Origin of the sequence: Actinomyces acetigenes (assembly GCF_031296635.1) — a bacterium.
Classification (GTDB): domain Bacteria; phylum Actinomycetota; class Actinomycetes; order Actinomycetales; family Actinomycetaceae; genus Actinomyces; species Actinomyces acetigenes.
Genome location: NZ_JASPFC010000004.1, coordinates 57,672 through 148,359, shown reverse-complemented (window position 1 = coordinate 148,359; position 90,688 = coordinate 57,672). Strand labels below are relative to the sequence as shown.

Here is a 90,688-nt window from a genome sequence, read left to right as displayed (position 1 = left end):
GGGGAGGGGACCTCGGTGTCGACCTTGTCGGTGGCGACCTCCAGCAGGGGCTCGTCGGCCTCGACGGTGTCTCCCACGGCCTTGAGCCAGGAGGAGACCGTCCCCTCGGTGACGGACTCACCCAGGGCGGGCATCTTCACGGACTCTGACATTGCTGTCTTCCTTACTCTCGTCTAGCTGGATCAGCCGTGGTTGTGCAGCGGCTTGCCGGCGAGGACCATGGCGGCCTCGCCGAGGGTCTCGTTCTGGGTGGGGTGGGCGTGGACCAGGGAGGCGACGTCGTCGGCGTCGGCCTCCCAGGACACCATGAGCTGGCCCTCTCCGACCTGCTCTCCCATGCGGGCACCGATGGCGTGGAAGCCCACGATGGGGCCGTCCTTGAGGGAGACGAGCTTGACGAAGCCCTGGGTCCCCAGGATCTGGCTCTTGGCGTTGCCTGCCACGTTGAACTCGGCGGTGGTGATGTTGTCCTTGCCGTGGATCTCGGCGGCCTTGGCCTCCGACAGCCCCACCGAGGCGATCTCGGGCTCGCAGAAGGTGACCTTGGGGACCAGGACGTCGTTGACCGGCGTGGGGTCCAGGCCCGCGATCTTCTCCGCCACGACAATGCCCTGGGCGAAGCCGCGGTGGGCGAGCTGGACGCCGGGAACGATGTCGCCCACCGCCCACACGCCGGGGACATTGGTGCGGCCGTATTCGTCGGCCAGGACGAAGCCGCGGTCCATGGAGACCCCGACCTCCTCGTAGCCCAGGTTGGTCGTGGCCGGTCCGCGGCCCACGGCGATGAGGAGGACCTCGGCCTCGTGGGTCTTGCCGTCCTGGGTGCGCACGGTCACCCCACCGTCGTGGCGCTCAACCGACTCGAACATCGTGTTGGTGCGGAAGGTGATCTTGCGCTTGCGGAAGGCACGCTCGAGCTGCTTGGAGATCGCCTCGTCCTCGTTGGGCACCAGGTGGGGCAGCCCCTCGATGATGGTGACCTGGCTGCCCATGGAGGCCCAGGCCGAGGCGAACTCCACCCCGATGACGCCGCCGCCCAGGATCACTGCCGAAGCGGGGACGTGGTCCATCTCCAGGGCCTCCTCGGAGGTGATGACGCCTCCGGAGATCTCCTGCCCGATGGTCTTGGAGTAGGAGCCGGAAGCGAGGATCACGTTGCGGCCGGTGATGCGGCGACCGTCAACGTCGACGGCGTCGGCAGCAACCAGACGTCCCCAGCCCTGGATCAGGTCGATGCCCCGCGAGGAGACCAGGCCCTCAAGGCCCTTGTGCATCCGCGAGACGATGCTGTTCTTGTACTTCTGGACTCCCGGCATGTCCACGCCCTCGAAAGCGGCCTTGATGCCCACCGTGGCGGCCTCGCGCACGGCATCGGCGGTCTCGGCGGCATGCAGCAAGGCCTTGGTGGGCACGCAGCCGCGGTGGAGGCACGTGCCCCCCAGCTTGTCCGCCTCGATCAGGGCGACCTTGAGGCCCAGCTGGGCGCCACGCAGGGCGGCAGCGTAGCCCCCCGATCCCGCGCCCAGAATGACCATGTCGTAGACGGTCTCTGTCACGAACTCACTCCTTGTTGCTTGGTCATGTCGCCCACGGAGGGCGGCTCGGCACGGGGCCATTGTTCCATCTGAAGAGGGCGTACAGGAGCCAGGGGGGTTGCTGTTGAGGGACCAGAGTCCTGAAAACGGGGTGAGACGCATCACTGTACATGGGCGGTACTGACAACGAACCGTGCCGGGGCGTTTACGCAAGGCCCCGGCACGGGTGCCGTCGACCCGTCTCCGACGAACGAGGGTTCAGGAAAGGATGCTGACCTCGGCGGACAGAGAACGGAGCAGCTCCACCAGAGTGGAGACCCCCATGCCCGTCCCGCCGGTCGGAGTCAGTCCCCAAGGCGAGGAGTCGTTGTAGGCGGGGCCTGCGATGTCGAGGTGGGCCCATGGCCGCCGCCCGACGAACTCGCGCAGGAACAGCCCGGCCGAGAGCATCCCGCCGGCGCGCGAGCCGACCTTGGTGTTGCGCAGGTCGGCGAAGGGCGAGTCCAGGGTGGCACGCAGGTGCGCGGGCAGCGGCATCGGCCAGAAGGACTCTCCCGCCCGCTGCGCCGCGGCGACGACCTCCTCTCGAAGGTCCGGTGTCCCCATGACGGCGGCCACGTGATCGCCCAGGGCCACGATCTGCGCCCCGGTGAGGGTGGCCACGTCCAGGACGGCATCGGGCTCCTCCGTGACGGCCCGGGCCAGGGCGTCGGCCATGACCAGGCGGCCCTCGGCGTCGGTGTTGGTCACCTCCACGGTGGTGCCGTCGAACATCGTGATGACATCGCTGGGGCGCTGGGCGTCGGCCCCGGGCATGTTCTCGGCCAGCGCCAGCCACGCGGTGACGCGGATCGGAAGCGCCAGGCGCGCGGCCGTGACGATGGCGCCCAGCACGGTGGCGGCCCCCGCCATGTCTGACTTCATCTCCGGCATGGAGGAGGCCGGCTTGAGGGACAGGCCGCCGGAGTCGAAGGTGATGCCCTTGCCGATGAGGGCGACGTGCTTGGGGCGGCCGGCTGCGCCGTCGCCCTCGGCCTGTGAACTCGCCCGCCCGCCGGCGGCCTCGGCTGCATGCACCGGCGACCACTCCAGACGGACCAGGCGCGCCGGGTGCACCGAGCCCTGAGCCACGCCGAGGATCCCCCCGAAGCCCTGCTCGACCAGTGCCGGGGCGTCCCAGATCTCTACACGGATGCCGGCCGCCTGCCCGGCTGCGCGGGCCCTCTCGGCGAAGACCTGCGGAGTCAGTCGGTTCGGCGGCTCGTTGACCAGATCCCGGGTCAGCGCCGTGGCCTGGGCCAGCGCCAGTGCTCCCGCCATCGCCTCCTGCCCCTCGGGGGTGTCGGCCAGGGGGGAGACGATGAAGATGCTCTTGAGCGGGGAGGTCCACTTCGAGGTCTTCTCCTGGCCGGGGCGGTCCTCGTTCTTCGTCGCGCTCCAGGAGTAGGCGCCCAGAGCGGCTCCGTGCACGACGGCGGCGAGCTGCTCCTCGCAGAGCGCGGGCAGTGCCAGGACCGCGGAGTCGGTCCCGGCCAGTGCTCGGGTGGCGCGTCCGGCGGCCCGGCGCAGGAGACCGGTCTGGTCGTAGCCCAGTGCGGCCTCGTCGTCGGTGATGACGGCGAGCGGGTCGGTGTCGGCCCAGCCTGTTCCGACGCCGACCACGAGGATCGTCGCCGGTCCCCGGTAGTCCTGGCCGGTCACCGAGGAGGAGGGCAAGCGCACCACGGAGTCCTGGGCGCCTGAGAAGCCCAGAGACGGCAGCAGGGTCACGAGTGCGTTGATGTCCAGGTCCTCCAGGGCGGTGCTCGAGGGCGGCTGGAGGCCCTCCAGGAGGATCTCGGGTGCCTCGGCCTCGTCCCGGCCCGGCGCTGCGGCCAGGACGAGCACGTCGGCCTCGGTGCCGGAGGCGTCATCAGGCCCGACTCCGGACGGCGCATCGGATCCGCTGCCCGTGGCGGTGGCACCGTCGGTATCGTCCTCCTGGGCCTCGGAGGTCTCCTCGTCGCCGTCGGAGTCCTGCTTCAGGACCTGCTCGGCGGCGTCGGTATCTGTCGAGCCGGCTCCGTCCCTGGCGGCGGGAGCCTCGGAGCTCTCGGTCTCCTCGACCGTGTCGACCTCGGCCTGACTGCTGAGGTCGGTATCCTTGCGGTCATCCTCCGCCGAGGCGCGTGCGTTCAGGGATTTGGTCAACTTAATGGTGCTCACGTTGTGAATAGTAACGTTCTGGCATTGGTTGGAGGTTGAACCGGTGCTGCGCGTGCCGAAGGTCATCACATGGAAAGGTCGTTCCTCATGGACGAGCGCTCATCGGTACGTCCGGTTCAGGACACCCGTCGTCCCGCGTACGGGTGGGGGCGGATCCTGGTCGGCATCTTCGCCGTCTTCGGGGCGGTCGTTCTTGTCCCCTCCCTGACGACGCTGCTGAGAAGCCCCGATGAGGAGCCCGCGGTCTGGTCCCTCAACCTGCTGGGGGGCGGCCTGTACATCCTGCTGGCCGTCTGCGTGGCCCACAACGGGCGCCGGATGCGCAACATCGGCTGGATGTGCCTGGGGGCACTGGCCACCATGGCGGTGCTCATCGGCATCCTCACCCTGCCCGCCTCCTCGCCCGGCGAGCTCAACGACTCGGTGTGGGCCCACTGGGGCCGGTCCCGGTGCTACCTGCCGGCGATCCTCCCGGTGGTCGCCGCTGCGTGGATGTGGATGTCCGACCCCCGGCGCATCGTGGCCAATGCCGAGCGCATCACCGAGCTGTCCGACACCCTCACCGAGAGCATCACCGAGAAGGCGCGGGCGGTTCAGGAGGGCCGGACTCACAAGACTCCGCGCAGTGGTCGGGATCGGTGAGGCGCTACGGCGTGCCCTGAACGGCTTCTGAGCGCGTCGAGCCCCGGCGGACTCTTATCGGCGCCGGGAACGGCGCGAGCTGCGCGGGCTGATTCGGCTGATGCGGCTGATCCTTCCGATTCTGCGCGGAGGAACGGAGCGGGAGTGCCACTTGTCCTGAAGCCGTGAGCCCCAGGAGGTGTAGGTGGCGGCGGCTGCACGGGCCTGCGCCTGGACCTCGTAGAGCCGTTCGACGACGATCCTGTGGGACACCCAGCCCACCAGCTCCTCCGCACCGGAACCGGCGGCGCGGGCAACCACCGGAAGCCCCTCCAGGCGGGTACCGGTCAGGGCCTGAAGCACATCGGTCGCCTCGTCCTCGCAGTGCAGACGGTCGCGGACCAGCGACAGGTCCGCCAGCGTCGCCGGCCGGGCAGAGGCGTCGTCGGACTCGTCGCTCAGGATCGTTCCGGCGAGCTGAGCGGCCGTCACACAACCAAGCAGCTCGCCGGTGCCGTCCTGTCCGCCGGCGACTACGGGCAGGGCTGAGATGCCACGCCGGCTCATCACGGAGGCGGCCTGGCTGAGCGGCGCCGTGGCCTGGAGCACGTCGGGCGGGTCCACCATGAGCCGGGAGGCGTGGGTGCGCCCCAGGAGCGTGGTGGCCATCGGGTCCTCGACATCCTCTCCGCGACGACGCAGCTCCTCGGTGAACAACGTGCCGCGTGACAGGAACCTGCTGATGAAGGTAGCCAGTACCGTGGCCAGCATGAGGGGCACCAGCAGCGCGTGCTGCCCGGTCATCTCGATGATGAGCAGGACCGCCGTCATCGGGGCGCGAGCCGCACCGGCGAAGACCGCTCCCATACCGATCACCCCGAAGACCCCGGCGGCCGGCGCGTAGCTGGGAGCCACAAGGGTGCCGAAGGCCGCGCCGAGCGTCCCACCGATGAACAGGGACGGGGCGAACACCCCGCCGATGAAACCCATCCCCAGGGTCAAGGAGGTCGCCAGCATCTTGGCCACGCACAGCACCAGCAGCAGCGTCAGGGCGTAGCGTCCCGCCAGCGCCCGGTTGAGAGTGGCTGACGACTCGCCGTACATCTCGGGCAGAATCAGGAGAGTCGCACCGACCGCGAGCCCGCCGATGCCCGGACGCGCCCAGATCGGAACGCCCAGCCGCTGCCAGGCGCGGGTCAGGGCGTCGAGGATGACGAAGCGAAGACGCATGAAGCCGATACCGACGCCCCCGCCCACGACTCCCAGCAGCGCGACCCAGCCCAGCTGGGCATCGCCGGACAGATCCAGGTAGGGAAGCGACAGCGACAGCGTCGTCCCCAGCAGGTGGTGCGACAGGACCGTCGAGGAGACACAGGCCAGGACAATGACGATGAAGGCGTCGGCGCTGAAGCCCATGAGGATGACCTCCAGGGCGAAGAAGGTCCCCGCCAGCGGCGCGTTGAAGGCGGCGGCGATGCCGGCGGCCGTCCCGGCGGCCGCCAGGTGACGGATCGAGGACCTGGGCAGCCGCAGCCCCCGTCCGATGATGTTCGCCGTCGACGCGCCCAGCTCGGCGATCGGCCCTTCCGGACCGACCGAGCCTCCGCCGCCGATCGTCAACGCGGCCGACGTCGTCGCGGCCAGAGCCGGCAGGGGCACCATGGTGCCGTCGCCGTGGCGAGCCGACCAGATGACGCCGGCCACCCCGTGGCCCGTGGGGGTGTGGCCCAGTCGGGACATTAATGGTCCTGTCAGGAGACCGGAGAGCACCGGGGCGACCAGGACGAACCAGGTCCCCAAAGGCGCCAGGAGCCCAACCGAGGGCCCCATCGACACGGTGTAGTCGTCAGCTCCGCTCAGCAGCCGGGACCAGGCGTCGATCCCCAGCCGGAACAGCACCGCCCCCAGGCCCGAGGCGAGCCCTACCAGCACTGCCAGGATGTAGAGGCCGAAACGATGATGGCGGAAGAGGCTGCCTGTGCGCCGCGACAGGGGGCCAGACAGCTTCTTCCACACGCGATCCATCAGTGCAGGTTCTCCACCTTGACCGTGAAGGTCTCCTCCTCACCCCGCCCGTCGGCCTGGGAGGAGGCTGCGCCGATCCTCCACACCTGCCGGTAGAAGCTGAGCTCAGCCTCATAACGCCGCCGGATGTTCGCTGCCAGACGGAAGCCATGGCCCTCGCCCTGGAAAACCTCCAAGGCCACCGGTGCGCCGGCCTCCTTGAGGGCCTCGTACATGGCGGTGGCCTGCTCGGCCGGGACGATCGGATCCTCCGAGCCCTGGATGAGCAGCAGCGGAACGTTGATGTCCTCGATGTGGTTGATGGGGCTGCGCTCATCGAGTACCGGGTCGTCGATGTCCTGGGTGCCCACGAGCTGGCCGATGTAGTGCGACTCGAACTTGTGGGTGGTGCGCACCAGCCTCTTGAGATCGGTCACGCCGAAGCAGGAGCTGGCCGCCGTGAACACCGAGGAGCGGGTGATGGCCGACAGCACCGTGAAGCCCCCGGCCGAACCTCCACGGATCGCGATACGGCGTGGGTCCACGAGCCCGGCGTCAACCAGGTGCTGGGCCCCGTTGACACAGTCGTCGACGTCGTAGACGCCCCATTTGCCCTCCAGGGCCTTACGGTAACCCGTCCCGTAGCCCATGGAGCCGCGGTAGTTGACATCCAGGTAGCCGAAGCCCCGACTGGTCCAGTACTGGATACGCAAGTCGTAGCCGGGGACGGCCGTGGCCGTCGGCCCGCCGTGGACGTTGACGATCAGCGGCGCCAGCTCGCCGTCGGGGCCCGTGTGGGAGGCCGAGGTCGGCGGGTAGTAGAAGCCGTGGGCGGTGGCGCCGTCGCTCGTGGGCCAGGAGACCGGCTCGGGGAAAGACACTCCGGCCCCCTCAGGCACGAACTCGCCCGAGCCGCGCAGCACCTGCACGGTGCCGTTCTTGACCTCCACGATGCTGGGCATCGACATCTCGTTGGAGGCCAGCATGACGACGCGACCCGCGTTGGAGGCGACGTTGCCGATCGGCTGCCACCCCACGTTCCACTCCTCGAGCTCCCCGTTGGCGAGCTTGATGGTCCCCAGGTGCGAGATCGCGTCATGGGCCCATGAGGTGATGATGTGCTCGGAGTCGAGCACGTCGAAGGAGTGCGGCCCCAGCTGCCAGGCCGGGTTGGTGAAGGTGGCCTCGGCCGGGTGCAGGGGCCGGGTGCGCAGCTTCTCCGACCAGCCGGCGCGGTTGGTGCCGCGCACCGGGAAGCCCTCGGTGCGGTAGAGGTTCCAGAAGCCCGAGGCGTTGGAGCCGTGCACCAGCTCGCACTCCTCGGTCCAGCGGGGCTCGGAGACCGAGTGCCCGTCGCCGCCATCCACCCGCGTCTGCTCGCCGAGAGTCCCGTCCTGGCCGAGGTCTCCCACGTGCAGGCAGGCGTTGTCCCACGGCATCCCCGGGTGGTCCCAGGTGATCCAGGCCAGGTGCTCGCCGTCGGGGGACAGCGTCGGGGCGACCACGAAGTCCGTACCCGACACCAGCGTGCGCACGCGGGAGTCATCGCGGGCGGCCGAGCCGTCCAGAGGAATCGCCACCAGGGTGTTCACGGCCTCGCCGTCGCCTCGGTGGTCCTCGCGGACGGCGTAGACCAGTCCCCGGCCCGTGTCGACCTCCAGGTCGCCGTGTCGTACGTCGCCGTAGATCGTGAGCGGGACCAGGCCGCGCATGCGGTGCGTCACGTCGTACCGGTAGAGGCGCCCGTCCCCGGCGTGCGAGACAACGATGATCCCACTGTCGACGGCGTAGGCCCGCCCTCCGTACTCGTGCACCCGGGTGCGCACATCGACCAGCTCGTCGGCGGGCGTCAGCGGAAGCACCTCACCGATCTGGCCGTCGCCGTTGCGGCGAAGCAGCACGTTGCGGCCCGCCTGCGAGGCGCGCTGCTCCACCCAGTAGGTGTCTGCGCCGTCTACACGGACCTGGGAGAGCAGGACCGTCCGGGTCGTGATGGTGCCTGGAGTGATGGGCGAGGGCCAGGTACCGAAAGGGGCTGTGGTGCTCATGGTTCCTCCTGGAAGGCAGTCCTAAGGGGCGGTCGGGCGATCGGAACGACGCCGTGGAGCGGTGGGCGCGGACGGCTCGACACCCAAGGCATACAGTACGTGCTCAGTCGTGACCCGCGTGACACGCGGCCGCACAGTGGCCGGCGCGGCGCTATGCCGAGCGCCCTTGGACCGCTCAGGAGCGTCTATCCGGGGAGCCGTGCACGGTCACCGGGTCGGGGAAGGTCGGGGAAGGGGCCGCGTCAGGTGAGTCAGGTGACACCTGCGCCGCGTCAACGGCTACCCTGTTCCGAGTGCCGCTCGGCGACCCGCCGGCTTGCTCATGAGCGACACAAACGACTCGTCACCACCTTCCTCAAGGAGGCGCACCGTGCCAGCAGCTGCTGAGCGCCCTGGAGGGCCCACCGGCAAGGCGCTCCTGCCCTGCGTGCGCAAGCCCGCCGACCTCGATCGGCTCACCAGCGAACAGCTGGTGATGCTCGCCTCGGAGATCCGCCAGTATCTTGTCGCCTCAGTGGCGCGCACCGGCGGCCACCTCGGCCCCAACCTCGGCGTCGTCGAGCTGACGATCGCACTGCACCGGACCTTCCGCTCACCGCGGGACACCATCGTGTTCGACACCGGGCACCAGGCCTACGTCCACAAGCTGCTCACCGGCCGTCAGGACTTCACTCATCTGCGGGAGCGGGGCGGCCTGTCCGGCTACCCGTCGCGCGCCGAGTCCGTCCACGACGTCGTGGAGAACTCCCACGCCTCCACCTCCCTGTCCTGGGCTGACGGCATCGCCCGGGCCAACCACCTGCAGGGCCACGACGAGCGCCACGTCGTCGCCGTCATCGGGGACGGGGCCATGACCGGGGGAATGGCCTGGGAGGCCCTGGACAACATCGCCGACTCCTCGGATCGCCACCTGGTCATCGTCGTCAACGACAACGGCCGCTCCTACGCCCCCACCATCGGGGGACTGGCCCACCACCTCGACGCACTGCGCACCAATCCCGGCTACGAGCGCGTCCTGTCTGGGATCAAGCGCACCCTCCTGTCGCAGGGCGTCCCCGGCCGGGCCGCCTTCGACGCCCTGCACGGCCTCAAACAGGGGCTCAAGGACGTCCTCGTCCCCTCGGCCTTCTTCGAGGACCTGGGGATCAAGTACACCGGCCCGGTCGACGGCCACGACATCACGGCCGTCGAGTTCGCCCTCACTCGCGCCCGCGAGTACGCCGAACCGGTCATCGTCCACGTCATCACCGAGAAGGGGCGGGGCTACACCCCGGCCGAGGAGCACGTCCCCGACCGCTTCCACGCCGTGGGGAAGATCCATCCCGAGACCGGCTTGCCGGTGGTGGCCGAGCGCTTCGGCTGGACCGCCGTCTTCGCCGAAGAGATCCTCTCCCTGGCCCGCGGTGACAAAAGGATCGTCGGGGTCACCGCCGCCATGCAGGCCCCGGTGGGTCTCCAGCCCCTGGCCGATGCGATGCCTACGCGGGTCGTCGACGTCGGCATCGCCGAGCAGCACGCGCTGACCTTCTCCGCCGGGCTCGCCTTCGCCGGCATGCACCCGGTGGTGGCCCTCTACGCGACCTTCCTCAACCGCGCCTTCGACCAGGTGCTCATGGATGTCGCCCTGCACCGGGCGGGAGTGACGATCGTCCTGGACCGGGCCGGAATCACGGGAACCGACGGGGCCAGTCACAATGGCATGTGGGACATGGCACTCCTGGCGCACGTTCCGGGCCTGCGCCTGGCAGCCCCCCGCGATGAGGCGACGCTGCGCGAGAGCCTGCGCACGGCCGTGAGCATTGACGACGCCCCCACCGTCGTGCGCTATCCCAAGGGCGCGCTGCCCGAGCCATTGACCGCGTTGCGCCGCCTCGGTTCGGGAGAGGAGGACCCAGGGCGCGGTGAGGAACCGGCCCACGAGGACGCCTGGCCGGCCCCCTGTGCCTTCGACGTCGTCGACGTCCTGCTCGAGAGTCTGCGGCCGACTGGCGCCGCGCGCATCCTGCTGGTGGGGGTGGGCGCCATGGCCGCCGAGGCCTATAAGGCCGGCCGGCTCCTCCAGCAGGAGGGCCGCGCCGTCATCGTGGTGCATCCGCACTGGGTCATCCCGGCTCCGGCTCCTCTCGTGGCGGCCGCCGCAGACGTCGATGTCGTCGTCGTGGTCGAGGACGGGCTGGTCGACGGGGGTATCGGTTCCCAGCTGCGTGACGCGGTCGAGGAGTACCAGGCCGCCCGCAGCGGTACAGGAGGCTCGCCGGTCTTCCGCCGCATCGGTATTCCCCGACGGTTCGTTGACACGGCCACCCGCGCTCAGCTGATGGAGGACTTCGGCATGCGCGCGGTCGATATCGCCCAGGCGGCCCGCAGAGCGGCCGACGGCGTCGCAGGTGCCCGCACCGACCAGGACCTTGGGGCCGAGTAGGGAACGAGTAGGGAGGCGGAGACGGCATCTCGGCTCCGGTTCCCGGCCGGGGGCCCGGAGCCGTTGGGACACCTGTCCTAATCGCCTTGGTCGGACGACGTGCGCAGAACGCGGCTCCATTCGTCTCCGTTGCCGAAGGCCGGACGGGGTTATCGGCCGGGGACGCACTTCCTTCCAGAGGGTCGATATAAGGACTTATGTCCTGGATTGCGGTGGCGTTGATCGGCCTGTGAGTCATCTAACCGACTCTTCTTGGGACCAGTGGCCCACAAGCCATCCTTTGGGTTCTAGTCTGAGACCGACGGCGCGCCGATGTGCCGCCTCGCCTCACAAGGGCGATCGCAACCGGGTGGCTCTCCGGTCACCCACATGAGGAGGGCACGGATGACCACTGAGGTCACAACATCTGCCACCACGGCGAGCGGCAATGACGCCTGGGAGGGCTTTGTCACCGGACCGTGGACCGAGGACATTGACGTCCGCGACTTCATCCAGCGCAACTACACCCCCTACGACGGTGACGCCTCGTTCCTTGCCGGCGCCACGGACAAGACCCTGCGCCTGTGGGACACCCTGGAGAAGAACTACCTCTCCGAGGAGCGCAAGGTCCGCATTCTCGACGTCGACACCCACACCCCCGCTGACATCGACGCGTTCCCGGCCGGCTACATCAGCGAGGATGACGACGTCATCGTTGGCCTGCAGACGGACTCCCCGCTGCGCCGTGCCATGATGCCCAACGGCGGCTGGCGCATGGTGGAGACCGCCATCAAGGAGGCGGGCAAGGAGGTCGACCCCGAGGTCAAGAAGATCTTCACCCGCTACCGCAAGACCCACAACGACGCGGTCTTCGACATCTACACCCCGCGCATCCGCGCGGCGCGCTCGAGCCACATCATCACCGGCCTGCCCGATGCCTACGGCCGTGGCCGCATCATTGGTGACTACCGCCGTGTGGCGCTCTACGGCGTCGACTTCCTCATCGAGCAGAAGCAGAAGGCCAAGGACGCCGTGGCCGACGAGCCCTTCTCCGAGCACTGGGCCCGCTACCGCGAGGAGCACTCCGAGCAGATCAAGGCGCTCAAGAAGCTCAAGGTGATGGCCGCCTCCTACGGCTACGACATCTCCGGCCCGGCCAAGAACTCCCATGAGGCGGTCCAGTGGACCTACTTCGCCTACCTGGCCTCCGTGAAGTCCCAGGACGGTGCCGCCATGAGCATCGGCCGCCTGTCCGCCTTCCTGGACATCTACTTCGAGCGGGACCTGCGCAACGGGGTCATCGACGAGTCCCGCGCCCAGGAGCTCATCGACAACATCGTCATGAAGCTGCGCATCACGCGCTTCCTGCGCACCATCGACTACGACCAGATCTTCTCCGGTGACCCCTACTGGGCCACCTGGTCGGACGCCGGTTTCGGTGAGGACGGCCGTGCCCTGGTCACCAAGACCTCCTTCCGCCTGCTGCAGACCCTGCGCAACCTCGGGCCGGCCCCGGAGCCGAACATCACGATCTTCTGGGATGAGAACCTGCCGCAGGGCTACAAGGACTTCTGCGCCCTCATCTCGATCACGACCTCCTCCATCCAGTACGAGGCCGACGAGCAGATCCGTGAGCACTGGGGCGACGACGCCGCGATCGCCTGCTGCGTGTCCCCGATGCGCGTGGGCAAGCAGATGCAGTTCTTTGGCGCTCGCGTCAACTCCGCCAAGGCCCTGCTCTACGCCATCAACGGTGGCCGTGACGAGATGACCGGCAAGCAGGTCGTCACCGGTCTGCCCGGCATCGAGGGCGATGGCCCCCTCGACTTCGATGAGGTCTGGGACAAGTACGAGAAGATGCTTGACTGGGTGGTGGCCACCTACGTCGAGGCCCTCAACATCATCCACTACTGCCACGACCGCTACGCCTACGAGGCGATCGAGATGGCGCTGCACGACTCCGACATCGTGCGCACCATGGGCTGCGGCATCGCAGGCCTGTCGATTGTGGCCGACTCGCTGGCGGCCATCAAGTACGCCAAGGTCACCCCGGTTCGCGACGAGACCGGCCTGGTGGTCGACTACGTCACCGAGGGCGACTTCCCGATCTACGGCAACGATGACGACCGCGCCGACGACATCGCGGCCACCGTGGTCCACACGATCATGTCGAAGATCAAGGCCCAGCCCTTCTACCGGGATGCCATCCCGACGCAGTCGGTGCTGACGATCACCTCCAACGTGGTCTACGGCAAAGCAACCGGCTCCTTCCCCTCGGGGCACCAGAAGGGCACCCCCTTCTCGCCCGGAGCCAACCCGGAGAACGGGATGGACACCCACGGAATGGTCGCCTCGATGCTCAGCGTCGGCAAGCTCGACTACAACGACGCTCTCGACGGCATCTCGCTGACCAACACGATCACCCCGCAGGGACTGGGCCGCACTCTCGACGAGCGCGTCGCCAACCTCGTGGGCATCCTCGACGCCGGCTTCGTCCCCGACGACTGCGCCGAGATCTGATCGAGCTGCTCGCCCGGCCGATCACACCGCAGCAATTTCTCACACATCGATAACATCACCTCAGAAAGGGGCCATCATGGCCACGTACGAAGAGCGCCTCGCCTCCATGAAGGCACAGCGTCAGGACAACGGCGGCGTCAAGGGCCTGTACCACGCCAACATCAACGTCCTGGACCGCAACACCCTCGAGGACGCGATGGAGCACCCGGAGAACTACCCGAACCTCACGGTTCGTGTCTCCGGCTACGCCGTCAACTTCGTCAAGCTGACTCGCGAGCAGCAGCTTGACGTTCTTCACCGCACCTTCCACTCCCAGGCCTGAGCCCTGGAGCACGGCGAGCGGTCATGACGCAGGCCACGACGACCGTGCGCGACGGCGGTCGGGACCAGGATTTCCTGGCCCCGGCCGCTCGCTTGCGCGGTGCGGGTATCGGCGGGCTCGAGGAGCTGACGGATCTTCAACGCTCGGAGCGCCTGGCCCGGATGCGCGATGGCGACCTGGGCTCGATCCACTCCTGGGAGCTCGTGACCGCGGTGGATGGTCCCGGCACGCGGATGACGGTCTTCCTCAACGGATGCCCCCTGCGGTGCCTGTACTGCCATAATCCCGATACCTTCCTCATGAAGGACGGGGAACCTGTGGAGGCGTCGGAGCTTCTCCGCCGCATGCGCCGCTACCGGGGGGTGTTCCGCGCATCCAAGGGCGGGATCACGCTGTCGGGCGGTGAGGTCCTCATGCAGCCGGCTTTCGCGGGCAAGCTCCTGGCCGGGGCCAAGAAGATGGGCATCCACACCTGCATCGACACCTCAGGGTTCCTGGGCGCCAATGCCAGCGATGAGATGCTCGATGACATCGACCTGGTCCTGCTCGACGTCAAGAGCGGTGACGAGGAGACCTACAAGAAGGTGACGGGGCGCTCCCTGGCTCCGACCATCACCTTCGGGGATCGTCTGGCGGCTAAGGGGATCGAGATCTGGGCCAGGTTCGTGCTGGTTCCAGACCTGACGGACGACCCTGAGAACGTCCACAATGTGGCCCGGATCATCGAGCGCTGGGGCTCGGTCAGCCGTGTCGAGGTGCTGCCCTTCCACCAAATGGGTACCGACAAGTGGGACGCCTTGGGACTGACGTACCAGCTTCGTGACACCAGGCCCCCGGAGCCGGAGCTGGTGGAGTCCACTCGCGCCATCTTCCGTTCCTACGGTTTCGAGGTTCACTGAGGCCTGCGCAGGCCACTGGTTTCTCGAGCCGAGCTCCTTGGCGAGACTTCCGTCGTGCGCCGTCCACGTCACCGTGGGCGGCGCACTGTGGTAGGCGCCGGGTGGGCGACCTGTCAGCCCAGTGCTGCCGCGAGGGCGGGGGAGGCCTGTTCGATCTGCCACGGTCTGGCTCCCATGGCGGCCAGGCGCTCACTGATCTCCTGAGCGGTGATTCTGCTGGTCCGTCCGGCCTCGATCTCCTCGCCGAGGTCCCAAGCCAGGTGACGTTGGCACCCGGGGGTCAGGAGGAGTTCCTGGGGCACGCGGATTTCCTCAGCGTGCCGCCTGATGGCGCCGCGTACGTCGGTGAGCAGCTCGGCGGCCGCGGCGTGGTGGCGCTGCCACGTGCGCGGGTGGGGGAGCTCGCCGGGCGCCAGTGGCGCGCGGGTGGGGGGAAGCTCGTCGTCGGGCAGCTCCAGGGCGCGTTCGATGGCTCTCCACCAGCGTTCTTGGTTCTGGCGGGCCTGGCGGGAGGAGAACTCCTTGAGGGCGCTCATCTTGCGTCGTGATCGGGGCCGGGCGACGGCGGCGGCGACGAGTGCCTGGTGGGGCAGGACCTTGGAGGGGGTGCGGTCGAGCTCTGCGGCCAGCTGCTCGCGCGAGTTCCACAGCTCGCGCAGGATGGCCAGTGAGCGGGGGGAGCGTACAGCGCTTCCTGCTCGTGGGGTCTTGCGCCATGGGTCGACCTTGGCCGGCCTGGCCGGTTTGGTGCGCACGTGCTCGAACTCCTGGGCGGCCCACTGCTCCTTGCCGGCTGTTTTGAGCTCAGTGGCCAGGGCGTTGCGCAGGTCGATGAGCAGCTCGACGTCGAGGGCGGCGTAGGTGAGCCAGGAGGTGGGCAGGGGCCGGGTGGACCAGTCCGCTGCCGCGTGGTCCTTGGCCAGGCGCAGTCCCAGTGTCTCCTCGATGACGGCGCCGAGCCCCACGTGCTGGCGGCCCAGGAGGCGGGCTGCCAGTTCGGTGTCGAACAGGGAGGCGGTCTTCAGGCCGAGCGCAGTCAGGCAGGGGATGTCCTGGTCGGCGGCGTGGAGGATCCACTCGGGTCCGTCGAGGGCTGTGGCCAGCTCGGTCAGGGGCCCGGTGGTGACCGGGTCGATGAGAAAGGTGCCGACGCCGTCTCGTCGGAGCTGGATGAGATAGGCGTCCTGTCCGTAGCGGAAGCCGGAGGCCCGTTCGGCGTCGACGGCGACGGGGCCCTGACCTCCCGCCAGGAGCCGAGCAGCTCGGTTCAGCTGGGTGGGGGTGGCGGTGATCTCGGGGAGCCCGTCCCGGGGGTGGGGGTAGTCGACGATGTTGTGCGGGCTGATGGGGTGGTCCGTCGTCCCGGGGGGGACGGCTGGGCGGGGCACGGCCGAGGACACGGCTGGGCGGGGCACGCCGGTGCGGCGGGGCGTCACCTTCCGGCTCCGGCGAGAGTGAGGGGGTGGACTGCGGCTGGTTCATGGCCGGAGGCGACCAGCAGCAGCTCGTGCCAGGCGGTGAGGTGGGGACCGAGCTGGGGGGTCGTGGGGGACCATGATGCCCGGATCTCGGCGTGGGCGCAGGAGTCGGTGAGGGTTAGTCCGCCGAAGGTCTCGGACAGGACCCTGGTGACGGTTCCGACCAGCGCGTGGTAGCCGGCGCGGGAGTCCTCCAGGCCGTCGGTGAGCCAGCTCCAGGCGGCGGACTCGAAGACGGGGTCCATGCCGATCTCGTCATCGATGCGGGCGCGCGCCTGGACCACGATGCGGAAGTCTCCGTTCCAGGCCTCCTGGCCGTCGGGGTCGTGGAGGACGACGAAGCGTCCGGTGGCCAGGGGGGTGGCGCCGACTGTCTCAACGGTTTCGGCGCTCAGGGCGGCGGAGTAGGGGGCCAGGTTCTTGGGGGCGGGCACCTCCTCCATGAGGAGCCCTCGAGGGCGGGGCGCGTCGCGAAGGGACAGGAGCGCTTCCTCGAATCGTACGGGGATGCCACCTGCCTCGTTCTGACGCGGCCTACCGTTGACAGTCACGGATGACACGCTAGTGCGCTACCGCAGCGGGCACATGAAGCCACGCCGCTGGGAGGGTTGCATTGTGTCAACGAGGTGCCTGCCTTTCTGAACGGATGTGCATCGGTTGCCTCCGGCGTACTGGCATCCGTTCGGTTGGGATGCCGCCTGGTGCGGCTCGTCAGCGTCGGGCGATGAGCGTCTGTCCGGGCGGCAGGCAGGACGGGGCGGAGCCGACGGGGTCCCAGGACAGGAGCACCTCGCTCAGTTTGGGAACGGGCCGTGGCTTCCCGGAGAGGTTGGTGACCACGACGATGTCCTCGTAGGTCACGGTGACAACGTCGTCGGCCTCATCGATCTGCGGCCACGCGGTGCGCTGGGACCAGGCCAGCTCGCGGCGCAGGGCGGTTAGTGCCCGGTACCAGGCCAGCATGCGGGCGTGGTCGGTCTTGTCCAGCTCCGACCAGTCCAGGCGCGAGGTCTCGACGGTCGCGGCGTCCTGGGGGTCGGGGATTTCGTCGGCGTCCCAGCCGAAGCCGGCGAACTCCCGGGCGCGCCCCTGGCTGACGCTGCGGGCCAGGTCCTCTTCCTCGTGGTCGGTGAAGAACTGGAAGGGAGTGCGGGTTCCCCACTCCTCGCCCATGAAGAGCATCGGCGTGTAGGGGGACAGGAGTACCAGGGCGGCAGTGGCGGCCAGGGCGGCATCATCGAGGCTGGCCGAGGGACGGTCCCCGACGGCTCGGTTGCCGATCTGGTCGTGGTTGGATCCGAAGACGACGAAGCGCCTGGGGTCGGTGTCCTCGGGCACGGGGGCGCCCCAGACTCGGTCTCGGAAGGTGGACCAGGTGCCGTTGTGAAGGAAGGCGCCGCCGTAGGCCTTGGCCCATGCCCCGGGCTCGGCGAAGTCGGCGTAGTAGGCCTGCGCCTCGCCGGTGATCCGTACGTGCAGGGCGTGGTGAACGTCGTCGGCCCACTGGGCGGTCATGCCCAGGCTGGGTGTCGCGGCAGGGGGCTCCTGGTCGGTGGGGGTGATGACCCCGACGTCGTTGAGGTCGGCCTCGGCCACCAGGCCAAGGGGACGGTCCAGCTCGTCGGACAGGGCGGCCACGGCGTCAGAGAGCTCAGCCAGGACGTGCGCCTGCGGCGGGTCGGCGGCCCCGGCGTCGTCCTTGATCTCGTGGATGGCGTCCAGGCGCAGGGCGTCGATGTGGAAGTCGCGTAGCCAGCGCAGGGCCGAGTCGATGACGAAGGCACGCACCTGATGACTGCCGTCGTGGTCGTAGTTGATGGCCTCGCCCCAGGGGGTGTGGTGGGCCGGAGTGAAGTAGGGGCCGAAGACGCTGAGGTAGTTGCCCGACGGGCCCAGGTGGTTGTAGACGACGTCGAGGCACACGCCGATGCCGGCGCGGTGGGCGGCGTCGACGAAGCGCATGAGGGCCTCGGGGCCCCCGTAGGCCTCGTGGACGGCCCACAGGCCCACCCCGTCGTAGCCCCATCCTGCTCGGCCGGGGAAGGCGGCCAGGGGCATGAGCTCGACAATGTCGACTCCCAGCTCAGCCAGGTGACCCAGCCGGGAGATGGTGCTGTCCAGGGTGCCCTCGGGGGTGAAAGTGCCCACGTGGAGCTCGTAGATGACCGAGCCGAGTAGGTCCTTGCCCATCCAGTCCTGGTCGGTCCACTGCCAGGCGCTCGGGTCCACGGTTCGTGACGGGCCGTGGACGCCGTGAGGCTGGAGGGCGCTGCGGGGGTCGGGGCGGTCGGGGGAGCCGTCGACGCGGAAGGCGTAGTCGGTGCCCGGCTCCAGGTCGAAGGGGGCGGTCCACCAGCCGTCCGGGGCCGGGACCATGTCGACCAGCCGGTCGTCCGTCCGCTCATTGCCGGGCAGGTGCAGCTCGACCCTTTTCGCCGCGGGGGCCCACACGGGCACGCGGGGGCCCACGGGGAGGGCCGGGGAGCGCCAGGTCCGGGGGGCCGCCGGGCTCATCGGGCGGCCTCCTGGGCGGTGTGGTCCGAGTCGGTCTGGGAGTCGGGGGAGACGACCCTGGCCAGGACGACGACGGGATCGTCTCCGACTACCTCGGCCAGAGGCTGGTTGCCTCCCTCCACAGTGCCGCTGCGCAGGACGTGCTCCCAGGTGCCCTCCGGCAGCACGATGCTCTCCTCGCGCCATCCGCCCAGCTGCTCGAGCCGCCGGGCCAGGCGCCTGACGATGACGACGACGTCGGGGACCTCGTCGAGCAGACGGGCGTAGGCGAAGGCGAAGGAGGTGGTCACTGGGATCGTGCGGTAGCCCGAGCGGGGACCGACGAAGGTGTGGGGGCGGCGGGCACGTAGGCGAGCCAGGCGCGAGGTGAGGAAGAGCTTGTCCTCATCGAGACTGCGCGGTGCGGCTCCGGAGTCGAGGCGCTCCAGGGCGCTGATGAGGCCCGAGGGTCCGGTGTAGTCGACTGCGCGGCGGTTGTCGGGGTCCACCAGTGAGGTACGGGTGGTCTCACTGCCCTGATAGATGTCGCTCACGCCCATCCAGGTCAGGGCCAGAGCCTTGCCTGCAAGGATCGCGGTGCGCACGGACCTGGCTGTCAGGGCCGCGAAGGCCTCGAGCTCGCCGGAGACCTCCTCGCTGGTGAGCAGATGGGTGGCGTAGTCGGTCAGGGCCTGCTCCCGAGCCAGGTCCGGGGCAGTCCAGGTGGTCCAGATCTTCTGCTCCCGGGAGGCCTTGATGAGGTAGGCGCTGAGCCGCTCGGGGGTCATGGGGTCGTCGCTGTCGGGCGCCCAGGTTCCCCACAGGGTCTGCCACAGCAGGTTCTCGCTGCGTCCGTCGAGGTCCGGGGGGCGGACCTGCGCGGTCATGGCGCGCAGCCGGTGGATGAGGTCGCTCCACTCCTCGGCGTAGGAGGCCAGCACGTCCAGGCGGGCGCGCACGTCCTCACCGCGCTTGGTGTCGTGGGTGGTGGAGGTGACCACCGTGTCGGGCCAGATGTTCTGGACCCGGTCGGCCCAGGCGTGGGCCTCGTCGGCACTCAGCGCGAAGCCGGCCGGGTTGCCGCCGACCTCGGTGAGACTGGTCAGGTGGGTCCAGCGATAGAAGGCCGTGTCCTCCACACCCTTGGCGGTGACGGCTCCGCACACCTGCTGGAAACGGATGATGGCCTCGGCGCGCTCGGGGGACTCCGACAGCCCCTCGGAGCCGACCGGCTCACCCAGGAGGATGGCGACCACGAGGTCGAGGGTCTCTCCCTGGTCCGGCTCGAGGCGCTGGCGGGCCCGCTCGGCGTCGGCCTGGAGGACGGCGGCCGTCTCCGGGCCGGGAGGCGTGCCAGGAACGACATAGACCCGGTACTGGTCCGCGGCCACGAGCAGCTCGACGACGCAGGCCCGCAGGTCGCGCAGGGTGTGGTCGCGCAGGCGCACGTCCTGTGAGGTCAGGCAGTCCAGGATGCGGGCCAGGCGGTCGACTTCGGCTGCCAGTGAGCCGGCGATGACCTCGCGCTTGGCCTCCTCGACGATGCTGTCGTAGTCCACGGGCGCGTCCCCGGTGAGCTCATGCATGAGTGCGCCCAGGCGGGCCGCGCCGGCGGGGTCCACCTGGAGCTGGTCGATCCGCCAGGCGGCGTCGTAGCCGGTGGTTCCGGCCACTGGCCAGGAGGTGGGCAGGGACTCGTCGGGCGCCAGGATCTTCTCCGCAGCGATCCACGCCCCGCCGGTGGCCTGAGCCAGCTGAGTGAGGTAGCCGCCGGGGTCGGCCAGGCCGTCGGGGTGGTCGACCCGCAGAGCGCTGATGACTCCGTCTCTCATGAGGTCGAGGATGAGGCCGTGGCTTCCGGCGAAGACGTCGGGATCCTCGACGCGGATCGCGGCCAGGGTGCCGACGTCGAAGAACCTCCGGTAGTTGATCTCCTCGTCGCCGACCTTCCAGTAGGCCAGGCGGTAGTGCTGGCGGTCGACGAGGACGTGCATCGGCAGTGACTCGGTACCCTGGGCGACGGGGTAGACGTGGTCGTAGTAGCGCAGCACCCACTGCTCGCCCAGGTCCTCCTGGCCCGGAACCACCATCTGCTCCAGGGTGAGCTCGTCGTCGGCCAGGACGGCGCCGATGCGCTTGCCCAGGACCGGCATGAGGATGGGCTCGTCCAGGGAGAGGTCGAACCAGGCGGCGTAGGGGGAGTCCGGTCCCTCGCGCAGCACCGACCACAGGGGCAGATTGTGCCAGCCGGGGGTAGGCACGGCCATGTGGTTGGGAACGATGTCCACCACGACGCCCATTCCATGGGCATCGGCCTCGGCGGCCAGGGCCTCCAGCTGTTCCCGCCCGCCCATGACGGCCGAGACCCTGCGGTGGTCGACGACGTCGTAGCCGTGGGTGGAGCCCGGCGCGGCGGTGAGGATCGGGGAGAGATAGAGGTCGGTGACTCCCAGATCGGCCAGGTAGGGGACCAGGGCCTTGGCATCGGCGAAGGTCAGGTCCTCACCGAGCTGGAGACGGTAGGTGGTCACCGGCGTGCGGTGCTCCGGAGCCGGCACGTGCCCCGACCAGGGCGCATAGGCGGGTGTCTCCGCAGAATCCGCCGAACCGGCCTGATCCACTGCTGCGTCCACTGCGTCGGTCATGTCACTTCCTGAAGCTCGTCTGGTCTGCGTCGGGTGGTGCTGCTGATGGATGATGTGTCTGGTTGCGCGCCGCAGGGCCGCGGAAAGTCCCTACCTCGGGTGCCGCTCCGTGGTGGCGTCGGAGTCGGGGGCGTCGATGAGGAAGAGCATGGAGCGAGCCTCGACCACGACCGTGTCGTCAGCGGCGAGGACCGGGTCGGAGTCCCCGTCCACCGCGGGAGCCGTGTCCAGCGCGACCTTCCAGGTGGAGGCGTAGCCCCCGCCTGGGAGGGTGAAGGTGATGTCCTCGTCGGAGGCGTTGATGAGCACGAGGAAGGAGTCGTCCACGATCCTCTGGCCCCGCTCATCGGGCTCGGCGATCGCCTCCCCGTTGAGGAAGACCATCATGGCCCGGGCGTACCAGGTGGTCCAGTCCTGGTCGGTCATGGACTCACCGGCCGGAGTGAGCCACTCGATCTCGCCGAGCTCGCTCTCCCCGCCGTGGCCGGCGTCCCCGGTGAAGAAGCGCCGACGTCGCAGCACCGGGTGATCGCGACGCAGCCACATCATGGTGCTGGTGAACTCCAGCAGGTCTTTGTCCTGCTCACTGAGGTCCCAGTTGACCCAGCAGATCTCGTTGTCCTGGCAGTAGGCGTTGTTGTTGCCCCCCTGGGTGCGCCCCAGCTCATCGCCGTGGCAGATCATGGGCACGCCCTGACTGAACAGGACAGTGGCCAGGAAGTTGCGGGTCTGGCGCTGACGCAGCTCGATGATCGTCGGATCGTCGGTGGGCCCCTCGGCGCCGCAGTTCCAGGACCGGTTGTTGTTGCTGCCGTCGGCGTTGCCCTCGAGGTTGGCCTCATTGTGCTTCTCGTTGTAGGAGACCAGGTCGTGCAACGTGAAGCCGTCATGAGCGGTGACGAAGTTGATGCTGGCCACCGGGGTGCGTCCGGCGTGCTGGTAGAGGTCGGAGGAGCCGGTGATGCGGGAGGCGAACTCGCCCAGGGTGGAGGGCTCCCCGCGCCAGAAGTCGCGCACGGTGTCGCGGTACTTGCCGTTCCACTCGCTCCACAGGGCCGGGAAGCCGCCCACGTTGTAGCCGCCGTCGCCCACGTCCCACGGCTCGGCGATGAGCTTGACCTGGGAGAGCACCGGATCCTGGTGGATGATGTCGAAGAAGGCGCTGAGCTTGTCCACCTCGTGGAACTGGCGGGCCAGGGTCGAGGCCAGGTCGAAGCGGAACCCGTCGACGTGCATCTCAGTGACCCAGTAGCGCAGCGAGTCCATGATGAGCTGGAGGACCGCCGGCGAGCGCATGAGCAGTGAGTTGCCGGTGCCGGTGGTGTCGAAGTAGTGGCTGGCCGAGCCGTCGACGAGGCGGTAGTAGGAGCTGTTGTCGATGCCGCGGAAGGACAGGGTGGGGCCCAGGTGGTTGCCCTCGGCCGTGTGGTTGTAGACCACGTCCAGGATGACCTCGATGCCGGCCTCGTGGAAGGCCTTGACCATGGACTTGAACTCCTGGACCTGCTCGCCCTCGGTGCCGTAGGCGGCGTAGGTGTTGTGCGGAGCGAAGAATCCGATCGTGTTGTAGCCCCAGTAGTTCGACAGGCCCTTCTCCTGCAGGTGGGTGTCGTTGACGAACTGGTGAACCGGCATGAGCTCGATGGCCGTGACACCCAGGTTCTTGAGATGGTCGATGACGGCGGGCTGAGCCAGACCGGCGTAGGTGCCCCGCAGGTTCTCGGGAACCATCGGGTGCAGCTGGGTCATGCCCTTGACGTGGGCCTCGTAGATGATCGTCTCGTGGTACTCGTGGCCCGGGGGACGGTCGTGGCCCCAGTCGAAGTAGGGGTTGATGACCACCGAGCGCATGGTGTGTCCCGCCGAGTCCTCCTCATTGCGCACCTCCGGGTTGTCGAAGGAGTAGGAGTACAGCGTCTGGGACGGGGTCACCTCGCCGGAGATCGCCTTGGCGTAAGGGTCCAGCAGCAGCTTGGAGGGGTCGCAGCGGTGACCGGAGGCCGGGTCGTAGGGGCCCGCCACCCGGTAGCCGTACTTCTGGCCCGGCGAGATCCCGGGCAGGTAGGCGTGCCAGACGTCGCCGTCGACCTCCTTGAGCGCCACCCGTTCCTCATGGCCTTCGTCGTTGAACAGGCACAAATCGACGCCGCTGGCGGCCGAGGAGTAGAGGGCGAAGTTCGTCCCCGAGCCGTCGTAGGTCGCCCCGAGTGGATAGGGGTAGCCCGGCCAGATCGGGCGCTGGGGGACTTCTTGAGGTTCCTGTGCGGCCTGAGGCGTCGGTGTCGTCGGCGTGGTCATAGGGACTACCCTGCCACGACTGAGGTGAGAAGGCAGGACAGTAGGAGAAAGACATGTCACGTCCGAGCGGCTCCTGGCAAGTCCCCGGGCGCTGCCCGGTGAGTGAGGCGGGTCGGCGCGGCGTGAGACACCTCATGGGACACGGGCTCGGGTGCGTTTTGCCTCCGAGGGATACCTCTGCTAACTTTCTTCCCGCACCCCACAAGGGTGTCACGCGGATGTGGCTCAGTTGGTAGAGCATCACCTTGCCAAGGTGAGGGTCGCGGGTTCGAGTCCCGTCATCCGCTCGGGCGATTGGCGCAGCGGGAGCGCGCTTCCCTGACACGGAAGAGGTCACTGGTTCGATCCCAGTATCGCCCACCAGAACCGACGGTCGAATTGAGCCCGGAGCCACAGCGCCCCGGGCTCTTGTCGTTCTCCGGGAAGGCGGCTGCGCACCGGGTGGCATGTGTCACCGTCAGGCCGCGTTGTCGTCGTCGAGTCGCGGACAATCGCCTGGATTCCTGCTGGATTGCGGGTGTGGGGCGGCAGGGTAAGGGGGTGGCCCCGTGTCCGGATCGTGATGTTCCTGGGGTGGTCGGGAACGGGGCGTCCCGGCGTGCTCTACCATCTGGGGAGGAGTTGGTCCCTGCGGCAAGAAACGGATGGTTATGACGCAACGCTTCAGGCACCTGCTGCCCGTGGTCCTCGGCGGCGATATCGGCGCTTACGCCCTGGCTCGGCAGCTTCACGAGGTCACCGGCACATCGGTGACGGTCGTGGCCTCGGAACCGATCGTCGCGATCTCCGAGTCGGTCTACATCACCGTGGTCCGCCAGGAGGCCGGGGCCCCACCGGAGCGGACCATCGCGCTGCTGCGACGGCTGGTCCAGGGCAGAGGGCCCCGCAGTGCCGTGCTCATGGCCAACACCGATGCCGCGGCCGCCATGATCTCCGCTCACCGCAGCGAGCTCGAGCCCACCTACGTCCTGCCCTTCCCGGACATCGACGTGCTCGACGCCGTCAGCGACAAGGCCTCCTTCTCCCGTCTGTGCGCCGAGGTGGGGGTGCTCACGCCCCGGGAGGTCGTCGTCGACCTGGCCGACCCCGAGTGCGAGCCGCCGACCAGCGCCAGCGAGCTCGGCCTGGAGTTCCCGCTCGTGGCCAAGGCGGCCATCGGCGCCGACTACGACCGCATCTCCTTCCCCGGCAAGCGCAAGATCTGGTTCATCGACGACGCCGCTGAGCTGGCCGGCATGTGGAGGAGCCTGAAGGAGGCCGGCTACCGCTCCACCTTCCTGGTTCAGGAGTGCATCCCCGGTGACGACACCGCCATGCGCTCGGTGACCGCCTACATGGACTCCACCGGTGAGCTGCGCCTCATCGGCTCGGCACGCGTCCTGCTGCAGGACCACGCGCCCACCATGATCGGCAACCCGGTCGCCATGATCACCGAGGCCTTCCCTGACCTGTGGGAGGCCACCGGCCGCCTGCTGCGTCACGCCGGCTACCGCGGCTTCGCCAACCTTGACATCAAGGTCGACCCCCGCGACGGGCGAGAGCTCTTCTTCGAGGTCAACCCCCGCATCGGCCGCAACTCCTTCTACCTGACAGCCGCCGGCGCCAACCCCATGGCCGTCATGCTCAAGGATCTGGTCCTGGACCAGCGTGACGAGCCCATCGAGGTCTCCCGGCAGGTCCTTTACTCCCTGGTTCCCGACGGCGTCATCGCACGCTACGTGTCCGATGCGGCACTGCGCCGCAAGGCCAAGGGCCTGGGGCGGGGCGTCGACCCGCTGCGCGACCCGGCCGAGCGCTCGCTGCGCCGCCGCGTGACGATCGAGCTCCAGCGCCTCAACCACTACCGCAAGTTCGCCCGCAACTATCCGCAACGAGTCGACAGGTCCCGCTGAATGCCCGAGAACGAGAACATGCCCGACAGCACCACCCCCGACGCCACGACTGATTCCGCGACTGACGCCACCCCTGAAACCAAGGTCGAGGCCGGTGCGCCGGCCCCCGAGAACGCTCAGGCGACTCAGCCCAAGAACAACAAGGGGCACAAGGGCGGCGAGCCCGAACAGCCCAAGCAGCCCGAGCAGAAGGTCGACCCGACCGACAAGCCCGCCCAGCCCGCCAGGGCCGACAAGGCTGACAAGCCCAAGGCGGCGCCTCGGCTCACGCACCCCGAGCCGGTGCACTCCACCCCGGACCGCTCCGAGACCCTGCGGCGGGTCGATGGGCGTGAGATGCGCCTGGCCGTGGGCAACAGCCACTTCCCCGTGGAGCAGACCGAGGCCTGGGAGCGCTTCGAGGAGGCCATGGGCCGCCCCCTGTGGGGCCGCTACCTCTATGAGGACGAGGGCAAGCCCGTGGCCGCCATCGCCCTGTACCGCTACGAGATGGGCGGCCAGACCTTCCTGTGGGCCAAGCACGGCCCGGTCTGGCTCAAGGAGCAGTCGCCCGAGCGCGAGGCCCACCTGCGCCGTCTGCTGCGCTCCGTGGTCAAGGAGCGCAGCCGCTCGGTGCGCTTCATCCGTATGCACGCCCGCTACCGCGCTGCCGACCTGCGTGAGCTGCTGTCCACCATCACCTACGACCGCACCTACGTCATCGACCTGGTGCCCAAGACGCCGGAGAAGATGGCGGCGGTCATGCCCAAGGACGGGCGCCGTGCGGTCAAGCGCGCCGAGCGCGTGGCCCGGGAGGCCGGCTGCACCATCAGCGACGAGACCGGCCTGAGCCGCGAGGAGTTCGACCGGGTCTACGAGGTGCTGCGCGAGACCGCTGAGCGCGACGGCTTCAAGCCCCACGACGCCGAGGTCTACTGGACCATGCTGACGTCCCTGGGGGAGGACAACGCCCGCCTGTTCGTCCTGCGCAAGGACGGCGTGCCCCACGCCTGGGACCTCATCCTCACCTCTGGCAAGGACGCCGTGGCCTACTACGGCGCCTCCTCCAACGAGTCGCGCACCTTCCGCGGGGCCGAGGCCCTGGACTGGTGGGCCGCCTGCACCCTGGCCCAGGAGGGCTACCGAGGCCTCGATCTCATGGGCGCCGGCTCCACCCGCGTCCCCGCGCTCTACACGGTGGGCCAGTACAAGAAGCGCTATGCCCAGCACGTCACTGAGGTGGACGGGGCCTGGGACGTCCCCGTCTCCCGCGTCATCTACTCCGGGATGTCCGTCGCCAAGCGCCTGCGTGACGCACTGCGCGCGCGGCGCGGCTCACGGGAGGACTGAGCCCGCGCGACCACGACGTAGACTCGCGGCCGAGCCGGGGTGCACCAGTACAGCGCCCCGCACCGATGCAGTAGAGGAGACGAGCCCGTGTCAGACCAGCCCAAGATTGAGATCACCCTCGACGGCGCGCCCTGCACCATTGAGGCGGGCAGCACGGGGGCGCTCCTCCTGCAGGACGCCGTCAAGAAGGACGGCGTCGTCGCGATGCGCGTCAACGGCGAGCCCTGGGACCTGGAGCGCCAGATCCCGGCCGGCGCCGTCGTCGAGCCGATCACCCTGTCCAGTGAGGACGGACTCAACATCCTGCGCCACAGCGCCACCCACGTCATGGCCCAGGCCGTCCAGGAGATGTTCCCGGACGTCAACCTGGGTATCGGCCCCTTCATCACTGACGGCTTCTACTACGACTTCGGAGCCATCGACGCCGTCACCCCCGAGATGCTGCGCGAGATCGAGAAGCGCATGAAGCGCATCGTCAAGGAGGGGCAACGCTTCGTGCGCCGCGACATCACCGAGGCCGAAGGTCGTGAGGAGCTGGCCGACCAGCCCTACAAGCTCGAGCTCATCACCACCAAGGGCGCGGGTGCCGAGGGCGCCTCGGTCGAGGTCGGCGCCGGCGGGCTGACCATGTACGACAACGTCCGACGCGACGGCAGCGTCGCCTGGACCGACCTGTGCCGCGGCCCGCACCTTCCCTCGACCCGCCTCATCGGGCAGGGCTTCGCGCTGACCAAGTCCTCGTCGGCCTACTGGAAGGGCGACCAGTCCGGCGACTCCCTCCAGCGCATCTACGGCACTGCCTGGGCGACCAAGGACGAGCTCAAGGCCTACCAGACCCGCCTGGCCGAGGCCGCCAAGCGTGACCACCGCAGGCTCGGCGCCGAGCTCGACCTCTACTCCTTCCCCGAGGAGATCGGCCCCGGCCTGGTGGTCTTCCACCCCAAGGGCGCCATGCTGCGCCACCAGATCGAGCAGTACGTCGTCGAGCGCCACCTGGACTACGGCTTCGACTTCGTCCACACCCCCGAGATCTCCAAGGGCGGGCTCTTCCACACCTCGGGCCACCTGCCCTACTACGCCGACACCATGTTCCCGCCCATGCTCGCCGACGAGGAGCGCGACGCCGAGGGCAACATCACCAAGGCCGGCCAGGAGTACTACCTCAAGGCCATGAACTGCCCGATGCACAACCTCATCTTCCGCTCCCGCGGGCGCTCCTACCGCGAGCTGCCGCTGCGCTTCTTCGAGATGGGCCACGACTACCGCTACGAGAAGTCCGGCGTCGTCCACGGGCTCACCCGCATGCGCGGCTTCACCCAGGACGACTCCCACACCTACTGCACCCCGGAGCAGGCCGGTGAGGAGATCCGCGCCCAGATCGACTTCTTCCTGTCCATCCTCCAGGCCTTCGGACTGACCGACTTCTACCTCGAGCTGTCCACCCGGGATGAGGACGGAGCCAAGAAGGACAAGTTCATCGGCTCCGACGCCGACTGGGCCGCCGCCACGCAGGCCCTCCAGAACGCCTGCGACGCCTCCGGCCTGAAGGTCGTTCCCGACCCGGGCGGCGCCGCCTTCTACGGCCCCAAGGTCTCGGTCCAGGTCAAGGACGCCATCGGCCGGACCTGGCAGATGTCCACCATCCAGTACGACTTCAACCAGCCCGAGCGCTTCGACCTGGAGTACACGGCCGCCGACGGCACCCACCAGCGTCCCATCATGATCCACTCAGCCAAGCTGGGCAGCGTGGAGCGCTTCATCGGGGTGCTCACCGAGCACTACGCGGGGGCCTTCCCCGCCTGGCTCTCCCCGGTGCAGGTCCGCCTCATCCCCGTGGCCGAGGCCTTCGACGCCTACGTCGACGACGTCGCCGCCCAGCTGGGCGCTCAGGGAGTGCGCGTCGAGGTGGACCACTCCGATGACCGCTTCGGCAAGAAGATCCGCAACGCCTCGAAGGACAAGATCCCCTTCACCCTCATCGCCGGGGGAGAGGACGCCGAGGCCGGTGCCGTCTCCTTCCGGTTCCGTGACGGTCAGCAGACCAACGGCGTGCCCGTCAAGGAGGCCGTGAGCCACATCGTCAGTGTCATCAACGCCCGTATCAACGACCCGGCAGGGGAGAAGCTGCACAGTGACTGAGGAAGCGACTGGAGCGACGATCAGCGCCCCCGGAGCCGGTGACCACGTCGAGGTGGAGGCGCCCTTCTACCACGAGGGCGCTCCGCAGGCCTTTCAGCGTCTGTGGACCCCGCACCGCATGGTCTACATCGGGGGACAGAACAAGCCCTCGGACGACACCCCCGCACAGTGCCCGTTCTGCACCGGGCCGGAACGCGATGATGAGGAGGCCCTCATCGTCCACCGGGGCCAGACCAGCTACGTCATCATGAACCTGTACCCGTACAACACCGGTCACCTGCTGGTGTGCCCCTACCGGCACATCTCCGACTGGACCGAGGCCACCGCGCCCGAGCGTCAGGAGATCGGTGAGCTGACCGCCACGGCCATGAGTGTCGTGCGCTCGGTGAGCCACCCCCACGGATTCAACCTGGGGATGAACCAGGGCGAGGTCGCCGGTGCGGGGATCGCCGCTCACCTCCACCAGCACATCGTGCCGCGCTGGAAGGGGGACGCGAACTTCATGCCCATCATCGGCCGGACCAAGCCCGTGCCCCAGCTGCTCGGCGAGCAGCGGGACATGCTCGCCGCCGCCTGGTCCGCCCGGACCGGGCAGAGCGGGGACTGATCCCCTTGGCCCTCCTTGACGCACTCCGCCAGGATGAGGGCAACCCCTCCGTCCCAGTCCATCCCATGCCATCACGGCTCGTCTCTCTGACTGCTTCACCCGAGACCTAAGGATCTCATGCTCGGCAACCACGGCCGCGGCCTGACCAAGGCCCTGTTCACCCGTCCCGCCCTCGCGCTCGGGCGGCTCGGGGTGACCCCCAACATGCTCACTGTCACCGGAACGGTCCTGTCCGTGACGGCAGCGGTCACACTGCTGCCGCAGGGGCACTTCGTGGCCGGGCCCCTCGTCCTGCTCGTGGTGCTGGTGGCCGACTCCTTCGACGGCATTCTGGCCCGAGCCACCGGGAAGAGCTCAGTTTTTGGAGCCTTCCTGGACTCCACCATGGACCGTCTCGCCGACGGGGCCGTCCTGGGCTCCCTCGCGGCCTGGGCGGCCCTGTCCATGCCCACCGGCGTGCTGCGCACCATGACTGTCGCAGCGGCCCTGGTCGCCGTCGTCATGGCGGCCACGGTTCCTTACGCCCGGGCGCGGGCCGAGTCCATCGGCGCCACCGCCTCCGTGGGGATCGCCGAGCGCACCGACCGGCTCCTCGTAGCGCTCGGCGCCACCTTCATCGTGGGGCTCGGGGCTCCCCGGTGGGTGCTCACCATCGGTCTGCTCTACGTGGCGATCGCCTCCTTCATCACCGTGATCCAGCGCGTGCGCACCGTCTCCCAGCAGGTCCGTCAGGCGGATGATCCGGCATGAGGCTGCGCCTTCCCGCCGTCTCCGATGCCTACCGCCTGGCCTGGCGCGGTACCCGCCACCTGCCCGCGCCGGTGGGCTACGGCCTGGCGCACACCGTCGCGGACGCGCTGTGGGCCTGGCAGCGCCTCAGGCGCTCCGCCACCGGGGTGGGACAGCTCGAGCGCAACTTGGCGCGTATCCTCCCCCCGGGGACACCGCCACGTGCTCTGCGCCAGGCCACCCGAGCCGGCATGCGCTCCTACATGCGCTACTTCTACGAGGCCTTCGCCCTGCCCGGAATCACCCCGGAGCAGGTCCTCGCGCGCGTGCGCACCGACATCGACCCCCAGCTCCATGAGGACGTGCGCGCCGGCAGCGTCGTCATGGCCCTGCCGCACATGGGCAACTGGGACCTCATCGGAGCCTGGGCCTGCCGTGAGCTGGCCACCGTCCTGACCGTCGCCGAGCGCCTGGAGCCCGAGGAACTCTTCGAGCAGTTCGTGTCCTTCCGTCAGTTGCTGGGCATGCGCATCATCGGCCAGGCCCACGGGGAGAAGGTCTTCGACCGTCTCCTGCAAACGGCGAGCCAGGGGCACTACGTTGTCGCGCTCCTGGCCGATCGGGACCTGTCCTCGGCTGGCATCACCGCGCGGCTGGGCGGCGCCACCGCCCGGGTGGCCGCCGGTCCCGCGGCGATCGCCCAGCGCCTGGGACGCCCCCTGTACGCCGCCTCGATCCACTACGAGCCACTGAGCGGCCAGCGACGCCGCCTGGCCGGATCGCCCTGGGGGCTCGTGCTGACCGCTCGCAGGGTTCCGGCGCCCCGGCAGCTGGAGGGACGCGAGCAGGTCGTAGCGCACACTCGCGCCTGGGTCGCCGCGCTGGAGCCCCTGATCGCCGAGCACGCTGAGGACTGGCACATGCTCCAGCCCGTCTTCGACGCCGACCTGGACCAGGAGCGCCTGGCTCGCAGCCACGCCCGTGACCAGCAGGTCGCCCACGAGGAGGACGCATGAGGATCGGTATCGTCTGCCCCTACTCCTTCGACGCTCACGGAGGAGTCCAGGTCCACGTCATGGACCTGGCCAGTGAGCTCTTCCGCCGTGGCCACGAGGTCCAGGTCCTCGCGCCAGCCTCCCAGGACACCGACCTGCCGGACTGGGTCACCAGCGCCGGCGACTCCATCGCCATTCCCTACAACGGCTCGGTGGCGCGGCTCAACTTCGGTGCCCTCGTGGCCAGGCGGGCCCGACGCTGGCTGGATGCCGGGGACTTCGACATCCTTCACATCCACGAACCCATCACCCCCAGTGTCGGGATGCTGGCCCTGCAGGCCGCCACCGGACCGGTTGTGGGCACCTTCCACGCCGCCATGGACCGTTCGCTCGCCCGCGAGCTGCTGAGTCCGGCGACGGTGCCGCTCATGGAGAAGCTCTCGGCCCGCATCGCCGTCTCGGAGGAGGCCCGCCGCACCCTTATCCAGTACCACGGCGGTGACGCCGTCGTCATTCCCAACGGCGTCAATGTGGGGCCCTTCGCCGACGCGCCCAAGGACGACCCCCGGTTCCGGGGCACGGACGAGGCCCCCACCATCTCCTTCCTGGGGCGCCTGGACGAGCCCCGCAAAGGACTGCGGGTCCTGGCTGACGCCATCCCGACGGTGCTGGAATCGGTGCCGGGAGCGCGCTTCCTCGTCGCAGGACGAGGGCAGGCCCAGGAGATCCGTGAGGAGCTGGCCCGCTTCGGTGACTCCGTGGTCTTCCTGGGAGGGGTCAGCGACGAGGACAAGGCCGCCATGCTGGCCTCGGCCAGCTGCTACGTGGCCCCGCAGACCGGAGGGGAGTCCTTCGGCATCGTCCTGGTGGAGGCCATGGCCGCCGGTACCCGGGTCATCGCCTCCGACCTCAAGGCCTTCTCCGACGTGCTCGGCGAGGGCCGTTACGGGGCGCTGTTCCACAACGAGGACGGCGGTGACCTGGCCCGAGTCATCATCGATACCCTGCAGGACGCCACCGCCGCCCAGGCCCGCGTCCAGGCAGCCAGTCAGGTGGTCGGCCGCTACGACTGGTCCGCGGTCACCGACGAGGTCCTTGACGTCTACGACATGGCTCTGTCCACCGCCCACACCCGGGTGGAGCCCGCCCCCGGTTCGCGCACCATGCTGGGCCGGCTGCGCGATGCCCTGGATGACTAGCAGCTGATCTCAGGAGTGATGAGGAATCGACCATGGCAGCAACCATGACGACGGCCATGACGCAGCCCGTTGATATCCCGGCCGGTGCGACTACTGCCCTACCAGCGCTCTCCTCCGCGGGGACCGGTGTGACGACTGCGCCGATGTGGAGCATCGTCGTGCTGCTGATCGGGCTGGCCGTGGCCACCGGGTGGGCCCTCTATGCCAGGGCGGTGCGAGTCGACCGGCTGCACCGGCAGGTGCTGGGAGCCCGAGCCACGCTTGAGGCCCAGCTCGTGCACCGGGCTGAGGCCGCGGCGGAGCTGGCCACCGTCCCGGCCCTGGATCCGGCCTCCGGACTGCTGCTCAGCCGGGCCGCCCGCGAGGCACTGGATGCCGAGGGGCCTCTCGTCGACGACGGTCTGGACACCTCCACGCCTCTTGAGGGCACCCCTTCTTCTCATCCTGCCTCAGGCGGTGCAGCGCTCCCGGCGCCAACCACCCGCAGCCGGGCCCTCATCGAGTCCGATCTCAGCAGGGTTCTGCGGACAGTGGTCTGCGAGCCCGCACGCCGCGAGCTGTCCGCCGACCCACTGAGCGTGCCCGCGCTCAACCGCCTGGACCGGGCCTGCTCCCGCCTGGTCCTGGCCCGCAGGTTCCACAACACCCACGTCAGTGAGGCCCAGGCGCTCAGGGGACGGCTACTCGTCCGGATGTTCCACCTGGCTGGGCACGCGCCCATGCCCCAGACCTTCGACGCCGACGACGACACTACCCCCGAGACGCAGCCCGAGCGCGACGACGAGGTGCAACCGAGGTGAATCCATGAGCATGCCCCCCAGTCCCTGGGCCCCCCGCCCCGGATACCAGCGCTCCAGCGCCCTGCCGCAGATCTCAGCCGATTCCGGTCCCCTTACCGGAGTCGGGCAGCGTTACCAGGTTCATCGTGACTCTCAGGGCACGCATCCTTCGCGGGACTCAGATTCTCAGGATGGCCGGCAGCAGCACGCGCAGGTGGCCTCCCTCATCCCACCTGGCATCCCGGCGAAGGTCGGGGCACTCGTCATGCTGACCGCGATCGTTCTCTTCTCCCTGTACACCCTGTATTTCTTCTCAGGGCTTCGTAAGGACTTCGGGCCGGTCGTGCTCCCGTCATTTCTGTTGGCGCTCATCCCGCTATGCGGTGTGCTGGTGGTCACGATGCTGCTCGCGGGAGTGTTCTGGTACGTCCGCTGGGAGCCCAGGCCTCCCGGGGCGTTCACAGCGGTCACTCTCATAGTGGCATTCCTGTGGGGGACGAGCGTGTCCACCCTGTGCTCCATGGTGGTCAACGGCTGGGTGGCTCGGGTCGTCACCGAGGCCATGGGGGACCCGGGCGCGGCCGGTGTGATTTCAGCGCCTCTGGTTGAGGAGCTGACCAAGGGACTGGGTGTCCTGTTCGTCTTCCTCATCTGGCGCCGCGCGATCAATGGGACGATTGACGGGGTCGTGTATGCGGCGTTCACTGCCGCCGGATTCGCCTTCGTTGAGAATATTCTCTACTTCGTTCAGGGATGGGAGTACGTGAGGACCATTTTCGTCATGCGCGCACTGCTGTCTCCATTCGCTCACCTGACGTTCACGGCTTGCACGGGGGTGGCCATCGGCGTCTCCTCTCGCCGGCGGTCCCAGTACGCTTGGGCGTGGATGGCTCCTGTGGGCCTGGTCGGTGCCATTGTGCTTCACGCGACCTGGAACGGGTTCGTCGCCGAGAACTTCGGGGTGTATCTGCTGCTTCAGTTCCCCTTCTACGCTCTGTGCGCTGGGCTGGTCTCGTGGTTGCGTTGGAGTGAGCGCCGGTCCATGCGCCGGGGGATAGAGGACTACGCCCACGCCGGCTGGTTCTCCCCGGCCGAGGTTCAGATGCTCACCACCGGTGGGGGGCGTCGGGCGGGCAGACGGTGGGCCGTCACCAGGGGGCCGCAGGCCGCAGCGGCCATGAACACGTTCCAGAAAGGCGCTGCGGAGCTCGCTCAGCTGCGCCAGCAGGCGGTGGACAGTCATGTTCAGGGCGAGCTGTCGGTCAAGGAGACCGAGCTGCTCACCCGAATCAGCTCGGCGCGCCGATCCTTCCTCGGGGCCGGCTAGGAGGCATCAGGAGCCGAATGTCCTGCGACGGTTCAGGTCTTGCTGCGCGAGTACCGGGGACTGTTGCGCAGGCACGGAGTAGCATGCGCGGCGTCAGCATTTTCACGGAGACGTTGCTGTCGCCCCCGAGCGGCAGCCACGGCTCACGGCCAGAGGACCACGATTGAGCACAGAGCAGATCACACCCAGCACCGGCACCCTCACCGTCAAACGCGGCATGGCGGACATGCTCAAGGGTGGAGTCATCATGGACGTCGTCACGCCCGAGCAGGCCCGTATCGCTCAGGACGCGGGAGCCGTCGCCGTCATGGCGCTCGAGCGCGTCCCCGCCGACATCCGAGCCCAGGGCGGCGTTGCCCGCATGAGCGACCCCGACCTCATCACCGGCATCATCGAGGCGGTCTCCATCCCGGTGATGGCCAAGGCCCGTATCGGCCACTTCGTGGAGGCCCAGGTCCTCCAGAGCCTCGGCGTGGACTACATCGATGAGTCCGAGGTCCTCACCCCGGCCGACTACACCCACCACATCGACAAGCTGCCCTTCACCGTTCCTTTCGTGTGCGGAGCCACCAACCTGGGTGAGGCGCTGCGCCGCATCACCGAGGGCGCGGCCATGATCCGCTCCAAGGGGGAGGCCGGAACCGGGGACGTCTCCAACGCAGTGACCCACATGCGCACGATCCGCGATGAGATCCGTCGCCTGACCTCGCTGCCTGAGGACGAGCTCTATGTGGCCGCCAAGGAGCTCTCCGCCCCCTACGAGCTCGTCGCCGAGGTTGCCCGCACCGGCCACCTGCCGGTCGTGCTGTTCACCGCCGGTGGCATCGCCACCCCGGCCGACGCCGCCATGATGATGCAGATGGGGGCCGAGGGCGTCTTCGTGGGCTCGGGCATCTTCAAGTCCGGTGACCCCGCCAAGCGGGCCGCCGCCATCGTGCGCGCCACCGCTCAGTTCGACGACCCCGACGTCATCGCCGAGGTCTCGCGCGGACTGGGCGAGGCGATGGTGGGGATCAACGTCGACGAGATCCCCGAGCCCCACCGCCTGGCGGAACGCGGCTGGTGACCGGCTCCTCGCAGGACGCCGGTCACCTCGTCGTCGGCACGGATAACGGTTCCACCGGCCGCCTGGTCGGTGGACGCCACCCGGTGCTGGTCCCCGAGGACTGGGACCAGCACCTCGACGCCACCGAGTGGAGCCTGGGGGAGGACGGTCTGCCCTTCAGGACAGCTGCCCGGGTCCTGACCGTGACCCAGGACGGCGAGGTGCTGCTGCTGGTGGGGCACGACGCCGCGGACCCGGCTCACAGCTGGATCTTCACCCCGGGAGGAGGAATCCACAGTGGTGAGGACCCCCGTGCCGGGGCCGTGCGTGAGCTGGTTGAGGAATCCGGGATCGAGGTCGCCCCCGCGGACCTGGAGGGGCCCGTCGCCCACCGGGAGGCGATCTTCCGTTTCGCCTCGGTCACGTGCCGCCAGGACGAGATCTTCTTCCTCCTGCACCTGCCGACCCGGCGCCCGATCAGGAAGGACGGTTGGACGTGCCTGGAGCGCGACGTCGTCGACTCCATCTCCTGGTGGAACGTCGAGCAGCTGCGGGCCGCCCAGCAGCGGGGGCAGGAGATCTACCCGGTGCGCCTGCCCGAGATCGTGGGGGAGCTCGCCTCGGGCTGGAACGGCAGGCACCTCGACCTGACCGATCCGGTGGACTGCAAAGTCCTGGCCGAGCTCGCGATGAACCCGGCCCCTCACTTCGACCCCAGCACTTGAAGGAGCCCGATGACCGACCCGAGCCACCACCACCGCCCGGTCCAGACGATGGACGCCCGCCACCCCCGGGCGCTGTTCCCCGCGCTCGCAGCACCCGACTCCCGACCCACGATCGGGATCCTGGCCCTTCAGGGCGACGTGCGTGAGCACTCCTTGGCCCTCGAGGCGGCCGGAGCGCGACCCGTCGTCGTACGCAGCGCCGCCGATCTGGGTGACGCCCCCGGCGACCGGCTTGACGGCCTGGTGATCCCCGGTGGGGAGTCGACCACCATGAGCACGCTGCTGGTCGCCTTCGACATGCTCGCGCCCCTACGTGAGCTCATCGGTGCGGGCCTGCCCGCCTACGGGTCCTGCGCCGGGATGATCATGCTGGCCGACCGCGTCGAGGGGGCGCAGGAGGGCCAGGCCTTCCTGGGGGGCATCGACATGACGGTGCGCCGCAACGCCTTCGGCCGTCAGGTGGACTCCTACGAGGAGGACCTCATCGCCCCGGTACTCGGTGCGGGGCGGGACCGACCGCTGCGCGCCGTCTTCATCCGGGCGCCCTGGGTGGAGGAGGTGGGCCCGGGCGTCGAGATCCTCGCCACGACCCACGCTGGACGTGCGGCTGGGGTCGGTGGGGCCGACGGCGGTAGGATCGTCGCGGTTCGTCAAGGGGCCCTGCTCGCCACGTCCTTCCACCCGGAGGTCGGAAGCGACCACCGGGTCCACGACGTCTTCGTCTCCATGGTGACGCGCCGGGCCTGAGTACGTTCGGCCGCGCCCTCAGCATCGACTCCCAAGGAGCATTAATGTCGGGTCACTCCAAGTGGGCCACCACCAAGCACAAGAAGGCCGCCATTGACGCCAAGCGCGGCAAGCTCTTCGCGCGCCTCATCAAGAACATCGAGGTCGCCGCCCGCACCGGCGGCGGTGACCCCACCGGTAACCCCACTCTGTTCGACGCCATCCAGAAGGCCAAGAAGAACTCCGTGCCGGCAGACAACATCACCCGCGCCGTCAAGCGCGGCAGTGGCGAGGAGGCCGGTGGCGCCGACTGGCAGACCATCATGTACGAGGGCTACGGCCCCGGAGGGGTCGCCTTCCTCGTCGAGTGCCTCACCGACAACCGCAACCGGGCCGCCTCCGACGTGCGCGTGGCCTTCTCCCGCAACGGCGGGAACCTGGCCGACCCGGGCTCGGTGGCCTACAACTTCACCCGCAAGGGCGTCGTCGAGGTTGCCAAGGCCGACGGCGTGGACGAGGACTCCATCCTCATGGCCGTCCTGGAAGCCGGCGCCGAGGAGGTCGAGGACATGGGCGAGTCCTTCGAGATCTACTCCGAGCCCGGTGACATCGTCGCTGTGCGTACCGCCCTGACGGAGGCGGGGATGGACTACGACTCCGCCGAGGTCCAGTTCGTCGCCGGCACCAAGGTGGAGGTCGACATCGAAGGAGCCCGGAAGGTCTTCCGCCTCATCGACGCCCTGGAGGACTCCGACGACGTCCAGAACGTCTACACCTCGGTGGACCTCAGCCCGGAGGTGGCCGCCGAGTTCGCAGGCGACGAGGACTGAGCCCCCTGGACCTCGCCGACTCCCGGCCGCGCTCGGCTCGCGCCGTCGTCGCCCAGCAGCGGGTCCTGGGAATCGATCCCGGACTGACCCGCTGCGGTCTGGGATGCGTGGACGTCGACCCTCGCCGTCAGGTCCGCCTGGTGGAGGTTGGCGTGGTTCGCACGCCGCCTTCCCAGAGCCCCGAGCTGAGGCTGCTGACCATCACGGAGGCCATTGAGGACTGGATCGCCCGCCTGGGCCCCTCCGTGGTGTCCATCGAGCGGGTCTTCGCGCAGGACAACCTGCGCTCCGTCATCGGGGTCGCCCAGGTCATGGGCACGGCGATGGCCACGGCGGCGCGCGCAGGCCTGGAGGTCGCTCAGCACACGCCCAGCGAGGCCAAGGCCGCCGTCACCGGCTCGGGTACGGCTGACAAGACCCAGGTCCAGGCCATGGTCACCCGCATCCTCGGCCTCGACACCCCGCCCCGGCCGGCCGACGCCGCCGACGCCCTGGCCCAGGCGATCTGCCACGGCTGGCGCGGGGGCGGAACGGGGACGGACGATGCCACCGAGATGGTCTCCGCCGGGGGAGCGGTGCGTGTCTCAGCCCGCACGCCGGCACAGCGCCAGTGGGCCGCCGCCCAGGCCGCGGCCCGGCGCACCGGTGCCGTTGACCCGCGACGGGGGCGGCGCTGAAGGCACCGCCGAACTCAGGCTGCTAGGATCCGAACGTCTGTTCGAGCCCCGTCGGCGTCCGTCAAGTCGGCCTGAGGGCGCTCAACCCGCTGAGAACCCCAGGAGAAGTCGCCCATGATCGCCTCCCTGCGCGGCACTGTCCTCAGTGTCGGCCTCACCAGTGCCGTCATTGAGGCCGGCGGCGTCGGCATGAGTATCCAGGCCACGCCCACCACGCTGTCCGGCCTCAAGGTCGGTGAGGAGACCCTCGTCCACACCGAGATGGTGGTCCGTGAGGACTCGCTGACGCTGTTCGGCTTCGCCGACACCGATGAGAGGGACAGCTTCCGCACCCTGATGAGCGCCAAAGGGGTCGGGGCCAAGCTGGCGCTGGCGATGCTGGCCGTCCACACACCTAACGCGCTCAGGCGGGCCATCGCCTCGCAGGACGTCGCCGCCCTGACGCGGGTGCCAGGCCTCGGCCCCAAGGGTGCTCAGCGCGTCATCCTGGACGTGGCCGACAAGCTGGGCCCTGTCACCGGGGATGATCTCGGGACCACGCGGACCGCTGCGCAGATAGCCGGGGGGACGGAGACGATGACCGCAGGCGGTCCCGAGCCCCACGCCGACGTCGTCGCCGCCCTGGTGCAGCTCGGCTGGAACGAGGCCAGTGCGCGCCAGGCCGTCACCTCCGTGACGGCTGATACCGTCCAGGCCGACCAGGAACCGGACATGGCGGCACTGCTGCGGGCCTCCCTGAGATGGTTGGGGGGTGGGCACCGTGGCTGAGTCCGATGAGCTCGACCGGCAGCGCCTGGTCGGTGGCGGCGCCGATGCCACCGAGCGCGCCGCCGAGGCGGCCCTGCGGCCCAAGCGCTTGGAGGACTTCACCGGGCAGGAGGTGGTGCGAGGCCAGCTCTCGGTGGTGCTGCGCTCGGCTCTGGCCCGCGGGGTGACGGCTGACCACGTCCTGCTCTCGGGGCCGCCCGGGCTGGGCAAGACCACCCTGGCCATGATCATCGCCGCAGAGGTGGACGGCTCCCTGCGTCTGACCTCGGGACCGGCCATCCAGCACGCCGGAGACCTCGCGGCCATCCTGTCCTCCCTGGAGGAGGGCGACGTGCTGTTCATCGATGAGATCCACCGCCTGGCACGGACCGCCGAGGAGATGCTCTACCTGGCGATGGAAGACTTCCGCGTCGACATCGTCGTGGGAAAGGGTCCCGGGGCGACCTCCATCCCCCTGTCCCTGCCTCCCTTCACCGTCGTCGGAGCCACCACAAGGGCGGGTCTGCTGCCCGCGCCGCTGCGTGACCGCTTCGGTTTCACCGGGCACCTCGACTACTACGGGCCGGGCGAGCTCACCCGAATCCTCACGCGCAGTGCAGGTCTGCTGGGCGTGAGCCTGGAGGCTGACGCCGCCAAGGAGCTGGCCTCACGCTCCCGCGGCACACCTCGTATCGCCAACCGGCTGCTGCGCCGCGTCCAGGACTGGGCGGAGGTGCACGGTCAGCCTGGCCGGCTCGACCTGGCGGCGGCCCGCGGCGCCCTGGACATCTTCGAGGTCGACGCCCTGGGTCTGGATCGTCTGGACCGCCAGGTGCTCGAGGCCCTGTGCACGCGGTTCGGCGGTGGCCCGGTGGGGCTGACGACGCTGGCGGTCAGCGTGGGGGAGGAGCCCGAGACGGTGGAGACCGTGGCCGAGCCCTACCTGGTGCGCGAGGGGCTGGTGGTGCGCACCCCGCGGGGGCGGGCGGCCACGCCGGCGGCCTACAGTCACCTGGGACTTGAGCCCCCTGCCGAGGGATCATTGTTCTCCTGAGCGACAACCGGGTAATGTGATCACTTTGTAACCGGCTGGTACCCAGTTGTGCCCGACCACTCGCCAACGGTAGGTAAAGCTCTGGCCCACGTGCCATAGACTCGCCACTGCCGGCCTGTGACAGTCGTAGGTCTGCATCAGCCGAGACTGCCTAGTCGAAACGGAAGAGGCCTTCATGTCGTCGTATTTCCTCTGGATCATGCTCATCGGGATGCTCCTGATGATGTGGTTCGTCAGCCGCAGGCAGCGCGCGATGCAGGAGGAGCAGAAGCGCCGTACTGAGAAGGGCCTGGTGCCCGGCAACTGGGTTCGCACCATCGGAGGCTTCTACGGCACGGTCGTTGAGGTCGACGGCGATGTGGTCACCCTGGCCACACCGCTGGGCGACGAGACCCTGTGGAGCAAACGGGCGATCGCTGCTATCGAGGAGCCGCCCTTCGGTTCCGCCTCCGCCCACGAGGAGGCCGGTTCAGACGTCGAGCAGGCTGACGACGACAGCCGTGAGCCCGAGCAGGACGCGGCCGAGCCGCAGTCCTGATATCGCGAAACGACCGTTCTCCCACGATGTGAGCGCGGCGGCTCCCAGCGGAGCCCCGCAGACCCCACTCGCGCTTGGCGACCCGACTCGCCGAGTCCACCGGAAACGGTGCGTCTCATGGTGGTGCCCGCCTAGCATCCCAACCCCCACACTCACCTCAGCCTTCGGGCCATGCGCTCGAGCACACTCCACCCCAGGAAGGGACCACGTGTCCAGTAAGCAGCGAAAGCGCCCAGGGCGCCGCCTCCTGATGTTCATCCTCGTCCTCGTCATCGGTTTCGGTGCGCTCGTGGCGGGAAGCATGAGGCACAAGGCCTCGCTCGCCCCCGGACTCGCCCTCGATCTCGAGGGTGGTACCCAGCTCATCCTGACGCCCACCACCTCCGACGGCTCGGCCATCAGCGACGAGGACGTCGAGCAGGCCATCGAGGTCATCCGCCAGCGCGTGGACGCCTCCGGCGTCTCCGAGGCGCAGATCTCCCGCCAGGGCGGACAGAACATCGTGGTCTCGCTGCCCGGCAAGCCCAGCCAGGCCACCCTGGAGCTGGTGCGGACCTCCGCCGTCATGTACTTCCGACCGGTCCTTCGCATCCTGCCGGGCAGCGCCCAGCAGGCCGCCAAGAACATCGCCAGCCAGAACCCCTCCGGTGCGGCGACCCCGGCGCCGACGGCTCAGCCCAGCCCGAGCGCCAGCAGCGAGGCTACTCAGCCGGCAGCGGACTCGGAGGGCGCCGAGGAGGAGGGCGCAGGCGAGGGCGAGCAGCCGGCCGCAACCCCGGCCCCCACCGCACAGCCCACGGCTCAGTCGACGGCACAGCCCAGGACTCCCGAGGAGATCGCCAAGCAGCTGGCGGATGTCAACCAGGACGGCGTCATCTCCTCCGACCCGCTTCCCGCTCAGGACAAGACGAACTCGTCGGACTCCTGGATCACCGAGAAGCTCCTCTACGACGGCTACATGACCGACTGCTCCGACCCGAAGAACCTCACGGGGCAGACGCAGGACCCCAAGGTCGCCGTCATCTCCTGCTCCAAGGAGGCCGGCTCCCGGCAACACGGCGCCTACATCCTCGGCCCGGCCGAGATCACCGGGACCGAGCTCAAGAGCGCCAACTCGGGCCTGGAAACCGACTCCCGAGGGCAGGCCACCAACCAGTGGGTCGTCTCGCTGGCCTTCAACGCTGACGGCACCAAGAAGTTTGCCGAGCTGTCCAAGCGGCTGCTGGCCTACCGCGACCAGGCGAGCGCAGCCGGCGCGCAGGGCGCTCAGAACCAGCAGGCTCAGAGCAGCGGTGACAAGGCCCAGTTCGCCATCGTCCTGGACGGCCTGACCATCATGGCCTCCGGCTTCAACGACACCGTCCACTCGCCCATCACCGACGGGCGGGTCCAGATCACCGGTGGCTTCACCCAGAACCAGGCCAACACGCTGGCCAACCAGCTCTCCTTCGGCTCGCTGCCGCTGAGCTTCACGGTGCAGTCCGAGCAGCAGATTTCCGCCACCTTGGGAACCGAGCAGCTGCGCAACGGCCTGATCGCCGGGCTCATCGGCTTCGCTCTCATCATCCTCTACCTGGCCTGGCAGTACCGTGGCCTGGCGGTGGTGGCCGTGGCCTCCCTGGTGGTGGCAGCAGCCGGCACCTACCTGGTCATCGCGACCCTGAGCGCGACCATGGGCTACCGCCTGTCCCTGGCGGGGGTCGCCGGACTCATCATCTCCATCGGCATCACAGTCGACTCCTTCATCATCTACTTCGAACGCATCCGTGACGAGGTGCGTCAGGGACGGACCCTGAGGACTGCGATCGATGAGGGATGGAAGCACGCCAGGCGCACGATCCTCGTGTCCGACGCCGTCAACCTCGTGGCCGCGATCGTCCTGTACTTCCTGGCCGTCGGCGGGGTCCAGGGATTTGCCTTCACCCTGGGGGTGACCACGTGCGTGGACCTGGCCATCATCATCTTCTTCACTCACCCGATGATGGAGTGGATCGTCCGATTCCGTTTCTTCGGTGAGGGGCACCGCCTCTCCGGCCTTGACCCCGAGCACCTCGGGGCGACGTCCTCGACCTACGGCAGGGGGCGCGAGGCCGTCGCCGACCGCGTGGCCGGGTCGCTGGCGCGCCGAAAGGCCGAGGCCCGCAGGAACGCCGAGAGCCCGCAGCGCGCAGCTGAAGAGTCCGACGGTGAGGCCGCCGACGATGAGGCTGAGCAGCAGGAGGGCGACGCGGTCGATGTCGCGGCCGACAAGGGAAAGGACGGTGAGACGAAGTGAAGTCTCTCGCCACGCTCGGTAACGAGCTCTACTCGGCTAAGACATCCATCGCCTTCGTCGGCAAACGGAAAGTCTGGTACCTCATCGCCGTCGTCATCATCCTGGGCTCGGCCACGCTCCTGAGCACCGTGGGACTCACTCCGGGCATCGACTTCAAGGGCGGTTCGGAGATCACGGTCACCGGGCTGTCCTCCCCCTCAGAGCGTCCCGCCAACGAGGTCCTCTCCAAGAGCGACCTGGCGGCCGGCTCCTCGGTGACCACCATGGGGTCGTCGTCGGTCAGGGTGCAGACCACTCAGCTGAGCAAGCAGCGCCTCGACTCGTTGGCCGGTCAGATTGCCACCGCCTACAAGACCGACGCCTCCAACGTCTCAGCGACGACCGTGGGACCGACCTGGTCCTCCGACGTCACGAAGAAGGCGGTTCGAGGGCTGGTCCTGTTCTTCATCTTCGTTGGGCTGCTCATCTGGGCATACTTCCGCACCTGGAAGATGGCGGCTGCAGCCCTGCTCGCCCTGTGCCACGACATCATCGTCACCGTGGGCATCTACGCCCTGTCCGGATTCGAGGTCACCCCGGCCACGATCATCGGTGTACTGACGATCCTGGGGTACTCCCTCTACGACACGGTGGTGGTCTTCGACAAGATTCGGGAGAACACCGAGGGCTTTGAGTCCCAGAGCCGTTCCACCTACGCCGAGCTCGCCAACCTGGCGGTCAACCAGACCTTCATCCGCTCGATCAACACCTCCGTGGTCGGTGTACTCCCGGTGGCCTCGCTGCTGTTCGTCGGCGCTTTCATCCTGGGTGCGGGAACGCTGCGTGACATCGCCCTGACACTGTTCATCGGCATGATCGCCGGGACCCTGTCCTCGATCTTCCTGGCCACCCCGCTCCTGGTGGACCTGCGCTCACGTGAGAAGCGCGTCAAGGAGCAGGCCGCCAAGGTTGCCGCAGCGCGCCAGCACCGTCGGGAGGAGGCCGGTGACGACGTCGAGGAACTGGCTAAGATTGACGCGGTTCCGGCCGCCTCACCAGTCACTCCTGGCCACCACCTCGGCGTGGCGGCTCAGCCAAAAAGGAAGAAGAAGCGCAGATGACCGCTCCCGTGGCCCATTCCGATTCGGTGCCCGAGTCTCTGACCAGGCTGGTCTTGAGCCACTTGCGCGAGATTCCCGACTTCCCCGAGCCGGGGGTCCTCTTCCGGGACATCACTCCGCTCCTGGCCGATGGACAGGCTTTCGCCGGTCTCGTCGAGGGGCTGGCCGATCACTATCGGGGGCGGATCGATGCGATCGCGGGGCTTGAGTCGCGCGGTTTCATCCTGGCGGCGCCCTTGGCGGTTCGGCTCGGGGTCGGCATGATCACGGTGCGCAAGGGCGGCAAGCTGCCCGGCCCGGTCATTGGTGTGGACTACGCACTCGAGTACGGCACGGCCAGGATGGAGCTGAGGCCCGAGACCGTCACCAAGGGCGCGCGCGTCCTGGTCATCGACGACGTTCTGGCCACAGGTGGGACGGCCGCCGCCTCCACCTCCCTCATTGAGCAGGCCGGTGCCTCGGTGGAGGCCATCTGCATGCTTCTGGAGCTGTCGGACCTCGGCGGTCGCGGCCGGCTCCAGGGGCGTGAAGTCGACTCGATCGTCATCTTCTGAGACGAGGATCGGGCAGCGCCTTCGCTTCGCCCTGTCCTCTGCCACTGCTGATTCCGGTGTGGTGTCGTGACCCTGAAGGACGCGACACCGCACGGCCATCGGCAGCGCCGGCACGCCTCGGTGTGCCGGCCGCTATATGATGCGTCAATGACGGAGACGAAGAACACCCCGGACACGTCAGGTGACAGTGTTGTCCCCGGCTCGCGCGTGCGCAGCCGTCTGGCGTGGTTCGGTTCCCGGGGGCACTCCACGCCAGCGGCCATCGAGCCGCTGCTGCGCGCGGTGCGCGCCAACCATCCCAAGGCCGACACGAGCCTCATCGTGCGCGCCTACGAGGTGGCGGAGAAGGCTCACTCCGGCCAGCGACGCAAGTCCGGGGAGCCCTACATCACCCACCCGGTGGCAGTGGCGACCATCCTGGCCGAGCTGGGGATGACGGCCCAGACCCTGGCGGCAGCCGTCCTGCACGATACCGTGGAGGACACCGACTACACCCTCGAGCGCCTGCGCGCCGACTTCGGTGACGAGATCAGCCTGCTCGTCGACGGCGTCACCAAGCTCGACAAGCTCCAGTACGGGGAGGCCGCCCAGGCTGAGACGGTGCGCAAGATGATCATCGCGATGTCCAAGGACATCCGGGTCCTGGTCATCAAGCTCGGCGACCGGCTTCACAACGCCCGCACCTGGAAGTACGTCTCTGCGGAGAACGCCGCCCGCAAGGCCAAGGAGACCCTGGAGATCTATGCGCCCCTGGCCCACCGCCTGGGGATGAACACGATCAAGTGGGAGCTGGAGGATCGGTCCTTCAAGGCCCTCTACCCGGGCGTGTACGAGGAGATCGAGCACATGGTGGCTGAGCGGGCCCCGGCTCGCGAGGAGTACCTGCGCCAGGTTCGCCTCCAGATCGAGGAGGACCTGAGGGTCAACAAGATCAAGGGCGCCGTGACCGGGCGGCCCAAGCACTACTACTCGATCTACCAGAAGATGATCGTGCGGGGGAAGGAGTTCGACGACATCTACGACCTGGTGGCGGTGCGGGTCATCGTCGACACCGTCCAGGACTGCTACGCGGTGCTCGGTTCCCTGCACTCGCGCTGGACCCCCATGAGCGGGCGCTTCAAGGACTACATCGCCGTCCCCAAGTTCAACCTCTACCAGTCGCTGCACACCACTGTCGTGGGGCCGGGTGGCAAGCCGGTGGAGATCCAGATCCGCACCCACGAGATGCACCGCATGGCCGAGTACGGCGTGGCGGCGCACTGGCGCTACAAGGAGGACCCCAACGCCTCGGGCCCCAGCGCCCTGGGAGGCAGACCCGGAGACTCCGACCAGGGCGACATGGGCTGGCTGCGTCAGCTCGTGGACTGGCAGAAGGAGACCCAGGACCCCACCGAGTTCCTCGACGCCCTGCGCTACGAGATGGCCGGGGACCAGGTCTACGTCTTCACCCCCCGGGGTGATGTCCTGGCCCTGCCTGCGGGAGCCACCCCGGTGGACTTCGCCTACGCCGTCCACACCGAGGTCGGACACCGTACCGTGGGGGCGCGCGTCAACAGCCGACTGGTGCCCCTGGACACGCGCCTGGAGAACGGCGACACGGTGGAGGTCTTCACCTCCAAGGCCATTAACGCCGGTCCCTCGCGCGACTGGCTCTCCTTCGTCGCCTCCACCCGTGCGCGTAACAAGATCCGTTCGTGGTTCTCCAAGGAGCGCCGTGAGGAGGCCATTGAGGAGGGCAAGGGCGCCATTGCCCGCACCCTGCGTAAGCAGAACCTGCCTCTTCAGCGCCTCATGAGCCACGAGACCCTCATGAACGTGGCCAAGACCCTCGACAAGGTCGACATTGACGGTCTGTACGCCGCGGTGGGTGAGGGGCACGTGTCGGCCCAGCACGTCGTCGACACCCTGGTGGCCACCATGGGCGGGGAGGACGGCGCCGAGGAGACTCTCGCGGAGGGAGTCCTGCCCACTCGGGCCACGGCGCACCGGCGTCCACGAACGGCCGATGCCGGAGTCGTCGTCGCAGGTATGGATGAGGGCGACGTCTACGTCAAGCTGGCGCGCTGCTGCACCCCCATGCCGGGTGACCCCATCGTCGGCTTCATCACCAGGGGCTCGGGTGTTTCAGTACACCGGGCCGACTGTCAGAATGTCGACCAGCTCCAGCGCGAGCCCGAGCGCCTCATCACCGTCTCCTGGGCGGATCACGCCCAGTCGGCCTACCTGGTCCAGGTGGAGGTTGAGGCCCTGGACCGTGGGGGCCTTCTCGCCGACATCACCCGGGCACTGGCAGACAGCCACGTCAACCTTGTCAGTGCCAGCATCGGCACGAGCCGGGACCGGGTTGTCACCGGGCGGTTCGTCGTCGAGCTGGCTGAGGCCGGGCACCTGGACCACACGCTGGCGGCCCTGCGGCGCATCGACGGCGTCTTCGAGGCGCGCAGAAGCCTGTCCGCCGCGCGCCGCTCCAGCTGAGCAGATCCTGGGCGCCGGCTATGACGCGCCGGCCATGATCTCCTCGATGATGTGCTGCGCCCGCGGGCAGCCTCTGCTGGCAGCCCCACGGCAGTGGTTGAGCGTGAGCAGGAGACGGACTCGGCTCACTCCATGGTCGCGGGCCGCCATAATGGCTTGCACTGCCTGCACCGGCGGCCCCAGGCGGGCGATGTCGACGGCGGCTCGGGCGATCGTGGCGCAGGTGATACCACTGATCACGGTCGTGTCGCAGTGGGGCAGTCGGCCTCGTCTGGTCACCAGGTAGGGTAGTCGACTTCGACGGCCTCCGGGCAGGCTCACCTCCAGGGCGTCGGGAGCTGGCCCGCCGACGTGCACCCACAGGGCGGTGCTCGCCAGAAGCACACCCCGGCAGGGCAGCGCAGCGGCAATGGCCTGCATACGTCCCTCGGCCGAGCGCAGAGTGTCGGCCGGTTGCAGGTTGCCCAGGATGTTGACCAGCAGCCGGGGGTCGAGCCCGGCGCACCTGAGTACCTGCATATCCTGGGGTGGAAGCGTGCCTAGAACGGGGGAGAATGGGCGGGCGGACAGGTGGGCCACGGCGGCGTGACCGGGAACCGGGACGAAACGAGCCATACGCCATCGTGGACGTCAACCGGCCGTCGGCGCCACAGTGAATCGGCCGCCTGTGGATAACCTCGTGGTGACCGTGAGGAGTTGACCCTCACGCAGCGGGAGGCATCACGGTGGACGGTACGCGCGAGGACCCCTGCCAGCCGGAGCGAGTACTGAGGAAGGACATACGGGGTGAAGGATTCTCAACGGCGTCATGCCGGAGCCGGGAGGCGTGGCACGGCAACCGAGACCACGGTCGATGCCGTGTCCGATGCCGTGTCGGACGATGCTGACATCGCCATGACGGTCGGTGAGGTCTCAACGCTCCTGGGCGTCAGCGTCAGGGCGCTGCATCACTGGGACGAGTCCGGCCTGGTGCATCCCTCCCAGCGCAGTGCCGCCGGCTACCGGCTCTACAGCGAGGCGGACATCATGCGCATCCAGCAGGTCCTCGTCTACCGGCAGACCGGCATGAGCCTGGCTGACATCAAGACGGTCCTCGATGAGGCAGGTGCTGACGTGCTCACGCACCTGCACCGTCAGCGCGAGCTGCTGCAAGGACAGATCTCCCACCTTCAGCACAAGCTCAGCTCCATCGACATGGTGATCGACATACATCGGTTGGGTGCGAGGATCTCCGTGGCTGAGATGGCGGAGATCTGGGGGACCGACTGGGACCCCGTCTATGTCGAGGAGGTCCGCGCCCAGTGGGGTGATACACCGGAGTGGGCCGAGTCCTACCGGCGCAAGGCCCGGATGTCTCGCGCCGACTGGGAGCAGGCGCACGAGGAGACTGTCACTCTGGAGACCGCGCTGGCCGAGGCGATGCGCAGCGGCGTCGAACCGGGCAGCCCCGAGGCCAATGCCCTGGCGCGGTGGCACCGCAAGGATCTCAACCGGTGGTTCGAGGTCTCCACCTCCAAGCAGGTCATCATCGCCCGCAGCTATGTGGCGGACGAAAGTTATGCCCGCTACTACGACAAGCGTGCACCGGGCCTGGCGGCCTGGCTCAAGGACGTCATCGACGTCTGCGCCAGGTCCGAGGGAGTGGACCCGGCGACCGCCACTTGGGAGTAGCAGATCGCTCGACCAGCGACACCAGGACGAGACGCGGAGTGTGGTGGTAGTAGTTCCTGCGAGGTTCCTGGCTGAAAAGAGAGTCAGGGAGGCATCGTATGACCCGGCTTCTCGATCAAGATTCACCAGGAGGTACTCCTATGATGCCCCCTCACCAGTCTGCTGTGTCCACGCTGACCCAGGAAGTCCTGACTGATCCGGACCTGGCTATGATGACGCATCCACTGTCTGCTTCAGGTCGGTCTGCAGGACCTGAGCGACGCTGGCACCACCGCCATGATCTGCCAAGCCTGAATCGAGGGATTTCCAGCCGTAAGGTCTGGTGACCTCATGCAGACGTTGGGCAATGAGTCCGGTATCTCCCAGTCCACCGTCTCAAGGTTTGAAATAATATCGACGAGGTAGTCGGTGAGTCCCTCACGAGCCTGTCCAGTGTTTTGTGTAAGGTTTAGACTGATTCGGTTGAGGTCGGCGGCGGTGAACTGGGTCAGGGTCTTGTTCCAGTCGGTGGTGACCTGTCCGTCGACGAGTTTGCTCTTGGCCTTGCGCTTGGACGGGGTAGCCTTTTCTCCTTGTCGCGTTCTCGGACTCTTTTGCCCACAGGTGTCGCAGATCACCAGTCTTCAGCGGTTTGTCCTCCGGCTTATCAGAGGAGAAGTGTCCCCGGTTCGTCGATGATCCTTACGTAGCTGGTAGTTGGCAGCCTCGATGCTGCTAGTGGAGGGGTGACCTCCCATGGGATGGGGGAGAAATGACTCGTCGCCACATCGGTCGATGAGGCCAGGGAGAGGGATGAATCTCGATTCTGACGAGAGTTGTGTTACCCACTCCATTGGGTACTGAAGAGCCAGAATACTCCATTAAGCGCTGGCACCTCGTAGCAACTTCCGATTTTATATTTTGGCAACATCCAGGACAGATAAAGTAGGAGTCTGGACGTACTGTTTTGGGGTTGAAGGTTGCATGTCAGATGTCCAAGACCTCGAGAGCCGGAGTGGCCAGCGCCGCCCGGGCTTGCTCTGCCATAACCGGATCCTCCTTTTGAAGGTGATCAATGTCTGGGAAGACACTCAGAGTTCTGTCCCCGGCGATCCAGAAGTTCCGACTCCATGTTTCCGGGTTGGACCAAAGGTCATCCTGGCCAGCAGTCCAGTCCGGCAGCCTCCTCTGAACCTTTGTCGCTACAGCCAGCTGGCCCTTGGCTGTGAGGTAGACCGTGTCGATGCGGGTCCCCTCAGGATCCGGTCTCGTCAGGCGCACCAGGCGTCGACCGACGAACGTGACCCGACGATCCACGTCGCCCGTAGACAGCTTCAGTTCGATCTCCTGATAGCCCTCGGCCGAGTGGCCACGCTTCTTGACATAGTCACGGAGGGCCTCAACGATGGCAGACGAGAGACTGCCGGCGATCTCCCCCGCCTCAGCGAAAAGGCTCACATCATCCTCTGAAACATAGACGTTTCGTGTTGGCATGAACATGACTATGCACATATTAGTGATCGACGTCAAGATCCCGACGAGGCTCATCAGGGATGCCCTCGACGGAGACTCGGCCCTCGGCGGCTACATGGGTGATGGGGCGACCGGCCTGGACACGCATCACGAGCCGGTAGCGGCTCCGAGGCGTCAACACAGCGTTACGGTGGGTCATGGCAGCGGGGATTTCTACTGTCAGAACGATGATTCAGCGCCACTCATCCTGACAGCACATCCTGACAGCAAAGTCCCGCTGCCCTCACCCACGACTACAACCTCATGACTCACAACAACTAGGGGTGCCAGGACGAGACGTGAGGCGGGGTCGACACCGGTGGGTGGTGTCGACCCCGCCTCAGGTGCTCCTTCAGTCTCAGAGCTGAGCGGAAGGTGCTCGGGTCAGGCCTTGGCCGAGCGCAGCACCTGCTCGAGCCAGGCCCGGCGAGCCGTCAGCGCGGCCTCGGTCTCGGCGATCTTCTTGGCGTCACCGGCGGCCTGGGCGGCAGCCAGGTCCTTCTCCAGACCGGCGATCGCGTCCTGGAGCTGACCGGCCAGGCCTTCGGCGCGGGCCTTGGTCTCGGGGTCGGTGCGGCGCCACTCGGCGTTCTCGGCCTCACGGATCGCGTCTTCGACGGCGCGCATGCGGCCCTCGATACGACGCACGGCGCCGCGGGGGACCCGCCCGGCCTCCTCCCAGGCGTCCTGAATGGGGCGCAGGGCCTTCTTGGCGGCCTTGATGTCCTTGATGGGCAGAAGCGCCTCGGCCTTGGCCACGAGGGCCTCCTTGACTTTGAGGTTCTCGGCGAACTCGGCGTCGACGGCCTCGTCCTTGGCGCGGCGGGCATCGTAGAAGACCTGCTGGGCGGCCCGGAAGCGGGCCCACAGGGCGTCATCCTCCTTACGGGAGGCGCGTCCGGCCTTCTTCCACTCGGCCAGCAGGTCACGGTACTTCGCGGAGGTGCCGGCCCAGTCGGTGGAGGTCTGCATCTCCTCGGCGCGCTTGATGAGCGCTTCCTTGGCGGCCCGTACCTGCGCCTGCTTGGCGTCCAGCTCGCTGAAGAACTGGCGGCGGTGACGGTCGAAGGTGGTGCGCGCGTGGGAGAAGCGCTTCCACAGCCCGTCCTCGGTGGGACGGTCCAGGCGCGGCCCGCGCCGCTGCGCGGCCTTCCAGGACTCGAGCAGCTCACGCAGCTCGGCGCCGGAGTTCTTCCACTGCGTGCGAGCCGGGTCCTGCTCGGCGATGGCCTCAGCGCGTTCGACGATCGCCGTACGCTCCTTGAGGGCCTGCTCCTTGGCGGCCTGGCGCTCGGCGGAGACAGCCTCGCGTCGCTCGGCGGCCACAGTCTTCAGGGCGGCGAAACGGGCCCGCAGCCCCTCCAGGTCACCGACGGCGGCCGGCTCGGTGAGGGACTCGGAGATCGAGGACAGGGTCGAGTCGATCTCGCGGACGCTGAGCTGGGGCAGACGGGTGGCGAACAGGTCGATGGTCGCCTTGAGATCCAGGTATCGGCGCACATAGAAGGCCATCGCCTCGGCGATCGGAGCATCGGGGAACTGGCCGACCTCGCGCTCGGCGCCACCATCCTGAACATAGACCCGACCCTCACCGTCCACGCGCCCCCACTTGGCTGCGTCCATGGCCTCCTGCGGGTCGACGGCCGGCTCTGCAGGCACCGTGGGAGCCGCAGCCGGGGCGGGAACCTCGGCGGGAGTCGGTGTGGCGTCCTCCTGGGTGGCCTCAGCGGCCTCGGGCTGTTGAGCGTCCTTGGCAGGTTGCTCGGTCGGCGCGGGATCCTCAGAAGCCGAAGAGACCGACTCGTCAGAGGCGGCCTGCGTAGGCTCCTCGGTGGGCAGGTCCGAAGGCTTGCTGAGCTCGGACTCCTTCGGGGCGGCGACGTCGGCCGTGGTGTCGGCCGCTACGTCGGCGACGGGGGAGGAGTCGGTGTCGGGCGCCGGCTCCGTGGGGGCGGGCGCTGCCGACTGGTCAAGACCGGTCGGCTGGATGGTCTGCTCAGCCTCAGGCTGGTTGTCAGACCGGTTGTCGGGCTGGATCCGCTCAGTCACGGGATGCTCCTTCATGGGTTGACGGGGAGGGAGCGGCATGCCCGCTCCGTTCCGTTCGCGCCCGGCTGTCAAGCCGGGTGGTGGTGAGGTGCCGTCGGAGGACGGCAGTGCCGAAAGTCTACGTTCCCGCCGGCTCCATTCACCATCCTTCGCTCCACTGATTTCCGTTGATTCGTTGAGCGCCGATGCCCCTCACAAGCGGGCCGGTGTCGGTTCCCCAGGCCTCGTCAACGGCTGGCGCTGTTAGCATGTGACCATGCTCGCGTGACTCGCCCCGCCCCTGTGCCCCACCGCCTCATGCCAAGGACGAGTCATGCCTGCGATCAGTTTCTCCCATGTCAGCTTCTCCTACACCTCCGCCCCCTTGCTGGAGAACATCAACCTCACGGTCTCCGACGACGAACGCGTCTGCGTCGTCGGCCCCAACGGATCGGGGAAGTCCACGCTCCTGCGCCTGGCCACCGGTGAGCTGTCCCCTGATCACGGGACTGTCAGCGTGCCCGAGCATCACGGCCCGCCGGCGGCCGACTCGGAGGAGTCGACTGCAACGTCGATCGCGGGCTACCTCGACGCCGTCTGCGCTGAGACCCTGGACGCGCTTGATCGTTTCGAGCGCATGAGTGAGGCCATTGCCCAGGCTGGAGCTGAAACCGGCTCCCTCGCCGAGGAATACGACTCGTTACTGACCCGGCTTGAGTCGCTCGACGCCTGGAACCTGCCGGCTCGACGGGCTGAGGCGCTCGCCGGGCTGGGACTGGGACGCGTGGATACAGGCCGCCTCGTCTCCTCCCTGTCGCCGGGCCAACGGGGGAGGCTGGAGATCGCCGCTCTGCTTCTTTCAGCCGGTCAGGCGCTGGTGCTCGACGAGCCCACCAACCACCTGGATGCCGGTAGCAGTAGCTACCTGAGCGAGATGATGGTGTCATGGCCCGGACCGGTCCTGTTCTCCTCTCACGATCGTGCCTTCATTGACGAGGCGGCCACCGCCGTCGTCGACCTCGACGCAGCGCCGTGGCAGGCACTCGCCACCGCCTCCGGGGACAGCGGCCCCATGGGTGCCTACCGGTGCACGGGGCGATACAGCGACTACCTCGTGGAGAAGGCGCACGCCAGGTCGTCCCACCGCAGTCTTCACCAGCGTCAGCAGGAGCAGCGGCGTAAGCTCGCGCGTCACCGTCGCGACTCCGAGATCGTTGGGCACAGCGGGGCAGCGCCCCGGACCGAGGCCCGCATAGCCCGGAAGTTCTACGCCGACCGCGCCCAGCGCGTCTCCACCCGGCGCCAGACGCAGGACGACCGCCGGCTGGAGGCACTCGCCGGTACCGAGGTGCGCAGGCCCCGCTCCTACGACCTGCAGCTGCGTCTGACTGAACCGGCGCCGCGAACAGGGATGGCGGTCTCGGCCCGGTCAGCTGCCGTACCCGGGCGCCTTGCACCGGTCACGGTCGACGTCATGGCAGGCGAGCACCTGTTGGTCACCGGCGCCAATGGCAGCGGCAAGTCCACGCTTCTGACCTGGATGGGTAGGCGGTCAGCACCCACGGAGGACTCCGTCGGCAGCCTCACGGTATCCGGTTCGGTGCTCCGGATACCCCAGCACCTGCCGAAACTCGGCGACCCTGGGGTGGATGAGAACGTGTGGACCGAGGGGATCGGGGACCGCGGCCGGGGAGCCCTGCACCCGCGCCTGTGGAACCGTCCCATCAGCGAGCTCTCCGACGGCAACCAGCGCCGCGTTCAGTTGGCCCTTGCCGCTGCTGCGGGGCCTGAGGTGCTTGTCGTCGACGAGCCCACGAACTACCTGGACCTGGACGCCCTCGAGATGCTCGAGGCCGCTTTGAGGACATGGACGGGCACACTCATCGTCGCCAGCCACGACCGCTGGCTCATTGAGCACTGGTGGGGGCGGCGGCTTCACCTTCGGTGAGCCATCCGGGTCCTGTGGACCTGGGCAGCGCTTTTACCGAATTGACACTGCTCCCAGGTGACCCAAGTAGGCTGGAGGCATGATCTTGGAGCGCACCATCGCACCCGTGTTCGCCGCCAACTGCTATGTCCTGGCCGCAGGCCCGGGCGAGCCCGCCCTCGTCGTCGACCCCGGAGCCGGCTCCGTGCGGGGCGCCATGGCCCTCCTGCGGTCCAACCACCTGACCCTGAGCGCCATCTTGCTCACCCACGGTCACGCCGACCATGTGTGGGACAGCCAGGCGCTCATCGAGGCCGCCCACGCTGAGGGCCTGCTCACCAGTGACGACGCCGTCGACGTGCCGGTCTACATCCCCGAGCGCGACCGCTACCGGCTCGAGGAGCCCGACATCACCACCGGTATCAGCGCCAACGGCATGAGCTTCACCGACATGGCTGGCAGCGAGTGGAAGCAGCCCGCCGATATCCGTCTCTTCCCGGCAGACGGCTTCTCCCAGGCCATCGAGCTGGTCCCCGGTATCGCGCTGCGCGCGGTCCCCGCTCCGGGCCACTCGGAGGGCTCCACGCTGTTCTTCTTCGAGGCCCGCCTGGCCGACAACGCCCTGCTCTACGAGGCCGAGGTCATCGATGACGACCCCTCCGCCGCCGACGAGGAGCACACCTACCTCATGGCCCTCGACGGCGACGTCATCTTCAAGGGATCCGTGGGACGCACCGATCTGCCCGGCGGGGACCAGGTGCAGATGCTCGCCACCCTGCGCTTCCTGGCCAACGCCGTTGACCCGGCTACCATCCTGCTGCCCGGGCACGGTGCAGTGACCACCATGGAGCACGAGCACCACGGCAACCCCTACCTCGCCGAGGCAAAAATCCGTGGGGGAGACCTCAAGGCCTGATGGCGGCAGGGCCCGACGGCGACGCGCAGCCTCACTGCTCGTCATGACACAATGCGGACCATGGCACAGGTACGACAAGCTCTCTCCTCACTGTCCGGCTTCCCCGAGTGGCTCCCCGCGGGCCACATCGTCGAGCAGCACTTCGTCGACATCCTGCGCCGCACCTTCGAGCTCCACGGCTTCAGCGGCATCCAGACCCGCGCCGTCGAGCCACTGAGCGAGCTGACGAAGAAGGGGGAGACCTCCAAGGAGGTCTACCTGCTCAGCCGCCTGCAGGCCGATCCCGTCGACGCCGAGTCCGAGACGGATCCGCGCAAGCAGCTAGGGCTCCACTTCGACCTGACCGTCCCCTTCGCCCGCTACGTCGTCGACAACGCCGGGCTGCTGACCTTCCCGTTCAAGCGCTACCAGATCCAGAAGGTCTGGCGTGGGGAACGCCCCCAGGAGGGACGCTTCCGCGAGTTCATCCAGGCCGACATCGACATCGTCGGTGACGGCGTCCTGCCGCTCCACCACGACGTCGAGGTCCCCCTCATCATGCACGAGGCGCTCAGCGCCCTGCCGGTGCCCGCGGTCACCATCCACGTCTCCAACCGCAAGGTCGCTCAGGGCTTCTACCAGTCGATCGGCATCGACACGGACCAGCTCATCGAGGTCCTGCGCGTGGTCGACAAGCTCGACAAGATCGGCCCCGAGAAGGTGGCCGCTGAGCTCACCCAGAGCGTCGGCATCAGCGCGCAGCAGGCGGCGCAGGCCCTCAGGCTCGCCACCATCACCGGCACCGATGGCCAGGACGTCTCCGATGAGGTCCTGCGGGCGCTGGCCGGTGCCGAGCCCACCGAGCTCCTCAACGAGGGCCTGGCCGAGCTGACCGCCCTGCTCGAGGCCACCGGACGACGCCGCCCCGGCGCCGTCATCGCCGACCTCAAGATCGCTCGCGGGCTGGACTACTACACCGGCACGGTCTACGAGTCCTTCATGGCCGGCCACGAGGACCTCGGCTCGGTGTGCTCCGGGGGCCGCTACGACTCCCTGGCCACCAACGGCAAGCGCACCTTCCCCGGTGTGGGCATCTCCATCGGCCTGTCCCGGCTCCTGGCCCGCGTCATCGGTGAGGGCCTGGTGGAGGTCAGCCGCTCCGTGCCCACGGCGGTGCTCGTGGCAGTCACCGACGAGGCCCACCGCTGCGCCTCCGACGCCATCGCCGATGCGCTGCGCGCTCGCGGCATTAGCGCCGACGTGGCCCCCAGCGCCGCCAAGTTCGGCAAGCAGATCAAGGCCGCGGACAAACGGTCTATCCCCTTCGTGTGGTTCCCCGGCGGTGACGGAGCCCCCGACTCGGTCAAGGACATCCGCTCCGGCGAGCAGGTCGAGGCCGACGCCGCCACCTGGCAGCCGCCCACCGCCGACGCCGCCCCACGGATCACCGTCAGCCCGGCCGCGGCCTGTTCCCAGGACGGCCGCGAGGTCGACTCAGCCTCATGACCCCCAGCCGGAGCGAGTCCAGCAGCACGCACCACGTCCAGCAGGCGACCATGGCGCTGTCCGCCCTCCGGGACAGCCTGACCGCCCTGTCCATGCCCTACGTCCTTCAAGGAACCGCCGCCGCCGACAAGGCCACGCTCATTCGCGACCAGCTCGGCGACTACATCCTTCCCCGCCTGGCCAGCCTGGACGCCCCGCTGCTGGCCGTGGTCGGCGGCTCGACCGGGGCCGGCAAGTCGACCCTCGTGTCCTCGCTCGTTCGCAGGCACGTGGCCAGGGCCTCGGCGATCCGCCCGACCACGCGTCGCCCCCTGCTGCTGCACGCACCGACCGACGCCGCCTGGTTCGACACCGACCGGGTCCTGGGCTCCCTGTCGCGCATGCGCGTGGACGCCGACGCACCGGCGAGCCCGGCCACCGACCACACGCCCAGAGAGCTCGAGCTGCGGGCCTGCGAGGGGCTGCCCGAGGGACTGGCGATCGTGGACGCGCCCGATGTCGACTCCGTGGTCGAGGACAACCGGGACCTGGCCGCGACGCTCCTGGCCGGGGCAGACCTGTGGATCTTCGTCACCACGGCGGCTCGCTACGCCGACGCCGTCCCCTGGGAGCACCTGCGGGCCGCGGCCGAGCGGCACATCACGGCCGCCATCGTCCTGGACCGCGTACCGCAGGGCGCGCAGATCGAGGTGGAGGCCGACCTGCGGCGCCGGCTCGCGGAGGCGAACTTGGCTGAGGCGCCCGTCTTCACGATTCCCGAGACCGCTCTGGACGATGACGGCTTCCTGCCTGAGTCCTGCGTGTCGCCGCTGCGCCAGTGGCTGGGGGCACTGGCCTCCGACGCGGCCGCTCGCCAGGACGTCGCGCACCGCAGCCTGACCGGCGCCATCGGTTCCCTCCTGACGCAGAGCGAGCTGCTCGCCGTCGAGCTGGGCTCCCAGGAGGCCGAGCACGCCGAGCTGCGTCGAGCAGCCACCTCCGAGCACGATGACGCTCTGGCACGCGTCATCGAGGCCACCGAGGACGGTTCCATGCTGCACGGTGAGGTGCTGGCCCGCTGGCAGGAGTTCGTGGGCACCGGGGACCTGTTCCGGTCCTTGGAGGCGCAGGTGGGGAGGGTCCGCGACCGCGTCACGTCGCTCCTGCGGGGACGTCCGGCCCCGGCCAAGCGCGTTGAGCAGGCGATCGGCTCCTCCCTGGTCGAGCTCCTGGTCGCCGAGTCCCAACGGGCCTGTCTGGCCACGGAACGCTCCTGGAGACGGGCCGGCACCTCCCAGCAGGCCCTGAACCGGGCCCTGGCTGAGGTGCCCAGTCAGACCGGGCTGGAGGTCGTCGCCGCGGCCCTCGTCCACGACTGGCAGCGTCAGGTTCTCACGCTCGTTCGAGCCGAGGGCTCTGACAAGCGGCTCACCGCCCGCCTGCTGTCCCTGGGGATCAACGGCGCCGGAGTCGTTCTCATGATCCTCGTCTTCGCCCACACCGGCGGACTGTCCGGGGGAGAGGTGGGGATCGCGGGCGGCACTGCCATCCTGGCTCAGCGCGTTCTGGAGGCCGTCTTCGGAGACCAGGCGATGCGCGGCATGACCAAGCGGGCCCGGGAGGACCTCTGCGAGCGTGCCACGGCCCTGTTCGCCAACCAGGCGAAGTGCTTCACCGATGCTCTTCCGCTGCCCACCCCCAGCGCCGACACGCTGCGAGAACAGCTTCAGGCCTGCCAGGAGGCGGCCACGTCGTTGCGCGCCCTGCCGGCGGCCCGCGGCCGTCGGACGGCCGGCAGGAGGGCCAGGTGACGACCGACGGCCCCGGCGCCCTAGACCTGCCGCAGGTTCTTGAGGACCTGGCCAGGGCCGTCGACCTGGGCGAGCGGCTCGGTCTGGGCGAAGAGCTCACCCAGGCCCGGGACGTCCTCACGCAGGCCTCCCACCGACGGCGTCTGGCGCCGCAGACCACCGTGGCGGCCCTTCTCGGGGCGACCGGGTCGGGCAAGTCCAGCCTCGCCAACGCCATGGCCGGCTCCGAGGTGTCCCGAACCGCCCGCACCCGCCCGACGACCACCCAGCCCCTCGCCGTCGTCCCAGACACGGCTGTCGAAGCCACTGAGCTGCTGGACTGGCTCTCCATCAGCCACAGGGTGCGCGTCGACGGTGACTGGGCCCTGGGCGGGTCCACGGTGCTGGTCGATCTGCCCGACATCGACTCCGACGAACCCGCGCACCGGGTCATCGCCCAGCGCATGGCGGGCAAGGTCGATGTCCTGGTGTGGGTCCTCGATCCGGAGAAGTACGCCGATGGCGTCGTTCATCGTGATTTCCTCATTCCCATGGCGGCGCACGCCGAGGTCATGGTGGTCGCCCTCAACCAGGTGGATCGGCTCGACCCTGAGAGCCGGGACGCAGTGCTCAGCGACCTCAGGAGGATTCTGGACCGGGAAGGTCTTGGAACCGTCTCAGTGATTCCCGTCAGTGCCCGCACCGGACAGGGCGTTGAGACCCTGGCGCACGCCGTGGCTTCCGTCGCCTCCAGCAGGCTGGCCAGCGCTCGAAGTCTCGTCGCCCACGCCAGGCGCGCAGCCAGTGAGCTGGGGGAACGCACGGGGCTCATCACTACTCCATTAGGCCTCGGTGCGCCAACACCGGACCCGGCCGCTCGGCAGGCGCCGCAGGTACGTCAGTCCCTCGATGCGCTTCGGCTGGCGGCCGCGAGCCTCGCCGGAGTCGACGTCGTCTCGCAGGCGGTTGAAGGATCGGACCGTCACCGGGCCCATACCCGAGTCGGTTGGTTCTGGCTGCGGTGGATCGAGCACCTGCGGCGCGACCCGCTTCGAGCCCTTCACCTGGGAACCGGGCGACCACCGGCCCCGAAGTCCGCAGACGCCGAACAATCCGACGGCGCCACGGGCCCCGGCGTCATCGACCTGACCTCTCTGCCCCCCGCAGGGCCTGCGGCAACGGGCAGGCTGCGCAGCAGCGCTCACGTCTACGCCGTGGCGGCCTGCTCCGCTCTGCCCGGCGACCTGGCCGCTCAGGCCGTCCTGCGCAGTGACGAGCGTGCCGAGAGGCTTGCCGCGCCTCTGGAACTGGCTGTGGCCCAGGTGGACTACGGGACGTGGAAGCGCCCGGTCTGGTGGGGGCTCGCCAACATGCTGCAGTGGGTGACCGCACTGACGGCACTGATCGGCGGGTTGTGGCTGGTGGCCATTCACGTGCTGGAGGACTACCTCCTGCTCGTCAGCATCGACGTTCCGCGCTGGGGGGCGGTCCCCTGGCCCACCATCCTCCTGCTCGGAGGCCTGCTGACCGGACTGGTCCTGGCAGGGCTGGGAACGTTGCTGGCCCGCCTGCAGGCCAGACGCCACAGCAGACGGATCATTGAGCGCTTGCGCCGGGCCACCGACGAGGTCGTGAACGCCGAGCTCATCGAGCTGCTCAAGGCCGAGACGCACGGGTGGGTGGAGCTCGCACAGACTCTGGATCGAATCATCTCGAATGACACCATCTACTCACATTGAATGACACCATTATGGCGTCATGTTCTCTGGACAGGCATGACTGATAGTGTCAAAATGGTGCCATGCATTTGGACGCCTACACCGAGACCTTGCGCCGGACCCTTGTGGAGACCTCGTCCCTGGGCGACGAACGGACCCAGGAGGTGGCCCGCTCCCTGACGGCAGCACTCGATCCGGCTCTGCGCCTCGTGGCCCTGCAGATGCTGACGGACACTGCTGATGAGCTCAACAGCGAGCTCGACGGAGCACATGTCGCCGTGGTGATGGACGGTTCGACACCCCATCTTCTGGCTACCCAGGCTGATCGGCCTGATGAGCAGGATCAGGGCTACGTGACGGGGCCGGAACGCTATACCGATACTCCGGCGCACGCGGCACCTGAGGTGCAGGAGGGACCGGAGGTCCGCACAACGCTGCGCCTGCCCGAGTCGCTCAAGCAGCAGATTGACGCCGCAGCCCGGAGCCAGGGACGCTCGGTCAATGCCTGGCTCGTCGAGGCGGCTCGCAGCGCGCTGGCAGGACATGAGTCGCCGTCAGGCTCTTGGAGCTCAGCGGGTACCTGGACCGTTGGCAGTGGGGCCGCTCGTGGTGGCAGTGAGCTCGACGGCGCCGGAAACCACTCCGGCCGGCCCACTGGACCGACAGGGCGGCGGACCTCCGGGGTGAAGCTCACTGGGTGGTTCGGCTGATCCGTGCCACCGCGCCGTCGTGCCACCGACTTGGTCCGAGCCCAATCACTTCTCCGCTGCCTGACCAGTGCGGCAGTCCGCGCAGACACCTGAAACCTGAGGAGACCACCCATGCCGATATGGACCTTTGACCTTCCCGATGACGTCCAGCCGAACCTCGTCCTGGACCTGTCCACCCTGAGCGTGGTGACCGCGCCAGGGGGGAGCAGCACGATCACCGTCGAGGCCGACGAGATCTTGGAACCCCTCCTAGACGTCACCGCCGACGGAGCCAAAGTGAGCATCCGTCAGATCGCTCTCGTGGGACGTGAGCGATTTGCGGGCATCTGGCCATGGGGCCCGCAGACATCTCGGGTTCGGGTCACGGTGCCGCACGGTACGCGCCTGGATGCCCGCCTCGATGCAGGATCGATCAGCGCTGAGCACTCCTGGGAGCAGGTGCAGATACGGACCTCGGCGGGATCGATCCGGCTGGGCGACTGCACGAGTGTGCAGGTGCACGCCGACGCCGGCTCCATCGTCATCGGTGCTCTGCATGACGGGAACGTGCGGGCCCAAGCCGGTTCGGTGCGCATCCGCTCCACCTCCGGCACCGTGTTGGCCCACACGGAGGCCGGCTCGGTCAAGATCGTTGAGGCGTATGAAGGATCCCTGGATCTGTCCAGTGAGATGGGAACCGTGTCGGTGGGGGTGCCTGAGGGAACTGCGGTCCTGGCAGACTGCCATTCCGACTTCGGTCGAGTCACGATCGACCTTCCCCGCCAGGACCACCCCGAGCTGTTCGAGAGGCGCCTCGAGCTGAGGGCTCGCGCGCAGATGGGAACTGTGCGGGTGCGCAGGGGCTGAGCACCCACCAATGCGGCGGCCGGCTGGCAAAATACTGGGGGCGGCAACGCGTGTTGCCGCCCCCAGCCGCATCAGTGGAGTCCTCTGGACTCAGCGGTCGCCGCGTCGGCCGCGGAAGCCGCCCCGGTTGCCGCCGAAGCGGTTCTGGTTGCGCTCGCCGTAGCCACGGCGGTCATCCCGGTAACCGTCGCGGTCATAACCGCGACCGCCCCGGTCCTCGCGCCGGCCGCGGAAGCCGTCCCGGTCGCCACGACGCTCGTCCCACCGACGGTTGTCACGGCGCTCCGAGCGGTCGTAACCGCCCCTGCCGCCGCGCCCATCACGGTCCTTCCAACCACGCTCGCCGTCATCACGGCGGGGACGGAAGCCGCGCTCACCGCGATCCTTACGGTCCTCCCAGTCACGGCGCTTGGGACGACGCTCTGCGCCGTTGGGACCGGACCAGCCGTGACCCGGGCCCTCGTCGGGGCGGATCCGCAGCTCGCGGCCCCCAAAGGTCGCCCGCCCCATGACACTCAGCTGCTCGGGGCTGAGGTCGGCGTAGATCGTGACCAGGGAGAAGGACTGAAGGATGTCGATCTTGCCGATGTCGGAGCCCTCGATACCGCCCTCGTTGGCCAGTGCACCAACGATCGCGCCGGGAAGGACCCGGTCCCGGTGCCCCACCTCCACGCGGTAGACGGTCCCGGGCCCCTCGTGCTCGCGGCGCCCGGAACGGGTGGCCGAGCGGCGTCCCTCCCCTCGGTCGCCCCGTTCGCCGCGACGGTTCTTCTCACGCCCGCCTTCGAAGGACGCCGACAGGAAGGTCCCCTCGGAGTCGAGGTTCTCCTCCCGGCGGGCGCGCTGGGGGCGCTCACCGCCACGCTCCTCGCGCCTGCGCGGTCCCTCATCACCCACGGCCAGAGCCAGCAGCGTGGCCGCCAGCTCCTCGACGTCGATATCCAGCTCCCGGGCGGAGTCGGCGACCAGCGGAAGGTACATACCCAGCCGACCGCGCTCATGGCGGGCCGCCGCCTTGGACAGGAGCTTGCGGGCGCGGTGCTCGGAGACGTCCGCGGGGGAGGGCAGGGTGATCTCCTCCAGACGGGTCCCGGTGAGGCGCTCGATCTGGCGGAGCTTGCCCTTCTCCTTGGGGGTCAGGAAGGTGACGGCCTCACCATGGCGGCCGGCGCGGCCCGTGCGACCGATACGGTGCACATAAGCCTCGGCCTCACGGGGCACGTCGAAGTTGACGACCAGGCCGATGCGGTCCACGTCCAGCCCCCGGGCGGCGACGTCCGTGGCCACCAGCACGTCAAGGGTGCCGGCGCGCAGCCGCTCCACCAGGCGCTCGCGCTCGCGCTGGGGTACGTCACCGGAGATCGCAGCGGCCTGGATGCCCCGGCCCGCAAGCTCGATGGCGACGTCCTCGGCCGTGGACTTGGTCCGCACGAAGACGATGGCGGCCTCGGCGTCGGTGACGGCCAGGACTCGGGACACGGCGCCGATCTTGTGGCGGAACGGAACCACCGCGTAGGTCTGGTGGACGGTGGCGACCGTGGAGGCCGGCCTGGAGACCTCGACCTGAACGGGCTCGTGAAGGTGCTGGCGTGCCACGGCCTGGATGGCCGGAGGCATTGTCGCTGAGAACAGGGCGGTGCGTCGATCGGCGGGGAGGGACTGCGCAATCGTCTCGACGTCCTCGGCGAAGCCCATGCGCAGCATCTCGTCGGCCTCGTCCAGGACGAAGTAGCGCACGTCGTCGAGCTGGAGCGCGCCCTTGTCAATGAGGTCGATGACGCGGCCGGGAGTGCCGACGACGACCTGGGCACCGCCCTTGAGCGCGCCGATCTGGGGGCCGTAGGGGGCACCGCCGTAGACGGCCACCACCTCCAGGCCGCGGGAGCGGGCGGCCATGTCGGTGATGGCCTCGGCGCTCTGGAGCGCGAGCTCGCGGGTGGGGGCCAGGACGAGTGCCTGAACCACGCTGTCGCGCGAGTCGACGGCGTCGAGCAGCGGCAGCCCGAAGGCCGCCGTCTTGCCGGTGCCGGTCTGGGCGACGCCGACGACATCGCGGCCGGCCAGCAGGACCGGGATCGCCTCCTTCTGGATCGCGGTGGGGGTCACGAAGCCCATGTCGGTGACGGCCTTGAGCAGGTCCGAAGGAAGACCCAGGTCGGCGAAGGTGATCTCCTCGTCCTCCTGAGCGGTCCTCACCTCGATCTTGTCCCGGTTGCGCGGGGAGGCGGTGTGCTCGGCGTCGTGCCGGTGGCCGTCAGAATCAGTGTCGGAATCGGCGTCGGTGTCGATGAAGGGGGCATGGCCGTCGACCTCATCCTCATCAATGTCGACGCCGTCGTCCTCGTCGGAGTTGTCGATCCCGTCCTCTGGGTCGGCCTCGGGGCGGTTTCGGTCGACGTCGTCGGCCTCGTCGTCGTGGTCGACGTCCTCAGGGTCCTCGGGGGAGTCGGAGGAGGCGGGAGTGGCGAAGTCCGCGGGGGAGGAGGTGGTGTCGTCGGACTGGTGCGGCGCGGCAACGGCGCCGTTCTCGTCGTTCTCGCCGTTCTTAGCCGGGTCGGCCGGTTCGCCGCCGGAGAGCTCGGCGGAGAAGAGAGCGTCAAGGCTGAGAGGGCCGTTGCTGTCGGTGCTCTGAGCGTCGGAGGTGCCGGGCGCAGTGCTGCTGGAGTGAGTCATGAAGTTTTCCCATATCTGTCCCCATGAAGATGGTGGGGACCGCGGCGGAGTGTGGGGGAGGACCTTTTGTCCTCCGCTCTTTGCCGTACCTGGCCCACCACACTCGCCCCGCACCCGGACTGGCCGGGTGACTCATGGGCTAACACGCACAGACTCACGGGATGCTCGTGCCGCACACCGGGTGCGGCAGAACCCGAACGGGGTCAACAGGGCACGGATCGCTCCTGTGTCCAGGCTACGGGAGAATCGGCGGAACTCCGCGCTCCACGGGCTGGATCACAGGTGAGGTCGGTCTCGTGGCCCGATCACCGGCCCAGGAGGCTGAGGATCTCCCGACGCAGCTCGCGGACCTCCTCACTTGACTCGTCGTGCTCGGGCACCTCGATGTCGGCGACGATGTGCGCGGGGCGCTCGGACAGGACGACCACTCGGTTGGACAGGCGCAGGGCCTCGTCCACGTCGTGGGTGACCAGGACGGCGGTGAAGCGTTGGGACTCCCACAGCTTGAGGATCTCGTCCTGGAGCTGCAGGCGTGTCAGGGCGTCGAGCTTGCCCAGGGGCTCATCCAGGAGGAAGAGCCGGGGCCGGTTGACCAGGGCTCGGGCCAGCGAGGCTCGTTGAGCCATACCGCCTGAGAGCGTGGCGGGGTAGGAATCGGCGAAGTCCCGCAGCCCCACGATCTGCAGGGCGGCCTCCACCCGGCGCCGGTCGCGCTCCATACGGTCTCTCGCCTCGGGGCCCAGGGCGACGTTGTCCCGCACTGTCCTCCACGGCAGCAGCGTGGCGTCCTGGAACGCGAGCGCGCGCAGAGGCGAGGGCCCGGTCACCTGCGTGGAGTCGACGGTGACGCCGCCCTCGACGGGCTGCTCCAGCCCGGCCAGCAGTCTCAGGATCGTGGACTTGCCGCACCCGGAGGGCCCCACGAGCGAGACGAACTCGCCGGGTGCGACCGTCAGGTCGATGTCATTGAGGACGGGAAGCTGATCCGGCTTGGCAGCCTCTGCCTCATAGCGAGCCCTCGCAGCGGGGGAGAACTGGCGCAGCAGCAGATGGAGCCACCCGTGCTCCAGGTCATGGGACAAGGGGTAGCTGTGGGAGACACCAGTGAGATCGACCTGTGCGCCACGAGGGGCGGACGGAGTTGAGACCTGCGGCGCGCCAGCAGCCGTTGGAGAACTAGCAGACATCGGTTCACCACCTCACAAGGTTCTGCTGCCATGCCAGCAGCGAGGAGCGGATCTTGAACAGCATGACCATGAGCGTGCGGCAGAAGGTCACCAGAATGATGAGGCCCACGTACATCCGGGGGTAGTCCGCCCAGCCCTTGACCCAGTTGATGTACCAGGCCAGGCCCTTGTCGACGCCGGTCAGCTCGGCGGTCATGAGGGCGGCGAGCGAGGTGCCCAGGCCTGTGAACAGGCCGGTGAGCATGTCCGGTAGCGCTGAGGGCACGGCCACCCGCCTGATGAGGAAGAGCTCGTCGGCTCCCAGCGTGCGGGCCATGTCGATGTAGTCGCGGCGCACGGAGCGTACTCCCGCGCGGGTCATGGTCGCCATGGGGAACCAGGCGCCGAAGCCGACGATGAAGGCTGCTGAGGTGTACGTCGTCGGAAGCAGCAGCAGCGCCAGCGGAAGGAGCGAGGCCGCTGGAACTGGGCCGATGGTCTGGAGGAGCGGATGGAGCCAGTAGTCGGCGCGCCTCGACCAGCCCATGAGCAGGCCTGTGAAGAACCCCAGCACCGATCCGGCCGTGTACCCGATGATGAACAGCAGCGCCGAGGCGCCCAGGCAGCTGAGCAGCAGCCTCCAGTCACCGAGGAAGGAGGCGATGAGTACCTCTGGGGCGGCGAAGTACGGGGGCGTGAGCAGTCCGAGCTTGGATGTTGTCAGCTGCCAGACGATGAACCATGCGCCGGCGGCGTTGATCCAGGGCAGGAAGTGCGCCAGTGACCTCGCTGCCGGACAGGCCGGTCGGACCCGTGCCGTGAGTGTCCACGCGATCAGGGCGATCAGCCATGTCCCGGCAAGGACTGTGACTGGAGTGGTTGACTCCTTGCGGAGAAGGTCTGCCTGCGGCAGGGCAACGACGATGACCAGGTAGGCCAGCCACAGAAACAGTGCCGTGGTGCTCACAAAAGCGCCTGCGCTGGAACGGTGATCGCTTGGTGCGCTCTGCCTGGCTGTGGAGGAGGGCGGTTGTGGAAGCCGATCGTCGATGGGCTTGGAGGACGCGGTCGATGCGGTCGTGGGACTCACCTCAGTGGGCATCGTCAATCAGTCCTTGATGCCGAGGTCGGCGACGACGGTGTCGGTCAGCTTCCGGGCGGAGACGTCGGATGCAATGAAACCGGTCCCCTTGAACTTCTCGATGCCGGGCTCGATCGCGGCCCGGAACCTGGAGGCCGAGGCCTTGAACCCGTATGTCTTGAGCACCCGGACGACGACGTCCTGGTCCGCGGCGACGTAGTCGTTGTCGACCTCGATCTTGGCGATCTCCTCGATATGGTCCGGTACGTAGGCCGAGCCCTTCAACCAGGCCTCGGTCAGAGCCTTCGCCTCCTGGGGCTGCCGACGTACGAAGTCCCCGTTGAGTGCCACCGAGCAGCAGAACTCCTCAGCGTCGTTGTTGGCCAGCTCACGGGCCGTCCCGTTGAAGACGGGAAGCAGCGGTCCGGGGTCGGAGCCCATGATGGCGTCCACCCGACCGTCGGTCAGCGCGGTCCCCAAGGAGTCCGCATCGACTGTGCGCCACGTGATGTCGCCTCCATCCGGCTTGACGTTGATGGCGGCCTCAGACAGCCCGATCGCGAAGTAGGCGAAAGCGGATGACGACAGTGACGGCACGCCGATGGTGGTGCCTTTCAGATCAGCCAGCTTCTGATACGGAGAGTCCTTGCGCACCACCAGGCGCAGGCAGCCGGCGTGGAGCCCTGCGGTGAGCCTGGCGTTGAGGCCGTTGTAGATCGGCTCCAGCCAGGAGAAGAAGATCCCAGGAGCGCCAATGTACTTGCCGGCGCCCACGCCGTCCTTGGTGTCCTCGGTCTGCTGGGTGCGCGCCAGCGTGACCTTCAGTCCCGCGTCGTCGAAGAAACCCTGGTGGTAGGCGGCGTACAGCGGTGCGGCGCAGATGTCGCCGCCAATCACCAGGGGGAGTGCCTCGTGGGCCCCGATGACTCCTTGGTTGGTGCGCCGGATCGTCAGGTACGCGCCGGTGCCGACCACGGCAGCGGCTGCGAGCCCCCCAAACGTGAGCAGCGTGCGCCGTGACGGCTTGCCGTGATGCGACTGGCCCGACTCATTGGTGTCAAGGTCGTCGATGTCGTCATCGGCTGCCAGAATCGCGGCGGCGTTGTCAGCCGTGACCTCCTGAGACTCCACGACCTCGGCATCTGACGAAACGGAGGTCAAAGAGTCGGAGGACTGGGACGGATGGGAAGACGAAGAGGAGGACGAGGACGGCGAGGACGAGGACATGATTTCTCCTGTGGTGGTGGGAACGGACCTCGATGCGCAAGACGCTGAGGCGTCCCTGTGAAAACGGTGGGGGAGGAGCACGAGAAGCCCAAGCAGAGTGAGCTGGGTAGGAGCGGACGCAGCCTCAGGCCATCAGGGCTTGTGGAAGGGCGTCCCCGTACTGACGAGCGGAATACGCGGCACGGGAGCCTGGGAAGTCAGGGCCGGTCATCGTTCTCGGCCGGTGTCAGAGCTGTAGTGAGGCGTCGTCGCGATCCCCGGGCAGGTTCAGCACTGGGTCAGCACTGGGGGAGGGGAAGGGATCAACAGGCCCGACAGCAACACATCTGCGCACCACACATGACCGCGAGCGCCTGTGCGCCTCGAGCGGTTGTGGTCGTCAGAACGATGTGCGTCATGAAGGCCACCCTACGCCACCCTCCCCGGAACAATGCAAGCCTGCCATTCGTCTCATGATGGGAGCGTCCCATCGCCGGATCGCTGCAGAACTGGTAGCGGGCTGCGTGACCGGCTCACCTTCGGACGGTGCCGGTCAGTCTCCATGGTGTGCGCAGCGGATCGTGGGGGCTCGATGCTCACGAGCAGGACCTGGGATCCTGCGGCTGAGTCACCAGAGGCACTTCGTGCGCGACCGCCGTCGGCGAGAGCGCGCTGCGGGGGGCAGGATCTACTGCGCAAATAAAACCGTGACACAAAAGGAATCTTGGCTACAAAGAGATCACGTACCCCAATTTATCGTTACCAATGCTCGAGTTTCCTCAAGGCTCCCGGTTCTGAACGGTCTCAGCCCGACCGGTTGACGGGTTACCGCTGTGTATACTTAACCCGGAATCGACAACGCGGACGATGCTTTCGGGTGATAGCGGATTCTTAGAAGGGAGGCGTCCGTCTATCATCGTTCGCGAAAGGCCGTCGTGCCTGCTTCGTGGCGCGTCCTTTCCTCGTGCATCTCGGTTGTCAGCCATTCGCTGTACGAGTAAGTCCACCTGTCCCCGCCCGTGAACGAGACCACGTCATGCAATACGCTCAGCGGCTGCTCGCCGCCCTCCCTTCTACCCGGGGTGGCCTGCGATCGATTCTTGCTGTTCTGACAGCCTTCGGCATTGTTCTGGCCACCGCTGGTGTGGCCGCTATGCCCCTCCTGAACGAAGGCAAAGCCGTTGAGGACACGGAGAACGGCTCGGCCTGCCACCCCGCAGCCAGAATGGTCTACCCCGAGGGCCAGTCGGCACCCGAGTACGTGGTGCCGGTCTATGAGACCAAGTACGGCGTCGAATCGATCCTGTCGGACTGGTGCAGTACCGCAGGGAAGGTCCTGGAGGACCCCACCATCACGCTCAACGTCGTCGAGGGCAAGACCGTCACCCCCTACCTGCTCCCCGGCATCAAGGCCGAGCTTGAGCGTCAGGCTCCCGCCAACGGCGAGCAGAACGTGTTCATCCCGACTGACTACCTCGTCAAGGGTGTGCGTGAGGTCACCGGCGACAGCGGCTGGGAGGTCGGCACGAAGGTCTTCAGCCTCACCTACACCAGCGGAACGGTGAGCGCGACGACGGGCCTGTTCTCTTTCGTCAAGCAGGACCCGGACATCATCAACCCCCCGGCCCCCGAGCCCACGCCGGAGCCGGCCCCCGAACCGACTGCGGAGCCCACCTCAGAACCGAGCGCTGCGCCCGCACCCGAACCGGCTCCCGAGCCGACGGCCGCACCCACCGCAGAACCGACTCCTCAAGCCACGACTGAACCGTCGGCGGCGCCTTCGGCTTCTCCCACACCGGAACCTGCACCAACACCTTCACCGACTCCCTCTGCGGCGCCCAGCCCGTCGGCCAGTCCTTCCACGACTGCCTCGCCCAGCTCATCGCCCTCGCCTTCCCAGTCTCCCAAGCCCGAGCCGACTGCCTCCGCTCAGCCGAGCGCCTCCCCGAGCGCCACCGCTAAGACGTGCCAGGACAAGCCCGCCGTCCAGGTGCTCAGCTCCGATGGCTCAGACCTTCAGGGGGAAGAGCCCGCCTACGAGCCGGATACTGCAGTCAAGGTCCGCGGCACGGGCTGGTGCTCCCAGGGGACGATGCTCGACGGCGAGAAGCCGGTCGAGATCAAGGTCGCGGCCTACGGCGGGTACGTGGTTCCGGGAACGCTCTCGGTTCCCGTCACCTTCCATCACGGGGCCTTCGAGGCCCAGCTCAACCTGTCGGCCCTCTACACCGGGGGGAACGTCGACAAGGGGCGCTACTACCTGCAGCTCTCGCTCATCGATTCCGGGCTGACGGCCGCCACCAACATCTTCGCCCTCAACAAGGCCGTCACTCCGCAGCCCAAGCCGGAGCCGTCCCCCGCGCCGAGCCCTGCTCCCACGCCTTCTGCTGCACCGTCGTCGGATCCCTCCGCCTCACCCCGGCCCTCTGAGACGGCGTCTCCGGCTCCCGCGCCGCACACCACCGGCCCCGATCAGAACGCTCAGAGGCCGAACCCCAATGGCGGCGGACGCCCCGGAACGGACAATGCCCCTGGCAACAACCCAGGTGGCAACCCGGGCTCCGGCGCGGGTTCAGGTTCAGGCGTGGGCGCAGGAGGCCAGGACGCCTCCTCGGAGCAACAGACAACCGATGCCGGATCGGACTCCCGCTCCTCGACCTCGCAGGACGACTCCGCCCGCCAGCAGACCGACACAGATGCGGTGCCCGCCCCGAACGCCGGAGACTCAGGAGCCGAAGGCGCCCATGCCCCGGAAGACTCCGCGGCCTCGGCGCAGGACTCACCTGAGGCCGACGCGGCCTCTCAGCGCACCACCCGTCCCGACCGGAGCCCGGTGGCCCCAGTGACCAGCGCAGCGCACCTGAGCGCAGACAACGCCGGCTCGCTGTCCGGGTCCCGCCAGGGCAACATCGTCAACCTCGTCCTGCCCAAGTCCAAGGTGCAGGCGGGCGAGTGGGTCTCGGTGTTCGTCTTCCCCGGAGCCACCACCAAGGGCTGGGTACAGGTTGATGATGCCAACAGCGTCTCCATCGATATCTCGACATTCAACTCCGGCTCCTACGAGCTGGCGGTGGCCGATCGAGACAACAGCCTCCTGGGGTGGGCGAAGCTGGAGATCTCCTCTGCCTCCTTCGATCCTCGCAACCCGGCACAGGCCCAGCTGCTGACCTTCCCGGACACGGCGGCCGCGCCCACCAAGGGCCTCAGCGCCAACGACATGCTCCTGGGGACCGCTGGGGGACTACTGGTCGTCGGAGCCGTGAGCCTGCTGGTCGCCGCGCTCTCCGGAATGCCGCTGCGCGCACCACGGACCACCCAGCAGCTGCGGCTCCCGCGCAGGCACTGAGCCGGAGTGGTAGGAGAACGTCAATGACATCGTCAAGGGGGCCGGAGCACGCGGCCGTGGAAAGGAGGTGGGAGCAGATGATCCGGATGTTCCGGAATGCTGAGCGCATACGGCGTGAGCGGCATCCTGCGCCGGCTCGGCATCGGACCGGCTTCCAGCGCCTCCAGGGATCACCGCGCGTGCTCGTCATCGTCTGCTCTGTCCTCCTGGCCTCCCTGGCGGCGCTGGTCTCCACGAGCCCCGCTGCCAGGGCGGACACCAAGACCGGTCCCTCCACCACAGGAACCGCCTCAACGGTCAGCCCTTCGACGGTCGCCGTGGGAGGAACGATCATGTACACGCTCTCAGGATTCCCCAGTGGTGTGACGGTCCAGGTCCTCATCGACGACGGCGCGCTGGTCGCCTCGCGCCCCTCGGAGTCCGAGGTGGTCGCCACGATCACCGTCAAGAAGGACGGCACTGCGGCAGGCTCCTTCGAGCTTCCTGAGTACGTCGAGCAGGGAAACCACTGGCTGCGATTCCGGGTCGTCGGGGCGCAGGGGGAGAGCGGCCAGGAGGGCAACGCGGCGGACTACACCAACAAGAGCCCCTACTTCACAGTATCGGGCGTCACGGTCATTGGCGGGTCTGCCCCTCCCACCGTTCCACCGGCTCCCACGCCGCCGCCCCGTCAGGTCGCGGCAATGGGGCAGTCCAACGCAGCCGCGGCCTCCGGCATCCAAGCCGCTGGGGCGGCTGGTGAGTCGACCGGGTTTCCGATCATCGGTGCCTCCGTCCTCGCGCTCAGCGTGATCCTGGTGGTGCTGTCGGTACTTGTAGCGATCAACCGTCGCAGGATGGCGGCCTATCAACGTCGTCGGGCCATGGCCTGAGGCCTGAGAGCCGAGGTCCTTGTAAACTGCCGCCGGCGCCCACCCGTCTCGTGGTGCGCCCCGACGGGCACCGGCTCAGTGCCCCACACGGAAGGAACCCAGCACCGTGCTGCGAACCCGTACCGCAGGCTCTCTGCGCACCTCAGACATCGGCCAGGTCGTGACCCTCACCGGATGGGTGGATCGACGTCGTGACCATGGAGGCGTGGCCTTCATCGACTTGCGGGACGCTTCGGGGATCGCCCAGGTCGTCATCCGCGAGGAGGTCGCCCACGACCTGCGCGCCGAGTATGTCCTGGCCGTCACCGGGGAGGTGAGCGCCAGGCCCGAGGGCAACGCCAACCCGAACCTGCCCACCGGCGAGATCGAGGTCGTCGTCTCCGACGTCGAGATCCTCAACGCCTCCGCGCCGCTGCCCTTCCAGGTCTCCGACCACGCCGAGGACGCCGGACAGGTCGGCGAGGAGGCGCGACTGCGCTACCGCTACCTCGACCTGCGGCGCAGCGCCATGCAGCACGCCATCCGCCTGCGCGCCAAGGTCAGCCAGGCCGCCCGCAGGGTCCTGGACTCCCACGACTTCGTGGAGATCGAGACCCCCACCCTGACCCGCTCCACCCCGGAGGGGGCCCGTGACTTCCTGGTCCCGGCTCGTCTGGCACCGGGCTGCTGGTACGCCCTGCCGCAGAGCCCGCAGCTGTTCAAGCAGCTCCTCATGGTCGCCGGCATGGAGCGCTACTACCAGATCGCCCGCTGCTACCGCGACGAGGACTTCCGCGCCGACCGCCAGCCCGAGTTCACCCAGCTCGACGTGGAGATGAGCTTCGTCGAGCAGGACGACGTCATCGCCGTCGCCGAGGACGTGCTGCGCGAGGTGTGGGCCCTCATCGACTACGAGCTGCCCACGCCCATCGCCCGCATGACCTACCGCGACGCCATGGAGAGGTACGGCTCGGACAAGCCCGACCTGCGCTTCGGCTGCGAGCTGGTGGACCTGACCGACTACTTCAAGGACACCACTTTCCGGGTCTTCCAGAACCCCTACGTGGGCGCCGTCGTCATGCCCGGCGGGGCCTCCCAGTCCCGACGCACCTTCGACGCCTGGCAGGAGTGGGCCAAGCAGCGCGGCGCCAAGGGGCTGGCCTATGTCACCGTCGCCGAGGACGGGACCCTCGGCGGGCCCGTCGCCAAGAACATCACCGACGCTGAGCGGGAGGGCCTGGCCCAGGCGGCCGGGGCCGAGCCCGGCGACTGCATCTTTTTCGCCGCGGGTCCCGTGGACTCCTCGCGCGCACTGCTGGGCGCCGCCCGCCTGGAGATCGGCAAGCGCTGCGGCCTCATTGACGACGACGAGTGGTCCTTCGTGTGGGTCGTGGACGCCCCCCTGTTCAAACCCTCCGCCGAGGCCAAGGCCGACGGCGACGTGGCCCTGGGCAAGTCCGCCTGGACCGCGGTCCACCACGCCTTCACCTCGCCCAAGCCCGAGTGCCTGGAGACCTTTGACACCGACCCGGGAAGTGCCCTGGCCTACGCCTACGACATCGTGTGCAACGGCAACGAGATCGGTGGCGGCTCCATCCGTATCCACCGCCGCGACGTCCAGGAGCGTGTCTTCAACGTCATGGGGATCGGCGAGCAGGAGGCCCAGGAGAAGTTCGGCTTCCTGCTGGACGCCTTCAAGTTCGGAGCCCCGCCGCACGGCGGCATCGCCTTCGGCTGGGACCGCATCGTCTCCCTGCTGACCCGGGCCGACTCCATCCGCGACGTCATCGCCTTCCCCAAGTCCGGCGGCGGCTTCGACCCGCTGACCGAGGCGCCCGCCCCGATCACGCCCGAGCAGCGCAAGGAGGCCGGGGTCGACGCCGTCCCGGACAACGAGTCCGGCTCTGCGGCGCAGAGCAAAGAAGGCGGGATGAAGCAGAGCTGAGTTCGCCGGTCGCGTCCGCTCATCGCCTACACTCGATGAGGTGACGATGCTCGCGCTGCACGAGTGGGGCGATCCGGCGGATCCGCCGCTGCTCTTAGTCCACGGCCTGACCGAATCGGCTACCGCCTGGCCCGACGCCGTAGCCCGCTGGTCCTCCCGGTATCACGTCCTGGCGATCGATCAGCGGGGGCACGGGGCTTCCCCGCGGTGGGATGACGAGACCCTGGTCCGGGCGCCGCAGACCATGCAAGAGGACCTTGAGAAGACACTGGTCCTGTTCTCGGAGCCGCCGGTCGTCGTGGCGCACAGTCTGGGAGGGCTCATGTCGCTGCGGGTGAGCGTCGCCCGGCCCGAGCTCGTTCGGGCACTGGTCCTGGAGGACGCCGCGCGTCCCACCGGGCACTGGGCCCCGGCCCCCTGGTTCGTGGAGCACCAGGAGCGCTTCCTGGACGCCTTCGCCGACGGCGGCGCGGCCGAGCGGGAACGCATGAGGCTCGAGACCTCATGGAGTGAATCCGAGATCGAGGGCTGGGCCGCGTGCAAGAGGCAGGTCGACCGCCGTTATATCCGCGAGGGTACCTATCTCGGCGAGGCCGACCTCATCAGCGCGGTCAACCGGCTGAGGATGCCGACGCTCTACCTGGCACCCCGCCGCGGCAGCATGGCTCCTGACCCCTCTGAGGTGACCAATCCGCTTGTGCGCCTGGTGCTGCTCGACGGCGTCGGCCACTGCGTGCGGCGGGACGCCCCGGAGGCCTACCACGGGCTGGTCGATCCCTTCATCGAGGAAGTCTTCGCCGGTACCGGCCGGTGACCCGCCCCTGGGGCTTCCCTGTTGACGTCGGCGCCGGCCGACGCCTGCGGTATCGATCCGGTCACCAGTGTCTCCGACCCCAGCGGCGAGGCGATGCTCAGCGTGCTGGAGCCCGACCTCGTGGTCCGAGAGGCTGCTGCCGGCGCCCTGGTCAGCCTGGGCGCCGGCGTGCGAGACGGAAGGAAAGAGGCTGAGACCCGCTGGGCCGCCCGGTTCACCGAGTGAAGGGTGTTGAACGCGCCGTTCGAGAGCTCGCCGACCCGAGTCAGAGCCTGGGCGAGCGCGTTGCCGTCGCGGTATCGCTGAGCGGGGGCCGGGTGCAGCGCGTCAGGCGGCGTGGGTGCAGGTGGGGCAGGAGCAGTCCTCGCAGGTGCACGAGGAACAGGAGTCCGAGCAGTGCTCGCACGAGCAGGTGTTGTGGTTGCAGGTCGGGCAGGAGCAGTCCTCACACTCGCACACGGCGCAGGAGTCCGAGCAGTGCTCGCACGAGCAGACGTCGCACTCGTCGTAGTGGCCGTTGTCCTCGTGGTGGGCGTGGCCGTTGTGAATGTAGTCCACGTGGTCTCCGTGGATGACGGCGGGGTGCCCGCAGTCCGGGCCGTGGGTGTGCTGGTGGGCCTCAGCGGGGCGGTGCTCAGTGGTGGCAGTCATGGTCGTGCTCCTTCGTGTGCTCGAGGGTATCGATGAAGATGGATGCGACATGGTCGTCAATGAGGGAGTAGCTCTGGCGCTTTCCTTCGCGAACCGACTCGACCAGGTGGGCGTTGCGCAGCACTCGCAGGTGGTGGGAGACCAGAGGCTGGGACACCCCGAGGAACGTCACCAGCTCGGTGACGTCAGCCGGTGAGCTGATGAGGCGGTGGACGATGCTCGCCCTCATGGGGTGAGCCAGCGCCTTGAACAGCTGCACCACGGCGGAGTCATCCCCGAGAGGAGCCTCCGGCGGCGTCGCGGCCTTCCGCATGCAGAAGATTTTATATCAATCTGTCTTAATGTCAATGCTCGGATGAGCGCGTCGCGCTGCCGGATCTGGAAGGAATGCGCTGGTCAGGTGCCGTGACAGCCCACCCGTCCCAGAACTGGCAAACCGGCTTGGACGGCCGCGTCCCAGTCGTTGAGAGCACGTACTGCAGCCGATCGACGGTGGCTTTCACTCATCCTTTGACGGGGATGTCGGTGAGGCGGAAGGGGTTGTTGGGGCGGGTAGGGCGTTTGGAAGGTTCGAGGTCGAGGGTGACGGTATCTTGCCCGGTGTCGGGCCACACCACCGTCAGGGTGGTGGCGTCGCCGTCACCGAGCTTGTTGTCGGCAGTGATCTCGCTCAGGGGGTGGTGGGTCCCTTTGGCGGTGGTGTAGTCGACCGGGTAGTAGCGCGTCTGAGCGGTCAGCAGGCTCAGCCCCGTGATCGCGCCCAGCAGCTTGGTGTCCTCCTCACCACGAGCGCTTCCGGCCAGCTGGGTCGGCTGCAGCCAGTCCGCCGGGCCGACGTCGGTGCCTCCGGGGCCGCCGGTGGCCTTGACCTCACCGACGAGGTACTTCCCGCGGCGGGACACTTCCTTGAGCGCGAAGGTCAGCTTGTCCTCCCCGCTGCCTCGTTTGACCGTGACTCCCTCGCTACCCTTCGCGACCGGCCCCTCGGCCTTGGGAAGATCGCCACCGCCCTTGCCAGATGGGTCCTTGCCCGCGTCGGACTTGGTTGAGGTGGACTCTGTGGGCACCAGGGTAATCTCCACGCGGCGGTTGAGCTGACGGTTCTCATCGGAGTCGTTGGGCACCCGCGGCTCGCTTTCACCCTTGCCCGAGACACTCACACTGTAGGCCGACATGCTGGTCAGCTGCCCCAGCCGGTCGGCCACGGCCTGGGCCCTGCGGTTGGACAGATCCTGGTTGTGAGCGTCGTCAGCGACGTCGTCGGTGTGACCCACGATCGTGACCTGTCCACCGGGGTAGGTGGACAGCTGGTCGGCCGCTTTCTTCAGCGTGGTGTCGGCCTGGGCACTCAGGTCGGCTGAGTCTGAGTCGAACAGGACGTCGGAGGCCAGGGTGATGACCACAGACTTGCCCGTCACCCGCGTGTCCGAGGCCCCGTCCACTGAGGCGGTGAAGGTCTCCAACGCCACCGGGTCCGGGCTGCTCTCGGTGTCGTAGGTATTGTCCAGCGCCTTCTTGGCCTCCTCGGACAGCTTACCGTCGCGCACCACCGGCACGCCCTCGAACAGGCCGGACTCGGGCACCAGCACGTTGATGGTGTTGGCGTCGACCGGCTTGAACAGGGCGTGCAACGTAGCATCGGGCTCCTTGTCAGTCAGGCTCGTGCTCTGGGAGGAGGCTTTGAAGGTCTCCTGGACGGTGCCGGCATCGAGGTCCACCAACCGCACACCATCAGCACCACTAAAACGATCATTGCGGTCCCAGGCCAGGTGCACGTCGAACTTCTTGCCATCAGACGACAGACCGCCGGAGCCGGCCTTGTCCAGGTGGGCGGCCAGGGGGACCACCATGACATCGTTGGAAACCACGGCCGGTCCCACCGTGACCTTCAAGGTCGCTCCCACGGTCGACACCGTTCGGGTCACACCCTGACCCGAACCACCCGAGGCCCCTGCAGAACCCGACGCCGAAGCCCCGGCCGAGCCCGATCCTGCGTTGCCGGACGCCGCCGAGCCACTGCCTTTCTTCCCCTTGCTCTTCCTGCCCAGACAGGCGGCCAGCACCGGAACCCCCAGAACCGACCAACCACCCACCAGCAGCGCACGCCGAGACACACGCCCCAACACCATCACTCCTCCTCCACACAACACACCAGCATCCCCAGGCCGCACTCAGCCACAGAAACGCACTCGAACAAGACAATCACCACACTAGGACACGACCCTCCGCGGGTGTGCCCTTTAGCGTCGTGTATTTTTCCGACGTGTTCTTGACCTTGCTCGCGGATGCCGGCGATTCCTGAGGGCTGCCGCCGCTCATGTAGCATTCCAGCCATGTCGTCGACCTCAGACAGTGATGGGCTCGTGTCCGACGGCGAGCGCACGATCTTCGGGCACCGAGGCCTGAGCTCGCTCGCCCCGGAGAACACCATGGCCGCCTTCCGCTGCGCGGTGGACCACCAGGTGGGCTGGGTGGAGGCCGACGTCGACGTCATCGGAGACGGAACAGTCATCATCTGCCACGATTCCACCCTGGACCGAACCACGAACCGTGCCGGTCGGTACGACGACCTGACGGTGGCCGACCTGGGCGGCATCGATGCTGGAGGTTGGTTCTCCCCTCGGTTCGAGGGCGAGCCGCTGCCCACCCTGAGGGATCTCATCGACCTCATGAACGACACCGGCCTCAACGCCAACATCGAGATCAAGCCCAACGAGACCGGCAAAGAGGCGAGCCTGCGTCTCGTCGACGGCGTCATCGCCCAGCTCGAGCGACTGCGTCCGGGCGTCGAGGTCATCGTCTCCTCCTTCAGCCACCTGCTGCTCCACCTGTTCAAGCAGCGCGCCCCGGAGGTTCCCGTGGGGTGCCTCTACGAGAGTCGGTCGCTGTCTGACGACTGGAGGAGCACCCTTGAGATCGTGGGCGCCGACTTCATCCATCCCGAGGACTCCGGTCTGACCCGGCAGCAGGTTCAGGCCTTTCGAACCGAGGGCTACGGCGTCAACGTCTGGACCGTCAACTCGCCGAGCCGGGCCAACGAGCTCTTCAACTGGGGGGTCACCGGCGTGTTCTCCGACGTCGCCCACCAGATCCCTCGCCGCTGACGCCCCCTCCCCTCGGAACGCTATGTGAGAACCGTCACCCGGGGTAAGGTTGGGGCATGGCACGTTACATCGAGCTCCACCCCGTCAACCCGCAGGCGCGTCTGGTTGAGAAGGTTGTCGACACGCTGCGCGACGGCGGCCTGGTCGCCTACCCGACCGACTCCGGATACGCCCTGGCCTGCGCACCGGGCAACAAGGAGGGGCTGGACCGGATCCGCACCATCCGCCAGCTCGACGGCAAGCACAACTTCACCTTCGTGTGCGCCGACTTCGCTCAGGTCGGGCCGCTGGCCATCGTGGGCAACAACGCCTTCCGGCTCATCAAGCGACTCACCCCGGGGCCGTGGACCTTCATCCTCAAGGGCACCAAAGACGTGCCCCGGATGACGCTCAACCCCAAGAAGCACACGCTGGGCGTACGCATCCCCGACCACGCCATCACCCAGTCCCTCGTCGCCGAGTTCGGCGCCCCCATCCTGTCCTCCACCTTCATCCGCCCCGGCCAGGAGGAGCCTGAGACCAACGGCTGGGAGATCCAGGAGTCCCTGGGGCACCTCATCGACGTCGTGATCGAGGGCCCGGTCGGGCAGGGCGAGCCCACCAGCGTCATCGACCTGACCGACGACGTCCCCGAGGTGCTGCGCGAGGGGGCCGGAGACATCAGCCTCCTGTAACCGACTCGGCCATCGCCGCGCTCGTGCTGCTTGCCGGGCCCGCATCGGCGTGAGGTCTGACAGGAACCCGCAAATCGTGCGCCCGCGGTGCCGGCGGCGGGGAGATAGGGTCGGCTCATGGACCTGTTCGAGTCGGCCGGCACGGATGACGCCGGGATTCCCGTGGACTCCCACGCACCGCTGGCAGTACGGATGCGTCCGCGCACACTCGATGAGCTTCAGGGGCAGACGCACCTGCTCACCCCCGGATCGCCTCTGCGCCGCCTCGTGGAGCCGGCCGAGGCGAACCGGGGCTCCCGTGCGGGCGAGCAGGACGGCGCCGCACGGTCCTCCGGAACCTCCCTGTCCTCAGCCATCCTGTGGGGACCGCCCGGAACCGGCAAGACGACGCTGGCCTACCTGGTGGCACGGGGCAGCGGCCGCAGATTCGTGGAGCTGTCGGCGGTCACAGCCGGTGTTAAGGACGTGCGCGCCGTCGTGACCGATGCCAGGCGCCGTCTCGCGGCAGGGGAGGAGACGGTGCTGTTCATTGACGAGGTGCACCGCTTCTCCCGCTCGCAGCAGGACGCCCTGCTGCCCAGCGTGGAGAACCGGTGGGTGACGCTCATCGCGGCCACCACGGAGAACCCGTCCTTCAGCGTCGTCTCGCCGCTGCTGTCCCGCTCCCTGCTCCTGACGCTCCAGCCACTGGGGGCCGATGACATTGGGCGCCTGATCGATCGCGCCGTGAGCGACGAGCGGGGACTGGCCGGCACAGTGGACATCAGCGAGGAGGCGCGCAGTCAGATCGTGCGCATGGCCGGTTCCGACGCCCGCAAGGCGCTCACGGTGCTGGAGGCCGCCGCCGGCACGGTCCTGGCACAGACACCGGCTTCCGGCACGTCGCCCCTCATCGAGGCCGCCGACGTCGAGCGGGCAGCCGATGTGGCCGCAGTGCGTTACGACCGCGCCGGAGACCAGCACTACGACGTCATCAGCGCCTTCATCAAGTCGATGCGCGGCTCGGACCCCGACGCCACGATGCACTACCTGGCGCGCATGATCGCCGCCGGGGAGGACCCCCGTTACATCGCCCGGCGCATCGTCATCCACGCAGCCGAGGACGTCGGGCTCGCCGACCCCACGGTGCTGTCCACCGCCGTGGCCGCCCAGCAGGCGGTCGCCATGATCGGAATGCCGGAGTCCGGCCTCATCCTGGCCGAGGCCGCGCTCGCCGTGGCCACCGCCCCCAAGTCCAATGCGGTCACCATGGCGCTCAACGAGTCGCTGGCCGATGTGAGAGCCGGCAAGGCTGCGGCCGTACCCGTTCACCTGCGCGACGCGCACTACGCCGGGGCCGAAGGGCTCGGGCACGGCAAGGACTACCGCTACCCCCATGACTTCCCCCACGCCGTCGTCGGCCAGCAGTACCTGCCCGACGGGCTCGAGGACGCTCGGTACTACCGGCCCACCGGCAACGGCTTCGAGAAGCAGCTGGCCTCCCGCCTCGACGCGGTGCGGCGCATCCTCGATGAGCGATAGCGCGTGCCCACCGCGGGTTCCTGACTCGAGCGGAGGTTGAGGACCGTCTCACACCGGGCGGTTCCGACATAGGTATTCGACGGTGAGCACGCTAAAGTTCTCGAGTTGTCCACATCGGGGACGACTGGCGGCTCCTGCAGGTGCCACCGGCCGACGACGATGCGGACCTCCTGGGGTCCCGGCCCGAACCGAGGCTTGACCCCGCGCCGTCGGCACCAGCCACGGCGTGCGACCACCGATCCGACAGGAATGACACACATGAGCTCTTCACGTTCCCGCCGTCAGGTGCGCCTCTCTCGCGCCCTGGGCATCCCGCTGACCCCCAAGGCCGTGCGCTACTTCGAGCGCCGCCCCTACGGCCCCGGTGAGCACGGCCGCGCCCGGCGCCGCACCGAGTCCGACTACGCCGTCCGCCTCAAGGAGAAGCAGCGCCTGCGCGCCCAGTACGGCATCCGCGAGGCCCAGCTCCAGCGCGTCTTCGAGGAGGCCCGTCGCGGTCAGGGTCTGACCGGTGAGTCCCTCGTCGAGCTGCTCGAGATGCGTCTGGACGCTCTCGTTCTGCGCTCCGGGATCGCCCGCACCATCGCCCAGGCCCGCCAGGACGTGGTCCACCGCCACATCCTCGTCGACGGCAAGGTCGTGGACCGCCCCTCCTACCGCGTCAAGCCCGGCCAGACCATCCAGGTCCGTCCCCGCTCCCAGGTGATGGTGCCCTTCCAGGTCGCCGCCGCCGGCGCGCACCGCGACGTGCTGCCCCCCGTCCCGGAGTACCTCAACGTGGACCTCGAGAAGCTCTCGGCCACGCTGGTGCGCCGCCCCAAGCGCGATGAGGTCCCCGTGACCTGTGACGTCCAGATGGTCGTCGAGTACTACTCGCGCTGACCCTCACGCTCACCTGACGCCGGGGCGCCCCGGACCCATGAGAGGTTCGGGGCGCCCCGGCGTGGGAGTACGCTCACCATGGAGCAACCCGACCGGATCCGCGCCCACAGGCGACTGGTTCCACCGTCTCCGCTGTCCATCGGGCCGGCCGGTCGGCCACACCACACCGCCCACACGCCCCGGCACCAGGCCCAAGAGCCGCAGTGCCCGGGCACACCTCGAACAGGATGAGGACCCCATGCGCACATCCGAGATCCGCAGCCGCTGGCTGGACTACTTCGCCGCGAACGACCACGAGATCCGGCCCTCGGTCTCCCTGGTGTCGCCCGAGCCCTCCATCCTGTTCACCGTGGCCGGCATGGTTCCCTTCATCCCCTACATCCTGGGGACCGAGGAGGCCCCCTGGCCCCGGGCCGCCTCGGTGCAGAAGTGCATCCGCACCAATGACATCGACAACGTCGGTATCACGACGCGCCACGGCACCTTCTTCCAGATGAACGGCAACTTCTCCTTCGGCGACTACTTCAAGGAGGGGGCCATCTCCTACGCCTGGGGCCTGCTGACAGGCAGCCGTGAGGAGGGCGGCTACGGTCTGGACGGGGACCGGCTGTGGATGACGATCTGGGAGAAGGACCAGGTCTCCCTCGACTACTGGACCCGCGAGATCGGGGTCCCCTCCGAACGGATCCAGCTCCTACCCTTCAAGGACATCTCCTGGTCGACGGGCCAGCCCGGCCCGGCCGGCTCGTGCTGCGAGATCCACTACGACCGCGGACCCGCCTACGGGCCCGACGGCGGTCCCGCCGTCGACACCCAGGGCGACCGCTTCCTGGAGATCTGGAACCTCGTCTTCGACGAGTTCCTGCGTGGGGAGGGCAAGGGGCACGACTTCGAGCTCCTGGGCAAGCTCGACCAGACGGCCATCGACACCGGTGCCGGTCTGGAGCGCCTGGCCTTCATCATGCAGGACAAGCCCAACATGTATGAGATCGACGAGGTCTTCCCCGTCATCAAGGCCGCCGAGGAGCTGTCCGGAAAGGTCTACGGCCGCGGCTCGGCCGGCCCCGAGGCGGGCGAGGCCTACCACGACGACGTGCGCATGCGGGTCGTCGCCGATCACGTGCGCTCCGCCCTCATGCTCATCTGCGACGGAGTGCGTCCCGGCAACGACGGCCGCGGCTACGTCTTGCGCCGACTCATCCGCAGGGCCGTGCGCTCCATGCGTCTGCTCGGCTTCGACGAGGCCGCCATGCCCACTCTGCTGACTGTCTCGAAGGACGCCATGAAGGCCTCCTACCCCGAGCTGGAGGCCGGCTGGAGCACCATCTCCGAGGTGGCCTACGGCGAGGAGGACGCTTTCCGCCGAACCCTGGCAGCCGGCACCACGATCCTGGACACCGCGGTGGCCTCGGCCAAGAAGGAGGCGGGACGCTCCGGGCGCCCGCTGGTGTCAGGCAAGAGCGCCTTCGAGCTGCACGACACCTACGGCTTCCCCATCGACCTCACCCTGGAGATGGCGGCCGAGCAAGGGGTCGACGTCGATGAGAGCGCCTTCCGCAGCCTCATGAACGAGCAGAAGGAGCGCGCTCGGGCCGACGCACGCGCCAAGAAGACCGGGCACGCCGACATCCGCGTCTTCCGCGAGCTGGAGAAGGAGATGGGCGGCGGCTCGACCTTCCTGGGCTACACCGAGTCCTCCGCCGATGCCACCGTCGCCGGGATCCTCGTCGACGGCGTCCCGCAAAGCGTCGTCACCGCCCCGGCCGAGGTCGAGGTCGTCCTGGACCGCACCCCCTTCTATGCCGAGATGGGCGGTCAGCTCGCCGACCAGGGTACGATCCGACTGGCCGACGGCGGCACCGTCGAGGTCAACGACGTCCAGGCCCCCGTCAAGGGGCTGCACGTCCACCGCGGCACCCTGACCGAGGGCACGATCGCGGTGGGGGAGAAGGCCTTCGCTCAGATCGACTCGGCGCGCCGCCTGGCGATCGCACGTGCCCACACCTCCACCCACATGGTGCACAAGGCGCTCCACGAGATCGTCTCCGACAACGCCACCCAGGCAGGCAGCGAGAACTCCCCCTCCCGCATGCGTTTCGACTTCCGCCATGGCTCCGCCCTGGCCTCGGACCAGATCTCCGGCATTGAGGAACGAGTCAACGCCAGGCTGTCGGAGGACCTGGCCGTCACCGACGAGGTCATGGACATTGACGCCGCCCGCGCCGCAGGCGCCATGGCCCTGTTCGGGGAGAAGTACGGCAAGAAGGTTCGCGTCGTCTCCATCGGGGGCGACTGGTCCAAGGAGCTGTGCGCCGGCACCCACGTCCCCAGCACCGGCCACATCGGCCGCATCGCGGTGCTGGGCGAGTCCTCGATCGGTTCGGGGGTGCGCCGCATTGACGCCCTCGTCGGCGAGGGCGCCTACGGCTACCAGGCCAAGGAGCACGCCCTGGTCTCCCAGCTGTCCACCATGGTCGGGGGCCGTCCCGACGACCTGCCCGAGCGCGTCGAGAGCCTCATGACGCGCCTGAAGAACGCCGAGAAGCGCCTGGCCGCCGCTGAACAGGCAGCGCTGTCCGCGCGCACCGCCGGAATCGTCTCAGAGGCCGTCCGGCTGGGTGACGTCCGTCTTGCCTCAGCCGACCTCGGGACCGTCGGCTCGGCCGACGCCGTACGCTCGCTGGTCCTCGACGCCCGCAGCCGGCTCGGTGATGCGGAGCCGGCCGTTGTCGCCGCCGGCGCGGTCGTGGGCTCGCGTCCGGTCGTGGTGGTGGCCACCAATGCCGGTGCCCGCGACCAGGGCATACGTGCCGGTGCCCTGGTGCGCACCGCCGCTCAGGTGCTGGGCGGCGGTGGCGGCGGCAAGGACGACCTGGCCCAGGGGGGCGGTCAGAACCCAGATGCTCTGGACGAGGCGCTGCGCGCCGTCGCCGAGCAGATCAAGGCCTGATCCGGTAAGCCGGCTCGCCCCGTACCGCCTGGCAGATCCCGTGACAGACTCATCGGCTCAACCGGCCTCGACGGACTTCCGTCCCGGTGTGCGCATCGCCTTCGACGTCGGTAAGGCACGTATTGGTGTCGCTCGTTGCGATCAGGACGCGATCCTGTCGTTTCCTGTGGTAACTCTCAGGCGGGACCGCTATGGTGCAGACCTCGACGAGGCCGTTGACCTCGTCGAGGAGTACGGTGCCTTCGAGGTAATCGTCGGTCTGCCCAAGCACATGGGCGGCGGCAGCTCGAGCTCGACCAGGGACGCCCGAGCGTGGGCGCAAGACCTGGCGAGCCGCCTGCCGCGGCGGGTGTGCGTCCGGCTGGTCGACGAGCGGCTCACCACCGTCTCTGCTCACCGGGATCTGCACGCGGCCGGACTGAAGGAGAGGAGCTTCCGCGGTATCGTCGACCAAGCGGCGGCGGTCGTCATCCTCGAACAGGCCATCACAACTGAGCGGATGTCCGGGGTTCCGGCCGGTGAGCGAGTCCACCCGATCAAGAGAGGCAGAGCGTGAGCCACGACGATTTCTTCGCCGAGCTCGGCATCCAGCGCGATGAGGACGCTGGTGACGCCAAGGACAAGCCCAAGAGCCGCAGGCAGCGGCGTATGGAGAAGGTCGAGCGTCGTCAGCGCAAGCGGCGCCGGCACTGGCTGACGAGCCTTGTCATCGTCATCACTCTCGTGGCTGTCGGCGTCCTGGGCTACAAGGCCATCGGGATCATGCGCGACGCCTCTGCCCAGGCGACCCACGCTGAGGACTACAAGGGCGAGGGCGAGGGCGAGGTCACTGTGACGATCCCGGAGGGGGCCTCCGGGGCGGACATCGGCGACATCCTCCAGAGCAAAGGCGTCGTCGCCTCCGGCAAGGCCTTCACCAATGCGGCGAAGAACAACCCGAAGGGAACGACGATCCAGCCGGGCACCTACAAGCTCAAGAAGAAGATGTCCGCCAGCTCTGCGCTCCAGGCACTGCTCGATCCTGAGAGCAAGGGCGATCACACGCTGACCGTCATCGCCGGCTCCACCAAGCAGAGCGTCAAGGAGCGCCTCAAGAAGGTCGGCAACTTCACCGATGAGCAGATCGAGGCGGCCTACGCCGACTCTGCGGCTATCGGTCTGCCCGCCGAAGCCGGCGGCAACGTCGAGGGCTGGCTCGCTCCGGGCACCTACGACATCACCGAGAACGCCACACCGAAGGATCTGATCAAGAAGATGGTCTCTCAGACCGTCACCCGCCTCAAAGAGCTCAAGGTGCCCAAGGAGGACTACCAGAAGGTCCTGACCAAGGCCTCCATCGTCGAGCGGGAGGTCAACAAGGAGCAGTACTACGGGCAGGTAGCACGGGTCATCGAGAACCGTCTGACGCAGACAGACGGGGAGACCCACGGCCTGCTCCAGATGGACTCGACAGTGCAGTACGGCCTGGGCCATGACGGCGGCATCCCCTCCGAGGCGGAGACTCAGGACGCCAACAACCCCTACAACACCTACGTTCACCAGGGTCTCCCGCCAGGGCCGATCGGCAATCCCAATGAGGCCGCCATCAAGGCGGTACTCAACCCGCCGGCCGGAAGCTGGCTCTACTTCGTCACGGTCGACCTCAAGACCGGCGAGACCCTGTTCGCCTCCACCAATGAGGAGCAGAAGACCAACACCAAGAAGCTCTCCGACTACTGCAACAAGAACAAGGATGTCTGCGAGGGCAACGAGAGCAAGAAGAATGGCTGAGGAGGTCGGCCTGTGATACGCCACCGCGCCGCCGTCATCGGTCGGCCGGTGAGCCACTCGCTGTCACCCGTGCTGCACCTGGCCGCCTATGCTGGGCTGGGGCTGGAGGACTGGTCCTACGAGCGGCTCGAGACTGCGCCTCCGCAACTGCCCGGGCTGCTCGCCGAGCTGGCCGCTCCGGTTCAGGCTGGGCCCGCCTGGGCGGGCCTGAGCGTCACCATGCCCCACAAGCAGACGCTCCTGGCGCACCTGGACGTCATCGACCCCCTCGCCGAGGCCGTCGGTGCCGTCAACACCGTGGTGGCGCAGCGCAGTGGGGCAGGAGGGGCGCTCCTGACCGGCTTCAACACCGACGTCGCAGGCATCGTCGGCGCACTGCGGGAGACCGCCCGTACACAGACACCAGGTTCCCCGGATGGCCACCTCCGGGTCGAGCAGGCCGTGGTGCTCGGCTCGGGCGCCACCGCCTGCTCCGCCCTCGCGGCACTCGGAGAGCTCCGGGCCGGCCGGATCACCGTCGTGGCTCGACGGCACGCCGGCCCCGGACGCGCACTCAGCGCCGCCCACCGCATGGGGCTGGATATCGAGCCCCTCACCTGGAAACCGACCGACGCCGCCTCCGACACCGAGGCGGCCCGACGCCTGGCCGCAGCCGACGTCGTCATCTCAACCCTGCCCGCACATGCGGCCGACCCGCTGGCGGGCCCGCTGAGCAAGGCCCTGGAGCAGGCTGACGGCACCCGGGCGGGAGCCGTCATGCTCGACGTCGTCTACGCCCCCTGGCCCACCGCCGTCGCCGGTGCTTGGGCGCACGCCGGGGGAGCCCTTGCCCCGGGCTGGCTTATGCTCCTGCACCAGGCCGTGCCCCAGGTGCAGCTCATGACCGGGCAGCAGCCCGATATCGAACTCATGCGCACCGCGCTCCTGGCGGCCCTGGCCCCGCCGTGCGCCCCTACCGCAGTTTCCTCGGAGACCTCAAGCTGATCCTCGCTACAGCGACGATTCAGGACGGGTGACGCCGGCGGCATCGACGTGTGAGAGTATCTACCCCATGCTTCGATGGATGACGGCCGGGGAGTCCCACGGCGAGGCTCTGACCGCGGTGCTGGAAGGCGTGCCCGCGGGAGTTCGGATCACCAGTGAGGACATCCGGGCGGCACTGGCCCGGCGTCGCCTGGGGTACGGGCGCGGCGCTCGCCAGGCCTTCGAGCGCGACGAGCTGCGGGTTGTGGGCGGCATCCGCCACGGGAGCACCATCGGCAGCCCCGTAGCCCTGCAGATCGGCAACTCCGAGTGGCCCAAGTGGTCCACGGTCATGAGCGCCGACCCCGTGGACCCCCAAGAGCTGCTCATCGACGCCGGGACCGGTGACGAGCGCGAGATCGCCCGTAACCGCCCGCTGACCCGCCCCAGGCCCGGGCACGCGGACCTGCCGGGGATGCTCAAGTACGACCTGCCAGAGGCCCGCCCGGTCCTGGAACGGGCCTCAGCCCGCGAGACCGCCGCCCGCGTGGCGCTGGGGGCCGTGGCCGAGACCCTTCTGGGGCAGGTCGCCGGTATCAGGCTGGTCAGCCACGTCGTGCGGATCGGATCAGTCGCCCTGCCCGACGACGTACCCCCACCGAGTGCTGAGGACACCGTGCGCCTGGACGCCGACCCCGTGCGCTGCACGGATCCCGCCACCAGTGCCGCCATGGTCGCCGAGATCGACGCCACCAGGAAGGACGGTGACACGCTCGGGGGCGTCGTCGAGGTTATCGCTACCGGTGTCCCGGTGGGACTGGGTACTCACGTCAGCGCTGACCGCCGCCTGGACGCGCGCCTAGCGGCGGCGCTCATGGGGATCCAGGCGGTCAAGGGCGTGGAGATCGGCGACGGCTTCGCCGAGGCGGCTCGGCGGGGCTCGGTGGCCCACGACGAGATCGTCTCAGTGGATTGCGGAACGCTCACCCGGTCCACCAACCGCGCCGGCGGTATCGAGGGCGGCATCTCCAACGGCTCCGATGTGCGGGTACGGGCCGCCTTCAAGCCGATCTCCACGGTGCCCAGGGCCCTGCGCACCGTCGACCTGGCCACGGGCGAGGCCGCCACCGGGCTCCACCAGCGCTCCGACGTGTGCGCCGTCGTCCCCGGAGCGGTCATCGCTCAGGCCATGACCGCCCTGGTCCTGGCCGACCTTTTACTGGACAAGACCGGAGGCGACTCGGCCGATGAGGCCCGACGCAACCTGCGTTCCTACCTGAGCCGCATCGCTGAACGGACGCAGTGGCGAACCGAGCGGTGAATCTCGTGGTAAGTCGCTACGCCCGGGCGATACTGGTACCACCCACAGCGATCTCAACGGAGAGGGAGTCACGATCATGACCTGGAAGCGTGTTCCGACCATCGCTCTGCGCGACGACCAGCTGCCCCTGGTTCTGGTGGGGCTGCCCGGTGCGGGCAAGACCACTCAGGCCAGGCTCCTGGCTCAGGCCCTGGGCGTCCAGGTCACCGATACTGACGCCGAGATCCGCAGGCGCGCCCGCATGACGATTCCCGAGATTTTCGCCTCCGAGGGGGAGGAGTGCTTCCGCGACCGCGAACACCGGGCCATGCGGGCAGTCCTGGACTCCCCGGCGGCAGCTCAAGGCGTGATCGCCCTGGGTGGGGGAGCGGTTCTACGTCCCGAGAACCGAGACCTGCTGCGCGGGCACACCGTCATCTACCTGTCCACCTCCCCGAGCACCGCCGCTAAGCACGTAGGTGACGGGACCGGGCGCCCTGTGATGGCCCCGGACGCGGACTCCGACCAGGCCCGTGCCGCCCAGGAGCGCTGCGAGGAGCACGGTGAGCATGCGGGTGTCCTGGCGCGCATGGAGGCCCTCCATGCTCAGCGCTCACCGCTGTACTCCGAGGTCGCCACGCTCACTGTGCCCACCGACGGGCTCAGCCCCCAGCAGGTCGCCGCGCTCATCCTGGTGGCCCTGGGCGTCCAGACCGCACAGGCGGTCAGTGTCCTGGCCCCCATGGCCGAGGGACAGGCGGACTGCGCCACCGCCCCGGACAGGGCCAGCGGCTCACCCCGGCGCGCCCGTGTCCGGCCCGTGGCAACCACGAAGGTGAGCAGCGGCACGCGGAGGGTCAGTGTCGCCGGCGAGAGCCCCTACGACGTGCTCATCGGCCACGGGCTCCTGGCCGAGCTGCCCCGCATCATCCAGGACGCCCCCGGAGCGGGCGCGGGAGGCGTCGCCATCATCCACGCCAAGGCGCTGGCCGACCGCGCCTCCGCGGCCGAGGCGGCGCTGACCGCTGAGGGCCTGCGCGTCCTGCGCCTGGAGGTTCCCGACGGCGAGGCGGCCAAGAAGGCGCGCGTCCTGGAGTACCTGTGGGAGCGGCTCGGCTCCTTCCGCCTGGGCCGTGACGGGCTCGTCGTCGGTCTCGGAGGCGGGGCGACAACGGACCTGGCCGGTTTCGCAGCCGCGACCTGGCTGCGAGGTGTTCCCGTGGTGCAGGTGCCCACCACGCTGCTGGCCATGGTGGACGCCGCCGTCGGAGGCAAGACGGGTATCGACACGCCCGCAGGCAAGAACCTGGTGGGTGCCTTCCACCCGCCGGCCGCGGTCATCGCCGACCTCGAGACGCTCTCCACGCTTCCCGCCGCCGAGCTGCGGGCCGGACTCGGCGAGGTCATCAAGTGCGGTCTGATCGCCGACTCCGTCATCCTCGACCGGGTCCTGGCTGATCCCGCTGACTGCCTGACCTGGGACTCGCCAGTGCTGGCCGACCTGGTCGCCCGCTCCGTCGCGGTCAAGGCCACCGTCGTGGGGGAGGATCTCACCGAGTCCGGCCTGCGGGAGGTCCTCAACTATGGGCACACCTATGCCCACGCGATCGAGAAGGTCACCGGGTACTCCTGGCGTCACGGAGAGGCGGTGGCCGTCGGCTGCGTCTTCGCCGCCGAGATCGCCCACCGCAACGGCACTCTGAGCAGTGACGCACTCGCCCTGCACCGACAGAGCCTCGAGGCGGTCGGCCTGCCGACCCGCTTCCCCGAGGGGAATGGGCGCTGGGAGGAGCTCAAGGAGGCCATGATGAGCGACAAGAAGGTGCGCGGCGGCCGACTGCGACTCGTCCTGCTCGACGACATCGCCAGGCCCGTGCGGGTTCAGGCGCCCGCGGAGAGCGTTCTCCTGTCGGCTCACGAGGCCGTCACAGGTGGGCCCCGCCAGGCAGAAGGACACCGCGGTTGAGCGCCACGGCACCGGGTGCCTTCATCCTCATCGGCCCTGCGGGGGCCGGCTGC

At 68.5% G+C, this 90,688-nt stretch carries 70 protein-coding genes, 2 tRNA genes and 1 pseudogene (1 of these 73 running past the window's edge); 52 read left to right on the top strand and 21 right to left on the bottom strand.

Annotated features, from left to right (window positions below):
- From RIV14_RS02850 to RIV14_RS02840, 3 genes are all read right to left on the bottom strand, one after another.
- On the bottom strand, positions 1-152 hold a 152-nt coding region (locus RIV14_RS02850; protein WP_024036601.1), incomplete at its 3' end, for a biotin/lipoyl-containing protein.
- 30 nt (positions 153-182) lie between these two features.
- The gene (lpdA, locus tag RIV14_RS02845; protein ID WP_075372263.1) at positions 183-1,556 is read right to left on the bottom strand and encodes a dihydrolipoyl dehydrogenase; all 1,374 of its coding nucleotides are present in this window, start codon (positions 1,554-1,556) and stop codon (positions 183-185) included.
- A 237-nt stretch (positions 1,557-1,793) separates the two neighbouring features.
- Positions 1,794-3,806, bottom strand: a complete 2,013-nt coding sequence (locus tag RIV14_RS02840; protein WP_075372264.1) for a leucyl aminopeptidase — start codon at positions 3,804-3,806, stop codon at positions 1,794-1,796.
- A 21-nt stretch (positions 3,807-3,827) separates the two neighbouring features.
- On the opposite strand from RIV14_RS02840, the gene RIV14_RS02835 reads away from it, so the two are divergent.
- Positions 3,828-4,382: a hypothetical protein gene (locus RIV14_RS02835; RefSeq protein ID WP_075372265.1), complete on the top strand. Its 555-nt coding sequence runs from the start codon at positions 3,828-3,830 to the stop codon at positions 4,380-4,382.
- 54 nt (positions 4,383-4,436) lie between these two features.
- Here RIV14_RS02835 and RIV14_RS02830 read toward each other — a convergent pair whose 3' ends face one another.
- Together RIV14_RS02830 and RIV14_RS02825 are read right to left on the bottom strand one after the other, a co-directional pair.
- Positions 4,437-6,386 carry a chloride channel protein gene (locus RIV14_RS02830; protein ID WP_075372266.1) on the bottom strand — a complete coding sequence of 650 codons (1,950 nt, stop codon included), beginning with the start codon at positions 6,384-6,386 and terminating at the stop codon, positions 4,437-4,439.
- The gene (locus RIV14_RS02825) at positions 6,386-8,413 is read right to left on the bottom strand and encodes an alpha/beta hydrolase family protein (protein ID WP_075372267.1); all 2,028 of its coding nucleotides are present in this window, start codon (positions 8,411-8,413) and stop codon (positions 6,386-6,388) included. Before RIV14_RS02825 ends, RIV14_RS02830 begins: the two co-directional genes overlap by 1 nt.
- A 370-nt stretch (positions 8,414-8,783) precedes the next feature.
- Here RIV14_RS02825 and dxs point away from each other — a divergent pair, with 370 nt between their 5' ends.
- The 4 genes from dxs (at position 8,784) to pflA (ending at position 14,555) form a co-directional block, all read left to right on the top strand.
- On the top strand, positions 8,784-10,835 hold the full coding sequence (gene dxs / locus RIV14_RS02820) for a 1-deoxy-D-xylulose-5-phosphate synthase (protein WP_075372268.1): 2,052 nt from the start codon (positions 8,784-8,786) through the stop codon (positions 10,833-10,835).
- Between the two features lie 384 nt (positions 10,836-11,219).
- Positions 11,220-13,334 (top strand): formate C-acetyltransferase, encoded by a 2,115-nt coding sequence (gene pflB, locus RIV14_RS02815; protein ID WP_075372269.1) that lies wholly within the window; start codon positions 11,220-11,222, stop codon positions 13,332-13,334.
- A gap of 76 nt (positions 13,335-13,410) precedes the next feature.
- On the top strand, positions 13,411-13,656 hold the full coding sequence (grcA2, locus tag RIV14_RS02810; protein ID WP_009406209.1) for an autonomous glycyl radical cofactor GrcA2: 246 nt from the start codon (positions 13,411-13,413) through the stop codon (positions 13,654-13,656).
- 23 nt (positions 13,657-13,679) lie between these two features.
- Entirely contained in the window at positions 13,680-14,555 is an 876-nt protein-coding gene (pflA, locus tag RIV14_RS02805) for a pyruvate formate-lyase-activating protein (RefSeq protein ID WP_075372270.1), read from the top strand.
- A gap of 113 nt (positions 14,556-14,668) precedes the next feature.
- On the opposite strand, the gene RIV14_RS02800 is transcribed toward pflA, so the two are convergent.
- The 5 genes from RIV14_RS02800 to glgX form a co-directional block, all read right to left on the bottom strand.
- Positions 14,669-15,943, bottom strand: a complete 1,275-nt coding sequence (locus RIV14_RS02800) for an HRDC domain-containing protein (protein ID WP_178387854.1) — start codon at positions 15,941-15,943, stop codon at positions 14,669-14,671.
- Between the two features lie 44 nt (positions 15,944-15,987).
- The gene (locus tag RIV14_RS02795; RefSeq protein ID WP_075372271.1) at positions 15,988-16,593 is read right to left on the bottom strand and encodes a DUF3000 domain-containing protein; all 606 of its coding nucleotides are present in this window, start codon (positions 16,591-16,593) and stop codon (positions 15,988-15,990) included.
- Positions 16,594-16,744: 151 nt separating this feature from the next.
- Positions 16,745-18,547, bottom strand: a complete 1,803-nt coding sequence (gene treZ, locus RIV14_RS02790; RefSeq protein ID WP_075372272.1) for a malto-oligosyltrehalose trehalohydrolase — start codon at positions 18,545-18,547, stop codon at positions 16,745-16,747.
- Positions 18,544-21,171, bottom strand: coding sequence for a malto-oligosyltrehalose synthase (gene treY / locus RIV14_RS02785; RefSeq protein ID WP_075372273.1), 2,628 nt, complete (start codon positions 21,169-21,171; stop codon positions 18,544-18,546). Before treY ends, treZ begins: the two co-directional genes overlap by 4 nt.
- A 90-nt stretch (positions 21,172-21,261) precedes the next feature.
- A complete protein-coding gene (gene glgX / locus RIV14_RS02780) occupies positions 21,262-23,469 on the bottom strand; it encodes a glycogen debranching protein GlgX (RefSeq protein WP_075372274.1) in 2,208 nt (735 codons plus the stop codon).
- A 214-nt stretch (positions 23,470-23,683) separates the two neighbouring features.
- Here glgX and RIV14_RS02775 point away from each other — a divergent pair.
- The 23 genes from RIV14_RS02775 (at position 23,684) to RIV14_RS02665 (ending at position 47,211) form a co-directional block, all read left to right on the top strand.
- Positions 23,684-23,756 (top strand) — tRNA-Gly (locus RIV14_RS02775).
- 1 nt (position 23,757) lies between these two features.
- Positions 23,758-23,832: transfer RNA gene (locus tag RIV14_RS02770), tRNA-Val, on the top strand.
- A 287-nt stretch (positions 23,833-24,119) separates the two neighbouring features.
- Positions 24,120-25,361 carry a carboxylate--amine ligase gene (locus RIV14_RS02765; RefSeq protein WP_081381822.1) on the top strand — a complete coding sequence of 414 codons (1,242 nt, stop codon included), beginning with the start codon at positions 24,120-24,122 and terminating at the stop codon, positions 25,359-25,361.
- The gene (locus RIV14_RS02760; protein WP_075372276.1) at positions 25,362-26,690 is read left to right on the top strand and encodes a peptidoglycan bridge formation glycyltransferase FemA/FemB family protein; all 1,329 of its coding nucleotides are present in this window, start codon (positions 25,362-25,364) and stop codon (positions 26,688-26,690) included.
- 87 nt (positions 26,691-26,777) lie between these two features.
- The gene (gene thrS / locus RIV14_RS02755; protein WP_075372277.1) at positions 26,778-28,829 is read left to right on the top strand and encodes a threonine--tRNA ligase; all 2,052 of its coding nucleotides are present in this window, start codon (positions 26,778-26,780) and stop codon (positions 28,827-28,829) included.
- Positions 28,822-29,436: an HIT family protein gene (locus tag RIV14_RS02750; protein WP_075372278.1), complete on the top strand. Its 615-nt coding sequence runs from the start codon at positions 28,822-28,824 to the stop codon at positions 29,434-29,436. Before thrS ends, RIV14_RS02750 begins: the two co-directional genes overlap by 8 nt.
- A 117-nt stretch (positions 29,437-29,553) precedes the next feature.
- Positions 29,554-30,186 (top strand): phosphatidylinositol phosphate synthase, encoded by a 633-nt coding sequence (gene pgsA, locus RIV14_RS02745; protein ID WP_075372279.1) that lies wholly within the window; start codon positions 29,554-29,556, stop codon positions 30,184-30,186.
- Positions 30,183-31,181, top strand: coding sequence for a phosphatidylinositol mannoside acyltransferase (locus RIV14_RS02740; protein WP_075372280.1), 999 nt, complete (start codon positions 30,183-30,185; stop codon positions 31,179-31,181). Before pgsA ends, RIV14_RS02740 begins: the two co-directional genes overlap by 4 nt.
- Positions 31,178-32,359: a glycosyltransferase family 4 protein gene (locus RIV14_RS02735; protein WP_070663058.1), complete on the top strand. Its 1,182-nt coding sequence runs from the start codon at positions 31,178-31,180 to the stop codon at positions 32,357-32,359. Before RIV14_RS02740 ends, RIV14_RS02735 begins: the two co-directional genes overlap by 4 nt.
- Before the next feature lie 32 nt (positions 32,360-32,391).
- The gene (locus RIV14_RS02730) at positions 32,392-33,159 is read left to right on the top strand and encodes a hypothetical protein (protein WP_081379596.1); all 768 of its coding nucleotides are present in this window, start codon (positions 32,392-32,394) and stop codon (positions 33,157-33,159) included.
- A 4-nt stretch (positions 33,160-33,163) separates the two neighbouring features.
- Entirely contained in the window at positions 33,164-34,465 is a 1,302-nt protein-coding gene (locus tag RIV14_RS02725; RefSeq protein ID WP_075372281.1) for a PrsW family intramembrane metalloprotease, read from the top strand.
- 163 nt (positions 34,466-34,628) lie between these two features.
- Positions 34,629-35,531, top strand: coding sequence for a pyridoxal 5'-phosphate synthase lyase subunit PdxS (pdxS, locus tag RIV14_RS02720; protein ID WP_075372282.1), 903 nt, complete (start codon positions 34,629-34,631; stop codon positions 35,529-35,531).
- Complete coding sequence (locus RIV14_RS02715) at positions 35,528-36,235, top strand: NUDIX hydrolase (protein WP_428978857.1); 708 nt, start codon at positions 35,528-35,530, stop codon at positions 36,233-36,235. The genes pdxS and RIV14_RS02715 overlap by 4 nt, the downstream gene beginning before the upstream one ends.
- A gap of 48 nt (positions 36,236-36,283) precedes the next feature.
- A complete protein-coding gene (gene pdxT / locus RIV14_RS02710) occupies positions 36,284-36,982 on the top strand; it encodes a pyridoxal 5'-phosphate synthase glutaminase subunit PdxT (RefSeq protein ID WP_218638387.1) in 699 nt (232 codons plus the stop codon).
- Positions 36,983-37,026: 44 nt separating this feature from the next.
- Positions 37,027-37,791, top strand: coding sequence for a YebC/PmpR family DNA-binding transcriptional regulator (locus tag RIV14_RS02705; RefSeq protein ID WP_070663053.1), 765 nt, complete (start codon positions 37,027-37,029; stop codon positions 37,789-37,791).
- 71 nt (positions 37,792-37,862) lie between these two features.
- Positions 37,863-38,468 (top strand): crossover junction endodeoxyribonuclease RuvC, encoded by a 606-nt coding sequence (locus RIV14_RS02700; RefSeq protein WP_256699271.1) that lies wholly within the window; start codon positions 37,863-37,865, stop codon positions 38,466-38,468.
- A 114-nt stretch (positions 38,469-38,582) separates the two neighbouring features.
- Positions 38,583-39,236 carry a Holliday junction branch migration protein RuvA gene (gene ruvA, locus RIV14_RS02695; RefSeq protein WP_075372285.1) on the top strand — a complete coding sequence of 218 codons (654 nt, stop codon included), beginning with the start codon at positions 38,583-38,585 and terminating at the stop codon, positions 39,234-39,236.
- Entirely contained in the window at positions 39,229-40,269 is a 1,041-nt protein-coding gene (ruvB, locus tag RIV14_RS02690; protein ID WP_070663110.1) for a Holliday junction branch migration DNA helicase RuvB, read from the top strand. Before ruvA ends, ruvB begins: the two co-directional genes overlap by 8 nt.
- A gap of 175 nt (positions 40,270-40,444) precedes the next feature.
- Positions 40,445-40,807, top strand: a complete 363-nt coding sequence (gene yajC, locus RIV14_RS02685; protein ID WP_075372286.1) for a preprotein translocase subunit YajC — start codon at positions 40,445-40,447, stop codon at positions 40,805-40,807.
- 208 nt (positions 40,808-41,015) lie between these two features.
- Positions 41,016-43,082 (top strand): protein translocase subunit SecD, encoded by a 2,067-nt coding sequence (gene secD / locus RIV14_RS02680; protein ID WP_075372287.1) that lies wholly within the window; start codon positions 41,016-41,018, stop codon positions 43,080-43,082.
- Complete coding sequence (gene secF, locus RIV14_RS02675) at positions 43,079-44,182, top strand: protein translocase subunit SecF (RefSeq protein ID WP_070663048.1); 1,104 nt, start codon at positions 43,079-43,081, stop codon at positions 44,180-44,182. Before secD ends, secF begins: the two co-directional genes overlap by 4 nt.
- The gene (locus RIV14_RS02670) at positions 44,179-44,736 is read left to right on the top strand and encodes an adenine phosphoribosyltransferase (protein ID WP_081381823.1); all 558 of its coding nucleotides are present in this window, start codon (positions 44,179-44,181) and stop codon (positions 44,734-44,736) included. The genes secF and RIV14_RS02670 overlap by 4 nt, the downstream gene beginning before the upstream one ends.
- Positions 44,737-44,883: 147 nt before the next feature.
- Positions 44,884-47,211, top strand: coding sequence for a RelA/SpoT family protein (locus tag RIV14_RS02665; protein WP_075372288.1), 2,328 nt, complete (start codon positions 44,884-44,886; stop codon positions 47,209-47,211).
- An 18-nt stretch (positions 47,212-47,229) separates the two neighbouring features.
- Here RIV14_RS02665 and RIV14_RS02660 read toward each other — a convergent pair whose 3' ends face one another.
- Positions 47,230-47,826 carry a hypothetical protein gene (locus RIV14_RS02660; protein ID WP_075372289.1) on the bottom strand — a complete coding sequence of 199 codons (597 nt, stop codon included), beginning with the start codon at positions 47,824-47,826 and terminating at the stop codon, positions 47,230-47,232.
- A 171-nt stretch (positions 47,827-47,997) separates the two neighbouring features.
- On the opposite strand from RIV14_RS02660, the gene RIV14_RS02655 reads away from it, so the two are divergent.
- Positions 47,998-48,882 (top strand): MerR family transcriptional regulator, encoded by an 885-nt coding sequence (locus RIV14_RS02655; RefSeq protein WP_081381824.1) that lies wholly within the window; start codon positions 47,998-48,000, stop codon positions 48,880-48,882.
- Positions 48,883-49,848: 966 nt separating this feature from the next.
- Here RIV14_RS02655 and RIV14_RS02650 read toward each other — a convergent pair.
- The 3 genes and pseudogenes from RIV14_RS02650 to RIV14_RS02640 form a co-directional block, all read right to left on the bottom strand.
- A complete protein-coding gene (locus tag RIV14_RS02650; RefSeq protein WP_218638087.1) occupies positions 49,849-50,409 on the bottom strand; it encodes an EXLDI protein in 561 nt (186 codons plus the stop codon).
- 16 nt (positions 50,410-50,425) lie between these two features.
- Positions 50,426-50,533, bottom strand: a pseudogene (locus RIV14_RS02645) (IS481 family transposase); the annotation flags it as partial.
- A 224-nt stretch (positions 50,534-50,757) separates the two neighbouring features.
- Complete coding sequence (locus RIV14_RS02640) at positions 50,758-52,437, bottom strand: DUF349 domain-containing protein (RefSeq protein ID WP_081381825.1); 1,680 nt, start codon at positions 52,435-52,437, stop codon at positions 50,758-50,760.
- Between the two features lie 298 nt (positions 52,438-52,735).
- Here RIV14_RS02640 and RIV14_RS02635 point away from each other — a divergent pair, with 298 nt between their 5' ends.
- From RIV14_RS02635 to RIV14_RS02605, 7 genes are all read left to right on the top strand, one after another.
- A complete protein-coding gene (locus RIV14_RS02635; RefSeq protein ID WP_075372292.1) occupies positions 52,736-54,349 on the top strand; it encodes an ABC-F family ATP-binding cassette domain-containing protein in 1,614 nt (537 codons plus the stop codon).
- Positions 54,350-54,428: 79 nt separating this feature from the next.
- Positions 54,429-55,244 carry an MBL fold metallo-hydrolase gene (locus RIV14_RS02630; RefSeq protein ID WP_075372293.1) on the top strand — a complete coding sequence of 272 codons (816 nt, stop codon included), beginning with the start codon at positions 54,429-54,431 and terminating at the stop codon, positions 55,242-55,244.
- A 51-nt stretch (positions 55,245-55,295) separates the two neighbouring features.
- Complete coding sequence (gene hisS / locus RIV14_RS02625) at positions 55,296-56,729, top strand: histidine--tRNA ligase (RefSeq protein ID WP_075372294.1); 1,434 nt, start codon at positions 55,296-55,298, stop codon at positions 56,727-56,729.
- On the top strand, positions 56,726-58,519 hold the full coding sequence (locus tag RIV14_RS02620) for a dynamin family protein (RefSeq protein WP_075372295.1): 1,794 nt from the start codon (positions 56,726-56,728) through the stop codon (positions 58,517-58,519). The genes hisS and RIV14_RS02620 overlap by 4 nt, the downstream gene beginning before the upstream one ends.
- The gene (locus tag RIV14_RS02615) at positions 58,516-60,237 is read left to right on the top strand and encodes a GTPase (RefSeq protein ID WP_075372296.1); all 1,722 of its coding nucleotides are present in this window, start codon (positions 58,516-58,518) and stop codon (positions 60,235-60,237) included. The genes RIV14_RS02620 and RIV14_RS02615 overlap by 4 nt, the downstream gene beginning before the upstream one ends.
- A gap of 62 nt (positions 60,238-60,299) precedes the next feature.
- Positions 60,300-60,926, top strand: coding sequence for a ribbon-helix-helix domain-containing protein (locus RIV14_RS02610; protein WP_075372297.1), 627 nt, complete (start codon positions 60,300-60,302; stop codon positions 60,924-60,926).
- Positions 60,927-61,037: 111 nt separating this feature from the next.
- Positions 61,038-61,772 (top strand): DUF4097 family beta strand repeat-containing protein, encoded by a 735-nt coding sequence (locus tag RIV14_RS02605; RefSeq protein WP_075372298.1) that lies wholly within the window; start codon positions 61,038-61,040, stop codon positions 61,770-61,772.
- Positions 61,773-61,862: 90 nt separating this feature from the next.
- Here RIV14_RS02605 and RIV14_RS02600 read toward each other — a convergent pair whose 3' ends face one another.
- The 4 genes from RIV14_RS02600 to RIV14_RS02585 all read right to left on the bottom strand — a co-directional run bounded on the left by RIV14_RS02600 (position 61,863) and on the right by RIV14_RS02585 (position 67,919).
- Positions 61,863-64,445: a DEAD/DEAH box helicase gene (locus tag RIV14_RS02600; RefSeq protein ID WP_075372299.1), complete on the bottom strand. Its 2,583-nt coding sequence runs from the start codon at positions 64,443-64,445 to the stop codon at positions 61,863-61,865.
- Between the two features lie 305 nt (positions 64,446-64,750).
- Positions 64,751-65,632, bottom strand: coding sequence for an ABC transporter ATP-binding protein (locus RIV14_RS02595; protein WP_075372300.1), 882 nt, complete (start codon positions 65,630-65,632; stop codon positions 64,751-64,753).
- 4 nt (positions 65,633-65,636) lie between these two features.
- On the bottom strand, positions 65,637-66,713 hold the full coding sequence (locus tag RIV14_RS02590; RefSeq protein WP_075372301.1) for an ABC transporter permease: 1,077 nt from the start codon (positions 66,711-66,713) through the stop codon (positions 65,637-65,639).
- A gap of 6 nt (positions 66,714-66,719) precedes the next feature.
- The gene (locus RIV14_RS02585; protein ID WP_075372302.1) at positions 66,720-67,919 is read right to left on the bottom strand and encodes an ABC transporter substrate-binding protein; all 1,200 of its coding nucleotides are present in this window, start codon (positions 67,917-67,919) and stop codon (positions 66,720-66,722) included.
- A 1,015-nt stretch (positions 67,920-68,934) separates the two neighbouring features.
- On the opposite strand from RIV14_RS02585, the gene RIV14_RS02580 reads away from it, so the two are divergent.
- From RIV14_RS02580 to RIV14_RS02560, 5 genes are all read left to right on the top strand, one after another.
- Complete coding sequence (locus RIV14_RS02580) at positions 68,935-71,244, top strand: hypothetical protein (protein WP_075372303.1); 2,310 nt, start codon at positions 68,935-68,937, stop codon at positions 71,242-71,244.
- Positions 71,245-71,423: 179 nt separating this feature from the next.
- Positions 71,424-72,116 carry a DNA-directed RNA polymerase II gene (locus RIV14_RS02575; protein ID WP_256699250.1) on the top strand — a complete coding sequence of 231 codons (693 nt, stop codon included), beginning with the start codon at positions 71,424-71,426 and terminating at the stop codon, positions 72,114-72,116.
- A 106-nt stretch (positions 72,117-72,222) separates the two neighbouring features.
- Positions 72,223-74,040 carry an aspartate--tRNA ligase gene (gene aspS, locus RIV14_RS02570; protein ID WP_075372305.1) on the top strand — a complete coding sequence of 606 codons (1,818 nt, stop codon included), beginning with the start codon at positions 72,223-72,225 and terminating at the stop codon, positions 74,038-74,040.
- Between the two features lie 46 nt (positions 74,041-74,086).
- A complete protein-coding gene (locus tag RIV14_RS02565; RefSeq protein WP_075372306.1) occupies positions 74,087-74,854 on the top strand; it encodes an alpha/beta fold hydrolase in 768 nt (255 codons plus the stop codon).
- 21 nt (positions 74,855-74,875) lie between these two features.
- A complete protein-coding gene (locus RIV14_RS02560; RefSeq protein WP_178387853.1) occupies positions 74,876-75,079 on the top strand; it encodes a hypothetical protein in 204 nt (67 codons plus the stop codon).
- A 102-nt stretch (positions 75,080-75,181) separates the two neighbouring features.
- Here RIV14_RS02560 and RIV14_RS02555 read toward each other — a convergent pair whose 3' ends face one another.
- From RIV14_RS02555 to RIV14_RS02545, 3 genes are all read right to left on the bottom strand, one after another.
- Positions 75,182-75,505 (bottom strand): hypothetical protein, encoded by a 324-nt coding sequence (locus tag RIV14_RS02555; RefSeq protein ID WP_075372307.1) that lies wholly within the window; start codon positions 75,503-75,505, stop codon positions 75,182-75,184.
- The gene (locus tag RIV14_RS02550) at positions 75,489-75,818 is read right to left on the bottom strand and encodes an ArsR/SmtB family transcription factor (RefSeq protein ID WP_075372308.1); all 330 of its coding nucleotides are present in this window, start codon (positions 75,816-75,818) and stop codon (positions 75,489-75,491) included. Before RIV14_RS02550 ends, RIV14_RS02555 begins: the two co-directional genes overlap by 17 nt.
- Positions 75,819-76,008: 190 nt before the next feature.
- Complete coding sequence (locus RIV14_RS02545; protein WP_081381826.1) at positions 76,009-77,409, bottom strand: OmpA family protein; 1,401 nt, start codon at positions 77,407-77,409, stop codon at positions 76,009-76,011.
- 429 nt (positions 77,410-77,838) lie between these two features.
- Between RIV14_RS02545 and RIV14_RS02540 the strand changes: the two genes are divergently transcribed.
- From RIV14_RS02540 to RIV14_RS02490, 11 genes are all read left to right on the top strand, one after another.
- Entirely contained in the window at positions 77,839-78,609 is a 771-nt protein-coding gene (locus RIV14_RS02540) for a glycerophosphoryl diester phosphodiesterase (RefSeq protein ID WP_075372310.1), read from the top strand.
- 56 nt (positions 78,610-78,665) lie between these two features.
- Positions 78,666-79,283 carry an L-threonylcarbamoyladenylate synthase gene (locus tag RIV14_RS02535; RefSeq protein WP_070663026.1) on the top strand — a complete coding sequence of 206 codons (618 nt, stop codon included), beginning with the start codon at positions 78,666-78,668 and terminating at the stop codon, positions 79,281-79,283.
- Positions 79,284-79,400: 117 nt separating this feature from the next.
- A complete protein-coding gene (locus RIV14_RS02530) occupies positions 79,401-80,804 on the top strand; it encodes a replication-associated recombination protein A (protein WP_075372311.1) in 1,404 nt (467 codons plus the stop codon).
- A gap of 258 nt (positions 80,805-81,062) precedes the next feature.
- A complete protein-coding gene (gene rpsD / locus RIV14_RS02525) occupies positions 81,063-81,686 on the top strand; it encodes a 30S ribosomal protein S4 (protein ID WP_009747225.1) in 624 nt (207 codons plus the stop codon).
- A 238-nt stretch (positions 81,687-81,924) separates the two neighbouring features.
- Positions 81,925-84,636 (top strand): alanine--tRNA ligase, encoded by a 2,712-nt coding sequence (gene alaS, locus RIV14_RS02520; RefSeq protein WP_075372312.1) that lies wholly within the window; start codon positions 81,925-81,927, stop codon positions 84,634-84,636.
- Positions 84,637-84,676: 40 nt separating this feature from the next.
- Positions 84,677-85,192: a Holliday junction resolvase RuvX gene (ruvX, locus tag RIV14_RS02515; RefSeq protein ID WP_075372313.1), complete on the top strand. Its 516-nt coding sequence runs from the start codon at positions 84,677-84,679 to the stop codon at positions 85,190-85,192.
- Positions 85,189-86,406 carry an endolytic transglycosylase MltG gene (gene mltG, locus RIV14_RS02510; RefSeq protein ID WP_075372314.1) on the top strand — a complete coding sequence of 406 codons (1,218 nt, stop codon included), beginning with the start codon at positions 85,189-85,191 and terminating at the stop codon, positions 86,404-86,406. Before ruvX ends, mltG begins: the two co-directional genes overlap by 4 nt.
- A 12-nt stretch (positions 86,407-86,418) precedes the next feature.
- On the top strand, positions 86,419-87,390 hold the full coding sequence (locus RIV14_RS02505; RefSeq protein WP_075372315.1) for a shikimate dehydrogenase: 972 nt from the start codon (positions 86,419-86,421) through the stop codon (positions 87,388-87,390).
- A gap of 67 nt (positions 87,391-87,457) precedes the next feature.
- Complete coding sequence (aroC, locus tag RIV14_RS02500) at positions 87,458-88,690, top strand: chorismate synthase (RefSeq protein WP_075372316.1); 1,233 nt, start codon at positions 87,458-87,460, stop codon at positions 88,688-88,690.
- 76 nt (positions 88,691-88,766) lie between these two features.
- A complete protein-coding gene (gene aroB, locus RIV14_RS02495; RefSeq protein WP_075372317.1) occupies positions 88,767-90,635 on the top strand; it encodes a 3-dehydroquinate synthase in 1,869 nt (622 codons plus the stop codon).
- On the top strand, positions 90,632-90,688 hold the beginning of the coding sequence (locus RIV14_RS02490; RefSeq protein WP_075372318.1) for a shikimate kinase. Its footprint extends 510 nt past the window's final position; the window shows 57 of its 567 coding nt (coding positions 1-57); it begins with the start codon at positions 90,632-90,634; its stop codon lies off the right edge, out of view. Before aroB ends, RIV14_RS02490 begins: the two co-directional genes overlap by 4 nt.

Coding starts and splice junctions, on each gene's coding strand:
- RIV14_RS02840 (WP_075372264.1), bottom strand. CDS start 3,806: ATGACCTTCGGCACGCGCAGCACCGGTTCAACCTCCAACCAATGCCAG.
- RIV14_RS02835 (WP_075372265.1), top strand. CDS start 3,828: ATGGACGAGCGCTCATCGGTACGTCCGGTTCAGGACACCCGTCGTCCC.
- RIV14_RS02830 (WP_075372266.1), bottom strand. CDS start 6,386: ATGGATCGCGTGTGGAAGAAGCTGTCTGGCCCCCTGTCGCGGCGCACA.
- RIV14_RS02825 (WP_075372267.1), bottom strand. CDS start 8,413: ATGAGCACCACAGCCCCTTTCGGTACCTGGCCCTCGCCCATCACTCCA.
- pflB (WP_075372269.1), top strand. CDS start 11,220: ATGACCACTGAGGTCACAACATCTGCCACCACGGCGAGCGGCAATGAC.
- grcA2 (WP_009406209.1), top strand. CDS start 13,411: ATGGCCACGTACGAAGAGCGCCTCGCCTCCATGAAGGCACAGCGTCAG.
- pflA (WP_075372270.1), top strand. CDS start 13,680: ATGACGCAGGCCACGACGACCGTGCGCGACGGCGGTCGGGACCAGGAT.
- treZ (WP_075372272.1), bottom strand. CDS start 18,547: ATGAGCCCGGCGGCCCCCCGGACCTGGCGCTCCCCGGCCCTCCCCGTG.
- treY (WP_075372273.1), bottom strand. CDS start 21,171: ATGACCGACGCAGTGGACGCAGCAGTGGATCAGGCCGGTTCGGCGGAT.
- glgX (WP_075372274.1), bottom strand. CDS start 23,469: ATGACCACGCCGACGACACCGACGCCTCAGGCCGCACAGGAACCTCAA.
- RIV14_RS02765 (WP_081381822.1), top strand. CDS start 24,120: ATGACGCAACGCTTCAGGCACCTGCTGCCCGTGGTCCTCGGCGGCGAT.
- RIV14_RS02760 (WP_075372276.1), top strand. CDS start 25,362: ATGCCCGAGAACGAGAACATGCCCGACAGCACCACCCCCGACGCCACG.
- pgsA (WP_075372279.1), top strand. CDS start 29,554: ATGCTCGGCAACCACGGCCGCGGCCTGACCAAGGCCCTGTTCACCCGT.
- RIV14_RS02740 (WP_075372280.1), top strand. CDS start 30,183: ATGAGGCTGCGCCTTCCCGCCGTCTCCGATGCCTACCGCCTGGCCTGG.
- RIV14_RS02735 (WP_070663058.1), top strand. CDS start 31,178: ATGAGGATCGGTATCGTCTGCCCCTACTCCTTCGACGCTCACGGAGGA.
- RIV14_RS02730 (WP_081379596.1), top strand. CDS start 32,392: ATGGCAGCAACCATGACGACGGCCATGACGCAGCCCGTTGATATCCCG.
- RIV14_RS02725 (WP_075372281.1), top strand. CDS start 33,164: ATGAGCATGCCCCCCAGTCCCTGGGCCCCCCGCCCCGGATACCAGCGC.
- pdxT (WP_218638387.1), top strand. CDS start 36,284: ATGGACGCCCGCCACCCCCGGGCGCTGTTCCCCGCGCTCGCAGCACCC.
- RIV14_RS02705 (WP_070663053.1), top strand. CDS start 37,027: ATGTCGGGTCACTCCAAGTGGGCCACCACCAAGCACAAGAAGGCCGCC.
- ruvA (WP_075372285.1), top strand. CDS start 38,583: ATGATCGCCTCCCTGCGCGGCACTGTCCTCAGTGTCGGCCTCACCAGT.
- yajC (WP_075372286.1), top strand. CDS start 40,445: ATGTCGTCGTATTTCCTCTGGATCATGCTCATCGGGATGCTCCTGATG.
- RIV14_RS02670 (WP_081381823.1), top strand. CDS start 44,179: ATGACCGCTCCCGTGGCCCATTCCGATTCGGTGCCCGAGTCTCTGACC.
- RIV14_RS02665 (WP_075372288.1), top strand. CDS start 44,884: ATGACGGAGACGAAGAACACCCCGGACACGTCAGGTGACAGTGTTGTC.
- RIV14_RS02660 (WP_075372289.1), bottom strand. CDS start 47,826: ATGGCTCGTTTCGTCCCGGTTCCCGGTCACGCCGCCGTGGCCCACCTG.
- RIV14_RS02650 (WP_218638087.1), bottom strand. CDS start 50,409: ATGAGCCTCGTCGGGATCTTGACGTCGATCACTAATATGTGCATAGTC.
- RIV14_RS02640 (WP_081381825.1), bottom strand. CDS start 52,437: ATGAAGGAGCATCCCGTGACTGAGCGGATCCAGCCCGACAACCGGTCT.
- RIV14_RS02635 (WP_075372292.1), top strand. CDS start 52,736: ATGCCTGCGATCAGTTTCTCCCATGTCAGCTTCTCCTACACCTCCGCC.
- RIV14_RS02630 (WP_075372293.1), top strand. CDS start 54,429: ATGATCTTGGAGCGCACCATCGCACCCGTGTTCGCCGCCAACTGCTAT.
- hisS (WP_075372294.1), top strand. CDS start 55,296: ATGCGGACCATGGCACAGGTACGACAAGCTCTCTCCTCACTGTCCGGC.
- RIV14_RS02620 (WP_075372295.1), top strand. CDS start 56,726: ATGACCCCCAGCCGGAGCGAGTCCAGCAGCACGCACCACGTCCAGCAG.
- RIV14_RS02610 (WP_075372297.1), top strand. CDS start 60,300: ATGCATTTGGACGCCTACACCGAGACCTTGCGCCGGACCCTTGTGGAG.
- RIV14_RS02605 (WP_075372298.1), top strand. CDS start 61,038: ATGCCGATATGGACCTTTGACCTTCCCGATGACGTCCAGCCGAACCTC.
- RIV14_RS02600 (WP_075372299.1), bottom strand. CDS start 64,445: ATGACTCACTCCAGCAGCACTGCGCCCGGCACCTCCGACGCTCAGAGC.
- RIV14_RS02595 (WP_075372300.1), bottom strand. CDS start 65,632: ATGTCTGCTAGTTCTCCAACGGCTGCTGGCGCGCCGCAGGTCTCAACT.
- RIV14_RS02590 (WP_075372301.1), bottom strand. CDS start 66,713: ATGCCCACTGAGGTGAGTCCCACGACCGCATCGACCGCGTCCTCCAAG.
- RIV14_RS02585 (WP_075372302.1), bottom strand. CDS start 67,919: ATGTCCTCGTCCTCGCCGTCCTCGTCCTCCTCTTCGTCTTCCCATCCG.
- RIV14_RS02580 (WP_075372303.1), top strand. CDS start 68,935: ATGCAATACGCTCAGCGGCTGCTCGCCGCCCTCCCTTCTACCCGGGGT.
- RIV14_RS02565 (WP_075372306.1), top strand. CDS start 74,087: ATGCTCGCGCTGCACGAGTGGGGCGATCCGGCGGATCCGCCGCTGCTC.
- RIV14_RS02555 (WP_075372307.1), bottom strand. CDS start 75,505: ATGACTGCCACCACTGAGCACCGCCCCGCTGAGGCCCACCAGCACACC.
- RIV14_RS02550 (WP_075372308.1), bottom strand. CDS start 75,818: ATGCGGAAGGCCGCGACGCCGCCGGAGGCTCCTCTCGGGGATGACTCC.
- RIV14_RS02540 (WP_075372310.1), top strand. CDS start 77,839: ATGTCGTCGACCTCAGACAGTGATGGGCTCGTGTCCGACGGCGAGCGC.
- RIV14_RS02535 (WP_070663026.1), top strand. CDS start 78,666: ATGGCACGTTACATCGAGCTCCACCCCGTCAACCCGCAGGCGCGTCTG.
- RIV14_RS02530 (WP_075372311.1), top strand. CDS start 79,401: ATGGACCTGTTCGAGTCGGCCGGCACGGATGACGCCGGGATTCCCGTG.
- rpsD (WP_009747225.1), top strand. CDS start 81,063: ATGAGCTCTTCACGTTCCCGCCGTCAGGTGCGCCTCTCTCGCGCCCTG.
- alaS (WP_075372312.1), top strand. CDS start 81,925: ATGCGCACATCCGAGATCCGCAGCCGCTGGCTGGACTACTTCGCCGCG.
- aroC (WP_075372316.1), top strand. CDS start 87,458: ATGCTTCGATGGATGACGGCCGGGGAGTCCCACGGCGAGGCTCTGACC.
- aroB (WP_075372317.1), top strand. CDS start 88,767: ATGACCTGGAAGCGTGTTCCGACCATCGCTCTGCGCGACGACCAGCTG.